Origin of the sequence: Streptomyces sp. NBC_00569, from assembly GCF_036345255.1 — a bacterium.
Lineage (GTDB): Bacteria > Actinomycetota > Actinomycetes > Streptomycetales > Streptomycetaceae > Streptomyces.
Genome location: NZ_CP107783.1, coordinates 1,023,659 through 1,134,140, shown reverse-complemented (window position 1 = coordinate 1,134,140; position 110,482 = coordinate 1,023,659). Strand labels below are relative to the sequence as shown.

The window sequence follows — 110,482 nt, the reverse complement described above, 5'->3', positions numbered from 1 at the left end:
CGCCTCGCAGCAACAGGGGGGCGAGCGCCGGCGGCACGACGTTGCGCCGCTGCGCGAACGACAGCGTGCCGACCATGGCGCTCACGAACGGGTGCGGCCGCTCCCGCTCGAACGACCCGAAGTCATGGCCGAAACCGGTCCGCGCGATCGTCTCCAGGGTCAGCTTCGTCATGTCGCCGGGCACGTCCACGGCCAGGCCCGCCGCCTCCCGGGCGTCCCAGGCCGCTGTCAGGCGCCCCGCGACATCCAGCATCAGCGAGTGGTAGCCCTCCATGGCTTCGCGGCCGAAACCGGGAGCGAGCACGTCGTGCGCCAGCTGCCAGTTGGGCTCGTGGTTGTACGCGGTGAACAGGCCGTCACCGGCCACCGGCCGCAGATTGGCGACGCCCAGGCCGACATGCTTGGCGAAGCGTGACTCGTCCGCCATGTCGGCGGCGAACCGCGCGCCCCAGACGAACACGATCTCGTTCCCGAAGGCCTTGCGGCGGAAGACCGGCCCGAGCTCCTTGCCGATCCGCATCGAGTCCTGAACCGGCGTGCGCACATTCGCGCCGAGGACGTCGCCGACGAGGGGAACGCGGCGTGTCGGGTGCGGAATCCGGTCGAGCCCGGGCCAGCCGAGCTCGGCACTGCGAAAGCCCTTCGGCGGTTTCGAGTCCGTCGCCGGCCGCGTCAACTGAGCCATGATCCCCACCTGTTGGACGTAGAGAGTGCCTGTACCCGACCGTTGTTATACGTGGGTTCAATACGCTCCCCAGTGTGGTCCCGCTATTGAATTCACGTCAAGTAATGCGGGTAAGGTGCTTCCATGGCCGCCAGGGAGCCGGAGCGCACGCGCCGCCGGCTGAGCACCGAGGAGCGTCGTGAGCAGCTGCTCGGCGTGGGCGCGCGGCTGTTCGCGCAGAGCACGTACGACGACGTCTGGATCGAGCAGGTAGCCGAGATCGCCGGCGTCTCGCGCGGGCTCCTCTACCACTACTTCCCGACGAAACGGGACTTCTTCGCCGCCGTCGTCCAGCGCGAGAGCGAGCGGATGCTGCGCCTGACCGCGGCCGTTCCCGGGATCCCTGTGCGCGACCAGATCGCCGTGGGCCTGGAGACGTTCCTCGGGTATGTGGAGGCCCACAGCGAGGGCTTCCGCGCCTTCCACCGGGCCGAGGCCGCGGGCGACCCGGCCGTGCGCGAGGTGTACCGGCAGGGACTGGCCGCGCAGGAGCGCCAGATCGTCGAGGCACTCGCGGCCGACCCCGACCGGTCGCATGCCGACGGCGAGTCCCCCGTGCTCCGGCTCGCCGTACGCGGCTGGCTGGCCTTCATGGTGGCCGTGTGCCTCGAGTGGCTCGACGAGCCGGAGTTGTCACGGGATCAGGTGCGCGACCTGTGCGCGCGGGCCCTGCTCGGCGCGATCACGCCGTAGGGCCCCGCTGGGGCCGGTCTCAGCCTCCTGGAGTGGCCTGGCCCGGGGTGACCTTGACGGGCTCCGTGCCGGCGCCGCTGTGCCGGTCCGCCCAGTTCCGCAGCGCCGTCCCGAAGGCGTGGTCGAGGTGGTGAAGACCGGACAGGTCGAGCACGACGGGCCGGTCCTGCGGCAGCGCCTCCAGACTGTCGAGGATCTTCGGCAGCCGCAGGAACGTCGCGTTGCCCGTCAGATACACCTGGATCGGCCCGGCCCCCTTGTCTATGACGTCGAGCCGCACGTGCGAGGCCTCCCACGCCGTCTTGGCCACCGCGAGGGCGAGGCCGACGAGCACGCCCTCGAACATGCTGACCGCGACGATCGACACCGCCGTGACGACCAGCACCAGCGCCTCACCCCGGTGCTCACGCCACAGCCCCGCGATCTGCCGTACGGGGATCAGTTTGCCGCCCGCGTGGACCAGGACGGCCGCGAGCGCGGCGACCGGGATCACACCGAGCGCGGCGGGCAGCAGCGCCGCGAACAGCAGCAGCCACACGCCGTGCAGGACCCGGGACGCCTTGGTGCGGGCGCCTGCCTGGACGTTGGCGGCGCTGCGCACGATCACCGCCGTCATCGGCAGCGTGCCGAGCAGCCCGCACACGGTGTTGCCGGCGCCCTGCGCGATGAGTTCCTTGTCGTACGAGGTGCGCGGCCCGTCGTGCATCCGGTCGACGGCGGCCGCGCTGAACAGGCTCTCGGCCGACGCGATGAGGGTGAACGCGAGGACGGTGCCGACGACCCCGACGCTCACGAGCTGCCCGAACGCGTCGGCGCCGGGCGGCTGTACGGACTCGATCAGACCCTGCACCTCGACCCGTGCGACCGGCAGCCCGAACCCGGCGGCAGCGAGCGTCGCGAGCCCCACCGCGGCGAGCGGTGCGGGCACCACCTTGGCCGCCTTGGGCAGCCGCTTCCAGCCGAGCAGCACGACGATCGTGCCCACGCCGATGGCGAGCGCGGTGAGCGCCTTCGGTGAGGTGGCCGAGTCGATCAACAGGCCGGGCAGCCCGGCGAGTTTGCCGATGCCCGACGCGGGCGCCGGGGTGCCGGCCATCGCGTAGAGCTGCCCGGCGATCAGGACGAGGCCGATCCCGGCGAGCATGCCCTCGACGACCGCCACGGAGATCGCCCGGAACCAGCGGCCCAGGCGCAGGCTGCCCATGAGGAGCTGGAGCAGCCCCGTGGCGAGCACGATGACGCCGAGCACCGGCAGGCCGTACGCCTGCACGGCCTCGTACACGAGCACGGTGAGCCCGGCCGCGGGCCCGCTCACCTGAAGACTGCTGCCGGGCATGGAGCCGGCCACCAGACCGCCCACGATGCCGGTGACGAGGCCCAGTTCGGCCGGGACGCCGGACGCCACGGCCACGCCCACGCACAGCGGCAGGGCGACCAGGAACACGACGAGAGACGCGGCGAAGTCCTGCCGCGGTACCAAACGCTTCACGAGCGCATACCTCCAGCGCGCCCCGTGCGGGGCGCGTAGTCCTACACGTGCGGAGTGTCACGGGAGGCGGGCAGGAGGGTGCGCCGAAGACGCGGGGGAACTGCTCCTGCCCGCGCGCGCTCTCAGCAGCGGAAGACCTGGAGTATGACGGGGAGGGAGTCGGCCGCCCGTCTCGGCTGGCGGTGCGGGGACCTCTCGCCGGCGCCTGCCGTCGGCGCGACACCCGGGTCCCCGGCCTGGACCTGCCACGGGCACACGGCCCCGCGCACGGTGCCGTCGGGCACGTACTCCTCCGCGCGGTACCGGTCGCGCGGCAGGTAGTGGTGGGACGCGCTCCGGGGCAGCTCGGTGTCGTCGCAGGCGGCGACCGGGCCGCCGGCGTGCGTCACCGGCGCGTGCGCGGACGCGGAGTGGGCGCCCTTGACCAGGAGTTGGAGGACGAGCATGCCGACGGTGAGGGCCATCAGGCAGGCCCTCGTCGTCGTCGTCGTGCCCCGCGCCATCCGGTCGGCCTCCTGATCGCGTCGCCGTGTGATCCTCCTGGGCGGTCAGCAGGTTAGCCTGGCGAACTGCCCATGTGGTTACCGTAAGGTTGCGCGGCGGTAAGGGCGCGCAGGACGGCGCGTGGTGGCCGGTTTCCGGCGGTCGGATCTCAGCCGAAAGCGTCGTACACCGCGCTGATCAGGGCCATCTTGCGCGGGTCGTCGGCGATATGAGGGCCCATCCGGTTCATCACATAGCCCATCGCGACACCCGACTCGGGGTCGGCCGATCCGAACGAGCCGCCGAAGCCGTCGTGTCCGACCGCGCGCGGGTTGGGCCCGTACGAGCCGTTCGGTCCGCTCAGCCAGAGCCCGAGGCTCAGCTCCGTCTCGTGCGTGAACCCGGCGCCCAGGACGAGGTCACGGCAGCTGCCCTGACCCTCACGGATCCGCTCGGCGCCCTCCGGGGACAGGATCTGCCGGTCGCCGAGACGGCCCTTGCCCGCGACGATCGCGTACAGCGCGGCGACGGCGCGCGCCGTGCCGTGACCGTTGGCGGCCGGGATCTCGGCGGCGCGCCATGCCGCGGTGTTCGCCTCCGACGCGCCGGCGACCGGGTTGGTCAGGGCGGCGAGGGCGGCGGGGGCCAACTGGGCGAAGATCGCGGCCTGTTCGCTGGTGGCCCGCGCGCGCGGGTGCACCAGTTCCGCCGCGCGGCCCGCCTCCTTGTCCGGAAGTCCGATCGTGAAGTCGATGCCGAGGGGTCCCGTCACCTCGCGCTCCAGGAACGCGCCCGGCAGCAGACCGCTGACGCGCCGGACGACCTCGCCGACGAGGAACCCGTACGTCAGCGCGTGGTAGCCGGAGACCGAGCCGGGCTCCCACCAGGGCTCCTGCGCCGCGAGCCGGGACGTGGTGAGCTCCCAGTCGAAGAGCTGCTCCAGGGAGTGCGGCTCACGCAGCCCGGCGAGCCCGGCGCGGTGCGACAGCAGATGACGTACGAGTACGCCTTCCTTGCCTGCGGCGGCGAACTCCGGCCAGTACGTGGCGACCGGCGCGTCCGGGTCGAGCAGGCCGCGGTCGATGAGGATGTGGGCGCACAGAGCCGTCGGGCCCTTCGTCGTCGACCACACGTTGACGACCGTGTCGCGCTCCCACGCGCGCGTGCGGGCCGCGTCGGCCCAGCCGCCCCACAGGTCGACGACGGGCGCGCCGTCGACCAGGACGGTGACGGCCGCGCCCAGCTCCTCGCGCTCGTCGAAGTTCTCCTCGAAGGCGGCGCGGACGGCGTCGAAGCGCGCGTCGCAGTGTCCTTGGATGCCGGGCGCGTGCTGGGTCATGGGATCTCCGTGGGCCGAAGCGGCGAGGCGGGGCGAATGTCGGGACGGGTCCCGCAGGAGGTGAACATACCGACTGGTCGGACCAGCGGGAAGAGGGGCGACGGCCGATGGTTTTCCCGCGCAGGCCCGTCCGGCGAAAGGGGTGAAATTGCAAGGCCGCCTGTCGGCCTTCTACGGTGAGGCCATGCAGCGAGAACCCGCGGACGAGCCGCTCGCCGAACAGGTGGCCGCCGATCTCTCCACCGTGGTCGGACGCCTGCTCAGGCGACTGCGCACCGCGTCGCCCGACAGCCTCCTCACCCCGACGCAGCGGACGGTACTGGCCCGCCTCGACGGAGAGGGCCCCGCCACCACGGCCGCGCTCGCGCGCGCCGAGTACGTGCGGCCCCAGTCGATGCGGCTCACCCTCGCCGCCCTGGAGGAACGGGACTTCGTCGCGCGCACGCCCGACCCGGCCGACGGCCGTCAGTCCGTCGTCGCCATCACGCAGAGCGGCCGGAGCACCCTCGCCTCGGTCCGGGCGGCCAAGCACGGGTGGCTCGTCCAGGCCCTGGCCGGCGAGCTCGACGAGGCCGAACTGCGCACGCTCGCCGAGGCCACCGCGCTCATGGAGCGCCTGGTGGAGAAGTGAGCGGCACGGGGAACGGCCGTCCCGTCTCCCGGAGTTGATCTAGGTATGGCATTCTCCTCCCGAGCGTCGGCGGGCACCGGCCCGCCGGCAAGGGGAGGGGACATCATGAAGACCCGAAGCACCGTGATCAGAGCACTCGCCACCGGCGCCTGCGCGATCGGTCTGGTCGTCGGACTGCAGGGCCAGGCCTGGGCCGGGACCGTCACCATCTACGCGCCCAGCGGCGCCGGCAGCGCCACGTGGAACGCCGACCCGGACGGCTCGATCCCCGGCGATGCGATCCGCGCGTGCGACACCAAGTCGGACGGCTGGGGCATCGAGACCGCGCTCGACTACAACTACGACGGCATCATGGACCGGCGCGTCGACACCCGCGGCCACACGGCCGGTTACTGCAGCCCGTGGAAGGGCGGCGACCTCAAGGAGGGCAGGACCGTCCGTATGTACGTCACCCCGGTCAGCGGATCCAGCTACGGCCCCTCGACGTACATCGACGTCACGGCCTGACATCCAGCGCTTTGCGCCTCCCCCGGCGTGAGCCGGGGGAGGCCGCGTCAGGCGTCGGTTCAGAACCCGATCGCCTCGCGGAGCAGCAGGACGATTCCCTGGCCGCCCGTGAGGGGTTGCGCGTGGAGGACCAGGAGTTGGTTGACGGCGCTGGGCCGGCCGTACACCTCCAGGGCGCGGGTGGTTTCGAGGGGGAGGGCGTGTTCCTCGAGGCGGCGCAGCGCGGTGTCCAGGTCGGGGACCACCTTCTGCGCCCCGACGACCAGGATCACGCGCCCGGCGCCACCCGCGTACGCGGGCAACTGGCTTCCGCTGGCCGAGGCCACCACGAGGGAGCCGGTCTCGGTGAGCGCGGCGACGCTGCCCACGACGACGTCGGGGACGGCGATGAGGCGCCGGATGTCGTCCGCCTCGGTGGCCCGGTCCATGGTCACCGCACGGGGCTTGACGGCGGCCCGGTACCGGCCGCTGGTGTTGATGTCGTCGTCGATGCCGGACAGCCGCAGCGTCTCGCTGGCCGTGGTGAACACACTGGCGTCCCGTGGGATCAGCTCCTGGACACGGGTGCGCGCCGCGGCGGCGTCATCGAGGATCTCGACGGTGAAGCCGTGCGCCGCCAGCGCGGCTGCCGCCCGCTCCAAGCGGTCCGCGGACGCCGGGCCGGTGAACAGTGTGGCGGGAGTCGAGACGGTCATCGTGCCTCCTTGGGCGTGCGGGGGTCCCCGGCCGGTGCCGAGCCCGTCAGCGGGGTGGTGTCGAAGTACCTGATCTCGTAGACGCGCTCGGAGAACTTCCAGCCGTCGTCCGTGCGGCGGTAACGGTCGTGGTAGATCGCGTAGTTGAGGCCCTGGAAACCGCTCTTCATGCGCGCGATCTCCTGCATGTAGGCGCGGCCGGTCGCCCTGTCGCCGTCGATGCGGATCACGCCCGGATGTGTGTTCTGCACGAAGAAGTCCCACTGGGCCTGGAGCCGCTCGCCCCCGGTGCGGATCTCCTCCCGGCCGTTCATCTCGATGGGGACGTCGGGCATCCGCAGCACGCCGTCCTCCGTGAACAGGGACGCGAGGCGGGCGCGGTCGCGCATCATCGCCGCGTCGGTGAACTCGCCGCGCAGCGCCTCGATCTCCACGCGGTCGGCAATCGCTTGAAAGTCGGTCATCGGCTTCCTCCGTTCCGTATGCCTCTTACGACAACGCAGCCCTCCGGAATGTGAGGCGACGGGAACGACGTCACATTCCGAAGGGCTGTCCCGTCAATCAGATGGAGGGCACGTACGAGGCCGAGGAAAGGGAGTGCGCGACATCATGGCCAACCGATCCGAGACGGCACACGGTCAGCGGCCCGATCCGGGCCTTGACGCGATCATGAGCGAGCGGCGCCAGCTGACCGATCTGGCGTACCGGCTCCTCGGCTCGCTGGCCGACGCCGAGGACGTCGTGCAGGAGACGTACGTCCGCTGGTACGGCATGGACCGGCCGCAACGGGATGCCATCGATTCCCCCGGCGCCTGGCTGACGACGGTCGCGAGCCGCATCTGCCTCAATCTGCTCGGCTCCGCCCGTGCGCGCAGGGAGCGCTACGTGGGCGAGTGGATCCCCGAGCCGCTTCCCGAGCGCCGGGAGTGGACCGACGGCGGCGCGGCGGACCCGGCGGACCGGATCACCCTCGACGAGTCGGTCGACATGGCCTTCCTCGTCGTACTGGAATCCATGACGCCGGCCGAACGCGTCGCCTTCATCCTTCACGACGTCTTCCGTTACGCGTTCGCCGAGGTGGCCGAGATCGTCGGCCGCACGCCGGCGGCCTGCCGTCAGCTGGCTTCCTCGGCCCGCCGCCGCATCCGCGACGCGCAGGCCCCCGCCGGGCCGACGACCGCGCAGGCCGGCATCGTCCGGGAGTTCAAACTGGCCTGGGCGGCGAAGGACGTGGGCGCCCTCGTGGGCCTTCTGGACCCCGACGCCACCGTGATCGCCGACGGCGGGGGCCTGGTCGGCGCCCTCCGCCGGCCGATCACGGGCCGCGAACGGGTAGCCCACGCCTATCTCAACGTCGCCCGCCTGGCACCCGACCTGACGCTTCTGGAGCGCACGGTCAACGGCCGGCCCGGCCTGGTCGCCCAGCAGGACGGCGTCACCGTCACCGTGTTCGCGTTTCGCATCTCCGGCGACCGGATCACCCACATCTGGGCCGTACGCAACCCGGAGAAGCTGCGCCCCTGGACAGAGGGCTGACGAGGGCAGGGACCGTGTGTCAGCGGGTCGCCGCGGGGACCGCATCGGAGGACGCCGACGACGCCTCCGGTGTCGCTTCCGCGAGGTGGTCGACGGTGCCCTCCGGGTCGGTGAGGCGGTTCAGGCGTCCCGGTACGTCGAAGCCGACCAGCAGGACCACGATCACCGTCCCCGCGAAGGTCAGCACGGCCAGGGCGCGCCCCAGGTCCATGCCCGCGGCGAGATGCGCGCCGAGCACCGGCGCGACGGCTCCGCCGAGGGCACCCACGTTGTACGTGAAGCCCAGCGCCGCGGCGCGGTTCTCGGTGGGGAAGTGACCGCCGATGTACCGGGGCAGCAGCCCGGAGATGCCGAAGCTGGTCGCCTGGAGCACGAAGAGCAGGGCGCCGAGCAGGAGAAGGTTGTCGCGCACCGCGAACACCGGGAAGACGAAGACCAGCGAGGCGAGCAGCGTCAGCGCGTACGCCTTCTTCGTGCCCATCCGGTCACCGGCGAAGCCCGCGAGCCAGCAGCCCGCCATCGTGCCGAAGCCCGCGAAGTACAGCGCGTCGGTGACCTGTTCCGGCGAGTAGCCCAGCTCGGTCTTGAGGTACGTCGGCAGCAGCGCCTGGATCGGCCACGAGTACAGGAACGCGAAGAAGATCGTCACGATCATCGACACGTAGAGCAGCCAGCTCCTGCGCCCGCCCAGCTGCACGGCGAACGCGATGAGCGCGGCCGCGGCCACGACGGACAGCACGGGCACGAGCCCGTCGCCGGCGGGCGTGAAGACGGCGAACAACGACACGGTGGCGGCCACGGCGAGGACGACGTTCACCGTCGCCCTGGCGGGCGTGGCGAACAGCGGCCGGAACGGGTTCGGCCGCTCCTTCGCCGCCTGCTTGCCGACCGCCTCGTTCCAGTCCGCCGCCTCCGGCAGCGCCCGCCGCATCCACAGGGCGACGGCGATCGGGAGGAGGCCCACGTAGAACATCCAGCGCCAGCCCAGCGTGGGCACGACCCAGTTGTAGACCTGTGCGGCGAGCACCGAGCCCATCGAGAAGCCCGAGATCAGGAAGCCACTGGCCCGGTTGCGCACGCGTGTGGGCCAGCTCTCCATGACGTACGTGGCGCTGGCGCTGTATTCGCCGGCCATGCCCATCCCGATCGCGAGGCGCGCCACGAACAGGCTCGTGTAGTCCCAGGCGAAGCCGCACGCGAACGTGCCCAGGGAGTACAGCAGGATGCTGAGGACCATCGAGAGCTTGCGGCCGTACCGGTCACCGAGCGCGCCCAGGACCGCTCCGCCGAGCCACCGCGTGATGAACGCGCCGGAGATCAGACTCGCGGCCTGCACGGTGCTCAGGCCGAAGTCCGAGCTGATCTCGGTCAGCACGAGGGTGATCAGGACGAAGTCGAACCCGTCGAGGACGTAGCCGATCCAGGCGGCGAAGAACGCCTTCCACTGGGTCCGGCTCACCTCGCGGTACCAGGGGAGCGGTGGCTTGGCTGTGGTGTGCACGATTACTCCAGGATGCCGGAAGGACTCGCCGTCGAGTCCCGTCTGCGGTGTGGGGTGCGGTACGGCCTGAGTGGGGGAGAGGGGGTGAGCGGGAACTACGTACGGGGGAGCGCGGTCACGAAGCGCGAGGTCAGCGCGGTGGGTGCGGTGATCGCGGTGCCGACGACGACGCTGTGCGCACCCCGCGCGAGCGCCAGCGCGGCCTCTTCGGGGGTGCTGATACGGCCTTCCGCGACGACCGGGACGGCCAGCGCGGCCGAGAGCGCGGCCACCAGATCGAGGTCGGGACCGTCCTGGCGCGGGGAGCCGGGAACGTAGCCGGACAGCGTGGTCGACACGAAGTCCGCGCCGGCGGCGGCCGCGGCGACGCCCTCGTCGAGGGTCGCCACATCGGCCATCACCAGGGCCCCGGCGGCGTGCACCGCCGCCACGACGTCGGCGAACGTGCCGCCGTCGGGCCTGGGGCGCGCGGTCGCGTCGGTGGCGACGATGTGGGCACCCGCCTCGGCGACGGCCAAGGCGTGCCGGACGGTCGGCGTGATGTAGACGCCGGTGTCCCCGTCCTTCCACAGCCCGATGAGAGGCAGGTCGACGGCGGCGGAGATCGCGGCGACGACCTCGGGTTCGTTGGCCCGGATCCCGGCCGCCCCGCCGGCCGCGGCCGCCCGGGCCAGCCGTACGAGGGTGCCGGTGTCGCGCATGGGATCTCCGGGCGGTGCCTGACAGGAGACGATCAGCCTGCCGTCGAGCAGGCCGGCGACGGGGGACGAGGGCGCGGGGTCGTTCATCGAGGGCTCCAGGGAAGGGATGGTCAGGACGGGGGCGGCGCGTGCAGCGGGACCTGGGTGGGCAGGCGCGCGGCGCCGATGACGGCGGCGTCGGCCCCGAAGAGGGGCCTCGACGGCCGGAGCCGGGCCAGGGGCGGCATGAGTTCGGCGGCGAACGCCTCGGTCAGCGCGTCCCAGTAGAGGGGCCCGATGTGCGGCACTCCGCCGCCGACGACGACCCGGTCGGGCCCCAGCGTGTTGGCGAGACCGCCCAGAACCCGGCCCGCGGCGACCGCGCCGGTCACGATGGCGCGCACGGCCGGCTCGTCACCCGACGCGGCCCGTTCGGCCACGGTCTCCAGGCGGTCCACGGGCCGGCCCGTGAGCCGTCCGTACAGTGCGGCGATCCCCGGCCCCGAGGCGACGGCCTCCAGATGTCCCGTGCCGCCGCAGGTGCAGGCAAGTCCCGCCGCTTCGGGGCTCGGCACATGGCCGAGATGACCGGCGATGCCCGCGGTTCCGTGCACCATGCGCCCGCCCACGGCCAGGGCGCCGCCGACACCGGTGCCGATCGCCGCGTAGACGAGGGACGCTCCCGCGCCGGCGGCGGCCAGTTCGGGGGCCGCCGTCGCGCGTACGTCGTTGTCGCACGCGACCAGGAGGCCCGTACGGGCCGCGAGGCCGGCGGCCAGTGCCGTGCCGGCCCAGCCGCGGATCGAGTCCGTGGCGCTGGTGACGGTGCCCGTCACCGGGTCGATCACCCCGGCCGCGGCGACCCCGAGGACACCGGGGGCGTTGCCGCCGTCGACCGAACGGGCCGCGGCGGCGAGCGCGTCGAGCACGGCCTCGGGTCCGTCGGCCGCGGGCGTGGCCCGCGTGTGCCGGGCGAGGACCGTGCCGTCCGGCGCGACGAGGGCGGCGGCGATCTTCGTGCCTCCGAGGTCGAGGCCGATCGCCGGACCTGTGACCGTCATCGGACCGGCGCGAGCCCGGCGGCCCGCAGATGCTGCGCGACCTCGGCGACGGACTCCTCACCGAGCTGGATCTGGGGGAACGCCGTGTCGCCGCACTCGATGACTCCGAGGAGGCGCAGCGCCGCCTTGAACGAGCCGAGCGCGGACGAGCTGCGCCCCATGTCGGCCTCGGGTCCCACGTCGACCATGCCGAACAGCGCGACGAGACGCTCCTGCTCCTTGGCGGCGAGTGACCAGTCACCGGCCAGCGCGGCGTCGTAGAGGCGCACGTATCCGGCGGGGTCGACGTTGCCGATGCCGGGGACGACGCCGTCCGCGCCGGCCAACAGGGCGCAGTCCACGGTGAGTTCGGATCCGGTCAGGACGGAGAAGTGCGGGGCGGGCCCGTCCGTGCGCCCGTCGCGGCCGCCGAGCTCGACGAGCAGCCGGCGCAGCCCGCCCTCGTCGCCGCTGCTGTCCTTGAGGCCGGCGAGCGTGCCGTCCTCGGCGAGCTCCCGCACGAGCGACGCGGGGAGCTTGCTGTGGACGGCGACCGGGATGTCGTACGCGAACAGCGGCAGGTCCACGCTCGCGTGCAGGGTGCGGAAGTGGCCCGCGATCTCCTTGGGGTGGGTGCGCGTGTAGAAGGGCGCGGTGGCGACCAGGGCGTCGGCGCCGAGGTCGGCGGCCACGCGTGCGTGGGCGACGACGCGCGCGGTCGTCGTGTCGATGACACCGGCGAGCACGGGGACCCGTCCCGCCGCCGCCTTCACGACGGTCCGCAGGGTGACGGCACGCTGCTCGTCGGTCAGATACGCGACCTCGCTGGTCGAGCCGAGGGCGAACAGTCCGTGCACGCCGCCCGCGACGAGGTGCTCGACGAGACGGGCCAGGGAGGCGGTGTCCACCTCACCCGTCTCGTCGAGGGGGGTGCAGACGGGCGGGACGACCCCGCGCAGGGGTGCGGTCAGGGGCATGGCGGCGCTCCGGGTTCTCTTCGGTTCAGAGGGGGTAGGGCGTCAGACATAAGACGTCCTACGTCCTGGCGTCACCTTAAGTCGCACCCTGCGGGGGCGGTCAAGGGGTAGAGGTCACATTCCCGAGACGGTCACCGTTGGTGCCCGCACCCCCCGCCCAGCCACTTCAGGCCGAACGAGGCGTAGGTCATGTGCTGGTAGTCGCCGCGTTCGTACAGCAGGCCCACGAGTCCGTCCGGCAGCCGGGTCAGGGTGGAGTAGGCGGCCGCCCCGGGGTCGACGACCTTCTTCACGGGCCACGTCACGCCGTCGTCGCAGGACATCTTGACGGTGAGGTTACGGCGGGCCCCGGTGTCCTCGGTGTTGCTGAACAGGAGCCACTTCGAGCGGGGGTCGCTCGGCGGCGCGTCGGGGGCGTACCGGATGATCGACGCGTTGTTCGCCGGGTCGGGCAGCTGCGGGTCGGGTGCGAACGGCGTGTACGTGGCGCCGCCGTCGGTGGAGTACGCGACGGTCCGGTACGGCGCCGAACGGTTGTTGAGCATGACCGTCCCGTCGGACAGCTCCACCGTCTTGTTCTCGTCGCCGCCCGGCCCGACCGGCTCGCCCATCCTCCAGGTCGCGCCGTGGTCATCGCTGTACGCGCTCGCCGCGAAGTTCGCGCCGTCGATCCGGATCGCGTACTGCTGGAGAAGGCGCCCCTTGCGCGGGCCGTGCCGCAGCTGGATGCCCTCGCCGGACGCGGCGAACAGGCCACCCCACGCGGGGTTCTTGACCATCGACGTGATGCGGCGGTGGCGCCAGGTCACCCCGTCGTCGTCCGAGTAGCTGTAGTCGGCGTGCAGGATGTCGGGATCGTCGTCGTCGTTACCGGTGTGCGACCCGGCGAACCCCTGGTTCACCGAGGCGGCGTGGAAGAGGAAGATCCGGCCCGTGGCGCGGTCGGTGAGCAGGCTCGGGTCTCCGAACCCCTTGGGGGCGGCCTCGCTCCGCACGACCTGCTGCGCCTGCCATGTGGCGCCGCCGTCCGTGCTGCGCCGCACCACGAGGGCGATGTGGCTGGGGAGATCGGCCATGGTGGGCCGGCCGTCGTAGGCCGCTATGAGCGTGCCCTTTGTGGACGTGGTCAGGGCGGGTATCCGGTACTGCGGGAATCCGGCTCCCCGGGTGGCGAGGTCCTGGGAGGTCAACTCGCTCCGGTTTCCGGGATGTCGATCACCGTGGGCGAGGGCGGTCGTTCCCGATCCCAGGGTGAGAAGTCCGGCGGACACCAGCGCGACGAGCATTCTTCGATGCATGGACGGCTCTCATCTCTGCGGAGGTTCCTGTGGGCGCGTCCGACGTCAGATGTCCGTGCGAAAGAGAGGACAGCAGACGTCAGATGTCCTGTTTCGTTGAGGGACCCTAGGGGCGCCGCACAGGGCCGTCAAGAGCGCGTGCGGGCCTCGGAGATGCGCCGTCGGACCGGCGCGTAGTGCTCACCGATGGCCCGCACGAACGCCGCCGCGTCGCCCGCGCGGGCCGCCGTCACGATGCTGTGGTGCGCGGCGACGGTCTCCGCCTGCTCGGTGTGCGTGAAGCCGTCGATCTGCGGGGCCACGATGGCGTACACATCCCAGAACGCCATCGAGAGCTGGCCCATCAGGTCATTGCCGAGTGGCGCCACGAGCAGGGCGTGGAACGCGCGGTCGGCCTCGATGAGCCCTTGGCCGTCACCGCCGACACCGACGTCGCTCATCCGGGTCACCAGGCGCTCCAGCGCGTCGAGTTGCTCGCCGTTGAGTGACGCGACGATCCGCTCGGCCATGCCGCGCTCGAACAGCTCACGCACGTCGACGAGGTCGGCGAGCACCTGCACGTCGTCGTCGGGGCTCAGCAGCCCGCGGAACGTCAGGCTCTCGACAAGGGCGGACAGGCTCAGATGTCCCACGTACGTGCCGTGGCCGTGCCTGACCTCGACGATGTCGAGCGCGTGCAGGATCTTGACCGCCTCGCGGACGCTGGACCGGCTCGCGCCGAGGGCCTCGCACAACTCCGTCTCCGTGGGCAGCGGATCACCGGGGTGCAGCCGGTTCTCGAGGATGTACCGCTTGATGCCGTCGGCGACTTCCTGCCGGAGCAGTGGCCGGACCGGCCTGGTACCGGGCATGAGCGGTCTCCCCACCTCTGGACGCGCCTGGGCCCGCCGCCCGGGCCGTTTCTACGCTACCAAGGCATCGGACATCAGACGTCCCCGGTCGGGCGGACGAAGGGATCCGCGCCGCGAGGGAATTCCCCTCAAGATGACAGGCCGTCCTCTTCCCCGAGGAACAGTCCGCCCCCGGGTTCCTGCCGGCCGCCGCTCTGGTGCCAGTAGTCCCGCGTCTCGACGGCGAGCCCGTCGCCACGGAACCGTGCGAACACGCAGCCCGCCAGCGTCGAGACCTCACCGCCCTCCTCGGCCACCACCCGGAACTCGGCGACGGCCAGTCCGTCCGGGCCGATCAGCGGCGGTCCGAACCGCACGTCGAGCGGGCGCTCGTCCTCGAACGACCAGCGCAGATAGCCGGCGAGCGCCGCCCGCCCCCGGTGCGGCTCCCTGAACGGCATCGAGCGGTGCACGCAGTCCTCCGCGTAGAGGGCGAGGAGCGCCGGCACGTCGTGCCGCGCCCACCCCCGTTCCCAGGTCTCGACGAACCGCCGTGCCGCCTCAGCTGTGTCCATGCCGGTGCGAACGCGCTTGCGTGGCGCCGTCATTCCTCCGGGCTCGCGGGCTTCTCGTGTTCGCCCTCCTCGACGGCGGGTGGCGGGGCAGAGGGTTGCTGGGCCCGTTCGAGGAAGCGCAGGAGTTCCACCGGGAACGGCAGTACGAGGGTCGAGTTCTTCTCGGCGGCGACGGCCACCACGGTCTGCAGGAGCCGGAGTTGGAGTGCCGCAGGCTGTTCGGACATCTGGGCCGCCGCCTCGGCGAGCTTCTTGGAGGCCTGGAGTTCGGCGTCGGCGTTGATGACGCGGGCGCGCCGCTCACGGTCGGCCTCGGCCTGCCGGGCCATGGACCGCTTCATCGTCTCGGGCAGTGACACGTCCTTGATCTCGACGCGGTCGATCTGCACGCCCCAGCCGATGGCCGGGCTGTCGATCATCAGCTCCAGGCCCTGGTTGAGCTTTTCGCGGTTGGAGAGCAGGTCGTCCAGGTCGCTCTTGCCGATGATGGACCGCAGCGAGGTCTGAGCCATCTGGGAGACGGCGAACCGGTAGTCCTCGACCTGCACGATCGCGCTGGCGGCGTCGACGACCTTGAAGTAGATGACGGCGTCGACCCGCACCGTGACGTTGTCGCGGGTGATGCCGTCCTGTGCCGGCACCGGCATGGTCACGATCTGCATGTTGACCTTGTGCAGCCGGTCGATACCGGGGACGACGGTGGTGAAGCCCGGCCCACGGACGGCGCCGTGCAGCCTGCCCAGGCGGAAGACGACACCCCGCTCGTACTGCTTGACGACACGTGCCGCCGCGGCGGCGTAGACAGCGCAGACCGAAGCGGTCGCGGCCGCGGCCGTGAGCAGTTCCGCCAGCATGGCGACCCCCTGTCTCTTGAGTCGTCCGGCTCGATGTGCGGAGGCCGGCTCGGGGTAGGTGAGCCGGCGCGACGTGCGGAGGCGGGCTGGTGTGCCTAATCAACGATATGCCCGGAATGTTCGATCAGGCGAGGAGTGAGGGGTAGTCACGCAGAGTGACTGCGTCCCGCCTCGCGGAACACGAAGAACCGGGCAGTTCGTCGGCCGGTCGGCAACCCGCCGGCGGTCCCAACTCCCGGCCGGGCCACGGCGACGGCTGGGGTAGTGTTACCGCTCCCAGCAGCGCTTCGGCCGAGGAGGTGAGCCCCATTACCGCTGTGTCAGGTCGGGTGCTCCCTTCACAGACCCCCGCGGTCCACCGGACGTAGGTGGCCGCAGGTCGTCGGGAGCCCCATGGGCATCCCGAAAGGTCACGCTTCATACATGTCGGTTCACCCGTCACCCCCGTCACCCCACCCCGCCGTCGTCGCCAGACTGCGAGCAGCGGGCTGCGTCTTCGCCGAGGAAGAGGCGGACATCCTCCTGTCGACGGCCCGTACGCCGGACGAACTCGCCGCGATGGTCGAGCGCCGCGTGGAGGGCCTGCCCCTCGAACACGTCGTCGGCTGGGCGGAGTTCTGCGGTCTGCGCATCACGCTCGAACCGGGTGTCTTCGTACCGCGGCGCCGCACCGAGTTCCTCGCCCGCCAGGCCGCCGCCCTCGCGCCCGCCGGGGCCGTCGTGCTCGATCTGTGCTGCGGCAGCGGGGCCGTGGCCGCCGCGCTCGCCACCCACGCCGACCCCGCCGAGCTCCACGCGGCCGATCTGGACCCGGCAGCCGTGCGCTGCGCCCACCGGAACGTGTCGCGGTTCGGCGGCGAGGTCCACGAGGGCGACCTGTACGGGCCTCTGCCCGCGGCACTCAGAGGCCGCGTCGACATCCTGGCCGCCAACGGCCCGTACGTCCCCACCGGCGACGTGGCCCTGCTCCCGCCCGAGGCCCGCGACCATGAACGGCGCATGGCGCTCGACGGAGGCGCCGACGGGCTCGACATCATGCGCCGCGTCGCCGCCGGGGCCCCTCAGTGGCTGGCCCCGGGCGGACATCTCTTCGTGGAGACCAGCGAACAGCAGGCCGCCCAGGCCGTCGAGGCAGTCACCCGCAGCGGTCTGTCCGCCCGGGTGGTGACGGACGAAGACCTGTACGCCACCGTGGTCATCGGCACGAAGCGGGGCGGGGCGGGGGAGGGGGAGGGCTAGCGAGCCTGCCCGGGGAACGTCGTACCCCGCGCCCCGCGTCTACGCCGCCCGGCTCGGGACCCGGCGCGTCCGTGTCCATTCAAGGAGTTCGTCGGCCGGCCACGTGTTCACCACACGGTCGGCCGGTACCCCGCACTCCTCGGCGCGGGCGCAGCCGAGGGGCTGCCAGTCGAGCTGACCCGGTGCGTGCGCGTCCGTGTCGACGGAGAACAGCGTGCCCGCAGCCACGGCCTCGCGCAGCAGCCGGCGGGGCGGGTCGAGGCGCTCGGGGCGGCTGTTGATCTCGACCGCGGTGCCCGACTCCGCGCACGCCGCGAACACCGCCCCCGCGTCGAACTGCGACTCGGGGCGGCCCCGCCCCACCCTGTTCCTTCCCGTCACGAGCCGCCCCGTGCAGTGTCCGAGCACGTCGGCGAGCGGGTTCGTCACCGCGGCCACCATCCGGCGTGTCATCGCCGGAGCGTCCATGCGCAGCTTGGAGTGGACCGACACGACGACCACGTCGAGCTGGTCGAGGAGTTCGGGTTCCTGGTCGAGGGAACCGTCGGCGAGGATGTCGCACTCGATGCCGGTGAGCAGCCGGAAGGGCGCCCAGCGCTCGTTCAACTCGGCCACTACGGAGAGCTGTTCACGTAACCGCTCCGGCGAAAGGCCGCGCGCCACCGTCAGGCGCGGCGAGTGGTCGGTCAGCACCGCCCACTCGTGCCCGAGGGCGATCGCCGCGCGGCCCATCTCCTCGACCGTGCTGCCGCCGTCCGACCAGTCGGAGTGCAGATGGCAGTCGCCGCGCAGCAGCGCGCGCAGCCGCTCACCGCCCTCCGCGAGCGGCGCCGCCGCGCCCTCGCTCTCCAGGCGCTCCAGATAGTCCGGCACCTCGCCCGCCAGCGCCTCCCGCACTACCTGCGCGGTCTTGGGCCCTACCCCTTTGAGCGATTCGAGCGTCCCGGCCGCGGCGCGCTCGGCCACCTCTCCGTCCGGCAGCGCACCGAGCACCTGGGCGGCGGTACGGAAGGCTCCGGCCCGATACGGGGGCGCGAGCGTGCGCTCCAGGAGGAAGGCGACCCGTTCCAGCGCCTCGACGGGTTCCATCGCCATGGCCTTCGCCACCTCCCGCTCCCGCGTCGCGTCCCGCTTCCCTCCAGCGTGGCTCACCCCCGCGTGCGCCGCGACACGCGGGAGCCCCGGGGCACGGGGACACGGCGCGGCCGGAACCGTCGCCTACGCCGCGTGCTCCGGCGTACGCACGAGTCGGTCGCCGGACACCCGGGACCACCACACGCCCTCCCCGCGCGTCAGACCCGGCAGAGCGAGCTCGGCCTCCCGGACCCGGCGGGCCGGAAGGGTGCCCGTGACCACCCAGGACGTGGTGCCGCCCGTCGTGTCACCGAACTCGGCCTCAGCGGCGGAGAGCCGGGCGGTGACAGCGGCGAGCGCGTCCAGCGGGATCTCCGCCTCGAACGCGTGCACCGGCTCGTGCACCGTCGTCCCCGCCTGCTCCAGAGCGCGCCGCAGGACGAGCCGCGTCAGCCCCCGGAAGTCCCCGGCGACACTGATCGGCGAGCAGAAACCGGAGCGGACGAGCGTGACCCGGCAGTCCGTCACGGGCCACCCCCGCGGGCCCTCGCCGAGCGTCGCGAGCACCGTGTCCTCGACGGCCTGGTGGAACGCGCGGGGCAGCGCCCCCAGCTCCGTCTCGTACGCGAAGACCCGTCCGGATCCACGAGGCCCCGGCTCCACGCGCAGCCCGACCGTCGCGCAGAACCCCGTCCCGCGGCTGTTCGTGATGTCCTCGTACACCTCGACGGTGCCCGCGGGTCGCTCGACGAGGCGGATGCGGCTCGGCTCGAAGGCGGCCTCGATGCCGTACTCCTGGACGAGGGTCGCGGCCAGGACCTCCTTCTGCACCTCGCCGTAGAGCAACAGGGCCGTGCTTCCGTCGGGCGCGGCCTCCGCGTGGATGAGCGGATCCTGCCCCGCGATGTCGAGGAGCGCGCTCCGCAGAGCCGCCGAGCGGCCCGGGCGCACGGCCCGTACCAGGGTCTCCAGCGTGGGCGGTGCGAAACCCGGCGCCCGGCCGGGGCCGTCGCGCGGGCCGAGCCGGTCGCCGACCCGGACGTCCGGCACGCCCCGCAGCTCACCGATGTTCCCGGCCGTGAGGGTGTGGGCCGTTCGCCCCACCACGTCGAGTCCGGTGACCCGTCCGGGGACCTCGGTGACGGAGCCGTCGGACGTGTCCCGCAGGAACGTCACCCGCCGGCGTTCCGTCACCTCGCCCTCGTACAGGCGGAGATAGGCCACTCGCTCGCCCGACGGGCCGCGTCGTACCGCGAAGACGGTGCCGCGCGGTGCGGCCTCGGGGCTCGGCGTGACCGGCGGGCGCGGGATCAACCGGGGGATTTCCTGGACGAGTTGAGCGACTCCCTGGCCGCCGAGGGCCGAGCCGAACAGGACGGGGTGCACGGAGCCGTCCGCGGTGCGGGCCACCAGGGCGCGGCGCAGGTCGGCGGTGGTCGGTTCAGGGCCGTCGACGAGGCCTGCGAGCACCGAGTCGTCGACCTCGGCGAGCGCTTCCGCGACAGCGGCCCGTACGGCCGGGGCGGTGAGGCGTCGCGGTTCCGTCCGGGCCTGCGGGGTGCCCGCGCCGTGGACCTCCGTGAGCGGCACGACGTGCGGGGTCAGACGGCGGCGGACCTCGTCGAGCAGCGCCTCGTCCCGCGCGCCCGCCCGGTCGATCTTGTTGACGAAGACGAGCGTGGGCAGCCGCAGCCGGCGCAGCGTCTTGAGGAGGACACGCGTCTGGGCCTGGACGCCCTCCACGGCGGACAGCAGGAGCACGGCGCCGTCGAGGACTTCGAGGGCGCGCTCGACCTCGGCGATGAAGTCGGAGTGCCCAGGGGTGTCGATCAGGTTGATCTGGACGTCGCCGACGGTGAACGCGGCGACGGCCGAGCGGATCGTGATGCCGCGCCGGCGCTCGATCTCGCCCGTGTCGGTACGGGTGTCGCCCGCGTCGACGCTGCCGAGGCGGGTGATCGCGCCGGTGTCGAAGAGCAGGCGCTCGGTGAGGCTGGTCTTACCGGCGTCGACGTGGGCGAGAATGCCGATGTTCAGGGTGTGCCGCGGGGGCTGGGAAGGCATGGAAGGTCGAGTCCTCGAAAGAGTCCGTCCGGTCAGGGCGCTGAACTGCTTCGAAGGAATGACGCATTCCGTGCTCCAGGGCTGTCGGGGGCGTGGCCCGACCATGATGCGGTGCGACGGCCGGGCCGGCGCAACTCGTTTTCCGGCGCCCGGCGCCGGGCACTGTCGGTTCCGGAAGTCAGGTCAGCCCGAGAACTGCCGCACGTACCGCTTCTGCCAGGGTGTCTCCACCGCGTGCGCGTCATAGTTCCCGCGCACGAACTCCACGGCGCGGTCGGCCGGTACGCCGTCCAGGACGGCCAGGCAGGCGAGCGCGGTCCCGGTCCGTCCGCGGCCACCGCCGCAGGCGAACTCGACCCGCTCCCCGGCGGCCCGCTCCCACGCGTCGGTGAACACCTCCCGGGCCTCCACGAGGTTGCTCGGCAGCCAGAAGTCGGGCCACCGCAGCCACCGCGACTCCCACGGGACTTCGGGCGGGCGCCGGCCGAGGAGATGGACCGCGTACGAGGGGGAGGGGCCCGGAGGAAGCGGGCGGCGCAGGCCGCGCCCGCGAACCGTCCGTCCGGAGGGCAGGAGCAGCACGCCGGCGGCGCCCGCGTCCCAGAGACCCCCGGCGTCCGGTTCCCGCGCACCCCCGGCGTCCGGTTCCCGCGCACTCCCGGCGCCGGTTCCGGACGCCGATCCGGCATCGAACTCGTTCATCCGCACTCCACCCCATCCGCGACCGCTCGGCCTCCGTCATGCCCTAGGACGGGCCATCGTCTCCCGAAATCCATTGATCTTTCCGCGGCTTGGCTGCCGGCGGTGACAGACTCGACGGACGCGTGACCACGACTCAGGGGAAGCGAGAGGATGCGCGAGGGCGTGACCGAGAAGCGGCGTCTCCCGGCAGCCGGGCGCGCGCTCGTGCCGCTGCTCGCGACGGTACTCGTCGCACTGCTCGCCGGAACCTGGCTCATGTCCGGCGCACTCGTCCAGGCCGTCGGGCCCCTGACGGTCGCCACGGGGCGCACCGCCGTGTGCTGCGCCGTCCTCACCGCCTTCGCGGCCGCCCGCTCCTCGGGGCGCGCGCAACTGCGTCAAGTGGCCCAACGTCCGTGGCTGGTCTGCTTGTTGGCCCTGCTGGGCTTCGCCGGATACGCGGCGGGCACCCTCCTCGCCATCCCGCGCGTCGGTACCTCCCTCACGAACCTCGTCGTCGCCCTCATGCCGTGCGCGGGCGTGGCGATCGGCGCGCTCTGCTTCGGCGAGCGCGCGAGCGCGCGCTCCGTGGTCGGCGCCCTCCTCGCCACGGCGGCGACCGGCGCCTACGCGGCACTCGGCGGCGAGGGCACCCTGGACGCCCCGGGCCTGCTCCTCGCGCTCGCCGGGATGCTCGGGTTCGCGGTGTACGGGTTCCTCTACCGGCGCACCCTCGCCGGACTGCCGCCACTGGCCGTACTGCCGGTGCTTCTCGCTGTCGCCGGCGTAATGCTGCTGCCCCTCGCCCTGCCGGGGCTCCTCGCGCATCCCCCGTCGCCGGCGCAGTGGGCGGGGATCGCGCTCCTCGGGGGCGCCGTGTACGCCCCCGCCTATCTGGTGCAGCACCGGCTGATCCTGCTCAGGGGGCCCGTGTTCACCGCTGCCGTCCAGCTCGCCGTGCCGTTCACGGTGCGGATCGGCGACTGGGCGCTGGGCACGGCGGGTGCTCCGGGAGCCACCGAGGCCGCGCTGCTTGCCGCCGCGGGCGCGGGCATCGCCCTTGTCACGCTTCCATGGCGACGGCCCGGGAGCGGTGTGAGCGCTCCGGGGCCGTCCGTGACTCCCGATTCCGTTGGATTTGCCGACTCTGCCGGGGCGGCGTTGCCTGCTACGTCGCCCGGTTGGCCTTCATCGACAGGCTCGCGCACAGGAGGCCGAGCAGGAGGATGAGGCCACCGATGATCACGTTGTTGAGGATGACTCCCAGGTCGGGGCTGGAGCCCACGACCCACGGCGCGATGATCATCCAGGCGCCCATGGCGCACATGGCCCAGCTGAGGCCGTACATGCGGGTCGGGGTGACGGCGAACCCGACGGCCAGGACTCCGATCGCGATACCCATGATCAGGTTATGGGTCGCGAGCGCGGGCTGGAGGGCGCTGTAGTGCACCACCCAGGGAGAGATGGCGCAGTAGAGACCGATCAGGAAGACCGGTGCGTCCATGAGCGCCACATCGCGGCCACCGAGTACGCGCGCGTACCGGTCCCGCATTTCCGAGACATCAGGGTGACTGGAGAGGTCAGACCTGTGGTGAACGTCGGCCATGAGAATCGACTCCTTAGGTTTCGAAGTCTGACCGCGTAGCGCGGCGGGCTGCCGCACACCTCTCATTCTGCGCTTATTTAATCCTTATGTGTACCCGGGGTGAGAATGAGGTGCTGATTGGGGCGAATTGCCGCCTCGGCAAGGTCGGGGATCTCCGCGACGGTCACGCCCGCGCCCTCCAGGACTCCGATGCCGTCGGCGCCCGCCACGAAGGTGTCGGGCTCCCGCCAGGCCGTCACCACGCGCCGCGCGCCCGCGTCGAGGATGAGCCGGGCGCAGGGCCTGGGCCGGGACGCGCGTCGGGCGCACGGTTCGAGGCTGCTGTAGACGGTGGCGGTGCGCAGCCGGGGGTCCGCCGGACCGATCTTGGCGAGCGCCGCCTCCTCGGCGTGCACGACCGGATCGCCGCCCTCCCGGGAGTGGCCCCGCGCCAGCTCCGTGCCGTCACTCGCGACGATCACCGCGCCGACGCTGAACGCCGTTTCGGAGGGCGGGCAGTCGGCGGCGAGGGCGCAGGCGAGGGCGAGCCAGTGCCGGTCGGCCGCGGTGGGGGAGTCGTCGGTGCCGGGCGCGCAGGGCGCGTACCGCATCAGCACCACGTCGCCGACCGGGCGGGTCTCCAGGAGCCGCATCCGGTGCCGGCTGCCGCCGGGGTACGCGCCGGGGCCGAAGAGCCGGGGCGCGTCCGGTTCGCCCACGACGAGCGGCGCCAGTGCCAACTGCACCTCGTCGGCCAGGCCGCGCTGGAGCAGTTGGGTGTGGACCCGGGCGCCCCCCTCCACCATCAGGCGCCGCACGCCGTGCGCCGAGGCCAGGTCGTCGAGCACCCTCGCCCAGTCGACGGTGTCCCCGAGGGCGACCACCGCGGCGAGCTCGCCGAGCCGCTCCCGCGCGAGGAACGCCCCGGCGTCGGTGGTGTACACGACCTTGTCGCCGCCCGTCGTCCAGAACGGGTCCCCCGCGTCCAGGTCGCCCGAAGCGGTCACCGCCACCTTCAGCGGATACGGGGGCAGCCCGGCGGCCACCCGGTCGGCACGCCGCTGTGCCGACTTGACCAGGAGCCGCGGCCGGTCGGCCCGCAGAGTGCCCGCCCCCACGAGGATCGCGTCGCACGACGCACGCACCGCGTCGACCCGGTCGAAGTCCTCGGCGTTGGACAGGAACAGACGCTCGGGCCCCGCGTCGTCCAGGCAGCCGTCGAGGGACACGGCGGCGGACAGCAGGACGTACGGGCGGGACGGCTGGGACATGGCGGCTCCGGGTCCGGGTGGCGAGAGCTGTGCTGCTTCAACCTTCGAACACTATCCGGGAGCTACCGCGACCGAGAGGGTCGTCACCGCAGGCGCGGTGGATGCATGACGCTTACATTCCTTGACCGGCATATAACCGATGAGGCATATTGAGGTCATGCCCGCACCCGCCGTCTGGACCGCTCTCGCCGACCCGCACCGCCGCGCCATCGTCGCGTTGCTGCTCGAGCGTCCGCGGCCGGTCGGTGAGATCGTCGAGGCGTGCGGCCTGAGCCAGCCCAGCACCTCGAAGCACCTGCGCGTACTGCGCGAGGCGGGCCTGGTCGACGTCGAACAGGAGGCCCAGCGCCGCGTCTACCGGCTCGAACCCGGACCGGTCGCCGAGCTCGACGCCTGGCTCGCGCCCTACCGGAGCCTGTGGAACGACCGCCTCGACGCACTCGGGCGCCGCCTCGACGCCCACGCCCCCGAGGACGACGAACCAGCGAAGGACTGAAGGCCATGACCACCCCGCACCCCGACCGCACCGGCAGCTACGCCCCGCTCGACGACGGCCGCCCCGCCGTCCGCTTCACCCGCACGTACGACCACGCGATCGAGCGGGTCTGGCGCTACGTCACCGACCCCGCCGAACTCGCGCACTGGTTCCCCTCCCAGGTCGAGATCGAGCTGCGCGCGGGCGGCGTGATCCGTTTCCACGGCGACCCGAACATGCCGGAGTCGACCGGCCGCGTCCTCGCCGTGGACGCGCCGCGCCACCTCTCCTTCAGCTGGGGCGGCGACGAGCTCCGCTTCGACCTGGAGGCGCTCGACGAGGGGCGCACCCGCTTCACCCTGACCAATGTCCTGGAGGTCGCCGACACCGCGGCCCGTAACGCCGCGGGCTGGGAGGTCTGCCTCGACGCCCTGGACGCGGCCGACCGCGGCGAGAGCTACGAAGGTCCGCACGCGGGGTCGCTCGCCCCGTGGAAGGCCCGTTACGACGCCTACGTCGAGGCCGGACTGCCTTCGGGCGCGCCGGTCCCGGGCATGGACGAGGCGTAACCCCGCTCCTCAAGGGGGGCGTCAGCCGTCAACCGCCCTGTGCCGTGGCGCGCGGCGGCCACACCCCGGGCGTCAGCACGCCCGACGCGTAGGCGCGCGCGACCAGTTCCGTACGGTTCGTCGCACCCCACCGCCGGGACAGGCGCCGCAGGTGGTAGTTGACGCCGTCCGTGGTCAGGCCCGTGTCGCGGGCCGCCTGAGCCGTGGTGGCACCGGCGGCGAGCAGCTCAAGGATCCGCGACTCGGCCGCCCCTGCCGTCGCCCGCGGCCGGTCGGGCGCGGGCGGGCGTTCGCCGACGACCCGCAGCATGACGAGCAGATCCGGCGTCCGGTCGACGGTGTCGCTGACCGGATCCACCGTCAGTTCGCCCTCCCGGAGCGCCCCGTCGGGCGTCTCCCAGGTGACCGAGACCTGATAGCGGGAGCGCCGCCGCAGACGCAGTGCCTCGGCGATCCGGTGGAGCTGCGACTCGTCCCGCGGGCGGAACAGGTGCAGGATGTCCCGGCCCTTGAGACGGCCGGGGGTGGTGTCGCACTCGGCGGCCATCGCCGCGTTGGCCAGCATGATCGTCCCACGTGGGCCGCACACGGCGACGGGCATCGGGATCCGGTCGAAGAGCAGCATCGCGCGGTTGCGCCACAGTACCCCGTCCATCGCGTACCCCTTTCGCACGTCACGTCCGGTTCCCTGTCGCGGCCGGACCTGCATCCCGTCCGGACCCGTGTCACGTCCGGCCGGTGAGCGCAAGCGCGGCGCGCCGCAGGCCACTACACAATCATGTAGTGCGGCGGCCCCGCCGGGCGGGGCCACGGGATCAAGCTGGACACGCACCGAACTCCGTACCGCGAAAGGCAGTTGCCGCCCCCATGCCCGACTCCGCGCTGCTCCCGCCGGCCCCCACCGACGGCCTTCCGCTCATCGACATCTCCGCCACGGGTCCCGGACCCGCGCCTCTCCAGCAGGCCATGGAGCTGTCCCGCCGCCACGGCCCCGCGCTCGTGCGCAGGCTGCACGGCCGCGACGCCCTCTTCGTCAGCGACCTCGACCTCGTCACCGAACTCGCCGACGAGACCCGCTTCGCCAAGCACGTGGGCCCCGCCCTGGAGAACGTCCGCGCCTTCACCGCCGACGGCCTCTTCACCGCCTACAACGACGAACCGAACTGGGTCCGCGCCCACGACATCCTCATGCCCGCCTTCGCCCTGGGCTCCATGCGGACCTACCACCCCGTCATGTACCAGGTGTCCCGCCGCCTCATCGAGTCCTGGGACCGCGCCGCGCACTCGGGCAGCCCCGTGGACGTGCCGGGCGACATGACGCGCATGACCCTCGACACCATCGGACTCGCGGGCTTCGGCTACGACTTCGGGTCCTTCGAGGGCTCCGAGCCGCACCCCTTCGTGGAGGCCATGGTCCGCTGCCTCGAATGGTCGATGAAGCGTCTCGCCCGCACCCCCGGCTCCGACCACTCGGCCGCCGACGCGGCGTTCAAGGCCGACGCGGACTATCTGGCGCAGGTGGTCGACGAGGTCATCGCGGCGCGCGCCGACGCACCCGAGGGCGACGACCTGCTCGGCCTGATGCTCACCGCCCGCCACCCCGACGGCTCCGCGCTGGACACGGCGAACATCCGCAACCAGGTCATCACCTTCCTCATCGCGGGCCACGAGACCACCTCGGGCGCGATGTCCTTCGCCCTGTACTACCTGGCCAAGCACCCGACCGTCCTCGACCTCGTACGCCGTGAGGCCGACGCCCTGTTCGGGGACGCGGCAGACCCCGAGCCCACCTTCGACGAGGTCGGCCGGCTCACGTACACACGGCAGGTACTGAACGAGGCGCTCCGCCTGTGGCCGACCGCGGCCGCGTTCAGCCGCCACGCGCGCGAGGACACGCTCCTCGGCGGACGCATCCCGCTGCGCGCCGGACAGCCGGTCACCGTCCTCGCGCCGATGCTGCACCGGCAGCCGGTGTGGGGCGACAACCCGGAGCTGTTCGACCCCTCCCGGTTCACGCCCGAGGCGGAGGCCGCACGCTCACCGCACGCCTTCAAGCCGTTCGGCACCGGTGAACGCGCCTGCATCGGGCGGCAGTTCGCGCTCCACGAGGCGACGATGCTGCTCGCCCTCCTGGTGCACCGTTACCGGCTCGTCGACCACGCCGACTACGACCTCACGGTCAAGGAGACGCTGACGCTCAAGCCCGAGGGCTTCACCCTCACGCTCGTCCCGCGCACCTCCGCCGACCGCGAGCACCCGGCCCTGCCCGGCCACGCGCCCGTCGAGGAGCGGACGGCCGCACCGGACACGCTGCCCGCACGGGTGCGGCCCGGCACCGGGGTCCTGTTCCTGCACGGCAGCAACTACGGGACCTGCCGCGGCCTGGCCGAGCAGCTCGCCGACGACGTCGCCGCGCTGGGCTGCGAGACGGCCGTCGCGCCCCTCGACACCCACGCGGGAGCGCTGCCCACCGACCGTCCCGTCGTCGTGGTCGCGGCCTCCTACAACGGCCGGCCCACCGACGACGCGGCCGAGTTCGCCACATGGCTCGACGGCGCGCCGGAGGGTGCCGCGAACGACGTCACCTACGCGGTCCTCGGCGTGGGCGACCGCAACTGGGCCGCCACCTACCAGCACGTCCCGACCCGTATCGACGAACGGCTCGACGCGCTCGGCGGCACCCGCCTGTGCGAGCGCGCCGCGGCCGACGCCTCCGGCGACCTCAACGCGACCGTCCGCACCTTCACGACGGGACTGCGCGCCGCGCTCCTCACGCAGTACGGGGACCCCGACGCCGCCCCGGCCGACACCACGCAGCCCGAGGACGCGTACGAGATCCGGGAGATCGGCGGCGGGCCGCTCGACGCCGCGGCCGCCCGGCACGGGCTCGTCCCGTTCACCGTCACCGAGGCGAGCTCCCTCACCGCGCCCGACCACCCGCGCACCAAGCGCTTCGTGCGTCTCGCGCTGCCGGAGGGCGTCACGTACCGCACGGGGGACCATCTCACCGTGCTGCCGGCGCAGGATTCCGCGCTCGTGGATCGGGCGGCCGCCGCTTTCGGAGTCGGCCTGGACACGGTCCTCGACATCAGGGCCCGCCGCCCGCGCCGCGACGGGCTCGCGCTCGACCGGCCGCTGACGGTCCGTGAACTGCTCACATCCCACGTCGAGTTGGGGCAGGTCCCCACCCCGGTCCAGGTGGCGCTGCTCGCCGAGGCGAACCCCTGCCCGCCCGAGAAGGCTGCGCTGGGGGCCCTCGCCGACGACCCGCGCACGCTCGTCGAACTCGTGGAGGACCACCCCGCGCTGCGCGGCGCGCTGACCTGGCCGCAACTCCTCGACCTGCTGCCGCCGCTGAAGCCCCGCCACTACTCGATCTCGTCGAGCGCCGAGCGGAGCCCCGCACACGCCGACCTCATGGTGTCCGTCCTCGACGCCCCGGCCCGCTCGGGCCGCGGCCGTTACCGCGGCACCGGATCGACGTACCTGGCCGGGCTCCGGCCCGGTGACACGGTGCTCGCCCGCGTTCAGCCGTGCCGCGAGGTCTTCCGCGTCCCGAACGACTCACAGACACCGGTCGTCATGATCGCCGCGGGGACGGGCCTCGCGCCGTTCCGCGGCGCCATCGCCGACCGCGGCGCCCTGCTCGCCGCCGGCACCCCGCTCGCACCCGCCCTGTGCTACTTCGGCTGCGACCACCCCCGCGGTGACTTCCTGCACGCCGACGAACTGCACGCCGCCGAGGCCGCGGGCGCCGTGTCCCTGCGCCCCGTCTTCAGCGAGGCACCCGAGGCGGGCCACGCCTTCGTCCAGCACCGGGTGGCCGCCGAGGCCGACGAACTGTGGGCGCTGCTCGGGTCCGGGGCGCGCGTCTACGTCTGCGGTGACGGGGCCCGGATGGCGCCCGGTGTCCGCGACGCGTTCCGCGCCCTCTTCCGGGACCGCACGCCGGGCGCCGACGACGCCGAAGCCGAGCGCTGGCTGGCCGGTCTGATCGCGGACGGATTGTACGTTGAGGACGTCTACGCGGGCTGAGGACTCCGCGCACATGGCGCCCCGCCCCGGGAGCAACGTACGGCCGACGCCGCGCGCTGCCGCCGGGGCGGACCGGGTTCACGAAAGGGTCAGCTCCGGGCTGTACAGGTCGAGCCAGAGCGCGAGGTCCAGCGTGCGTTCGAGCCCGCGCCGGGACGCCTGCGTGATCTGCGGTGCGTCACGGTGCGCGGCCCGGGTCACCCGCTCCCGGTCGACCAGGTCGAACACCCGGTGCGAGGGCTGGGCGAGCAGATCCTTCGCGTGGTTCTGGAGCGCGACGGCGTACTTCGGGTCCTGCGTCGAGGGATACGGGCTCTTCACCCGGTCGTACACCGACTTCGGCAGCACGTCCGCGGTCGCCTCGCGCAGCAGGCTCTTCTCCCGGCCGTCGAACGACTTGAGCGACCAGGGCGTGTTGTACACGTACTCGACGAGGCGGTGGTCGCAGAACGGGACCCGCACCTCCAGGCCGACGGCCATGCTCGTGCGGTCCTTGCGGTCGAGCAGGACCCGCACGAACCGGGTCAGGTGCAGATGGCACATCTTGCGCATCCGGTACTCGAAGTCGCTCTCGCCGGCCAGGCGTTTGATGCCGCGCACGGCACCCGCGTAGCTGTCGCGGACGTATCCGTCCAGGTCGAGGGCGCCGGACAGGTCCCCGCGCAGGACGTCGGAGTCGTCGCCGAAGTGCTGGGACATGCGCACCAGCCACGGGAACGTGTCGGCGCTGCGGGCCTCCTCGTCGAAGAACTGGAGGTAGCCGCCGAACACCTCGTCTGCGGACTCGCCCGACAGGGCGACCGTCGATTGCTCCCTGATCGCCCGGAACAGCAGATAGAGCGACGCGTCCATGTCGCCGAAGCCCGCGGGGATGTCACGGGCCCGGATCACCCGGGCCCGGACCTCCGGGTCGGCCAGATCGTTCGAGTCGAGGACGATGTCGCGGTGATCGGTGCCGGCGGCCTGCGCCACGTCGTGCACGTACGGGGCGTCGGGCGTGCCGCGCATCTCGTCGGCGACGAAGTTCTCCGTCTGGCCCACGAAGTCCACGGCGAAGCTGCGTACGGTCTCGCCCTGTTCGCCGAGCTGCCGCGCGGCGATCGCCGTCATGGCGGACGAGTCGAGGCCACCGGACAGCAGCGTGCAGCGCGGGACGTCGGAGACGAGCTGGCGCCGCACGATGTCGTCGAGGAGCGAGCGCACGGTCGCGATCGTCGTGCCGCGGTCGTCCGTGTGCGGGCGGGTCTCCAGCGTCCAGTACGCCCGCTGCCGCAGTCCGCCGCGGTCGACGGTCACCACGGTGCCCGGCTCCACCTCCTGCATCCCGTCCCAGACGGCGTGCCCCGGTGTCTTCACGATGGTGAAGAGCTCCCGCAGTCCGTCGAGCGTCACCCGCGGCTTCGCGAGCGGATTGGCGAGGATCGCCTTGGGCTCGGAACCGAACAGGACGCCGTCCGGAGTCTCGTAGAAATAGAAGGGCTTGATGCCCATGCGGTCCCTGATCATCACGAGCTTGTTCTCGCGGCCGTCCCAGACGGCGAACGCGTACATGCCGTTGAGCCGCTCGGCCAGCCTCTCGCCCCACTCCAGGTAGCCGCGCAGCACGACCTCGGTGTCGGAGTCGGTGGTGAACTTGTGGCCGCGTCCGGTCAGTTCGCGGCGGAGTTCCGTGTAGTTGTACGTCTCGCCGGAGTACACGAGGGCGATGGTGCCGCGCGGTGTCTCGGCGGTCATCGGCTGACGTCCGCCCGGCAGGTCGATGATCGCGAGCCTGCGGTGGCCGAGCGCCGCGGGCCCCTCGGTCCAGGTACCGCGGTCGTCCGGGCCGCGGCACTCCATCGTCTGCGTCATCGCATCCAATGTGTCGGCCGAAGCGCGCAGGTCGCGATCGAAGGAGACCCAGCCGGTGATGCCACACATACGTTCCTCCTGCATGCCGTTCCGGCGCCAGAACCAGTTGTATCCAGCACCTATATGTCGAGCGTGTGACATGGCGCTGTGCACGGTCAACGCGACGGTAACCCGGCAAGGGCCTGCGACCCGATGGTTTCGGCCGCTCTTTGCGCGACCGGGTGAAATGGTCCCCATCGCAAATCGCGACGGCATGCGGGTTATTGCGGGAGCGTGGGTCGGCCGGACGGGCGTGATCCGGCCAAGGGCAAAAACTTGATCAACCCCTGGCCGGACCCGCGGTCCTCAGGCCGTCACGGCCGTCCGGTTCCAGTGCGGCAGCATGACCACTCCCGCGAGTGCCGCGGCGGCGGCGAAGCCGTAGAAGAGCGCGGTGGTCGAGAGGAAGCCCGGGAGCAGGCCGCCGAGGATCGCACCGACGGAGCCGCAGCCGTTGACGAAACCGATGGCGGTGCCCGCCCCGGCCGTGCCTCCCGAGTCGACGGCAGCGACGCCCGCGATCAGGGCGTCCGCGGCGTAGAGACCGAAGCCGATCACGGCCAGGACGCCGACCATCGTCCAGGTGCTGCCCGTCGCGGTGAGGGGCACGAACGCCGCGAGCATCACCGTCAGCAGGCCGAGGGAGAGGACGCACGGCGGCACGCGCCGGGAGGAGAACAGGCGGTCGGAGATCCAGCCGACCGTCATCGGCGCGAGCACACCGGCCACGCCGAACGCCACCGGGATCAGGGTGGCCTCCAGCCTGCCCACCTCGGGCAGCCGTTCGCTGACGATCACCGGGCCCCACAGCAGGAGCGCGTACCGGGCGGGCTTGAGCAGGAAGTACGAGGCGCTGAGCGTCAGGACCATCCGGTCGCGCAGGATCCCGCGGTAGATCTCGCGCGAGGTGAGCGGCGCCTCGGCCGGCTCGGGCGCGGCGCCGGACTCGGCCGTCGTCTCCTGGGCGTCCGGCCGGGGGAGACCGACGTCCGCGGGCTCGTTGCGCTGGAAGACGACGAACAGCGCGAGGACGACGGCCAGCGTCGCCGACCCGGCCAGGAACGCCGCGTGCCAGCTGTCGAAGACCGAGTACGCCCACCAGCCGAGGAACGGCGGCGCCGCGAGGCCGCCGAACGCGTAGTTCGTGCACCACAGGCCGAGGATCCGGCCCCGCTCCCTCACCGGCACGAAACTGGTCACGTTCTTGCACAGCGGGGCCCAGCCCGTGGACTGCGCGAGCCCCTGCACGGCCATCGCGACGCCGAACACCACGAGCGAGGTGCTCAGGCCGATGACCGCCGACGCGACCACCGCGCCCGCCATCCCTCCGATCACGACGACCCGCGGCCCGAACCGGTCCGCCCACGAGCCCCAGGCGAACTGCCCCACCGCGTACGCCGCGAGATACACGGCGTCGATCAGTCCGAGCGTGCGGGACGTGAGGGTGTGGTTGACCGCGGGATCGTCCAGAATGCCGAGCTTGGCGACCGAGAACGCCTGCCGGACGAAGTAGAAGCCCGCGTACGCGATCCAGGTGACGGCGAAGATCTGCCAGCGCCAGCGCAGCGACCGCCGGGCGGAAGCGGGGTCTGCCGCGGAGGGCCGGAGCGGGGCGGGCGCGACCCCTGGGCGGGTGCCGTCGGGCATGGTGGTCTCCTTGTCCTCGGTGCCTGGTGAGCGATGGGTGCGGGGGGTGACGTGCCGCAGTGCTACGCAGTGCCGGGCCCCGCGCCGCGAGATGTGCTCACGGCGCGGGCTGCCCTCTGTGCCGGGGTGGAGTGGTGGGGGCCGGGACCTTGTCCGCGGCGGGCGGTCAGGCCGTCGCGGCCAGGGACTCGTCGAACGTGGCGGCGGCGAGGCCGAACGAGAGCGTCATGCCGATGCCCGAGGTGACCGAGATGGCCCGCACGCCCGGTGCCGTGTCGCGGACCAGGAGCGGGCCGCGGCCGCTGCTCGCGTAGACGCCCTGCCAGCGTTCCGTCACCCGCAGGTCGCCGGCGCCGAGGACCTCGGCCGCCGAGTCGAGCAGCAGCCGCGCCGTCGGCTCGTCCTCGAACGGGGTGGTGGTCCGCCCGTAGGCGTGGGAGTCCCCGACCAGGACCGTGCCGTCGGGCAGGCGGGTGAACATGACGTTCGCGACGACGTCGAGCAGTGCGGGGCTGTGGCCGATGACCTCCTCGCGCAGCCTCGGCCCCGACGGCATGGCCGTGAAGCCGTCGTAGCGCAGCATGGACGTCGCGGTCAGGATCGCCGCGTCCGTGCGGAAGGCATCGGGCGCCGTGACGCGCGCCATGGTGAGGCGGCAGCGCTCGATGCCGTGCTCCTCCGCCGCCGCGGGGTACAGGCGGTCCAGGTCGTGGCCCACGCAGACGAGGATCCGGTCGCCGTGGACCGGGCCGCGGCCGGTGTGGACGGTGCCCTCCTCGACGCCGTTCACGTTCGTGCCCCACACCACGGTGACGTTGGGCTGTATGGACAGCCATGCGGCCAGGTCCGGGGCGGCCTCGCGGGGGTTGACGCGCAGGTCGTCGGGGAGGAAGGCGCCGCCCACGATGTCGCCGGTGTCGGCGCCCCGGCCGAGTTCGCCCGCGACCTCCTCGCGGGTCCGCAGCCGGACGGTGTCCGCTCCGCGCTCCTCGCGCAGTTCCTCCAGAACCGCCAGTTCTGCCTCCGACCTCGCCACCACGAGGGCGCCGGCCTCCTTGGCCCACAGGCCCGAGCTCTTCGCGGCCTCCAGCCACCCCGCCCGCGAGCGGTAGGCGAGTTCCAGCAGGTCGCCGCGCTGTGCCGTGATGCAGCAGTGCCCGAAGTTGCGTACCGAAGCGCCTACGGGCTGCCAGTCGCGCTCGACGACCGTGACGGTCAGGCCGCGCCGGGCGGCCTCGAAGGCGTGGGCGAGGCCGACGACCCCGGCACCGACGATGACCAGGTCGCTCCGGCCGCTGGGCAGGTCGGCGGAGGGCGAGGGGACGGAGGGGGACGCTGTTGTGATGCTCATGGGTTGCAGCGTGCGAGGTCTCGGGCGCAGCGGGCAAGACTTGTGTGTACAAGTTTTCCGTCTGTTTACCTTCCGTGCCCCGCAGCGGGGGTGGGTGACCCCGAAACGTCATCGGGCGGCCCTATGACAGTCAGCTGCGGGCCTTGAGGAAGGGCGGGTCGAGCTGCGATAGTCATCTTGTGAAGACAAGTAAGAGTGCGCCGCTCCATGAGCAGCTCGGCGCCGAGTTCCTGCGGCGTATCGAGTCCGGTGAGTGGCCGGAGGGCGAGCCGGTACCGAGCGAGTCCCAGCTCTGCGAAGAGTTCGGGACCTCTCGTGGACCGGTCAGGCAGGCCTTGTCGATACTGCGGTCGGACGGGCATCTCGTGGGCGGCCGGGGCAAGCCGCCCGTCGCCAGAAGAGCGGCCCCGTCGCAGCCCTTCGCGTCGCTCATGTCGTTCACCCAGTGGGCCAGATCCATCGGCCGCGAACCCGGTCAGCTGACCGTCGAGGTCGCCCGCCGCCGGGCCTCCCCGGACGCCGCCGCACGGCTCGGCCTCGACGAGGGCGAACCCGTGGTCGACCTGGTCCGGCTGCGCCACCTGGACGGCGTGCCGGTCATGGTCGAGCGCTCCACGTTCGTCCTCCACGTCGGCCGGCACCTGTTCGACATGGACCCCGACGCGGGCTCGATCTACGAGGCCCTGTGCGGGCGCGATGTGGACCTGCACCACGCCCGCCACACCATCGACGCCATCGCCGCCGACACGCAGGACGCCTCGCTCCTCGGCATCGAGCCCGGCGAACCCCTGCTGCGCGTCAGGCGACTGGCCTTCTCGCGGGACGGCGTGCCCCTGGAGTACGCCGACGACCGCTATCTGCCCGCACTCGCCAACTTCACCATCGAGAACACCGCCGAGGGACGCACCGTCGTCGGCCGGTACCGCACTGACGAGGAGAACCCCAGTGATTGAACTCGCCGTCTTCGACATGGCAGGCACCACGATCGAGGAGCACGGCGCGGTGTACGAGGCGCTGCGCCACGCCGTCGAGTCGACCGGCGTGACGGTCGACGCGCAGGACCTCCAGACGTGGATGGGCACCGACAAGCGCGAGGCCATCGACGCGCTGGTCCGCCTCGGTGGCGGCACCCCCGACGCGGAGCTGGTCGAGCGGCAGTACGGCGTCTTCCGCGCGTTCCTCAAGGAGCGCTACGAAGAGGTCCCGCCGCAGCCCATAGCCCAGGCCGACAAGGCCCTCGCCGAACTGCGCGCCCGGGGCGTCAAGGTCGCCCTGACCACGGGGTTCAGCGCTGACGTCGCCCTGCCGCTGCTCGCGTCGCTCGGCTGGTCCACGGGTGAGGGCGGCAACCTCGACGCGGTCGTCACCGCAGACGAGGTCGTCCGCGGCCGCCCCGCCCCGTACATGATCCACCGGGCGATGGAGAAGACCGGCGTCGTGGACGTCCGCAAGGTGCTCGTCGCGGGCGACACCGCGGTCGACCTGCAGGCGGGGCACCACGCGGGCGCGGGCGTCGTCGTCGGCGTCCTCACCGGCCAGCTCCCGCGCACGGAGCTCGAACTGCACCCGCACACCTACGTGCTGGACAGCGTCGCCGAGGTGCCGGGCCTCGCGGAGGCGACGGCCGCGGAGTAGTCGTACGGCGAAGCACGTCGGCGGCGGCGCTCGGGCGAGAGTCCCGCGCGCCGCCGCCCACCTGCCGTCAGTCCTCCGCCAACGCCGCGTCCACGATCGACTGCGCCTCCGTCTGCACCTGGGCCAGGTGATCAGGGCCGCGGAACGACTCGGCGTAGATCTTGTACACGTCCTCCGTGCCGCTCGGCCGCGCGGCGAACCAGGCGTTCTCCGTGGTGACCTTCACCCCGCCGATCGCTGCGCCGTTGCCCGGCGCGTGGCTGAGCCGTCCGGTGATGGGCTCGCCCGCGAGCGTGTCCGCGGTGATGGCGTCGCCGCTGAGCTCGGCGAGGCGGGCCTTCTGCTGCTTGGTCGCCTTCGCGTCCACGCGCGCGTACGACGACGAGCCGTGCTCCGCGGCGAGTTCGGCGTAGTACTGCGACGGGGTCTTCCCGGTCACCGCGGTGATCTCGGCCGCGAGCAGCGCGAGCAGGATGCCGTCCTTGTCCGTCGTCCAGACGCCGCCGTCCTTGCGCACGAAGCTCGCACCCGCGCTCTCCTCGCCGCCGAAGGCCACCGACCCGTCGACGAGTCCCGGCACGAACCACTTGAATCCGACGGGGACTTCGAGCAGCTCGCGGCCGAGCGACGCGACGATCCGGTCGATGACGGCGCTCGACACCAGCGTCTTGCCGATCGCGGCGTCGGACCGCCAGCCGGTGCGGTGCGTCGCCAGGTAGTGGATCGCGACGGCCAGATAGTGGTTCGGGTTCATGAGTCCGGCGTCGGGCGTGACGATGCCGTGCCGGTCGGCGTCCGCGTCGTTCCCCGTCAGCAGGTCGTAGTCGTGCCGCTTCGCGAGGACGGACGCCATCGCCGGGGCCGACGAGGGATCCATCCGGATCTTGCCGTCCCAGTCGAGCGTCATGAACCGCCAGGTCGGGTCCACCTCGGGGTTGACCACCGTCAGGTCGAGTCCGTACATCTCGGCGATCCGCGCCCAGTAGTGCACACTCGCCCCGCCGAGCGGGTCCGCGCCGATGCGCAGCCCCGACGCCCGGATGGCGTCGGTGTCGATGACGGTGCTCAGCTCTTCGACGTACCGCTCACGGAAGTCGTACGTCTCCGGAGCCACGTCCTTCGTGGTGCGCACGTCGCGGTTGCCGTCGGCGAGCAGCTCGTTGGCGCGGCGCGCGATCCAGGAGGTCGCCGTGGAGTCGGCGGGGCCGCCGTGCGGCGGGTTGTACTTGAAGCCGCCGTCGCGCGGCGGGTTGTGGCTCGGCGTGATGACGATGCCGTCCGCCTGGCCGAGCTCGTCGGACGCGGTGCTGTTCCAGCGCAGGATGGCGTGGCTGAGCGCGGGGGTCGGCACGAAGTCGTCGTGGAGGTCGGCGAATACACGTACGCCGTTCGCCGCGAGGACGCCGAGCGCCGTGTCGAGCGCGGGGCGTGAGAGGGCGTGGGTGTCGGGCCCGATGAACAGCGGGCCCGTGATGCCCTCGGCCGTGCGGTGTTCGACGATGGCCTGCGTGATCGCCGCGATGTGGCGTTCGTTGAACGCGCCGTCCAGGCTGGAGCCTCGGTGCCCGCTCGTGCCGAAGACGACGCGCTGCTCGGGGCGGTCCACGTCGGGCACCCTGGTGAAATACGCGTCGACGAGTTCATCGATGTCGACGAGGTCCTCCGGCCGGGCCTGGGTTCCTGCGCGCTCAGTCATGGGGGCATTCTCCCATCAGGGCCGGGCGTGACGCAGGACCGCAGAGGTGTCCCGAAGCGCCGTGAGCACTCCGGGACACCTGGCCGGCGGACGGCCCGTCAGGACTGCCGCTTCGCCCGCTCCTTGACGATCGCGGCCAGCATGTCCGCGATGTGCGCCTCGGACGCGGCCTTGTCGATGCCCGACTCGGCGAGGGTGCCCGAGCCGTTCTCCTGCTCCAGAAGGGCCAGCAGGATGTGTTCCGTACCGATGTAGTTGTGGCCGAGGCGCAGCGCCTCGCGGAAGGTCAGCTCCAGGACCTTCTTCGCGTTCGTGTCGAACTTGACGAGGCCGGGCACGTCGGAGACGGCCGGGGGCAGCGTGGCCGTCGCGTTCTGCCTGACGGTGTCGAGGAGCACGCCCTGCGCCCGGACGGCCTGCGCGGCGAGCCCCTCAGGCTCGGCGAGGAGGCCGAGGACCAGGTGCTCGGGCCGGATCTCGTCGTTGCCGGCGGCCTGGGCCTCGTTCTGCGCGGACATCACGACGTTGCGCGCCCGCGGGGTGTAGCGGCCGAAGCCCGAGCTGGGGTCGAGGTCACCGACCTCGCCGGAGGACTTGGGCACGAACCGCTTCTGGGCGGCCTGCCGGGTGACCCCCATGCTCCTGCCGATGTCGGTCCAGGACGCCCCGGAGCGGCGTGCCTGGTCCACGAAGTGGCCGATCAGATGGTCCGCGACGTCGCCGAGGTGGTCCGCGGCGATCACGGCGTCGGAGAGCTGGTCGAGTGCGTCGGTGTGGACCTTCTTGATGGCGTCGATCAGGTCGTCGAGGCGTACGGGTGTGGTCATGCCTACTGGCTCCGCAGATTCCGTCATGTGACAACCGTAGGTTGACAGTGCGGAAGGTGTCAACCTCAAGTTGACAGTCGTTGGGGATGTCCTCACGCACGCCGTAGGCTGCGCAGTCCACGACGTACCAGCGGATGAAAGAGGAGAGCCATGCCGTCGGGCCGAGTGTCACTTGCGGACGTGCTGCGCGCCGCGGACGAGTCCGGGACGGGCGCCCTGTGGAAGCTCGACGGCGCGGCGCGGCAGCTCGACGCGAACCTCGTCCGGCTGCGGCCCGGCACCGTCGTCGCCGAGCACGTCGAGCCGGACCTCGACGTCCTGCTCGTCGTCATCGAAGGCGATGGGTTGCTCCGGCACGCCGGCGAGGAGGAACAACTCGCGTCCGGCGCCCTGGTGTTCATCGCGCGCGGCGAACGACGCTCCGTGACGGCCGGCGCCGACGGTCTCGCCTACCTCACCGCCCACCGCAGACGCCCCGGCCTGACCATCGCGCGGCCCCCGGCCCGCGAGGGCGGCGAACCGGCCTGCCTGCTCAGCCGGATCTGCCCCGCCTGCGACCGGGTCTCCGAGGATTCCGCGGCGGCCTACTGTGCCCGCTGCGGCGGGCGCCTGCCCACTGCCTGACGCGACCGAGCGGGCGGTCGTGCCCGCCCGCCGGTCCGGCCTGCGCCGCCCCGCGCCCCCTCGCCCGTACGGTGCCGGGGAGTGGCAGGACCGGGCGACCGCAGCGAGGGAGAACCACCCGACATGGCCGACTACCGCATCGAGACCGTCCGCAACGGCTTCCGCGACTGGACCGCACGCAACGACCGCGGCGCCGAGGTCCGCATCGGCGCCGCCGAGGATCCCGACGTGCAGCCGTCGTTCACCCCGGTCGAGCTGCTCCTCGCCGCGCTCGGTGGCTGCGGCGGCCTCGTCACCGACCGCACGGCCCGCACCGTCGAACACGACGGACTGCGCGTCGTCGTGGAGTCCGTGTCACGCCCCGCGGACGACGGCCGCGTCGGCGCGGTCCGCGTCAGCTACGAACTGGAGCTCCCCGAGGGTGACGAGGAGGCGGACGACGCCTTCGCCCGCGGCGTGCGTCTGACCCACGAGAAGTACTGCACCGTCAGCCGGACCGTGGAACACGGAGCCCGGATCGAGGTGCGGCTCCCGGACGGCACGCTCGTCTTCATGGCGGGCTGACCCGCCTGGTGGCGGGGCGACGAGCTCTCGCGGCCGGGTGTGGAGCGCGCGCTGCGGCAAACCGCCGTGCCCCCGACCCACTACTGGATCGAGGGCATCCACGAACCGTCCCCCACCGGCTTCCTCTATGTGCGCGAGGACCCCGGCGGGGGCCGGGAGACCAGTGTGTACGAGCGCGGCAGCCACGAGGCGATCGCGCGGCATCCCACGGCGGACGCCGCCTGCGCCCATCTGCGGCAGCTGCTGAACTGAGTGCCGCCGTACACACCGCAGGGTGCTCAGGGGAGTGAATGAACCTTGGGGCCGACGCTGTTCGACCAGGCGTTGCCCGCCGTCGCATCCCAGTTCGTGGACCAGGTCATCGCACCCCGCAGGCCCGGATAGGTCTTCGCGGGCTTGAAGGAGCCGCAGCCGGTGCCGCGGGTCAGACAATCGAGCGCGTTGTTGACGACGGACGGATCCACGTAGCCACTGCCCGCTCCACGCGTCGACGCCGGGACACCGAGGCCGACCTGCGACGGGTCGAGACCGCCCTCAAGCTGGATGCAGGCGAGCGCGGTCAGGAAGTCGACCGAGCCCTGGCTGTAGACCTTGCCGTCGCAGCCGAGCATCGAACCGCTGTTGTAGTACTGCATGTTGACGACCGTGAGGATGTCCTTCACGTTCAGCGCCGTCTTGAAGTACTCACCTGAAGTGGACTGCATGTCGATGGTCTGCGGCGCCATCGTGAGGACCAGTTTCGCGCCCGCCTTCGCGGAGAGCTGGTGCAGGGCCTTCGACATATAGGTGGAGTTGAGGCCGTTCTCGAGGTCGATGTCGACGCCGTCGAACCCGTACTGCTGCATCAGGGAGTAGGCACTGTCGGCGAACGCGGTGGCCGACGCGTCGCTGTTGACGGACACGCTGCCCTTCTCGCCGCCGACCGAGAGGATCACGGACTTGCCCGCGGCCTGCTTCGCGGCGATGTCGGCCTTGAAGTCGGCGGCCGACGCGTACCCGACGGCGGGGTCGAGCGTGAAGGAGATCTGGCCCGGCGTGCTGGTCGCGTCGGCGAAGGACACCGCGATGATGTCGTACTGGGAGGGGACGTCCCGCAGCTTCTGCACGGTCGCGCCGTTGTTGAAGTTCTGCCAGTAGCCGGTCACCGCGTGCTTGGGCACGGTGCCGCCGCCACCGCCGCCGGACGTCGCGGTCCTGGCGGTGACGGCCGCCGACTTCGCGGACTCACCGGCCGAGTTGGTCGCGCTGACCTGGAAGCTGTACGAGGTGGCGGCGGCGAGTCCGGTGACGGTGGCGGACGCGCCGCTGACGGAGGCGACCTTCGAGCCGTCGCGGTACACGTTGTAGCCGGTGGCGCCGGAGACCGGGTTCCAGGAGAGATCGACCGAGGAGGACGTCGTGGTGCCCGCCGCGAGTCCCGCGGGGACCGCCGGGATGACGACGGGATCGCCGCCGCCACCGCCGCCGTCGGGACCGAGCACGCTCACGTCGTCGGCGTAGTACGCGCTCTGTCCGTACCAGCCGTGCGTGTAGACGGTCACGGACGTCGTGCTCGCGCCGGTCGTGAACGTGGTGCTCAGCTGCTGCCAGCCGGAGGATCCCGGTGTCCACGTCGACACGTCGGTGGTTCCGGTGCCGCTCGCGCCGAGGTACACGTAACTGCCCTGGACCCAGGAGCTCAGCGTGTAGGTCGAGTTGGGCTTGACCGCGACGGCCTGGGAGCACTGGGCGGTGTCCTGCGCGGTCGGTGTGCCCTTGAGCGCCTTGGCGCCGCCGTGTACGGGGGAGCCGACCACGGAACCGGTGCCGGCGGAGCACGTCCAGTTGCTCAGGTCCGATTCGAACCCGGCGTTCTTGGCGACGTTGATGTCGGCGGCCTGCGCCGTGGTCGCCAGGGCGGTGACGCCGAGCGCTGTGGCCGCGGTGACGGCCAGTGCGCCCTTGATCCATCTGCGTGCACGGTCCACTTACTGCCTCCGGTGGGGAGTGAAGGGGGCGGGAGTGAACGGTGGCCACCGCTGTAGGGCCCAAAGCTGGTCCAGACCAATCGAGTTGTCAAGACCTCAACCGTGCCGGGAGGGCTGTCGCAGGGCTCCGGGTGCGATGAGTTTCGCGCGTGCGGAAGGTCTTCAGTGATGGCGGAAGATCCCCGAGGAGGCAGAGATGAGCACGTCCGGCACCCTGAACGAGGAGTTCAGCGCCATCCTGGAAAAGAGCCCCGACCAAGGCGGCTGGACCTATGTCGTATGGCCCGGATCGGCCACCTTCTTCGGGACGCGCGGCCTGGTCAAGGTCAGGGGCACGGTCGACGGCCATCCGTTCCGGAGCTCGTTCATGGCTCTCGGGGGCGGGCGGCACAAGCTGCCCGTCAAGGCCGACGTCCGCAAGGCGATCGGCAAGGAGGCGGGGGACCGCGTCACGATCCGGCTCGAGGAGCGGCTCGGGAGCTGACGCCGGTGAGCGGGTGACGGGGCCGCCGGCCTGGGCGTGGGTAGGGATGGCCGGCGGCCCCTCCGCGCAGGAGCCGTCAATCCTGTGCGGGGTTCCTCTCGTAGTGGACTGCGTCGTTCCGATGGCTGGAAGCGTGCGAACACAGTGACTGGGTGTGCCCTGTTCACACGGGGCGCGCGCCGGGTCTCAGAGGCGCTCGAGAATCCCCCGCACAAAGGCGGCCTGCCCCGAGTGCTGGAGATCGTCCGAGATGACGCTCACCAGCCGCACGCCCAGCGTGACCGGCGGCGACCAGGTGTCGTCGATCACCTGGTCCAGGTCCGCGTCGGTCAGTCCTGCCACGTGGGCGAGGGTGCGCTCGTGCACGGCGTCGAAGTAGCCGAGCAGCAGATCGGCCGACAGGACCTGCACCTTGGCCACCTGTTTGCCGCTGTGGCCGAATCCCGTGTCGGAGGGTGGCAGGGCGAGATCGAGACGGTCGGCCCAGCCGTCGGCGAGCCAGATCTGATCGGTGTGGAAGGCGTCGGAGATGTGATCGTCCTGCACGCGTGTGAGGTGCCAGATCAGCCACGCGATCGAGTTCGAGTCGCCATTGAGACGGGTGTTGAGTTCCTCGGCGGAAAGATCTTCCACCGCCGAGTGAACCGTTTCGTGGATCCGTCCGAACGCGTCGGTGAGAACGTCCTTGGAGTGCATGACGTGCTGCTTCCTCGATGGCGCGGATTTCACACCCGCGCACCCGTTCCATTCCGGCCATTCGGTGCTCTGAATATGCCAGGAGACTGGCCAGAAAGGCATGGTGACAGTGCGTCGGAAGTGTCGATACTCGTCTTCTGGGGAAGTTGAATGATGCCCGACCAATAGATCATTTAGCCGGTCCGGACCGGCGCACCCACACGGATCACGCACATCGCACGGAATGAAAGTGAGGCCCGCAGGACGGCGAACGAAGCGACGGGGGAGAACGTGCACGAGGAATTCCTGTGCCATGTCACCGCGTACGGAATCTGCGGCGGTGAGCGCGTCGGCGTACCGCTCGGAACGTACCGAGCGCCCACTCTGCCACTCGCGATGTGGTGGCTGCGCGACCGTGCTTCCTGGATAGCCGAACGGCTCGATCCGCGCCCCGGCAATCCGCATTTCCCTGACCATGCCATTGCCCCGGTCGCCGACACCGTCCCCGATGTGCCGGGTGCGCTGCGCGACTGGTGCGGCGATATCGAGCGGCAGGAACAAGTGGCCGAGGAACTCGCCGACGGGAAACTCGTCCGGCTGATCACTCGCGACGACACCACGGAATACGAGTTCCTCGCCGAGTCGGTCGACGCCCTGCGGATGCAGCGCACCCGCGCGTCCAGGGCCGCGCTCGTTCCCCACCCATGATCGACGCGGCGTCGATATGACTAGTAGCCGGTACGGGTGGCGCCGCGCTTACCTGCACAAACGCAGGGGGAGTGTGGTCATGCACAGCGCAGTCACCACACTTTCGGAGTCGCTCGAATGCACCGCAGTACCGCCTTGCTCGCCACCACTCTCGTCGGCGTCGCCGCCGCGCTGACCCTCGCCGCCCCGACGGCCGTCGCCACCGCGCCGGCCGGTTCCGCGCGCGCCGCGGGCCCCGGACAGGTCTGCTTCTGGACCGAGGCGGGCCAGCACGGCCAGGCCTGGTGTTACGCGCCACCCGGCTACGCCGAGGCGGAGAACGGCACCCAGCGCCACGCCTACTCCTTCGACTCCCGCGTCGACGGCACCGTCTACGCGATCAGCTACGGGCCGGGAAACAGCTGCCTCTACCGCGAGATCCGCAAGGACGACTACGACGAGAACTGGGAGGCGTGGGCCACCAAGTTCGACGGCGTCAGCGACAACAAGATGGGATGCGAAGCGGGCTGATCCGCCGATGACCCACCGACCGCGCCCGTGGGCACGGCCGTTCCCGGCGCTCACCGTGCTCGGCCCGCTGTCCATGGCCGGGCTGCTCGTCACCGGCTGTGCGGCCCGGGACCCCGGGCCCGCACTCTCCGCGGACGACACCGTCAAGGCCGCCACCCAGCTCCTCACCGACCGCTGCCTCACCGCGCAGGGCCTCACGCCGCCGCGCCCCGGCAGGCGGCCCGGCACGCAGGCCCAGGAGGAACGTCTGGCCGACGCCCTCTTCGGCGCCGGGCGCACGGAACTCTCCCTGAGGCTGCCGACCGGATACTCCGTGCGCGCCCACACCGACGGCTGCCTGGCCTCGGCACAGCGCGCCCTCTACGGCGACCAGCGCCGCTGGTTCCAGGTCTCGACCGTCGTCAACAACCTCAAGCCCGAAGCGGCCTACCGCAAGACCAGCCTCGCCTCGGTAAGAGCCGGACACCGCACCGAGGTCGCGGCCTGGCGGCGCCTTCGGGAGCACGCCCTGAACCGCGCGAGGGACCTCCTCGCCGACCAGGAACAGCAGCAACAGCATCAGCCGATTCCGCAGCAAGAGAAAGAGACGCAGTGATCATCAAGAACTCCGCCGCGCTCCTCGCGGCCGCCGCCCTCGCCTTGGGCGGCGCCGTCGCCACCTCGTCCTCCGCCTTCGGCGCCTCGTGCCCCAGCGGCCAGTTCTGTGCCTGGACGGACGCGAACTTCGGCGGTCAGCGCACCAACTGGTCGGGCGACGACCACGACTGGGAGGACCCCATCCAGGACCAGGACTCCTCCTGGGCGAACCATGGCATTTCGGGCCCTGGTATCAAGGACCACGTACAGGTCTACGAGAACCCGGGCCTCGTCGGTCTCGGCACCGTCTGCCTCGCCCCTGGCCAGGAGATCGCCTCCGACAGCTGGGGCAACGACAGCGGCGACTCCCATACGTGGAAAATGAGCTGCTGACCTCGCGCACCGCGTGACCGGACCGGAACGGGTGGCATGCCCTGCCGCCCGTTCCGGCCGGTTATGACTGCCGCACGCGCCACTGGGTATCAGGAGGTCTGCAGGGAAATTACTGTGCCGATCGATCCCATTGAGAGAACCGCATGACCGAGTACCTGGACGGGGCTTTGATGCCGACCGGTGCTGCCGACCCCGCCGAGCCGCTGCGCCGGGCGACGCAGTACACCGGAGAGCCGGGCTGCATCGCAGACGCGCGCGCCTTCGCCGAGGTGTTCCTCGAACAGCTGCGGTCCGAGTGGTGCGCCCTGATCGACGCCAGGTCACGCGGTGATCTGCTGCTCCTGGTCAGTGAGCTCGTCACCAACGCGGACCGTCACAGCCATGGCCCGTACGTCCTCGATCTCGAGGGATCGAAGGACGAAGTGGCCGTCACCGTCTACGACAGCAGCGTCGCCGTGCCCCGCCGCTTCGCCAAGGACCCCGCGCGCATCGGCGGACACGGTCTCGAGATTGTCCACGCCCTCGCCACCGAGGTCATCGTGGAGCGGGTGCCGGTCGGGAAGTGGATCAAGGCCGTCTTTAGACTGCGACCGTAATCGAACGGTTCTCGCGCGAGGAGACGACGACATCGACACGGCACCCGACCGCGAGCTGCTCAACGGCCTGGCCGAGGCGCTGCCCGGCCTCACCCTGATCGAGGACGGCGACGTGCTGTCCGGGCTCAGCCACGACGACGCGGAATGGGCACCGGTGGGCCGGGCGCTCGCGGCGGTCCGGGTGACGGACGCCGGCGAAGTGCAGCAGGTGGTGCGCGCCTGTGCCGTGCTGTCCGTACCCGTCGTGACCCGCGGTGCCGGCACCGGGCTCTCGGGCGGCGCGAACGCCACCGACGGCTGCCTGGTCCTCGACCTCTCGCGGATGAACCGCATCCTGGAGATCGACACCGAGAACCTGCTCGCCGTCGTACAGCCCGGTGTCGTCAACAACGACCTGAAGGCGGCCGTCGCCGAGCACGGCCTCTGGTATCCGCCGGACCCGGCCAGCGCCCCCTGGTCGACCATCGGCGGCAACGTGTCGACGAACGCCGGCGGCCTGTGCTGCCTCAAGTACGGCGTCACCCGCGACTACGTCCTCGGTCTCGAGGCAGTGATGGGCGGGCCCGCCGGCGAGTACGGCAGCCGCGTCCGGTTCGGCCGGCGCACCACGAAGGGTGTCAGCGGCTACGACCTGACCGGCCTCTTCGTCGGCTCGGAAGGCACCTTCGGAGTGATCACCGAGATCACGCTGCGCCTTCGTCCCGCGCCCGCCGCCGAACCCCGCACCGTCGTCGGCGCCTTCGACGGCCTCGTCGCGGCGGGCGCCGCCGTCGCGCTGTGCACCCGGCGCGGCCTCCAGCCCGCCGCCCTGGAACTCCTCGACCGGCACTGCATGCAGGCCGTCGAGGACTGGAAGCACCTCGGGATCGAACCCGGCGCCGCCGCGCTGCTCCTGGCGCGGATCGACGCGCCTGGTGACGCGGGCGCGGCGGAGGCGGCGGCGGTCGCCGAGGCGTTCGCGGACGCGGGGGCGCTCTGGGCCGAACAGTCCACCGACGCCGTCGAGGCCGAGGCGCTGTTCGACGTCCGCAGGCTCGCCTACCCCGCCCTCGAACGTCTGGGCCCCGTGCTGACCGAGGACATCTGTGTACCCCGCTCGGCCGTGCCCGCCATGCTGGCCACCGTCGAGGAGATCGGGCAGCGGCACGGGGTGCGGATCGCGACCATCGCGCACGCGGGGGACGGAAACCTCCACCCGCTCCTGATCACCCCGCCCGGCGACGCAGAGGCGCGCCGCGCGGCGCAGGCCGCGTTCGAGGAGCTGCTCGGCGCGGCGGTCGCCGCGGGCGGCACGGTCACCGGGGAGCACGGCGTCGGCCTGCTCAAGCGGGGCGGCATGCGGCAGGAACTCGGCCCCGAGGTCTGCGCGGTGCAGCGCGCGGTGAAGAACACCCTTGACCCGCTGGACCTGTTCAACCCGGGGAAGGTCGTCGGCGACCCCGACGCGAACTGACCCGGCATCGGGCCCTCTCCCGGCCCGCGGACTCCGGCCCGGCCGGCGCTTTCTGCAGCGCTTTGCCCGCCGCGCCGACCTAAATGAACTAATTGTGTGCTTATCCGACTTACGGTGCGTGTGTTGTCAGGGGGGCTGCGCGACGCGTCCCTCGCGGACGCGGGTTGGGATGCCGATGAGTGAGATCACCCGCAGAGGAGCCGTTGGTCTGGGACTCGGGATCGGCCTGGGTGCCGCCGCCGCGGGCCTTGCCGGATGCGGAACGGGCAGAGACGAGGACCGACCGCCTGCCGGCCCCGACCGCCAGCCCGACCGGGGCGCCCACCAGGGAAGGAAGGCCGCACCCCAGCTGATCGGTGACGGCTCGACGGCGTACACCGGCAAGCAGCCGAAGCAGCCCGAAGCGCCCGTCCCCCTTGAACCCGGCCAGCAGCCGCCGCAGTTCGTGATCTTCTCCTGGGACGGTGCGGGCGAGGTCGGCAAAGGCTTCTTCCCGCGCTTCCTCGAACTGGCCGAGAACCACGGCGCCCACATGACGTTCTTCCTGTCGGGCTTGTACCTCCTGCCCGAGTCGAAGAAGCGTCTCTACGACCCGCCGAACAACCCCGTAGGCGCCTCCGACATCGGGTACCTCACCGACGGGCACCTCAAGGAGACGCTGAAGTACGTGCGCCAGGCCTGGATGGACGGCCACGAGATCGGCACGCACTTCAACGGCCACTTCTGCGCCGGCTCGGGTTCCGTCGCCAACTGGACGCCCGCGCAGTGGCGCAGCGAGATCGAGCAGGCGGGCTCGTTCGTCAAGACCTGGCGTACGAACACGGGTTGGCACGAAGACGACCCCCTGCCGTTCGACTACGACACGGAAATCATCGGCGGCCGTACCCCCTGTCTGCTCGGCCGGGACAACCTGCTGCCCACCGCCCGCGAGCTGGGCTGGCGCTACGACGCCTCGTCGCCCGGCGGTGTCCAGCGCTGGCCCGAGAAGCGACAGGGACTGTGGGACCTGCCGCTCCAGGCCGTGCCGTTTCCCGGCCACACCTTCGAGGTCCTCTCGATGGACTACAACATCCTCGCCAATCAGTCGAAGAACTCCACGCGAGGGCCTTCCTACAACTACGCGGCCTGGCGCACGCAGGCCACCGAGTCGTATCTCGCGGGCTTCAAGAGGACGTACGAGACGAACCGGGCGCCGTTCTTCATCGGCAACCACTTCGAGGACTGGAACGGCGGGATCTACATGGACGCCGTCGAAGAGGCGCTCAAGCACATCGCCGGCAAGAAGGACGTACGCCTCGTCTCCTTCCGGCAGTTCGTCGACTGGTTGGACGCCCAGGACCCGAACGTGCTCGCCCGGCTCCGCTCGCTGGAGGTCGGAGAGGCACCCACGGGTGGCTGGTCGCAGTTCCTCGGTGACGTGGTCGCTGTACCCACCGGCGCCGCACGCAGCGGTGCCTAGGGCGTTGTGGCGTGTTGTCCGCCCCGCTGACGCACACTGGTCGGGACCTGATCAGTGACGGAGAGGCAGGCGCATGGACCGCTGGATCACCGCGGGAGTGGACGGATCGCCGGAGAGCTCGGCCGCCACGGCGTGGGCCGCGCGCGAAGCGGTCCGTCGCGGGTACGGGCTGCGCCTGCTGCACGCCTGGTCCCCGCTGCCGGACGTGGCGGCGGCCGCGCCCGATGCCGCGGCGCAGGCCGATTGGGCCAGAAGGGTGGCCGATGAGGCCGCGGCCGCCGTGGCGAGCGGTCACCCGCGGCTGCCGGTGTCGGTCGAGTCCCCGTCCGGCGCAGCCGTCCCCGCGCTCCTCGGCGCCGCCGCGGACGCGGAGCTCCTCGTCCTCGGCTCGCGGGGACACGGCGCACTCGTCGGCTTCCTCGTCGGGTCGGTCGGGCAGCAGGTCATCGCCGAGTCGGCGCGGCCCGTCGTCCTGGTCAGGGCCGACGACCGCGCCGAACCGGAGGCGGCGGGCCGCGAGATCGTCGTCGGCCAGGAGGGCGCGCCCGAGGACAGCCGCGCGGTCCTCGAGTTCGCCTTCGCCACCGCGTCCGCACGCGGCGCGACCCTCAAGGTCGTCCGCGCGTGGACACTGCCGCCCCTGTACGCGTACAGCCCCGCCTCGCTGAAGCTGCTCGACGAGGCCGGCGGCATGGAGCCGTACGAGCGGAAGGCGCTCGGCGAGGCGCTCGAACCGCTGCGCGCGCGGTATCCCGACGTGCCCGTGGTGGAGCAGGTCGAGATCGGCAGCGCCGGCCAGGTCCTTCTCGCGGCGGGTGCGGGGGCCCAGCTGGTGGTCGTGGGCCGCCGCGCCCGACGCTCGGCCGTCGGGTCCCGCATCGGGTCCGTCGCGCACGCCGTGATGCACCACGCGCCGTGCCCGGTGGCCGTCGTACCGCCCGCCTGAGCAGGGGACCTCAGCCGTCGGTGACGGTGATGGCCCGCACCGGACAGGCGCGGGCCGCCTCCCGCGCCAGAGGGTCGCCGGCGCCGTCGTCGCGACCCTCCAGCAGCTCGCTGAAGCCGTCGTCGTCCTGCGTGAACACGTTCGGCGCCGTCAGCGCGCACATGCCCGCACCCACACAGCTGTCCTTGTCGATCCGGATCCGCATGGTCTGCGCCTCTCTCACGGCTCGGGCGGTCACCACGTGACCGGGAGTTCGAGCATGCCCTGGATCGTGTCGCCCGGCTTGAACGGGATCTCCTCGGCGGGCGCCGCGAGGCGCAGCCCCGGCAGCCGCGCGAACAGCGACCGCAGGGCGATCTCCATCTCGGCCCGTGCCAGGTTCTGCCCCAGGCACTGGTGGACCCCGTAGCCGAACGCGAGGTGGTGGCGCGTGGGGCGGTGCCAGTCGAGGGAGTCGGGGTCAGTGAAGCTGTCGTCGTCGCGGTTGATGAGCGAGGTGGAGAAGACGACCCCGTCGTCCGCCCGGATGGTCTCGCCCGCGACCTCGATGTCCTCGGTGGCGACGCGCAGGATGCCGTCCGCGATGGACAGGAAGCGCAGCAGCTCCTCGACCGCGGCGGGCAGCAGCGAGTCGGCGGAGCGCAGCTCTTCCAGCCGGTCCGGATGGCGGAGCAGCGTGAACGTGCCGAGCGAGATCATGTTCGCAGTGGTCTCGTGCCCCGCGATCAGCAGGATCGTGGCGAGGCTGACGAGCTCCTCGCGGTCGATCTCCGTCTCGTCCGCGCCGCGGTGGATGAGCTCGTCGAGCAGTCCGTCGCCCCGCTCCCGCCGCTTGCGGTCGATCAACAAGCCCAGGTACGCGTCGAGCTGCCGGCGCGCGGCCTCCGTGTCCGTCACGTCCGGCCCGCGCAGCAGCCGCCGCGACTGCTCCTCGAAGAAGTCGTGATCGGCGTAGGGCACCCCGAGCAGTGAGCAGATCACCATCGACGGCACGGGCAGCGCGAACGCGCTCACCAGGTCCGCCGGCGGACCCTGCTCGACCATCGCGTCGAGGAGCCGGTCGACGGTCTCCTGGATGCGGGGCCGGAGTGCCGTGATCCGCTTGAGGGTGAAGCTCGGGATCAGCATGCGACGCTGGGCGTTGTGCTCGGGGTCGTCGACTCCGAGGAGGGCGATGCGCCGTTTGCGGGAGAGGGCGAAGCGCTCCGTGGGCATCGGGAAGGCGCGGTTCTCCCGGTCGGTGGACAGGCGCGGGTCGATGAGCAGGTCGCGCGCGACCGACTGGCCGGTGACCACCCACACGGTCCGCCCGTCGAAGAGCGAGACATGGGAGAGGGGCCGCGCCGAGCGCAGCGGATCGTAGGAGGCCGGCGGGTGGTAGGGACACGTGCGGTCCTGGGGGAAGGCGACGGTGTCCGGCGTGGGGGGTGTCACGGTCATGGTGACCTCGCAGGCGGTGAGTCTTCCTTGGTGATCTTCATTAGATGCCTCGGGCATCCAGTCGTCCACGCGAAGATCGGCCACTCCGCCCATCAGGGGCATCTGGCCGAACCCTGTTGTTCGGGTCCGGTCAAGGGCGTGTCCTGTCTGGTCGGGGCGTGTGGTCGGACCGGGGAGGCGGTCGGGGCATGTGCCACACGGCCGGAGCCGGTGGGGTGTCCTCGGGCGCGGCGCGGCTTGTTCGCGCCCCGTCGACCGAACGGGAGGCGACTGTGTCCACGGGGAAATGCGGATGATTGTGCGAGCGGCGGTAGGTATCGTCGCCGCACGTGGAACCACTGAACGAGAAACAGATCCGGTCGTCCTTCGTGAACTGCACGAAGGGTGAGGCCGCCCGGATGAAGCTCCCCCTCGACTTCGCCGAACTCCCCTGGGAGGACCTGGACTTCCTCGGCTGGATCGACCCGGGAGCGCCCCTGCGGGCCCACCTCGTGCGCCCCGGCCCCGACGGGCCCGTCGGCATCACCCTGCGGGTCCCCTCGGTGAGCCGGACCAGCGCCGTGAAGTCCAGCATCTGCCAGGTGTGCCTGACCGGGCACGCCTCCTCCGGTGTCGCCCTCCTCGCGGCGCCCCTGGCGGGAGCGCGCGGGCGGGAGGGCAACACCGTCGGCATCTACCTCTGCGCCGACCTCGCCTGCTCGCTCTATCTGCGCGGCAAGCGGCAGCCCAAGCTGAGGGCGGGCCGTTACGAGGAGTCACTCTCGCTCGACGAGCGGATCGCCCGTGCCATGAGCAACCTGGACGCCTTCACGGCGAGGGTCACCGGGGTCGCCTGACCGGGGTTCGGACAGGGTCTCGTCGTGACCGGGGTGTGCGGCTGGAGGCGTTGTCGTGATCGGGGTGCGGGACGGCTTGTCGTGACCGGTTTCGCGGCACGGGCCATGTCGTGGTTCGCGGCACGGGGCTTTGCCGTGACGGGATTTGGGGCGGGACGCCTTACATCGCTGCCGCGTCCAGCAGCGGGATGAGCTGCTCCTCCTCGTGGAGCAGGTGCCTCTCCAGTTCGTCCGTGAGCCGCTCCACCTCGGGGAGCACCAGGCCGGGGTCAGCGCCGTTGGTGGAGACCGTCTCCTGCAGCCGTGCGAGGAGTGCGGCGATCCGCTCGTGCTCCTCGCGCATCAGCTCCAGGACCGCGCCGAGCTCCGGGTGGCGCGAACCGATGAACGGGAACAGTGCGGCGTCCTCTCCGGCGTGATGGTTGTGCAGTCCCTTGCAGAGCGTGAGGCAGTTGACGCGGAGCTGGGCGCCGAGGCCGGGGCCCGACTCCGCGATCTCCCTGCGGATCAGGCCCAGTTCACGCCGGATCCCGTCATGGACAGCCTTGAGCCCGTCACCCCAAGTCGTCGCTCCCGTCACGTTCGGCGGGCCGCTCTCGATCGCGCGCAGGGCGACCACAGGGATGACCCGGGACGTCTTCGCCTGGTACTCGGCCCAGCCCGGATCGCGCTCGACGGCCCGGGCGAACGCGGCGTCGCGCTCCGCGCCGGCCAGGACCTCGGCCTCCGCCACGTAGGTGAACACGCCGTCCTCGACGGTGACGCGGGGGGTGGCCACGAGATTGTGGAACCAGTCCGGATTGCTGGGCGCTCCGCCGGCCGAGGCGATCACCAGGACGCGCTCGCCGCCGTCGGGGAGGAAGCCGACGGGTGTGGTGTGTGCGGTGCCCGAGCGGGCCCCCGTGGTGGTGAGGAGGAGGATCCGGCCACCTTCGAAGGGGCCTGAGAGCCGGCCGCGATTGGCTCGGAACTCGTCGATGACGTGCTGATTGAAATCGTTGGGCATTCTCTTCTTTCGTCTCCGGAACATACGAGAAATCTGGATCGCGGAAGCAAAAGAAGATCGGCGGGCCTCGCGCCCGCCCCGGCCTCACTCGGAGGCCGGGTGCCCTACTCGTTGATGGCCCATGGCCGACCCGGCAGTCACGGGGCGAGACCCTAGTTCATTCGGGCGGGGGGCGGCAATGCGTTTTTGGAGCGGGCTCCGGTGGGGGTCTGCTGCGGTGTGCATTTTTGGGTGCGGGCTCGGTGCGGGGTCCGCAGGTTCGTTTTGGGTGCGGGTGCGGGTGCGGGTGCAGGAGCAGGTTCGGGGCGGTGGGGCTGCTGATGTGTGTTCTCAGGTGCCGGTGCGGGCTGCTCAGGTTTGATTTTGGGTGCGGGGCCGCGGGGGCATGTACGTGCTCGCTGTTCTATGGGTGTGCGTTGGCTAGTTGGTCGCCTGAATGTGGTGCTGGTGGCTGCGCGCGCACATGCCCCCGCGTCCCCTCCCGTCTCGTACGCGGCTCACCGCGCGGTGGGGCTGCCGGTCCTCGGGCACGTTCTGTGCGCGGCTGTCCAGTCGGTGGGGGCTGCCGGTCCTCGGGGCGCGTCTGGTGCGCGGTGGTTCGCCGGTGGGGCTGCCGGTCCTGGAACCACGTCTTGTGCGCGGCTGTCCAGTCGGTGGGGGCTGCCGGTCCTCGGGGCGCGTCTGGTGCGCGGTGGTTCGCCGGTGGGGCTGCCGGTCCTGGAACCACGTCTTGTACGCGGCTGTCCGCTCGGGTGGGCTGCCGGTCCTCGGGGCGCGTCTCGTGCGCGGCTGTTCGCCGGTGGGGCTCCTGGTCTTCGGCCCCTCAGTCCCGTACGGGGCTGAGGGGCCGGCGGGGGATTGCGTTCGCCAGTCCGGGGCGGCCCTCGTCGGCGCCCCGGAGCGTGCTTACGTCCTACTGGACCTTCGCCTGGATCGCCGAGATGCAGGAGGCGATGGCCTGCTGGAGGTCTTCGAGGCGCTTGAGCATGTCGTCCTCGTAGACCTCGTCCTCGGCGTCGTCGAGGGTGAGTTCCTCGAAGACCTTCGTCGCCTTCTGCAGGCTGTTGTAGAACTTCGCCCTGCGCTCCTTCACCCGGAGGTCGGGGTCGCTCTCGACGGTCTTGGTGACGAGCTCGCGGACGCTGTCGTACGCCTCACGCGCCCACTCGCCCGCCTCCTCGCCGTCGTCCAGCTCGTCGATCAGGGAGAGGTGGCGCTCGGCCTCCTCGCGCAGTTCGCGCGGCGCTTCGATCTTCTGGCCGGCCGGTGTCTTGATCTGGCCGTTCTCCGCGATCTGACGCACGTACTCGACCCGGTCACCGGCCTTCGCCTCGGCGGCGACGGCCTTCTTGAGGTCGTCTGCCCGCACGATGTCCCTGACCAGCTCGGTGCGCAGGGCGGGGTCCTCCTCCAGGCGGTCCATCAGGGCCTTCCTGGCCGCCTCGGCGGTGCCTGGGTCGGCGAGGATCGCGGCGCGCAGCGCGGTCGGGTTCTCGGCGACCTCCAGAGCCTTGGTCGGGCGGATGCCCTCGGCCTCGGCGGCCGCCGAGATCGCGTGGCCGCGCGGTGACACGGCGATGGAGCGCGACGCGTAGTACGACAACCAGACGTCGGAGTCCGGGAGTTCGACGTCCTGGCCCGGGGCGAGCGCCTCGAAGTGCGGCACGAGTCCGTCGTCGGCGGCCTTGTCCCAGGCCTTGTAGTAGCGCATGACGCGCTCGGCCGAGCAGCCCGCCAGCTCGCTGAACCGGCGGGCCGAGACCTTGGGCGTCTCACCCACGGCCTGCCCGCCGGGACGCACACTGCGCGCCACCATGAGGGCGAACGCCCAGCCGCCGGTCCGGGCATAGACGCCGAAGGCGCGTGCGTCCTCGGCGATCGGCTCGGAGACCTCCGACGTGTCCTCCGGTGTCTCGTCCGGGGTGTTTTCCGGGGTCCCGCCCGGCACCCAGATGTTCGCCTCGGTCTCGGCGGGCCCGGCCTGCGCCGGGACGGCCTCTTCGGAGGTGACGTCCGTCGCGGCGGATTCGGTCGCTTCGGTCGGGGCGATCGCTGAGGTCACGTAGGGTCTCCTGAGGCGTCTCGGGCTGACGAAGGTTGACGCGCTACTTTATCCCTCCTAATGGACCGTTTTGTACGCGGGTTGTCGTGTGGGTCCTCAGGCTCGGTGCTCGATCTTGCCGGCCACCACCACGGTTTCGGCGACGGTGCCCGGGATGTCCTCGGGCGCGGCGCTCAGGATGTCGCGGGACAGGACCACGAAGTCCGCTGCCTTGCCCACGCTCAGTGAACCCCGCTCGTGCTCAAGGAAGTTGGCGTACGCGGAGCCCATGGTGTACCCGTACACCGCGGTCTCCACGTCCACGGTCTCGCCGGGCATCCAGGGCTCGCCGCCGGCCAGCGGGCGCCGGGTCACAGCCGTGTAGATGCCGACCATGGGGTCCATCTCGGCCACGTTCCAGTCGCTGGAGAAGGCGAGGACCGCGCCCGACTCGTGGAGGCTGCGCATGGGCCAGGCCTTGTGCCAGCGGTCGGTGCCGACGTTCTCGGCCCAGTCCTTGCCGGGGCCGGCGACCTCGGGGGCGCAGTGCCTCGGCTGCATGCAGGCGACCACGCCGAGCGCGGCGAAGCGCGCGGTGTCGGCCGGGTCGAGGCATTCGACGTGGACGACCTGGTGGCGGGCGTCCCGCTCACCGTTGACCGTACGGGCGTGCTCGACGGCGTCGAGGACCGTGCGGATGCCGCGGTCGCCGGTCGCGTGGACGAAGCACTGGAAGCCGCGCGCGTCGAGCTTGGCGAGGAGGCCCGCGAACTCCTCCGGCGGGTAGAACGTCTCGCCGCGGTGGTGGCCGCACCCCGTGTACGGCTCCAGGAGCGCGGCGGTGCGCGGCTCGACGACGTCGTCTATGTAGAGCTTCAGCGGTCCGACGCGCAGCCGGTCGTCGGCGTGGCGGTCCGCGGCGGCGGCGAAGTCGTCGAGGTCGGCGTCGGTGGTGCCGCGCGGGTGGAAGAGGGCGGCGACGATGCGCGAGCGGAGCCGGCCCTCGGCGCGGGCACGCTCGAACAGGGCGAGGTCGTCGATGGAGTTCTGCGGTTCGACGACGGTCGTGATGCCGAAGCGGATCGCGTCGTCGAGCGACTTGGCGAGGCGCCCGTACTGACGGTCGGCCGAGGCCCACGGCACGCCGAGCCGCTGGAGCGCCCGATGCCCGTCGCGTGACAGGCCCTTGACGGCGAAGTCCTTGATGAATCCGGTGGGTTCACCGGTCTCGGGGTCGGTCGCGGCCTCGCCGAACGGCAGGCTCGTACGGTCCCTGTCGATGCCGAGGCAGCGCAGCGCGGCCGTGTTCAGCCACGCGGTGTGCACGTCGTAGCTGAGGACGAACGCGGGGGTGTCGCCGGTCACCGGGTCGAGGTCGGCGGCGGTGGGCATCCGGCCGCCGGGGATCGCCGAGTAGTCGAACGCCTCCGCCTCGATCCAGGCGGCCCCCGGGTGTGCCGTCCGCCACACGCGGATCCGGTCGTGGATCTCGTCGAGCGTGTCCGCGCCGGACAGCTGGACGCAGGCGTCGTCGGAGCCGAGCCGTACGTGGTTGTGCGCGTCGATGAAGCCGGGCAGGACGAGCTTCCCGCCGGCGTCGACGACCTCGGTGCCGGGCCCCGTCCAGGCCTCGGCGTCCGCGTCGGCCCCGAGCCAGACGATCTTGCCGTCGCGCACGGCGAGTGCCTGCGCCTCGGGCAGCGCCGGGTCGACGGTGTGGACGCGCGCGCCGCGCAGGACGAGGTCGGCGGGGGCGGGGGAGTGGGACATGAGGGGTAACTCCTCTGGTGATACGGGTGTTCGGGAGAGGGTCTACGCGGCGGGGGCGACGGTCCGCCGGGCGAGCGCCCAGTACACGAGGGCGGAGACGACCGAGCCGAGCAAGGTCAGGTCGGCGCCGCCGAGTGGGGCGACCAGCGGCCCGGTCCAGAGCTCGGAGTCGCAGGTCAGCGAGGCGAAGACGATGCCGCAGAGCAGGGCGACGACACCGGCCGGGTGGTAGCCGCCCCGGTACCAGTACGCGCCGTCGCGACCGGTGTGCAGGGAGGGAGCGTCGTACCGGCAGCGGCGCATCACCATGTCGGCGAGGAAGACGCCGCCCCACGGTGCGAAGACGATGATCAGCAGGGACAGGAACGACAGCAGCGAGTCGGTGAAGTCCGTGAGGAACAGCGCGTAGAGCGAGCCGGCCACCGTGACGCCCGCGCTGATGAGGATCGCCTTGGAGCGGCTCCACGGGATGCCGAGGACCTGGAGGTTCAGGCTCGACGAGTACAGCGTGATGATCGAGTTCGTGACCGAGCCGCCGAGCACCAGGGCCAGGAAGAGGGGCTGGAACCAGCCCGGCAGCAGCCCCTCCGTGCCGGCCACCGCGTCGGACATGTCGGCCTGCGTGGCGGCGGCGACCCCCGCGACACCGAGCGCGACCGAGGAGACGAGCCCGCCGAGCGCGCCGCTCCAGGTGATCGAGCGCAGCGAGGTGGTGCGCGGCAGGTAGCGGGTGTAGTCGGCGGGCATCGGGACGTACGAGAACGGGCCCGCCAGCATCACGACGAACGCGAGGCTCCAGCCCGAGGCGCCGGGGACGCCGCCGGTCGACGCGCCGGTGTCGGCGCCCGGGATCAGGAACACGAGGAGCGCGGCGAAGCCGACGGCGAGGATGTACGCCATCCAGCGCTCGGCGAACTGCACGGTGGCGTGGCCCCACAGCGCGACGGCGAAGGTGAGCACCATCGTGACGGCCAGCGCGAAGGCGCGGGCGGTGGAGCCGTGCCAGCCGAGGTCCGCGCAGAACGCTTCGAGGGCGAGCGCGCCGACCACCGTGTTCACGATCGTGTAGCCGATCGAGACGACCCAGTTGAGCAGGCCGGCGGGCCAGTTCCCGCGGACGCCGAAGGGCGCGCGGGAGATCACCAGGGTCGCGGTGCCGGTGCGGATTCCGCTCAGTCCGGCGGCGCTGATCGCGAAGAACGCCAGGCCGCCGATGACGACGGCCGCGGTCGCCTGCCAGAACGAGAGCCCGAAGGACACGGCGAGGGCGCCGTTGATCACGTACGTGAAGGTGAGGTTCGAGCCGAACCAGAGCCAGAAGAGGTCCTTGGCGCCGCCGTGCCGTTCCTCGTCGGGGATGGGGTCGATGCCGTGGGTCTCCACCTGGAAGACCTCGTCACCGGTGGCGGCGACCGTCGGTCCGGCCTCCACGGGTCCGGGGTCCGCGGTGTGCTGCTGTGTCATCCCGCCGTCCTTGAATGTCGTTCTAACTTCTTGAACGGCATTCAAGATGCGCCTCCTCGTCGCATACGTCAAGACCCCACCGGGAAATCGCCGGATAGGGTCATGGCGTCGGGATCACGGATCAGGGAGGCGCGGCGGTGGCGGCTACGGCGCGACGGCGCGACGGGCAGGTCGCCCAGGAGCGGATGCTCGAAGAGGCGATGACGGCGATCGCCGAGGACGGCCTGGCGTCGCTCACGATGTCGGCGCTCGGCAAGCGACTGGGCACCAGCGGCGGCCACATCCTGTACTACTTCGGCAGCAAGGACCGCCTCCTCCTCGAAGCCCTGCGCTGGAGCGAGAGCGGCCTGGCCGACCAGCGCCGGGCACTCCTGTCCCGGCGCGTCACCGCCGAACGCAAGCTCGACCAGTTCGTCGAGCTGTACCTGCCCCGTGGCCCGCGCGACCCGCGCTGGACGCTGTGGATCGAGCTGTGGGCCCGCACCTCCACCGACGAGGCGCTGCGCGAGGCCCAGGACGAGCTGGACCGGGGCTGGCAGGAGGACCTGGAGACCCTTCTGGACAGGGGGGTCAGACAGGGACGCTTCGCACCCCTCGACACCGCCGAGCGCGCCTCCCAACTCCTCGCCCTGCTGGACGGATTGAGCACCCGCATCGTGATCGGCCAGCGCGGCGCCGAGCGGTCCGCGGTACTCGCCACCGCGCGCTCCGCGGCCGAACGGCTGGTGGCGCGGGCCTGACGGCCGGCGCGGTCGCGTCCGCGTACCCGTCGGGGGCGGGAAAAGGGGTGTGGCGTTCGCCGCTCACCGGCACTGGCATGATCGGTGTCATGGCAGATCGCGTAATCGCCGCGTGTGACGGGGCGTCGAAAGGAAATCCAGGGCCCGCCGGCTGGGCCTGGGTCATCGCCGACGGCGGGGAGACCCCGGTCCGCTGGGAGGCGGGCGCGCTGGGCACGGCGACGAACAACGTCGCGGAGCTCACCGCCCTGGAGCGCCTCCTCGCCGCCACGGACCCGGGCGAGCGGCTCGAGGTCCGGATGGACTCCCAGTACGCGATGAAGGCGGTCACGGCGTGGCTGCCCGGCTGGAAGCGCAACGGGTGGAAGACCTCGGCGGGCAAGCCGGTCGCCAACCAGGAGCTCGTCACCCGCATCGACGCGCTGCTCGAAGGGCGTGCCGTCGAGTTCCGGTACGTCCCCGCGCACCAGGTCGACGGCGACCGGCTGAACGACTTCGCCGACCGGGCCGCGAGCCAGGCCGCCGTCGTCCAGGAACCGGCGGGCACCGACTACGGGTCCCCGGAACCCCCGGCGTCACCCGACACGGTCGCCGGCCCGGCGAAGCGGAAGCCCAAGTCGGCCTCGGCACGATCCAAGACGGCCTCGACCCGCACGCTCAACGCCAAGTTCCCCGGCCGCTGCGTCTGTGGCCGGTCCTACGCGGCCGGCGAGCCCATCGCCAAGAACCCGAAGGGATGGGGCCACCCGGAATGCCGTACGGGTGCGGGCGCCGCGGAGTGACCCGGGCAGGTGGTCAGGGCCCGGTGGCCGGCGTGAGGACGACGGGATCCGCGTGACCCCGGCACCGGACGTCGCGCCGGGGCCGGACCTCGACCCTGATCCCGCGGCCCCGGTGACACCGGGCCCCTGGGACGGCCGCCCGTCCCTGTGGCTGCTCAGGACCCCGGGGCGCGGAGAACCGCAGCCCGCACTGGACGACTCCGCTCTCGACGCGGACGAGCGGGCCCGGGCAGCCGCCTTCGTGCGGAACTCGGACCGCGGCCTGTACCTGGCTGCACACATCTCCCTGCGTCGGCTCCTCGGCGCCTGTCTGGCGACCTCGCCGGGGAATCTCCGGTTCACCCGCGAGCCGTGTCCGCAGTGCGGCGGCCCGCACGGACGCCCGGCCCTGCCCGGCCCCCACCCGCCGCTGCACTTCTCCCTCTCGCACTGCGAGGGGCTCGTCCTGATCGGCGTGGCGGGAAGCCCGGTGGGCGTGGACGCCGAGCGGGTGCCGGACCCCGGGACCGTGGGTGACCTGGTGAAGGTGCTGCACCCGGCGGAACGCGCCGATCTCGCCGCGCTCCCGGCGGAGGCACGCGCCGCGGCCTTCTGCCGGGTATGGTCCCGCAAGGAGGCCTACCTCAAGGGCGTCGGCGTCGGCCTGGGCCGCGCCCTGGACGCCGACTACGTGGGTGACCGTCCACGCCACGATGCCGTCCACCCTTCCGGCTGGTCCCTGCGCTCCCTCGACCTCGGACCGCTGCGCGGCACACACGCCGCCGCGGTCGCCCTGCGGGACACCGCGCCGCCGGTCCTGCGCATCCTGCCCGACGCGTACCCGCACCCCCCTCAACAGGCGCGCCGCACATAACCGTCGCTGCCGGGAGTCGTCACGTCGTGGTCCCTGCGGACGATGTCCAATCGCCTTCCGAATGCGCGGCAGGCCTTGCGCAGGCCGGCGTCGGTGTACTCGATCACCACGACCCGGTCGTCGAAGGCCTTCGCGTACACACCGCACTCGTCGTAGGCGCCGCACTCCTCGGCGACGGCGAAGTCGGCACCCAACCGACGGCTGCCGGGGGCCAGTTCGGCGGTGTTCTTCTGGCCGACGGCGAGCCCGGCCCGGTGCCCGCGCTTCACCAGCAACGCCATGAACGCCGTAGCGTCCCGCGCGCTCAGCAGGCCCTTCGAGCGCGTGTAACTGTCGTAGTTGTCCGGCTCGACCGCGTCGAAGTCATGATCAGCGCAACCGTCGATCCAGGGGCCGACGCGGGCCGCCACCCGCGCGCGCTTCTTCGCCGTGCCGATGTCGAGGAGCGGCTCGTCCCAGTCCCGGTCGACGACGATCCGGCCGTTCCGGTCGCGCAGCAGCAAATCGTCCGGCCAGTCGTCCCGTTGGTCGGGCTGTGCCTGGAAGGCGTTGACGTAACAGATGTTGTACAGGCCGGGGGCGGGCCGCGCCGACCGGTCGCGGCTCACGACGCCGACGTCCTTCGCGGGCGGATAGGCGCCACCGATCTGGTAGTCGAAGCCCGCGTGCCGGGGCGGCGGAGTCCAGTTGCCCGCGCCGCCTTCGCCCTTTCCGTCCCCGGACGAGCACCCGACGACGAGCGAGGACAGCAGGGCGGTGATCAGGACGGGGATGAGCACGTTCGTGCCGCGTGACGCCATGCCCCATTTGATCACTGGCCCCACACTGCGGGACGGATCAGGTGGCCACCTGGATGACGCCCCACTTCACGGTGCCGCCCGATCCGTACATGACCAGGTGCATGTTGATGGTCGTGTCGGGGGAGCCGTTAGTGTTTCCGGTACCGGACCTTTCAGGGGAGTTGCGTTGACCAGACTGCGCTGCGCCGTGCTCGACGACTACCAAGGCGTGGCCTTGTCCATGGCGGACTGGACCAGAGTGGGGACGGACGTCGAAGTCCGTTCCCTGCAGCGCCACTTGCCGACCGAGGACGCCGTCGTCGCGGCGGCCGGCGACTGCGAGATCGTGGTCGCGATGAGGGAGCGCACCCCCTTCACGGACACCCTCTTCGCCCGCCTTCCGCAGCTGCGACTCCTCATCACCTCGGGGATGCGCAACGCCTCCATCGACCTGGCCGCAGCGGCCCGGCACGGGGTCACGGTGTGCGGCACCGCCAGCAACTCCGAGCCGCCCGTCGAACTGACCTGGGCGATCATCCTCGGCCTCGCCCGGAACGTGGTGCGCGAGAGCAACGCCCTGCGCGACGCGGGCCCCTGGCAGAGCACCCTCGGCGCCGACCTGCACGGGCGCCGCCTCGGCCTCCTCGGGCTCGGGAAGATCGGCACCAAGGTCGGCCATGTGGGCCAGGCCTTCGGCATGGACGTGGCAGCGTGGAGCGAGAACCTCACCGAAGAGCGCGCGGCGGCGGCCGGTGTCACCCTCGCGTCCTCCAAGGAGGACCTCCTGGAGAGCAGTGACTTCGTCTCCGTCCACCTCGTGCTCAGCGACCGCACGCGCGGCCTGATCGGCGCGGACGAAATGAAGCGCATGCGCTCCACCGCCTACCTGGTCAACACCTCGCGCGCCGCGATCGTCGACCAGGACGCCCTGGTACGTGCCCTGCACGACGGCTGGATCGCGGGCGCGGGCGCCGACGTCTTCGAGACGGAGCCGCTTCCGGCCGACCATCCGCTGCGCACCGCCCCGAACTTCCTCGGCCTGCCGCACCTCGGCTATGTCACCCGCCGCAACTACGAGGGCTATTTCGAGGGCGCGGTCGAGGACATCGAGGCGTTCCTCGCGGGGAGCCCCGTGCGCACGCTGACGGCCTGAGCGGGGAGAGTGGCGCCCCGGGCCGGGCGCGGGGCGAATGGGCGGGCCGGGTAGGGTCCGGCGGTACGTGTGATGCCACGGGGGCCGCACGTTTTCGGTGGTGACGGGGGCAGGGACGATGCGGCGCTGGATCAAGGTGGCGGTGGCGGCCGCGGCAGTCCTCGGCCTGGGTGGCTACATAGCGGAGCCGTACGCGCAGGACTGGTGGCTCGTCGGACGCGCCTGCGACGGGGCCCTGCCCCGCGACTCCGTCGCACAACTCACGCCTGACGACGCGCAGTTCACGAAGGGGGAGTCGCACGGCGTTCCGGAGCTCGGCTTCTACGGGTGCAGCCTCTCGTACGACGGGGACCACACCGAGGATGTGGCGATGATCGGTATGGCGGCGTACACCGGCCGCGACGACCAGGACCGGGAGTTCAAGAGGGTCTTCACGGAGGGCGGCTTCGAGCAGCAGATGGTGCTGTCGGGCGGGCTGCCCGGGATCGTCGACGGCTACGGAGTCATCCGGATCGTGACACGGTGCCCCGCGCTGGGCAAGGACACCGAGGGCAGGCCACGGAAGATGCTGGTCCGCATCGGGATGTCCAGGAACGTGGACAGGAGTGCCTCCGGAGCCGTCTACCGCACGGCACTGGCCCTCGCCGACTCGGCCTCGAAGAAGCTCGGTTGCGGTGCCAGGCCCCTCAAGACACCGCAGCGGACCAACGGTTTCGACACCGAGGAGCGATGGCGGCGGGCCGTGTCCCCGGCGAAGGCGGAGGGCACCGGGTGCGACTGGATGGCCGGAGCGGGTCTGGCGAAGAGCGAGGGGTGGCGTCTCGTCGCGGAGGCGAACGACACGGCACCCACGAGTAGTTGCAGGCTCCGCACAGATGGGGGCGACGGCGCGTACCGGGCCGGTATGACGTTCGGCGCCTGGTACGGGGACTGGAGCAACCGCCTCACGGCATCGGACGACAACGGCGAGCGCCGGCCCCTGACCGCCGCGGCCCGCTGCGACGGAGAGGCGGCCAACTTCGCGCTCGACGCGACGAAGGACACGCCCGGTATCGACAAGGCGGACCGGCGGCGCCTGCTCAGGGAGTTCGCCGAGGACCAGGTGCGGCGGCGCGGCTGCTCCGGACTGCGGTTCTTCTGACGGACAGCGACGCGGCGCTGTCCGTCAGAAACGCTCGACGTAGGTGATCCACAGGGCCCGTACGTAGTAGTCGTCCATCAACTGCCGCATGGCGGTGGCGCGTTCGGAAGGGATGCCACGCTCCTTCGCCCAGCGGTCGAGCACCGTGAACATCTGGCGCCGGCCGTCCGTCACATCGCCGCGCAGAGGTCCCGACGTGGGCCGGTCGGCGATGTCACCCATCGGCGGGCGGGTCGTGAGCCGGTGCGACGCGGGCCGGAAGGTGCCGCGGCTGTGCTGGCGTACCGACGTGTCGAACGCCGCGACGTCCTTGATCGTGCCGTCCTTCGCGTAGCCGGACCGCAGGGCCATGAGGGTGCCGATGCGGTCGGCCAGGTCCTGGAGGTCGTTGTCGGTCCAGGTCGTCGGGGTCGCGTACTTGTCGCCGGGGCGGTAAGAGGGGTCGCCGCCCTGCTGGGTCAGCCGCTCCAGATAGTGCGCGAGCTGGGCGCGGTGCGCGTCGTAGAGGATGGCGAACGACTCGGGGTTCTTGGCGAGTTCGGTGACCAGACCAGGGACGTCGGCACTCACGTCCGCGTACCGGTCCCCGTACTCGAAGGTGGCGTGGGCCTCGCCGGGGGAGAGGAAACGGCCCAGCCGGACCCAGCCGTGGCTGTCCAGGGCGGCTTCGGCCGGGGGCGCGGCAGGTCCGGTCACGTCGTCCGACGTGGCCCCCCCGAAGTCGTCGTCGCGGAGGGCATCCACCTCGTACTCGGCGAGCATCCGCGCCACCGAGGGTGCGAGGGCCGCCGGGATCTCGCGGTCGCTGAGGGCCGCGGCCACGGCGTAGGCGCTGCGGGCCTGCGCCATGGTGTGCGGCTTACCGGGCCCGGACGCGCGGGTGCCCGCGTCGATGACCCGGCCGAGGGTGCGGGCCCCGTCCCCGCAGAACCCGTCGTGCGCGAGAAGCTTCTTGGCACCACCGATACGGTCCATGCTGTCACCGGGGTCCAGCGCCTTCGTGGCTGCGGCGGGATCGGCCGCGAGGGCGCGCGTCGTGTCGGACACCGAGGTGCAGGGTTCGGCGTCCTCACCGGATCCGGTGAGGACCAGCGGCACCGCGACCGCTGCGACGACGGCGACCGCCACCGCCGACGACAGCAGTCGGTGAGCACGCAACCGGCCGGCCAGGCGCCGCACCGCAGTGGCACCGGCACCGCTCGCGGGTGTCGCGTCGCCGCGCTCGTCATCGCTCTTGTCGTCGTACTCGCTCACGGCGCCGCCGCCGCTTCCCCCATCGCGCATCCGGGCAGAGTAGCGGCCCGTGGAGCTGCGGGCGTGGGCGGGGGAGCGCGCCGGGGACACGCGGACGGAACGCCTGGCGAGGAACAGACTGCTGACGTGCCACTCGCTGATGAACTACCTCGTGGTGCACAGCAGTTGTCATCACAGGATTCGCGCCGCGGAGCATGCTGGCGCGTTCCGCCGCTGAGAGGCACGTGCGCGGCCCGGCGAAACCCGGACGTCCGGCCGCAAAACCGCAGCTCAACGGTTTTCGCAGGTCACGATGGGTGGCGTAACTTCGGCGCAACGCGGCAGGTGGGTGCGGTGGGGTAGCTTCGGGTCCGGAAAGCAGGTGACGAACGGTGGTGAACCACCCCACGCGTGACGAAAACCCCCGCACCCGGGTCGGCCCCCACACCTCGGCGGCACCCCACCCCGGGCCGAGCGGGCGCGGCGGGTCGCCGACACGCTTCGCCAGCAGATCACCTGCGGTGTCTACCCGCACGGGATGCTGCCCGACGAGCGTGAGCTCGGCCATGCGCTCGGCGCCACCCGCAACGTCATCAGGGAAGCCCTCGCGCTGCTGCGAGACGAAGGGCTGATCGTCCGCAGACGCGGCATCGGCACCCGGGTCGTGACGGCGAAGTACGGGCACCGCCTCGAACGCCTCACCGGCCTCGCGGAGACACTCGTCGACCACGGCACCGTGACCAACGAGGTGCGTGCGGCCCGGATCGTGCCGCACGCACCGAAGGCGGTCACCGAACGACTCCGGCTGCTCGACGGGTCCGGCGCCGTGTACCTGGAGCGTCTGGGGAGCCTGGACGGCCGTCCCCTCTCCGTCGACTCGACCTGGCTCGCCCCCGACATCGGCCGGCCCCTGCTCGACCGCGATCTGGCCCACCGGGACGTCTTCGACCTCATTGAGGAGACGACGGGACACCGCCTCGGCAGCGCGGAGGTCACCGTGCACGCCATCACCGCCGAACCGGGCACCGCGCGGCTCCTCGAAATCCCCGCGGGCGCGGCTCTGTTCGCATCGACCGCCTGACGTGCCTTGCCGACGGCCGCCCCGTGGACGCGGAGACCCTGCGGGTGCGCGCCGATCGCTTCGCTCTGCAGGCTCTGGTCCACCGGGGTCCCGTACCGCCCCGCACCTGACCGAAGTCCCCCGCACGCACCGCCCTTCCCGGAGGCACCCCCATGCCCATGCACCTCGACGTCCTCACCCTGTTGCTCCTCGCCCTGTTCGGGCTCGCGGGAGGCATCGGGATCACCGCGGTGGGGCCCGGCGGTGTGCTGCCCACGATCGGGATGTTCCTGCTGACGGGGCTCTCCCCGACCGGCGTCGCGGGCACCGCCATCGCCACGCATATGGCGACCGGCGTCCTCGGCACGGCCGCGTACACCCGCTCGGGACAGCTGCGGGACGCCGTCACGCGTCGCACGGCGACGGTCCTCGCCGTGGCCGCACTCGTCGGGACACCTCTCGGGGTCCTGCTCAACACCCTTGTCTCGGGGCGGGGGTTCGGGATGCTGCTCGCGTGCGCCGTCACGGTGACGGGTGTCCTGGTGTGGGTGCGCGAGCGCCGTACGCCGGTCGAGGGGAGCGAGCCGGGGGTGTGCCGCGCACGCTCATCGCTTCGGTGGGCTTCGGAGTTGCCGTCGTGGCCGGGCTCTTCGGCCTCGGCGGTCCGATGCTGAACGTGCCCCTCCTGGTCGTCTGCGGGCTCCCGGTGCTGTCCGCCCTGGCCGCGGCGCAGGCGCAGTCCGTGGTGATCGCGGCGATCGGCACGGTCGGGTACGTGCTGCACGGATCCGTCGACCGGGGGCTCTCCGCGCTGGTCGGAGTGCCGGAGCTGGTCGGTGTGATCGTGGGCTGGAGGATCGCCCACGCCGTGCCCGCACGCCGGCTCAAGTACGCCCTCGTGGGAACGCTCCTGGCGCCGGCTCCGTACCTCGCCCTCCACACCTGAGGTCCGGGCCCGCCCTGCCGGTCGCTGCGGGGCGGGCCCGGGGTGAGGAGCTCAGCCCCGCTCGGGTCGCGGCTGGAACGTGCCGCCGTACATCGGCAGTCGGACGCTGGAGCCGTACCTCTCCAGCTGGGCCCAGGGCCGGTTGAGGCCCGAGGAGCCGAACTCGCGGACGCGGGTGACCGCGTCCAGGTCGAGGACGTCCGCCAGGAGTTCCTGGCCGGGGCCGGCCTGCTGGCGCACCGTGCCCTCGGGGTCGACGATGACGCTGGTGCCGACGGCGGCGGGGTCCGAGGCGTTGACGTTCACCACGTAGACCTGGTTCGTCCAGGCGTTGGCGCGGGCGCAGACGATCTCCATGTCGCGGTCCCTGGTGGTGGTGAGGGTGGGCTGGACGATCACTTCGGCGCCCAGCCAGGCGAGCTGGCGCGCGGTCTCGGGGAACGAGCCGTCGTAACAGATCGCGAGGCCGATCCTGCCGATACCGGGCATGTCGAAGACGACGAACTCGCTGCCGGGCGCCGTCGTTTCGTAGGGCTGCCAGGGGAAGACCTTGCGGTAGCGCGCGACGATCTCGCCCTGCGGGGAGACCGCGAGGGCGGTGTTGTAGACGGTGCCGTCGCCGGCGCGCTCGTAGACGCTGCCGGGTACGAGCCACAGGCCCGTCTCGCGGGCGAGGTCGCAGATACGGTCGGTGAGCGGCCCGGGGACGGTGACGGCCGCCTTGTCCATCCAGTCCTCGCGGGCGTCGAACAGTGGCGCCTCCGCGGACAGCATCAGCTCGGGAACCACGACGAGCTGGACGTGCGGAAGCATGGCGCGGGTCGCGCGGACCCGGTCGGCGAACAGCGCCCACGTGGCCTCGGGATCGAAGGGGACGGGCGCGGTCTGTACGGCGGCGATGCTGAGCGTGCGCATGGATCAGTCCTCGGTGACAGTCAGTCGGGTGACGGCGGTGCGGCCGTCGCGGAAGAACGGGCGGAAGCGGTGGCGCAGCGTCAGCATCACGACCAGGCCGAGCAGGACGGAGCCGATGCCCAGGAGGAGCACGCCGCCGACGCCGAACAGTGAGGTGGAGCCGTACGCGGGGTCGGTCATGTCGATGGCGCTGCGGACGAACGCGGCGAGCATCATCAGGCCGCCGGTGAGCGGCAGCACTCCCTTGAGGAGCGCGTCGCGCCAGGACCGGCGCAGCTGCCCGCGGAACAGCCAGGCGCAGGCCAGGCCGGTGACGCCGTAGTAGAGCGCGATGAGCAGCCCGATGGAGAGGATCGCGTCGCCGAGGAAGGCGGGCGAGAGCCAGGTCAGGGCCGCGAGGAGAACCGCTGCCGCCGCGCCCATGAAGACGGTGCCGAACGAGGGCGTGCGGTGGCGCGGGTGGATGCGGGCGAACGCCCGGGGCAGCGCGCCGTGGACGCTCATCGACAGCGTGGCCCGTGAGCTGCCGACGACGCAGGTGAGCAGCGCGGAGATCGCGGACACGCACACGGCCAGCTGGACGCCCTTCGCGAGTGCCGTGCCGAGGACGGGCGGTCCGAGCGCGGACAGGACGTCGGCCGCGTTGCCGGCGTTGCCGAGTCCCAGGCCCGAGGTGCCCGTTCCCGCGAAGCCGATCGCGGCGACCGCCGTGAACAGATACGTGACCAGGAGGACGAGCGTCGAGATGAGCGCGGCCTTGCCGGGGGTGCGCTCGCTGTCGCGCGTCTCTTCGTTGACGGTGAGCAGCGCGTCCCAGCCCCAGTAGATGTAGAGGCAGAGCAGGACCGCTTTGGCGAACGCCCCGAAGCTGTCGAAGCCGAACGGGTCGAACCAGGCGAGCGAGGGCGTGAGCGCCCCGTGCCGGGCGAGCGCGGCGGCGCCGAAGCCGAAGAGGGCGACGAGCTGGAGCGCGAGCAGGACGTACTGGACGACCGCGGCGAGCTGGAGGCCGCGGTACGCGATGACGGTGATGGCCCCGATGAGCAGCGCCGCGGTGACGGCGACCGCGGTCTCGTCGGAGGCCAGTGAGTCCAGGCCGAGGAGCCCGAGGAGGTATCCGGCGCCCACCTGGGAGAGCGCGGCCATGGCCGTCACCGTGGCGAACTGGGTGACCCAGCCGCCCAGGAGCCAGCCGGACGCGGGGCCGAAGGCGCGCGTCGTCCACACGAAGGTGGTCCCGCAGTCGGGCATCTCCTTGTTGAGCTCGCGGAAGGCGAAGGCCGTCAGCAGGATCGGCACGAATCCGAGGAGCAGCGCTGCGGGCGCGAGGTGTCCGACGGCCACCGTCACGAAGCCGAGCGTCACGGCGATGCTGTAGGCCGGGGCGACCGAGGAGAGGCCGAGCGCCACGGAGGCGAGCAGTCCGACGGACCCGCTCCGCAGGCCCTTGGAGGGCGGCGGGGACGCGGTGGTGAGGGCGAGTGTCTGAGGGGGATCAGGGTTCACGGCGGCCTTCTGGTCGGCGGCGACGTTTCATTAAACGCAGATTTAACGAACGGGCCATGAGGCCTGTCAAGGGCGGGTTCGGTATCTTTACCCCGGCATCAGTGAATAGGGTTGGACGTGGGGCGGACGGAGGCGGTCGTGGGACGGCGCAAGGACCAGGAGGCGCGGCGCGCGCAACTGCACCAGGCCACGCTGCGCGCCCTGCACAGCCGGGGCCTCGAAGGTCTGCGGCTGCGCGATGTCGCCGAGGAGGCCGGGGTCACGTCGGCCGCGGTGCTCTACTACTACGACGACCTCGACGAGCTGATGTACGAGACGTTCCAGCGGGCGATCGAGCGCTTCAGCCGTGAGCGTGAGGAGAGCGCCGAGAAGTTCCCGGACGCCCGGGACCGGCTGCGGGCCTGTGTCGATCACGGCGTTGCCGACGGGCCGGACGACCTGCTGCCCCGGCTGCTCTTCGAGTACTGGCCGCGCAGCCTGCGCGACCCTCGGGCGGCGGCCCTCGATGCCACGCTGACCGAGCGTCAAATCGCCGTGTACTACGCCACGTTGGTTCTCGGCGAGGCGCAGGGGCACTTCGTGCTCGCCCAGCCCGCGGGGCAACTGGCCGCCGGGTTCGTGGCGATGGAGGACGGCTTCCAGATGGAGGTGCTCGCGGGGCGCCGCACGCGCGCCGAGGTGATCGCCATGCTGCACGCGTACGCCCGGATGGCCACGGGGTTCGACCCGTCGGCGTGAGGCGGCGCGCGCGGGTGCGCGGCGTCATGGTCCCCGGAACCCGCCGGGCCCTCGCCGTTCTCACACCCTTCAGAGTCCGAACCGGCGCGCCGAGTGCTCCTCCTGGGCGAGTCTGCGCAGCATGAGCAGGACCGGCTCGTACAGGACCGCCGCCGCGACCGCGGCCTCGACCTTCTCCACCTCCTCGGGGAAGGTGTCGAGCCGGTCGATGTCGTGCTCGGCGACGCGCTCCATGTGCCGTGCGTACGGGGTGAGTTCGGGTGTTCCGCAGGTGTAGCCGAGTCGGTTGAGCGTGGCGACCGTCGTGACGAGGGTGCGGTACGAGGGGGAGAGGCTGCCGATCTCGCGTGCGGTGTCCCAGCCGAGTTCCACCAGGAGCCGGTCGACGGCCGAGGTCGCTTCGACCGTGGCCGGGTCGCCCTCGGGTGCCGCGGGCGGCTGCGGCAGCGCCCACAGGGCCGCGCCCATGCGGATCGTGCGGCCCAGCGAGTCGTCGTCCACCGCTGCGAGCACCTCGCGAGCGGTCGCCACCGGCACCCGGCCGACCTGGATCAGTGCCCGCACGAGCCGCAGCCGGCGCAGGTGGGAGTCGTCGTACTCGGCCTGAGTGACCGTCAAGCGCCTTCCCGGAGGCAGGAGTTGTTCGCGCAGGTAGTACTTGATGGTGGGGATGGAGACCCCGCTCAGTTCGCTGAGTTCCGCGAGTCGCATCCCTTGCACCCCTCCTTGGACAGTGCCACTATCCAAGCACGGGTGCATGGGTAGCGGCACTCTCCAACCCAGGCGAATCGGGGGCGACATGGGCGCGAAGACACATGCCGGACGGGTGACCGCGGGCGCGCAGGGGGAAGTGGTGGTCTTCCTCATCGGCATGCGCATCAACCACTTCTGGGCGGTCCACCGGTGGCTGCCCGTGTTCGTCGCGATGCCCATGATGATCAGGGAACTGAACCGCGACCGCTCCCTCGGCCTCCTGCACCACATCCTGCTCACGGGCTCGCCGCGCACCTACATGGTCGTCCAGTACTGGGAGTCGAAGGAGAAGCTGCTCGCCTACGCCGCGGCCCCGGACAGGCGCCATCACCCCTGGTGGGCGCGGATCAACCGATACGCCCGCAAGAGCGCGCGGCACGTGGGGATCTGGCACGAGACGTACGTCGTACCCGAGGGCTCCTACGAGACGATCTACGGGGACATGCCGGCCCAAGGCCTCGGCAAGGCGTTCGGAGTGGCGGGCCTCAGGGACGGGGTGCAGGCGCAGGACCGGCTGCGGGTGTGAGCGGGAGCCCCTGATCCCGGGCCCGCCGTCGCGTCCGGTCGATTGTCAGTGCCACCAGGCACGATGGCAGCATGACAACGACTTCTGGTGAGTTCGTCCTGGCCGACGCCGCTGCCTACGCCCAGGCCGTCACGGACGCGTCCCTGGCGGCGGGCGCCTACTACACGGGCGGGACGTCCGCCCTCGACGACGACGCGTACGACCGGCTCGTGCGGGCCGTCGCCGCGTACGAGGCGGACCACCCCGACGAGGTGCTGCCGCACTCGCCGACCGGCAAGGTCGGGGGCGGTGCCGTCGAGGGGGACGTGCCGCACACGGTCCCGATGCTGAGCCTGGACAACGTGTTCGACGGTGAGCAGTTCACCACCTGGACCGCGTCGGTTGCCCGCCGGATCGGCCACGAGGTGACCCGGTGGAACGTCCAGCCCAAGCTGGACGGGCTGGCCATCGCCGCGCGCTACCACGAGGGGCGCCTCACGCAGCTGATCACCAGGGGCGACGGGACGGCCGGGGAGGACGTCTCGCACGCGATCGGCACCGTCGAGGGCCTGCCCGACCGCCTCACCGAGCCGCACACGGTCGAGGTGCGGGGCGAAGTCCTCATGACGATCGGCCAGTTCGAGCACGCGAACGAGGTGCGTACGGACCACGGCGGCGCCCCCTTCGCCAACCCGAGGAACGCCGCGGCGGGCACACTCAGGGCCAAGGAGCGCGCCTACACGGTGCCGATGACGTTCTTCGCGTACGGCCTGCTGCCCCTGCCCGGCACGTCGGCCGAGCACGCCGAGGCGCTGCGCTCCCTGGCCCACGGCGAACTGATGGACCGCGCGGCCACGCTCGGCGTCAACACACCGGCCACGACGGCCGTCTCGGGCCTCACCGTCGACACCGTCGAGGAGGTGCTCGCGCGGGTCGAGCACATCGCGGGCCTGCGCGCCGAGCTGCCGTTCGGCATCGACGGGATCGTCGTCAAGGCGGACCTCGCGGCCGACCAGGAGGCCGCCGGATCGGGCACGCGCGCCCCGCGCTGGGCCATCGCCTTCAAGCTGCCGGCCGTCGAGAAGATCACCCGCCTCCTCGACGTGGAGTGGAACGTCGGCCGTACGGGGATCATCGCCCCGCGTGCCGTCCTCGAACCCGTCGACATCGACGGCAGCACGGTCACGTACGCCACGCTGCACAACCCGGCCGACATCACCCGGCGCGACCTGCGGCTCGGAGACCACGTGATGGTCTACAAGGCGGGCGACATCATCCCCCGCATCGAGGCGCCCGTCGCCCACCTGCGCACCGGCGACGAACAGCCGATCGCGTTCCCCGACGTGTGCCCGCAATGCGGCTCCGGCATCGACACGAGTGAGCAGCGCTGGCGCTGCGAACGCGGCCGGAACTGCCACCTGGTGGCCTCGCTCTCCTACGCGGCGGGCCGCGACCAGCTCGACATCGAGGGCCTCGGCGCCACCCGTGTCGTCCAGCTCGTCGAGGCGGGCCTGGTCGCCGGCCTCGCCGACCTGTTCGCCCTCACCCGTGACGGGCTCTTGGCGCTCGACCGGATGGGGGAGACCAGCACGGACAACCTTCTCGCCGCGATCGAGGCCGCCAAGGCCCAGCCGCTGTCCCGGGTGCTGTGTGCCCTCGGGGTGCGGGGCACCGGCCGGTCCATGTCCCGTCGTATCGCCCGTCACTTCGCCACGATGGACCACATCCGCGCCGCGGACGCCGAGGCGATGCAGCGGGTCGAGGGCATCGGCGCCGAGAAGGCTCCGGTGATCGTCTCCGAGCTGGCCGAACTCGCCCCGCTCATCGACCGGCTGGCCGCCGCGGGGGTGAACATGACGGAACCCGGTGCCACCCCGCCCGCCCCGGAGGCCGAGACGGACGGAGCGGGCGAACCGGCGGCCGCCGCGGGCCCGCTGGACGGCATGACCGTCGTCGTCACGGGAGGCATGACCGGCCCTCTGGAGAAGCTCAGCCGCAACCAGATGAACGAACTCATCGAGCGGGCCGGCGGGAAGTCGTCCTCCAGCGTCTCCAAGCGCACCTCGCTCGTCGTCGCCGGTGAGGGCGCGGGTTCCAAGCGGGCCAAGGCCGAGGACCTGGGCATCCGTCTCGCCACACCGGACGAGTTCGCCGAACTCGTCGCGGACCTCCTGCAGTGACGAGGCGACGCGAGGGGGCCCGGTCGCGGTGCAGCTCTGCTCCCAGCTGGACGGCCCGCTGTCGGTCACGGCCGTCTGCCTGTGGGAGCTGCCGAGGATGCGAACCCGCCACGGAGTCGTCCTGCGTGGCTGATCTCGGCCGCATCGTGTTGGCCCGGCGGGGAGTTGACTCCGTGTGATCCAGTCGCACGGACAGCAGATCCCCGCCGATCCCGCCGGCCCGGGTCCCGGTGAGCATCGGGCCGAGAGGGAGCGCCGCCCTCGGGCCTGGCGCGAGTACGGGACGCTGCTGATGGCGATCGTGGGGCTCACCCTGTCGCTCTCCACCTTCCTGGCGGCGGCGCTGCGATGACCCCGGCGGTGGTGGGCCCCTACGTCCGCGCCGCGCCCGCGCCGCGGCCCGCACGACTCCAGGAGCGCCGAAGGCGTCGGCGCTCCTGGAGTCTCCTGGCCCTGCGCACCCCGATCTGGATGCCACGAGGAGGCACGCGGCGTGATCATCGTGGCGGGCCCCGGTGGGCTCGGAGGCGCGGATCGCCCGGCTGCAGAGAAAGCTCTCACCTTCTTCACAATTTGTTGCAACGTCCACACCGGGAGTGGCGGACGTGACAAGGCCCCGACGGTCGCCGGCCGGGGCGCCGTAGACTCGAGTCATGGATCACACGCGGCTCGCGCGGCTCGGCGCCGGAAAGTACCTGCTGGTCACGAGCTTCCGGAAGAACGGCAGCCCGGTGGCCACCCCCGTCTGGGTGGTCAGGGACGGGTCCGCGCTCGGTGCCTGGACAGCCGCCGACTCGTGGAAGGTGAAGCGGATCCGGAACCGCGCGGAGGTTCTGGTGGGGCCGTGCGACGCCCGCGGAAACCCGACCGGCGATCAGTCGCCCGCCACGGCGGTGATCTGCTCCCCGCAGGACACCGCCCGCTATCGCGACCTGATCCGGAGCAAGTACGGCCTGCTCGGCAGATTGACGCTGCTGGGCAGCCGTCTGCGCCGCGGCCTCGACGGCACGGTGGGCATCCGCATCACGCTCGACGAGTGAACACGGCGCTCAGGCCGCTTCCCGGTCCTCGGACCGCATGCCACCCCGAGCCGTCTCCGCACGGAACGCGACCACCATCTCCCGCGCGTGCCGCAGCCCGATCCGTGTGAAGTCGGCCTCGAGAACGTCGAGTTCGGCAAGCGTGGCGCGCTGGTCGCGGCCGAGCCGGGAGCGCGACTTGACCAGACCGAGCCGGCACAGCGCCGCACCGCGCGGCTCGTGCAGAGCGCGGAACTCCGCGAGCGTCGAGGCGTAGGTGTCGCGGGCCGCCTCGTAACGCCCGTCCCGGTAGAGGACGTTGGCGCGCATCTTGTGGTTGTACGCGAGCGCGCTCGCCAGATCCATCGCGCGGCAGACGCCCTCGGCCTCGGAGAGCAGGGCCAGCGCCCGGTCGGGTTCGCCCCGCACGGACAACACATCGGCCACGCCGCGCAGCGACCAGGCCCGGCCCCGCGCGTCGTCCGCCTCGGTGGCCACCCTGACCGACTCCTCGAAGAGTTCCAGGGCCTTGGTGTGGTCGCCGGTGTTGCGGTGCATCTGGGCGATGCCGGACATCGCCCAGACCATGTGCCGGGGTTCGCCGTGGGCCCGGCCCTGTTCGAGCAGCTCCTCGTGGAGGGCGGCGACCGCCGCGTAGTCGCCCTGGATGCGGCCCGTCTCCGCCAGGCCCGCGAGCGCGTAGCCGTGGGCGAGCCGGTCGTCGCTCCCCGCGGCCAGGGTGACGGCGTGCCCGAGGAGCCGCCGGGCCAGACGCAGCGAGCCGCACTGGCGGGCCAGCGTGCCGCCGCTCCACAGCGCCCACGCCATCGCCCCCGTGTGCCCGGCGGTGCGTGCGCTGCGGTAGCTGCCGCGCCACGCGTCGCCCGCCTCGCGGACGCGGCCGAGCCGCCGGTTCGCCTCGGCGAGCGCCAGGGCGGCGCGCGCCCGCTCCAGGGGGCCCGCCGCCGTTTCGAGGGACCGGTCCGCTGCCGCGCGCACGTCCTCGTAGGAGGAGTTCACCCCGAGGGCCGTGCGCAACTCGCCCTGATACTCCGGGGCGAATGCCTTGCCGTACATGTAGCCGTGTCCCTTCGCCGGTCCCGTCGTGCCGCTGCGTTCCGATCAAGAACGTACGAGCGGCGAGGGGCCCGGCGGATCCGTCCACGTATGTGTTGTGCCGTACGACTTGAGTGCTACCTGGCGTCGGCCGGTCATCAAATGGACGGACGGGACGTACGGAAGGCCGCCCGTCTCCGAGGGGGTGGGGAGGCGGGCGGCCTGGTTCGGATTCCGTGACGGTCCTACGCGTCGACGGCGGTCTTACTCGTCGATGGCCGCGCCGAACAGCGCGTCCGCGGACGGTGCGCCGAGCGAGCCCGCGCCGTACGTCCACGAGCCGGAGGCGGTGACGCCGCCGGTGCCCGCCGAGAACACCCAGACCACGCCGTCGTTCGTGTTCTCGCCCGGTGCCGCGCAGAGCAGGCCGAAGCGGCCGTCGCGGTTCGGGTCGGTGAGGCGGACCTGGCCGCCCCACTTGTCGCCCTTCTCCGGCACGCCCGGCACGTTCGCCGAGTTCTGGTCCCAGGACTGCGCTCCGGTCCCGGTCAGGCCCGAGGGTGCACCACGCAGCACCCACACGGCGCCCGCGTCGGCGACCGTGCCGATGTCCTCGCCGGCCGCGCCGATCGCCACGTCGGCGTACCCGTCCCCGTTCGTGTCCGCGACGGACAGGTCCGTGCCCCAGCCGTCACCGCGCTCGGCGGTGCCGGGCACACCCGGGGAGTCCTGCGTCCACCACTGCGCGTCGGACGACGGCCCGTCGGGGCCACCCAGGCGCACGCCCACCAGGCCGCCGGTCATCGAAGCGCCGCCGTCGTCGGGGGAGTTGGGCTCGCCGGTCACGAGGTCGTCGTACCCGTCGCCGTTGATGTCGCCCGACGCCGCCACGGGGCCGCCGCGCAGATCGCGCTCGTAGGTGAGGCCGTCGGCGTGCCCGGACAGGTACGACGACCAGCCGTGTCCCGGCTCGGAGCCCGTCGTCACGCCAGAGACGACGAGGTCCGCGAAGCCGTTGTTGTCGTAGTCGCCCGTGGTCAGAGACAGGGGCACGATGTCGCGCTCGTCGGCGAGTTTGGACAGGCGGCTCGTGGAGCGGCGCTCCAGGGGTGCCTTCGACGCGGGCTGCGGCGCGGAGTCGTAGGCGAAGAGCTCCAGGTCATCGCGGTCGAGGACGGCGAGGACGTCGCCCGGCGTGTCGTTCGTGAAGTGCGCCGCCGTGACGCCCGTGCCGAACTTCTCGCCGGCGGTGGGTTCCTGGGCCTGCAGCCAGTCGCCGGCGGCGCCGGCGAGGCCGGCCTTCGAGCCCCAGAGGACGGCCACTCCGCCCGCGTCCGCGGTCGTGCCGATGTCCTCGCCGGGGATGCCGACGATCGCGTCGTCGTAGCCGTCCCCGTCCAGGTCGCCCGTGGCCACGGCCTTCCCGAACGCGTCACCGGTCTCGGCGGCGCCGGCCACGCCGGAGGTGGACTGGCTGAAGCGGGCGACGTGGGTGGTCCCGATGCCTCTCGACGACCCGTACTGCACGGTGACGAGGCCGGCGCCCTTCTTCCCGCTGACGGTGGCGCCGGGCGCGCCGACCAGGACGTCCTCGTAACCGTCGCCGTTGAAGTCGCTGTTGCGGTCGTCGGCGTGCGTGCCTCCGGGCGTTCCGGCGTAGGCGGAGGGAGCGGTCGCGATGGCCGCACCGGACAGAAGGAGGAATGACGCCGCGGCCAGGGCGGCGGAACGGTTCTTGCGCACGAGCGGCTCCTGATGAGAAGGACGGCCGGGCAGCGCGGGGGATGTCCGGAAAGGGCCCGTTCCTTGTCCGGCGCCCTGTTTGACAGTGCATGAGGAGGAAGGGTTGTACGGGAGTTCGCCCCGGGTTCACCCTCATCTCGGAGATCAACTGGCAAACGATCGGGGTGAATTGGTGCACAAGGCCCTGAACTACCCCAGCGATTGATTGTTTGTGCAAGAAATCGCCATGCATCTTGCAGCAACGAGCTTCCCTCGGCACGGTATCCCCGTCGCGTCATCCCCGGCGCGCTCGTAGACGCTCGTAGACGGGAGATCCCTTGTCCGGGAGAGCTCACAGAGAGCACAGATCCGCACAGCGCCGCACCACCCCGCACCCCTCGCGCCATGGCCGGGCCCGCGCCGTGCGCGCCCTGTCCGTGGCCGCCACCGCCGCGGCACTCGCGCTCGGTGGCCTCGCGGGACCGTCCGCCGCACCCGCCGCCGCGGCCACCACCCCGTACCCCAACCTCGCACCGACCCCGCCCATGGGCTGGAACAACTGGTCCTACTACGGCTGCGACATCAGCGAGGAAACCGTCCTCGCCAACGCCCGCGCACTCGTCTCCTCCGGCCTGGCCGCCAAGGGCTACGACACCGTCACCACCGACGACTGCTGGATGACGCACACCCGCGACGCCGACGGCGACCTCGTCCCCGACCCCACCCGCTTCCCGCACGGCATGGCCTACATCGGCGAGCAACTGCACGCCATGGGACTCAAGTTCGGCATCTATGAGGACGCCGGCACGTCCACGTGCGGCGGCTACCCCGGCTCGTACGGCCACATCAAGCAGGACGCCGACCTCTTCGCCAAGTGGAAGGTCGACTATCTGAAGCTGGACGGCTGCAATGTGCCCGTCCCCACGGGCCAGAGCGCGGACGACGTCTATCACAAGCTCTACGGCGACATGAGCCAGGCGCTCCTGGACACCGGCCGGCCCATCGTCTACTCCGTCTCCGCGCCCGCCTACTTCGAGGGCGAGAAGGACTGGCACCACGTCATCTCCTGGTCCGCTGAGGTCGGCAACCTGTGGCGCGAGGGCGCCGACGTCGCCATGGAGTCGTCGTCCGCGCGCGGCAAGTGGGCCTCCATCAAGTACAACTACGCCTACAACGTGCCGCTCGCCGACCTGCAGAGCCCCGGCCGGTGGAACGATCCCGACTTCCTGCTCGCCGGGCAGTCCGGGCTCACCGGCGACGAGATCCGCAGCCAGATGTCGCTGTGGTCCGTGATGGCGGCCCCCCTCATCTCCAGCACCGACCTGACGAAGGCCTCGTCCGAGGCGATCGACGTCCTCGGCAACAAGGACGTCATCGCCGTCGACCAGGACACCAAGGGCCTCCAGGGGCGCATCGTCCAGCAGGGCGACGGCTACGACGTGCTGTCCAAGCCCCTCGCGAACGGCGACCGGGCCGTGGCCCTGTTCAACTCCTCCGACGAGGCACGGACGATCGAGACGACTGCCGCCAAGGCCGGTCTGCCCGCCGGATCCTCGTACCTCCTCAAGGACCTCTGGTCCAAGCGGACCACGCAGACCACAGGGACGATCGCCGCCGACGTTCCCGCCCACGCGACCGTGCTGTACCGCGTCCACACCGGCACCGCCCACCGTGTGCAGCCCGCCACCGCGATCACCTGGACGCGGACCGGCGGTGAGGGCGCCACCTCCACCTGGAAGGTCGCGCTCGCGGACCACGGCCCGACCGGACTCACCGGCGCGCGCCTGCGTATCAGCGCCCCCGAAGGCTGGCACCTCAGCACGTCGAAGGTGTCCCTCGGCAAGGTCAGGCCGGGCGGCTCGGCCGCCGCGACCATCACGGCGAAGGGCCCCGACGCCAAGCCCGGCACCACCGTCACGACCCTGACCGCGACGGCCCGCTACCGTGCGGGTGGCGCCGGTGACGGCTCCGTGTCGGGAGGCGCCTCGATCGTCACCGACGTGCCGTACCCGAGCCTGGACGCCGCCTTCAACAACGTCGGCGTGACCAACGAGGCGGCGCCGCCCGCCGAGGGCAACTACACGACCGGCAACTTCGACGGCGGTGGCGACAGCTACTCGGCCCAGGCCCTCGCCGCGGCCGGGGTCACTCCCGGGGCCAAGGTCAGCAAGGACGGCGTGACCTGGACTTTCCCGGCCGCCAAGCCGGGCACCCCGAACAACGTCGAACTCGCCGGCCAGTCGATCACCCTCACCGGCAGCGGCTCCAAGCTCTGGTTCCTCGGAGCGGAGGCCGGCTTCACCTCGGGCCAGGTCAAGGTCACGTACACCGACGGCACCACGAGCACGGGCAGCCTCGGCTTCCCCAACTGGTGCTGCACGGCGGGCACGGAGTACGGCGCGACGACGGTCGCCACGTCCGACCACCGCAACACCCCGACCGGCCCCGCCAACTTCGGCACCGGCTACAAGCTGTTCGGCAACTCCGTCCCGCTCACCGCGGGCAAGACGATCCGCACGGTCACCCTGCCCGACGCGGACGCGATCCACGTGTTCGCGATCACGGTTCAGTAGAGCCCGGGTGGGCCGGCGCGCCGGATGCCGCGGTCGCGGTGTCCGGCGCACCGGCGTGGACGTACGGTGGCGCGATGGACGGACTCCGCGAACCCGTGACCGCAACGGACATCTCGACCCGAAGGCTCGAACTCCTGCCGCTCCACGTGGAGTTCGCCGATGAGATGGCCGCGGTGGTCGGCGACCCGGCTCTGCACACGTTCATCGGCGGCGCGCCGCTGTCGGCGCGGGAGCTGCGCGAACGCTACGGGCGCCTGGTCGCGGGCCCCCCGGACCCGGCCGTCTCCTGGTGCAACTGGGTGCTCCGGATCAGGGACGAAGAGTGTCTGGCCGGCACGGTCCAGGCCACGGTCGGCCCCGGCGACGACGGGCTCGAAGCCGAGATCGCCTGGGTCGTCGGAGTGCCGTGGCAGGGGCGCGGCCTGGCCACGGAGGCGGCGATCGCACTGGTCGACCGGCTCGGGCGGCAGTCCGTACGCACCGTCGTCGCGCACATCCACCCGGACCACGCCGCGTCGGCGGCCGTCGCCACGGCGTGCGGACTGACGCCCACGGACCGGATGCACGACGGCGAAGTCAGGTGGCAGCGCACCTTGGGATGACACACCTTGAGCCGGCGCACCTCCAGGTGACGGCTCGCCGGTTCCCGGGGCCGTCACCTCGGGGTGTGTGGGGACAACAGGGCGTCAGTGCTGCTGGGCCTTCTGCGGAGTCGCCTCGCTGGGACGCACGACGACGTACCCCTCACCCTCCAGCTTCAGCTGGACGGCCTCGCCCGAACCGCCGCGGATCATCGACCCGATGGACTGCGACCGGTGCAACGAGGTGTGCAGATGGGCGGTCCAGCCCACGACCGCGTCCGTGTCCACGAACACCGGCTGCTGCGGCGATACGGGGATGACCAGCGGGTTGCCCTCGCAGATGAGCCCCAGTCGGCCCTGGCCGGTGAAGACGCTGTTGAACAGGCCCCCGCCGGATATTCCCGCGCCCTTCACGGTCTTGATCTCGTACGAGAGCGTGGAGTCGAAGCACAGGACGTTCCGCCCGTTGACCGTCAGGGCCTCGCCCGGTTCGACGTCGACGATGAAACAGTTCTGCGCCTCGTGCGCGAACCAGGCCTCGCCCTGCCCGCGCACCGTCATCAGAGGCAGGCCCTCGCCCGTGACCGCACGCTTGAGCATGCCGCCCATGCCCTGGCCCTTGCGCTCGAACTGCAGGTTCCCGCGGTAGGCGACCATCGCTCCCTGACGGGCCATCATGTCGCCGTTGACGGTGTAGCGGATCGACTTGGCGTTCTGTGCGGTCATTCCCGGCGCGGAGGCGGGCTGTACGACGTGCTCGCTGGAAAAGAGATCACCCTTCATGCGGGCATCGTGTCCCGGACGGGTCCGTTCCGCCAAGGTCGGGCGGCGTACCGGCCGGAAACCGACCAGTGGCGGGGCGGCCGTCGGGGCACGACTCGCTTGTCAGGCGCGGGTCTTCGCCAGGAGTTCGGTGATCTCCCCGGTCGTGCCGGTCTCGCCGAGGCGCGGGAAGATCCGCTCGATGCTGTTGCGGTGTGCCTCCACGTCCAGGTCCGTCATCGCGTCGGCGGCCAGGGTGACGTGGTAGCCGTGCTCGTGGGCGGCGCGGGCGCTGGACTCGACACCGATGCTGGTGGCGACGCCGGTCATCACGACCTGCGTGATGCCGCGGCGGCGGAGCTGGAGGTCCAGGTCCGTGCCGAAGAAGGCGCCCCAGTTGCGCTTGGTGACCGTGATGTCCTCCGGGTGGCCGGACAGTTCGTCCACGATCACGTCCCAGCCCTCGGGCCGGGCACCGGTGCGTCCCTGGGTCTCGTTGCGCCCGGGTACGGCGTCCGCCCCGTCGGCGGCGGCGCTGACGCGCACGAGGACGACCGGCAGGCCGTGCGAGCGGAAGGCGTCCGCCAACTCGACCGATCGGGCGACGACTTCGGCGCCGGTGTACGGGGTGGTGGGCGCACCCACAATGCCCTTCTGGAGGTCGATGACGACGAGGGCGGTGCGCTCGTCGAGGGTGGTGAGAGCCATGAGTGGGGCCTTTCGGGGTGGTTCGATGCCGGGTGGGAGGGCCGGGGTCGACCGTGACGGGTGTGCGTTGCGGTCAGGCTTCTGTGAGCCGTTCCAGCAGGGTCAGCGCGGTGACGACGGTCAGGCGCTCCTCTTCCGAGTACTGGTCCTGGAAGGCGCGGGCCAGCCATTCGCCGCGGGCCTGCCGGGTGCCTTCCGCGCTCTCGCGGCCGGCGTCGGTGAGGGTGACCAGCTGGCGGCGGCCGTCCTCGGGGTCGGGCCGGCGCTCGATCAGCCCGTGCTGGTCGAGCGCGGCGAGCGTGGCGGCCATCGACTGCGGCCGCACGCCCTCGGAGGCGGCGAGACCGCTGGCCGTGGCGGCTCCCGCCTTGCTGAGCCGGTTGAGCGCGGAGACCTGGGACGGGGTGAGGTCCTGACTGTCGGAGACCTCGCGCAGGCGGCGCCGGAGGCGGCTGAACATCACGCGCAGTTCGCGCGCCGCACGGTCCGCGGATTCCGAGATGCCCTCGGCGTGGTCGATGCCCTCGGCATTGTTCATACGCCCACGCTAAAACCTTCAGTCCAAGCTGTCCAGTCTGAGCTGAAGATCTGGAGGGGCGAGGTCCGCGACACGACTCCTTCAGATCCCCGAGGACCAGGCCCCCCGCTCCCGCCGCGACAGCCGTGACGAACGCATGGAGCGCGCCGCCACCAGGGCGATCAGGCTGCCGCCGATCACGAGCAGGCCCGGCCCGACGCTCCGGGTGTTCACGACCCTGGAGATCGCGGCGTAAGGGCCGGTACCGGACGCGGTGCCGGTGTTGTCGGCCCAGGCGTCGGCGGCCCCGCCCATGTTCGTCCCCGTGCCCACTCCCGTACCCGTCCCGCCCCCGCCCGGAGCGCCCGCCTCGGAGCCTGCGGGCGGAGCGGACGGTGCCACGTCGTCGCCGGGCCGTGCCTGTCCCGAACCCGCCCCCGCCTCCGAGGCGTCGCTCCCTGTCGTGCCGGTCAGGCGTACGCCGAGCGCGGTCATCGCCGCTCCGACGGGCTGGAAGAACGTCGTGCCCCCGGCGTCGCAGTCCCCGTTGCCGCCCGAGGTCAGGCCCAGGGCGAGCCCGTCGGCGAACAGGGGGCCGCCGCTGTCGCCCGGTTCCGCGCACACCGTGGTCTGGACGAGGCCCGTGACCGTCCCCTCCGGGTAGTTCACCGTCGCGTTCAAGCCGGTCACCCGGCCGGAGTGCAGCCCCGTGGTGCTCCCGCTACGGAAGACCCGCTGGCCCACCACCGGGTCGGCCGCCCCGGTGATGCGTACTCCTCGGCCTCCGCCGATGGCGACGACATCACTCTGGGCGCGCGGCACCCCGTCGTCGTAACGCACGAGGGAGAAGTCGTTCCCGGGGAACGTGCCGCTCACCGTGGTGCCCAGTGCGGTGGCGTCGCCGGGCCGCGCGAACCACGTCGTGCCGACCGGGCCGCAATGCCCGGCCGTCAGCAGGAACGCGTCCCTGCCGTCGGTCACGTCGAAGCCCGCCGAGCAGCGCCCGCCGCTCGCGAAGATCGGCGACGCGCCGTCGACGCGGGTGGTGAACGTGCCCCGGGTGCGCTCCATGCGGACGGACGCGCCGATGGTCCTGGCGACGGCGGCCAGCCGCGACCAGTCGCCCGCGGAGACGGTCGAATCCGCCCGCACCACGACCTCGTTCGAGCCATAGTCCATCGACCACGCCGTACCCGGCACCCGGGGAGCCGCACGCAGCGTCGCGGCGGCCGAGCGCAGGTCGCGCATGCTGTGGCGCACGACCTCGGCCCGCGCCCCGGCCCGCCGCACGTCCGCCGCCGCGCCGGCGTCGGTCACCGCGACCACGGTCCGCCCGTCAGCGCCGAGCCAGCTGCCCGCCGTGCGGGCGGCGCCGAGCTGCGCCACCAGCCGTTCGCCCACCGGGACGGGTGGACCGGAGGCGCCGGGTTCGTTCGCCATGGCGCGCGTGACGAGCAGGCTTCCGCAGAGCAGGCCGCCCACGGCGGCAAGGCGTGTGATCCGCCGGGCGGTGCGTCGCGCGTGCCTCATCCAGACTCCCCAACGTGCGGAACGGCGTACGGGTAAAAGGTCAACGACCCTGAGAGGGAAGGGCGTTGAGAAAGCCGACCGGCCCGTCCCCTCGCTTCACGTACGTACGGACGGGGCGCCTCGTTCAGTGGGGCACTGCCCTGACGCCGCGCCGTCGCCGATCCGGGGGCGGGCCGATCGAGTGGACGCGCGGCCCGTGCGACCTGCGAAAGCCCGGCCCGGGGAGCGCTCGGGCCATGGGGAGTGCAAGGATGTCGCCATGGCAATCAAGGCATATTTCGACATCACCATCGACGACAAGCCCGCCGGGCGCATCAGCTTCAACCTCTTCGACGACGTCGTCCCGAAGACGGTGGAGAACTTCCGTGCCCTGGCCACGGGCGAGAAGGGCTACGGCTACGCGGGGTCGTCGTTCCACCGCATCATCCCGCAGTTCATGCTCCAGGGCGGCGACTTCACCGCCGGCAACGGCACGGGCGGCAAGAGCATCTACGGCGAGAAGTTCGCCGACGAGAACTTCCAGCTCAAGCACACCAAGCCGGGCCTGCTCTCCATGGCCAACGCGGGCCCGAACACGAACGGCTCGCAGTTCTTCATCACCACGATCGTGACCGACTGGCTCGACGGCAAGCACGTCGTGTTCGGTGAGGTCGCCGACGAGTCCAGCATGGAGCTCGTCAAGAAGATCGAGGCCCTCGGCTCCCGCAGCGGCGCTCCCTCGGCGAAGGTCACCATCTCCGAGTCCGGCGTTCTCTAGCCTCCGCAACGACGCCTGACCGCCGGCCGCTCGACGGCCGGCGGACGGACACGGTCGACGGGCCGGGGCAGCCGATCAGGCCGCCCCGGCCCGCTCCGTGCCCGCCTTCTCACAGAGCCACAGCGCCACACCGCTCAGCGCCGGCGCCCCGCGACCGGCACGTCGAGCGGCCGGGCGAGACCCACGACTCCCTCGTCGAGTCGCTGGAGATGCCGCAGCACGCGGAAGGTGACCGTGCCCGAGCGCAGCGCCCCCGTCCCGTCCGCCTCCAGCATCGAGGCGATGCTCGCGCCCGCCTGGACCTCTCCGCCGGTCTTCTCGTCCCGCACATGCGCGTCGATCACGCCGATGTTGTGGGCGATCCGCACCCCGGCCCGTTCGAGCCGCGGATCCGCCGCGATGGTCTTGCTGTACGGCACCAGCTCGGCCGTCGCCGCCAGGGACCGGGCGTGATAGGCGCAGGTCTCCAGGAGCGCCACCAGATAGCGGGCCGTCTGCCGCCGCACGCGGAGCGGCGTGATCGGGTGCGTCAGCGGCTTCGTGGAGGCGCGCAGATCCTCCAGGGCCGTGTCCAGGTCCCGCGCCTTGTCGAGCAGATCGACCGCGGGTCCACCGCTGAGCTGCTCCACGGCGGCTGACACGACGTCCCCGAGCCTGACCAGGACGGTGCTGAGGAGTTCGTCGGTACGGCGGTCCGTGTGCACCGGCAGCACGAGCACCGCGGCGACGATGCCGCACGCGGCGCCGAGCGCCGTCTCCTCGATCCGCAGGACCAGCACGTCCAGGCTGTAGGTGTTCAGCAGCGTGTAGAGCAGGCCCAGCATCGCGGTGACGAAGAACGACATCAGGGCGTACGACAGCGGCGCGGTGAAGAACATCGCGAAGATGAAGAGCAGGACGAGGGCGAACGCCGTCCAGGTGTGGTTGCCGACCACGCCCGCGAGCGCGACACCGGCGACCACGCCGAACACCGTTCCGAGGAGCCGGCGGTAGCCCTTGACGAGGATCTCGCCCGTGGACGCGGTGTTGAGGAAGACCACCCAGCACGTCAGGACCGCCCAGTACCAGCGCTGGCTGGACAGGAACTCGCCGCCGACGATGGCCAGGGACGAGCCGACCGCGACCTGGAACGCGGCCCGCGTCGTGGGCCGCTGGAGCCCGGTGCGGGCGTCCGCGTCGTCCTCGTCCTGCTCGGAGCCGGTGATCGCGAGGTCCTCGGCGTCGAGTTCCTCGCGGGAGCGCGTCGTCGCCGGGGTGTCGTCGGACTCGTCCTGCGGTCCGTCGAGGGCGACCCGCAGACCCATGACCGCGCGCGCCGCCTCGCCGATCCCGCGGAAGACGTCCTGCACGGCTGCGGAGCCGCGCGGCAGGTTGTCCTCGTCGCGGTAGGCGAGCAGCCGGTTGCGTACGTGCGCGAGCGCCGTCCCGCGGCCGCCCGACACGGGGCGGGCGACGAGCAGGTGCAGGGCGTTGAGGTCGCGGCGCAGGGTCGCGGTCGCGTCGCCGTCGGCGTACAGGCGCTTCGACGGTTCCGGTACCGGTGCGTGCGGCAGGTGCAGGGTGAGGGTGTCGGCCCGTTCGGCGCTGCGGGCGTTGAGCAGCAGGACGCCGAGCCGTTCGGCCGCGATCTCGGCGTCGGCGACCCTGCGTTGCACGAGGGCGGCCGTGGCCGGGTCCCGGGTGCCCTCCTCCAGGCGGCCCTGGATCATCAGCGCCGTCTCGTGCAGGCGTGCGGTGCCCCGCCGCAGGTCGTCGAGGACCTTCTCCAGCTGGTCGGGTTCGGCGTCGAGCAGTTCGGCCTGGGTGTCCACCAGCTGCGCGAGCCGCGCCCTGAACGCGTCACGCAGCCGGCCGAGGACCCGCTCGGGTGTCTCGGGCACGACGGCGAAGCGCACCACCGCGCTGCACGCGAAGGCGATGGCCAGCGTCGCGTAGAGCAGCGGCAGCGACGACACCGTCGCGCTCACGAACAGGGAGACGAAGTAGATCTGAAAGCCGATCAGACCCAGCGCGGTGCCGCGGTCACCGAACCTGCGGCTGTAGACGGCCCCGAAGATCAGGACGATGAAGAAGAGGTCACCCGCGATGACCATGTTGTGCAGCAGCGCGGCGAGCGACACCGCCGCGAGCGCCACGGGCAGGCCGAGGGCGAGGGTGACCGCCTGGCCGCGTACGTCCTTCTCCCTGATCGCGAAGGTGGCCACCATCGCGGCCATGGCTCCGGCGACCATGTGGGTCACATCGGTGTGGAGCGCCGCGAGGACGGCCAGGGTGAGCGCGATCGCGCCGACCGTCCGCAGTCCCGCCATCAGCCGCAGCAGCCCCGGATCGGATGCCACGAACCGGTCCCACGTGCCACCGATTCCCGTCAGCCGTGTCAACGCCCTCACTCTGCCGCACTCTCCTGATCCAGCCATGATCCGCGGACGCCTCAGCATCCCATGCGCGTCAACAGAGCTCCGAGGCCGGTCGTAGGAGGTGGGAGGCGGTACGAGGCCGTCGGCGGCAACGGTGTCCAGGGCTGCCAGTTGCCGTCGTATGTCCGGAGTTGTCGTCAAGTGTCGTCAGATCGGGAGCCCGATCAGGCCACGCCCGCTCCGGGACGCCTCGGTCACCACCTCACCCCAGTCGCGGACCAGCATGGCGAACTCCTCGAAGTCCGCGATCCAGCGCCCGGGTCGGTCCGCGTGAACCGCGTACGGCGCGCGGAGGCTTTCGAGAAGGGGTGCGGCAAGGGCCCACGCGCGCGCCAGGTCCGGGACCTGTTCCGGCGCACGGACGACGAGCAGCCGAGGGTGCCACGGGTCCGGTTCGGCGGGGAAGAGCCCGACGGCCGGCTCCTCCTCCGCGCTCGCGTCCGTGTCGGCGTCGTCGGGGCCCGGCCAGAACAGCCCGGCCAGGAACGCGTCGAGCGCCGCCCGCAGGTCGGGTTCGGCGAAGGCGCGGACGTCCTCCCACGCCTGGCCGGCCCAGAAGTGCGGCTTGAACGATCCGAGGGTCCGGAAGAACTCGTACAGGGCGCACCACGGCGTAGCGGGCCGCCGCACCCAGCCGTGCTCGACCGGCGCGTCCGCGTCACCGTCGTCGCGGTTGTCGAGGTCGTCGTCCGGGTACGCGGCGTCCTCCAGCATGCCGAGGCGCTCCGCGGCGGGCGTCCGCCCCAGGTGATCCCAGTCGACGACGAGAACGGTGATGTCCAGACCCATGAGGTGAGGTTATAGATCGTCCTGGCGGGAGCGGCCGGAGCTCACCTCACGGGCCTGCGCACCCACACCTGCCTGTCGCTCGCGCCGGGTGCGTCGCCGGGGCCCGACGTGCCGAGGTCCAGCCAGCCCCAGGAGCGCAGCAGCGCGGAGCCCGGCGCCTCGGGCAGGGCGGGGCCGGGCCGGGGCACCGCCGCGACGGTCAGGTCGGTGTCGTGGCGCGCGAGGAGCCGTGTCCGCAGGTCCGTCGCGACGCCGTGGCGCCGGTGCGCGGGCAGCACCATCAGCTCGGCGAGGACGAAGGCACGTCCGGACGCGGTGAGTTCCTCGAACTCGGTCGGCACCTCGCCCCGGAAGCCCGCCCACCAGTCACCGGTGCGGTCGGCCCGGTACCCGTAGAGGCAGCCGACGAGTCCGCCCGAGTCGGCCACCACCATGTCGAATTCGGGCTGCCGGCCGTGCTTCTCGAACCGGGTCAAGAACTCCTGCCGGTCACGGTACTCGGCTCCCGCGGCGCCGTGGTACGCCGAGACGTACACGTCGGCGACGGCTTCCCGCTGCTGCTCGGCCTGCCACCGCGACAGCCGCCGCAAGTACACCTGAGCCATACGAGCCTCCCGTCGGGCCGCGGGACATGCCCGGGCTCAGCATGGTGACACTCACGGGCGACGAGGGGAACGGGGCGTGACGCCTCACCGTGTGAACTCCCGCTGATATCAGCGTACTTGGGGAAAGGTGTGTCTGGAAGGCGCGGCCCCGCGGCGTCAGGAAAGGGACCGCACGGTCTGCCGCACCTGGGTCGCGACGGTGTCCGGCAGGGGCGCGTAGTGGATCCGGGTCAGCGCCTGCTGGCCCTCGTCGCTCGCGGTGTAGGTGAGGAAGGACTTGAGTGCCGGGAGTGTCGCGGCCCGGTTGCCTTTGTCGCACACGATCTCGTACGTGACCAGGACGATCGGGTACGCCCCCGCGGCCGAGTGGCCGTAGCGGAACTTCAGCGACATGTCCTTGCCCTGACCGGCCACGCGGGCGGCGGCGATTCCCGCGGACGCGGACTCCGGCGACGGAGCGACGGGCTCGGCCGAACCCGTGTCGATGCGGACGGTCGGTACGTGGCTGCTCGCCGCGAAGGACAGCTCGAAGTAACCGATCGAACCGTACGAGGAGTTGACCTCGGAGACGACTCCGCTGGAGCCGTTCGCCGACCCGCCGCCCCTGGCCTGCCAGGACTTCTCCGCCGAGTAGGGCCAGGCGGCCGGGGCGGCTCCGGCGAGGTAGGCCTGAAGGTTCTGCGTCGTGCCCGAGTCGTCCGAGCGGTGCACCGGGCGGATACGGGTCGAGGGGAGTTTTGTGCCGGGGTTGAGCGCGCGGATCTGCGGGGCGTCCCAGGTGGTGATCCGGGTGTCGAAGATCCCGGCGAGGGTCGGGGCGTCGAGGACCAGGTCGTCCACGCCGGCCAGGTTGTAGCCGACGGCGATGGGGCCGCCCGCCATGGGCAGGTTGATGGCCCGGCCGCCGGCGCACGTCTGCTTCGACAGCTCGACCTCTTCGGGCTTCAGCGCACTGTCCGAGCCGCCGAACGCGGTCGCGCCGCGCAGGAACTGGGCGGCGCCGGCGCCCGATCCGAGCGGGTTGTAGGCGATCTGCACGCCGGGGCAGGCGCGTTGGTACTGGTCGATCCAGTACTTCATCACGTTCTGCTGGGCCGTCGAACCCGAGCCCGGCACCTGGCTTTTGCCCGCGCAGTCGATGCCGGCCACGGGGGAGGCGTCGGCCGACGACGCGTGATCTCCGGTGGCACCCGGGCCGCCCGTCCCGCACCCCACGAGCAGGAGCGTGGCCGCGAGGGCCGCCGCACCCGCCGGAGCGCTCCGCTGGATCACACGTCTGGCACGGGCGCTCTGCACTGTCGTTCCCCCTGATGAAACCGCGATCGGAAGGACAAATGCTGACCGATCATGGAGGTAACGGGGTGACGCGAGGGTGAACTCCAGGCGAAGCACCACCGTACGAAGGGCGAGCGGGGCCCGACGGGGGCCCCGCTGTCCCCTTGCACTTCCGCTGCCGCTCGGTTCAGCGCCCGGTTCCTGCTCAGTCCTTGTAGTCGGGCGCGATCCGGTCGAGCAGGCGCAGCATCGCCGCCCACGCCAGGTCGTACGCGTCCTCGTCCTGGAAGTCGGAGTCGGCCTCCGCCTCGCCCGCGAGCTGACGGGCGGTGTACTCGCACACCTCCGGCGAGGGAACGGTGAGCGGGACGCCGCCGGCCTGCGCGGTGACCTGGATCTCGCAGGCCTTCTCCAGGTAGTACATGCGCAGGAACGCCTGGGCCGCGCTCCCGCCGACGGTGAGCAGGCCGTGGTTGCGCAGGATCAGCGCGGGGTGGCCGCCGATGTCGTCGACCAGGCGCTTCTGCTCGTCCAGGTTGAGCGCCACACCTTCGTAGTCGTGGTAGCCGACCCGGTTGTGGAACTCCATCGACATCTGGTTCAGCGGCAGCAGCCCGCCCTGCTGCGCGGCGACGGCGCAGCCCGCCTTGGTGTGCGTGTGCAGGACGCAGTGGGCGTCCTCGCGGGCGGCGTGGATCGCGCTGTGGATGACGAACCCGGCCGGGTTGACCGGGTAGGGGGTCGGCTCGACCGGGTTCCCGGACAGGTCGATCTTGACCAGGTTGGAGGCGGTGATCTCCTCGAAGAGCAGACCGTACGGGTTGATCAGGAAGTGGTGGTCCGGGCCCGGCAGGCGCAGCGAGATGTGCGTGAAGATCAGGTCGGTCATGCGGAAGTGGGCCACGAGCCGGTAGACGGCGGCGAGTTCGCGGCGCAGCCGCAGCTCCGTCTGCGCGGCGTCCTGATCGGCGGCGGGGGTCAGCAGGTCGGTCACGAGACGGCTCCTTCGAGAGTCGGGTCGAACACGGGGGTCAGCGGGCGGCCGGTGCGGTGCCAGGCGATGACGTTCTCTGCGGGCGCACACACGTATGCGCGCTGCGAGGCGTCGGACAGGAACGCGCTGTGCGGGGAGAGCTGGATGCGCGGGTGGGTGCGCAACGGGTCGTCGGCGGGCGGGGGTTCGACCGGGAACACGTCGAGTGCGGCCCCGCAGAGATGCCCGTTGTCCAGCGCCCGCAGGAGCGCGTCGGCGTCGACGAGTTGACCGCGCGAGACGTTCACGAGGAACGAGCCCGGCCGCATCCGGGCGAGCAGCGCCTCGTTCGCGAGACCGTGGGTCTGCGGGGTGAGCGGGGTGTGCAGGGACAGCACGTCGGCGCGGCCGACCAGCTCGTCGAGGCCGAGCCGGTCGACCTCGGGCGGCCAGCCGGCCGGGTCGGCGTGCGGGTCGAAGGCGGCCACGCGGCCGAAGACGGGCGCCGCCATCCGGGCCACGGCGCGTGCGATACGGCCGAACCCGACCAGTCCGAGGGTCAACTCGCCGGCCCGGCGCGGCAGTTCACCGAACTCCGTGTTCCAGCCGCCGCTCCGCACCGTGGCGTCGGCGTGCGGCAGGTGGCGTACGAGGGAGAGGGTGGCCGCGAGCGCGTGCACGGCGACGTCCTCGGTGGCGGCGTGCGGCAGGTTGCTCACCCACAGGCCGCGGCGGCGGGCCTCGGCGGTGTCCACCATGTCGTAGCCCGCGGACATCGTGGCCAGCATGCGCACGGAGGGCAGCCGGTCCAGGAGGGCCGCGTCCACCGGGGCGTAGCCGACGATCAGTGCCTCGGCGTCGTGCGCGGCCGCCGCGATCCTGGCGGGGTCGCGGCTGCCGACGACGCGGACCTCGAAGCCCGCGTCGCGCAGCAGGCGTTCGCCAGGCTCGACATCCAGCTCCTCGGGGTCGGTGAAGACCACCACGGGCTGACCCATCTCAATTCTCCCCACGCCTGGAGCGACAAATTCAGGGCGACGAATGATTCGTCGGTCGCTTGGGTGTTGAAGTTACGTTTCGTCTTCCATAATTGTCCAGTCCGCATGAGACGGGCGCCCGTGACAGGCCTCACGGGTGTCCGGTGCCCGCGCCGCCGTGGTCGACAATGGGCGCCGACCCCGGGTGCGGCCGTACCCGGGCAGCCGAGCTGAGGGGAAGCCCCGGTGGACCTGGACCACATCGACCTCGCCGTCGTCCGCGAACTGCAGGTGGACGGCCGTCTGACGTACGAGACGCTGGCCCAGCGGGTCGGCCTCTCCCGGCCCGCCACCCGGGCCCGCGTCCAGCGGCTGCTCGAGGGCGGCGGTGTGCTCGTGGCGGCCGTCGTGCACCCCGCCGTCAGGGGCCTCACCGCGTCGGCGCATCTGTCGATCGGTGTCCGCGGTCCGGCCGGGCCCGTGGCGCGCGCCATCGCCGCCATGCCCGAGGCGCCGTTCGTCACGCTGACCGCCGGCGGTTACGCGGTCATGGCCGAGCTGCGCACGAAGGGGATCGCCGATCTGGACCGGGCGATCGAACGCGTCCGCTGCCTGCCGGGCGTCGACGTCGTGGACCCGCTGATCTCCACCCGCCACCTCAAGGACCCGTATCTGCTCGCGGGGGAGCCGGCCATCACGGAACTCGACGAGACCGACCAGCTCGTCCTGCGCGAGCTGGAGGCCGACGGCCGCCTCCCCTTCGCCGAGCTCGCCGAGCGGGTCGGTCTGTCGGCCGGTGCGGCCCGCGCGCGCACGCTGCGGCTCCTCGACGGTGGCGTCGCGAAGGTCCTCGCGCTGGTGCGCCCCGAACTTCTCGGCCTCGGCATCCTGTGCGGCTTCGCGGTGCGCGTCGAGGCGGAGCGGGACGAGGTCGCCGCGCGTCTCGCGGAGCGTGAACAGGTCTCCTTCCTGTCCTCCTGCGTGGGGCGCGCGGACCTGGTCGGCACGATCACCGTGGAGTCCCTCGCGGCGATCCGGACGGCCGTCGAGGACATGCGGGCCGTGGAGGGTGTGCGTGCGGTGGAGAGCTGGGTGCACCTGGAGCTCATCAAGGAGCGCTACGAGGATCCGACCGCCGAGTGACGGCAGGTCGGATGATACGTAAGTGATGGCTCGCCTGGACTTACGAAAAGTTTCTCAGCGGTACATCTGGTCAAGTCAACGTCGGTTGCCTATCGTCCATGCGAACGAATCAGTCGCCGCGCCCTTCTGTGCGCGGCGGCCCTCAAGGTCTTCCCACGGTCGAAAGCAGGCCCCCTCATGCACCACCCCCTCGATGACGCCGACCGCACGCTCCTGGTGACCGGCGCGGCGGTGGCCACCGCCGGCACCCCCGTACGCGCCGAGGCGCTCGCCGTCCGGGGCGGCCGCGTCGTCCACGTCGGCACCGCGGACGCGGCGCGCGCCGCTCTCGGCGGCCGGATCGACGAGAACCTCGAACTCGACGGCGGCCTCGTCCACCCCGGCTTCGTCGACGCCCACTGCCACCCCGTGATGTACGGGCAGGCCCTGGCCTGGGTCGACTGCCGGCCCGAGCGCGTCCCCGACATCGAGGCACTCGTCGCCGTCCTGTCCGACGCCGCCCGCGAACTCCCCGCCGGAGTCCCCGTGCGCGGCTTCGGCTACGAGCACCGCAGGCTCGCGGAGCGCCGCCACCCCACCTGTCACGACCTCGACCGCGTCGCCACCGACCGCGAGGTGTACGTCATGAACGCCTCCGGTCACGGCGGCGTCGTCAACTCCCACACCCTGCGCACCTGCGGCGTCACCGCGGGCACCCCCGACCCGGAGGGCGGCAGCATCGGCCGACTGCCCTCCGGCGAGCCCGACGGACAGCTCTGGGACGCGGCCTGCGACCTGCTCACCGGGCCCGGCGGCGTGAAGATCGGCAACCACGGGCCGAACTTCCACCTCTCCGAACCCGACGCGATCATGGCCGACCACCTGCTGCGCGCCCAGGAGGTCTTCCTCGCCGCCGGTGTCACCACCGTCGGTGACGCGCAGGCCTCCCGCCGTGAGATGGAGACCTATCTGAGGGCGCGCCAGGACGGCTCGCTGCGCCTGCGCGTCTCCGCCTACCTCACCTCCGCGCTCCTCGACACCGCGCTCGACCTGGGAGTCGTGAACGGCTTCGGCGACGACCACTTCCGTGTCCAGGGCGTGAAGTTCTACGCCGACGGCACACTCGGCGGCTGGACCGCCTACTTCCCCGACGGATACGCGGCGGACTGCTGCCACCACGGGCAGCTCTACCACTCGGCCGAGGAGTACGCCGAGCTCGTCGGCCGCGCCCACCGTGCCGGTCTGCAGACCGCCACGCACGCCCAGTCCCCGTACGCCATCGGCATGGTGCTCGACGCCGTCGAGAAGGCACAGGCCGACCGCGAGCGGCCCGGCATCCGCCACCGCATCGAGCACTCCGGCCTGCCCACCGACGAACAGATCGTCCGTATGGGCGAGTTGGGCGTCGTACCCGTCATGCAGCCCCAGCACCACCTGCGGACCGGCGACGGCACACTCACCGCCGTCGGCGACCTCGGCCACCGCTACAACCCGGCGGGCGCCTGTCTCGTCGCGGGCGTTCCCGTCGTCTTCAGCTCCGACGCGCCCGTCGCGCCGCCCGCCCCGCTGGAGGCGATCTCCGCGGCGGCCACCCGGCGCACGGTGCTCGGCACCGTCCTCGGCGACGCCGCGCTGCGCATGCCCGTCGCGGACGGCCTGCACGCGCACACCGCGGCGGCGGCCAGTGCCCTGCACCGCGAACACGCGGTCGGCGCCCTGGCCCCCGGCATGCTCGCCGACTTCGTGGTCCTCGACAGCGACCCGCTCACCGCGGACCCGGCCGAACTCGCCTCCATCGGTGTACGCGAGACCTGGATCGGCGGCGCGCGCGCCTGGGCCGCCCCCGGCCGCTGACTCTCCACCGCGCAGCTCCGTACTGCACCGCCCTCTCCGCCCCCTCCCTTTCCCTGCCTCTCCTGTCCCCGGAGGCTTCATGCCGACCCAGCCCGCCGCCACCCGACAGAGCCCGTACAGAGCCGCCTTCGCGGCTCTCGCCGGCACCTCCATCGAGTGGTACGACTTCTACGCCTTCGCCACCGCGGCGGCGATCGTCTTCGACGACGTGTTCTTCCCGCCGGACATGTCGCCCTACCTCAAGACCCTCTCGGCGTTCGCGACCTTCGCCGTCGGCTTCCTGCTGCGCCCGCTCGGCGGCATCGTCTTCGGTCACATAGGCGACCGCGTCGGCCGGAAGAAGACCCTCGTCATCACGCTCGTGATGATGGGTGTCGCGTCGTTCGCGATCGGTCTGCTCCCCACCTACTCCCAGGTCGGCGCGCTGGCTCCGGTCCTCCTCATCGCGCTGCGTCTCATCCAGGGCGTGGCGATCGGCGGCGAGTGGGGAGGCGCCGTTCTGATCGCGGTGGAGAATGCCCCGCCCGGCAAGGCCGCGTTCTTCGGTTCGTTCGCCCAGCTCGGCTCATCCGTAGGCGCGTTGCTGTCGACCGGCGCCTTCAGCCTGATGAACCTCTTCGGCGACGACGCGTTCATGAGCTGGGGCTGGCGCGTGCCGTTCCTGGCGTCCTCGGTCCTGGTGATCGTCGGCCTCGTCGTGCGGGTGAAGCTCGAGGAGTCGCCCGTCATGTCCGAGGTGCGCGACGAGCACGCCGCCGAACAGAAGCTGCCCGTCGTGGAGGTCTTCCAGAGGGCGTGGCGCACGGTCCTCATCGGCGTCTTCGCCCTGGCCACCGCGACCGGCGGCTACTACGTGGTGACGAGCTTCCTGCTCTCGTACGGCACCGGTGACCTCCACCTGTCCGAGTCCATGCTCCTCAACGGCCTCACCCTGGCGGCGTTCCTGGAACTCCTGGTCACGCCGTGGCTGTCCTGGCTGGCGGACCGGGTGGGCCCGCACAAGGTCGTCATCGTGGGCCTGGCCGGCGTGATCGTCCTGGCGATCCCGCAGTTCATGGTCCTCGGCACCGGCAGCGTCGTCCTGATCTGGCTGCTGATGCTGGCGATGCGCCTGGTGATGTCCGCGCTGTACGGGCCCATCGCCTCGATCCTCGCGGAGGGCTTCGCCCCGCACGTCCGCTACACCGGCATCTCGCTGTCCTACCAGGTCTGCAACATGGTCTTCGGCGGCCTCGCGCCGCTCGCGGCGGTCTCCCTCGCCGCGGCCGCGGGCGGCCACTACTGGCCCACGGCGCTCATGCTCATGGCCATCTCGGCCGTCGGCATCTGGTGCACGGCCCGACTCCGGCGCCTGCGGGTGCCGCAGCCCGGGGAGGGCGTGGCCGCGGTGACGGAACGGGAGGTGGCGAGCGGGGTCTGAGCATCGCCACAGCTCACCGCGGCCGGGCAGGGCCCGTGCACGCCGAGGCGCACCGCGCGCCGGGCGGCACGGATCCGGCCCGGCCGCGGTGCTGTCGTCACCCCGGCGTCACCCCGCGCCCAGAGCCTGCCTCCTGCGCCGGTCGAGTTCCCCCTGTACCCGTGCCACGTCCTGCGCGTAGGGGCGGTAGAGCAGGGTGAGGACCGCGCCGTTGACGAGCATCAGGATGACGAGGACCCACAGGAACACGGGCCGGAGTCCGACCACGTCGCCCAGAAAGCCCGCGCCGAGGCTGAACGCCGCCCAGGCGATCGCCTCGAAGACGGACACATAGATCGCGAAGGCGGCGGCACGCTGCTCGGGCGGGGTGACCGCCATGACCATGGGCCGGTTGACCGGCGGGTTGATCCCCTGGGCCACGCCCATGAGGCCGAAGAAGACCGCGAAGAGGGCGATGCCGTCGTACTCGATCTGCGTGCCGAAGAAGGCCGCCACGGCGAAAGCGAACTGCGCGCCCTGCAACACCGCGACCAGCCCGTACCGGGGGCTGCGGCGCGCGGCCCAGTCGGCCGCGAAGCCGCCGAGAAGGGTGCCCAGGAAGTAGCCGATGCCCATCGGGAGCAGCACCACCGAGGCGACCTGCGTGCTGAAGCCGAACACGTCCACCAGGTAGACCACACCGAACGTGGAGATCAGGAGGTGGCCGGACAACAGCCGGGACACCAGCAGGATGAACAGGCTGCGGACCCTGAACAGCGCCACCGCCTGCGACCAGGTGACCTTGGCGGCGTGCGCCGCGCGGGCCTCCTGGCCCAGGTCGGCGAGCTGCCGCTCTGCGGCCCCCCGGCCGGGGTCGCGGAACCACAGCCAGATTCCGCAGCCGAGCAGGATGTTGAACGTGCCGATGCCCCACAGACCCCATCGCCAGCCGTTGTCGACGCCGGCCAACTGCCCCTTGAGCGGCCCGATCACCGAACTGACCAGCGCCACGGCGCCGTACACGAATCCGACCGCGCGGCCCCGTGACGAGCTGTCGAAGAGGTCGCCGATGATCTCGGTGATGACGGGGTGGGCGGCCGCGTAGCCCGCCGCGAGGATCGTGTAGAGCACGAGGAGCTGGGCGAAGTTCTGGGAGAAGCCCGCGGCCACACCCCAGACACCCCACAGACCCGTCGCGAGGACGAGGACGCCCTTGCGGGACCAGCGCTGTGCGGCCCACACCCAGAACGGGCCCGTGAAGACCCCCACGATCTTGCTCGCGGCGGTGAGGACGCCGAGCGCCCCGAGCGAGATGCCGAGCGACTGCCGGATCAGCGGGAAGAGGCCGCTGACGAGGCTCGCCTCGGTGCTGTCGACCAGCAGCGCACCGCCGAGCAGCGACAACTGGCGCCCGCGCCGGGGCACTCCGGGTGGTCCGATGTCCTTGGTCGTTCTCGCTGGCCCATCGATAAGCTCGGGCATGGCGCCACCCTTTCTTGGCATGGTTCTTCGCTGGAGCGTGCGGGAGGGGAGAGGTGCCTGCCGGTGACGGGGTGGCCGCCCCGTCACCGGCGTTCTTTCGGTGGTGCGGCGGCTCGGGCCTTCCGGCCCGGGCCGCGGTTCGCTCAGAGCGCGGCGAGTTCCTCGGCGACCATCCGCAGCCGCGGCGCCGGGAAGAGCCCGCCCGCCATGGCGGCGACATCGATGAGGGGCGTCGGCCCCAGGATCTGCAGGAGTTCGGAGTCCACGACACCTGGCAGGTGGCGGCGCAGGACCTCCACCGCCACCGGGTCGGAGATCAGAGCCCGGATCGGTGTGCGCAGCGAGAAGCGGCCCTGCGGATAGTCGTCGGCGCGCGGCAGGGGCTGCGCGGCGACCTCGGCCTGTTCGCGCTGGGCACGCACCAGCAGATGCTTCTCGGTGACGGGCCCCACCGCGGGGAGCCCGAGCCGCTCGTACTGGCCGGGCGGCGCCTCGTTCGCCCGCATGAGGTCCACCATCAGACGCGCCATGCGCAGCTCCACCGTGTCGTCGGCGAGCGGGGTGAGCTGCTCGGGATCGGACTCCAGGTCGTAGAGCAGCGTGCCGTGCTGGTACGGGTTGAAGAGCGTGCGCCCTGAGACGCGCAGCGTGCGGACGCCCTTGGTGAAGCCGAAGGGTTCGGCGAGCTCCAGGTCCGCGAGTTCCTGCGGCGTGAAGCGGCCGCGCATGTGCGTCGGCATCAACGTGTGCTCGTGCAGTGGAGCGTTGTCGGGGGAGACGGGCGCCCTCATGTAGACGTGGCGGCCGTCGGTGACATTGACGTGTCCGCCGTGCATGCCGAACAGGCCCGCCTCGCGTACGGACGTGTCCGAGAGCGGCGCGCCCTGCATGTCGCCGGGCCGCGGTACGTCGAAGAACTCCAGGAGGGTGGGCGCCAGGTCGATGGTCTGCACGAGGTCCCGGCGCCGCTCGCCCGTCGCGCCGGTCCGGGGATCCCAGGCGAACAGGGGCAGATGGACGAGTTCGTTGTACCAGGGCTGCACGCTCTTGCCCCACCATCCCTTCTCGCCGAGCAGCAGACCGTGGTCCGTGCAGACGAGGAGCAACGTGTCGTCCCACAGGCCGAGTTCGTCCATCGTGTCGAGGACCCGCCCGAGGGAGTGGTCGCACATGGACAGCAGCGCCGCGTACTCGTAGCGGGCGTGCCCGACCTGGTCGTCCGTCTCCACCACACGCTTGTAGTCGGGCCAGTCGAAGTGCGGGCCGTCGTAGTCGTGCGGATAGAGGTCCTTGAAGCGCTCGTGGCTGAAGAAGGGCTCGTGCGGGTCGAAGGTCTCCATCTGTACGAACCAGTTGTCCGCGTCGCGATTGGTGTGGACGAACTCCAGCCCGGCGTCGAATGTCAGCGTCTGCGGATGACGGTCCTCGGTCGCCATGTGCGGCCGGTTCACCCAGTCCTGCCGGTAGATGCCCCCGAACCGGACCTTCTTGAGGTCCTCGGGCATCTCGGGATCAGCTACCTGCCCCTTCCACGGGTCGCCCTCCTGCCCGCGGAAGAACTCCCAGGTGTTGTACCGGCCGTGATAGGTCGCGCCGCCGTCCTCCCAGTAGTGGGGGTGGTCGCTGACGAGGTGGGTGTAGACGCCGCTCTGCTTGAGCAGTTCGGGCATGGAGTCGTCGAACGGCTCCAGCGGGCCCCAGCTGCGGTGCAGGAAGTTGTGCCGCCCCGTGTGGATCTCACGGCGGGCCGGCATGCAGGGCATCGAGCCCGCGTAGCAGTTGTCGTACGTGACGGACCGCTCGGCGAGCCGGGCGAAGTTCGGCGCGTGCGTCCAGTCGCCGCCGTACGGCGGCAGCATCCGCCGGTTGAGGCTGTCGAACATCACCATGATCGCCTTCATGCGGCGTCCCCCGTCTGTGTCGGTGTACGGCCTTCGGACTCCGGCCGTCCGGTCTCCAGGCGCCGCAGCATCCCTTCGAGCCAGGCCACCCAGCGGTCGACGGACGAGGCGCCGTAGGCGTGCAGCTCGTCGCTGATCTCGCGCGCGAGGTCCTGGTCGAGCTCGGGCAGCGGATTCTCGAATCCGATGCGCCGGTCGCGGTCGCGATTGCCGGCGATCTGGGCGCGCCGGTACGTGAGTTCGGTCCTGATCAGCCGGATCGCGGCGTCCCTGTCGAGCGGGGCGGCGAAGCTGAACCTGGCCAGGAAGTCGGCGTCCTGGAAGCGGCTGGGCGGGTCGTAGGGGGAGCGCACCCACTCCATCAGGACGTCGCGCCCCCGTGGTGTCAGCCGGTACACCTTCGCGTCCGGCCGGCCCTCGCGCGGATCGACCTCGTACGCCACCCAGCCGTCGTCGACCATGCGCCCGAGCAGCCGGTAGATCTGGCTGTGATGGGCGCGCGAACGGAGGAACTGCCCTTCAGTCTCCACCCACTTGCGCAGGTCGTAGCCGCTGAACGGGCGGTACGACAGCAGCGCGAGCAGGACGTACTCGAACTTCACGAGCCTCACCCCTATGTGCACAATCACCTATGTGCAGGGATTCATATCGCCGGGGGTGGGGGCAGTCAACAGATAGGACAGGCTCTTATCAAGGCGTTCACAGTCGGCCCGAGGTGTCCAAGAGCGCGGGGCGCCGTCAGATCGGCTGTGTCCGGTGGATGCTGTACTGCTCCATGAGCTTGGCCCGCGTCGCCCCGAGCCGGTACGCGAGGATCTCGGCGACGGTGCGGATCAGGGTCATGCCCAGCGCGGGATCGGTGTCGCAGAGATTGCGCACCGCCTGTGCGTCGAACTCGTAGGCGCGCACCGGGCTGAACGCCTCGGCCCCGAAGTCCCATTGGTGCGGCGGGAACAGCCATGACCAGCCGAGCAGATCCCCCGCGCCCAGCGAGGCGACGGTCACCCGCTTGTGCTCGGTGACCTGGTGGTCCAGTGAGACCGCGCCCGAGCGCACGACCCAGAACCGGTCGGCGATGTGGCCCTCCTCGAAGATCCGCTCGTCCTCTTCGAACGACACCTCCTGGGCGAGCGTCATCAGTCGCTCGCGGTGCTCGTGAGGAAGAGCGGGCAGCAGTCGCGTCGCGTTCGTCATGGACAGGCCTCCTCGCCGAGGTTCCCCACCTTCCATTGGAGCCGCCACGGGCCGATTGAGCACCCCGGGGGCGGCACCGAATCCCGGGAACTACGCAGAGTCACCCACCGGCTTCGCGGCGACAGTGGAAAGCCACTCCACGACGTCCGAGGCGTCCTGCTCGCGCGCGATGTCCAGGGGCGTTCTGTCGCCGTAACCGATCCGGCCGGGATCCGCCCCCAGTCCGTACAGATACTGGGCGGTGGCCAGGCGGCCGCCGTGGCAGGCGCACCAGAACGCGCTGGACACCTCCTCCGGCGTCGGCGGTTCCCCGGCCGTCGCGCAGGCCTCGACCCGGTCGAGCAGACCGAGCGACGCGGCCTGCTCGAACGTGACGTGGGCGCCGTGCTCGACCAGCCGGAACGCCGCGCGCCACTGCCCGAAGGCGCAGGCGTCGGCGAGCGGAGTGCCGTCGCCGATCACCGCGCCCGGTGCCTCTATGTCCGCGCCCGCCGCGACAAGGGCGTCGACGGCGGCGACGTCGTCATTGCTCGCCGCCCAGTGCAGCGGCGTCTCGGTGTGCGCGCCGGAGAACCGCGCGTCGGGGTCCGCCCCGGCCTCCACCAGGGCGGCGAGAACCTGCGGACCGCTGGGGAAGTGGCCGGGCCAGTCGGTCGCGATGTGCAGCAGCGTGCGGACCCCGGAGCAGTCCGGGCGGGCGGTCTCCGCGATACCGGCGGAGGCCAGCCCCCGGTTCTCGGCGAGCAGCCGCCGCAGGGCCGGTACGTCGCCCTGGCGGATCGCCTGCGTGACCGCGACGGCGAGGGGGTCCTGCGAGTCGATGATCGTCGTCATGGGGTGCTGTGCCTTCTGCCGGGACGGGATGGGGCAGGACGGGGCGGGGCACCGTCATTGTGGCAGTGCCCCGGCGGGCCGTCCCGGGAGCGGCGGGACGGCCGGCCGGCGTCAGCGGGGCGACGAACCGCGTGCCCGCAGCAGGTCGGCCATGAGCTGCATCTCCGACTCCTGGGCGTCGACCATGCCCTGCGCGAGCCGCCGTTCCATCGGATCCTCGCACCGCCGGGCGCAGGCGCTCGCCATGACGACACCGCCCATGTGATGCGCCGTCATCAACTGGAGGTAGAGCACCTCGGCGTCCTTGCCCTCGGCCTTGCGCAGCCGGTCGAGCTCGGCGCCGGTGGCCATACCCGGCATGAGCGCGCCGTCCTTCCCGGCGATTGCGTCGTCCCCGTGGTCATGCGCGTGACTGCCGCCCGTCCACGCCATGTAGCCGCCGTCCGGCGAGACCTTCGGCAGCCCCCCAGAGGTCCAGCCGGCCCAGCAGCATGCCGCGCTGGTTGGCCTGGGTGTTGGCGATGTCGTAGGCGAGCCGGCGCACCTCCTCGTCGTCCGTGCGGTCGCGGACGACGAACGACATCTCCACCGCCTGCTGATGATGGACGGCCATGTCCCGGGCGAACCCCGCGTCCGCGGAGCCGACGGCCGGGGGCTCGGCCGGCGCCGGCTTCTCGGCGCCACTGCCCGGGGCGGCCAGGACCCACAGGGCCAGGGCGAGGGCGACGAGGACGGCCGCGCCGGCGAAGAGGAGCCGGACGGGAGCGGGCGGCCCGGCCGCCTCGCCGGACCCGGCGGTGTCCGTCGGCGCCGTCATCAGCTCCCCTCCAGGCCGTTGGTGCAGGCGGCGCCGGGCTCGGGGGTCTGCGCACCCTGCACGTACTTGGTGAAGAACTGCTCGACCCGCGGGTCGGACGCCTTGTCGACACTGAGCTGGTGGCCCCACGCGGACAGCATGATCGGACCCGTCTGGTCGTCGACGGGGCTCATCAGCGAGTAGGGGGTCTTGGCGACCTTCTCGCCGAGCTTCGCGACGTCGGCGTCACCGGCCCTGTCGTTGTACGTCACCCAGACCGCGCCGTGTTCGAGGGAGTGCACGGCGTTCTCGTTCGGTATGGCCTTGGTGTAGACGGTGCCGTCGCACGTCATCCAGGCCTGGTTGTGGTCTCCGCCGACGGGCGGGTTCATCGTGTAGGTGACGGCCTTGGTGACATGGTTGCGGCCGAGCTTCTTCGCGTCCCAGCTCCTCTCTCCCCGCACGGGCTCCTTCGCCGCGGCCGTCTGCTGCTCGTCCTTGTCGTTCGCGCGGTCGATGGCGTACGCGCCGAAGCCGACGAGCCCGGCGACGATGACCGTGCCGAGCGTGATGGTGATGACGCGGTTGCGCCGGTCGCGGACCTGCTGGGCGCGGCGCATCTCGTCGATACGCGCCTTGCGTGCGGCGGCCGCTGCCTTCTTGCCGGTACTGCTCATGGGTACGACTCCTCGCCGCCGCGCGGTGTCGTGGCGCGGCGGTTCTGCGGGACGGGTGATGTCGTGGTGTGCGCGAGCGCGCGTGTGGCACGGCGGGGCGATGAGCGCCCGCGCCGGCCCGACATCGGCCTAGGTCCGCTGAATCTGGAGGACGTGGAGATCAGGGGCGGTGCCGGAGGGCGGAAGGCCCGAGAGGCCCGGGGGCGGGGCGTCCGGCATCGCGGTGGCGGGCATCCGGGGCAGCACCGCCGGGTGCGGCTGCGCGGGTGCGGAGAGCACGGCGCGCACACCCCGGGAGGCCGGGTCGCAGCACCTGTCCCCGGCCGGGCAGTCGCCCCGGTGCGCGACGGTCTCCACCGCGTGTGGCCGCGCGGATCGCGCGTGATGCGGAGTCGCGCTCCCGGCCGTGACAGAGGCCACTGGGGGAAAGGAGCCGTCCGCCGTGCCGTCGGTGCCGTGGGCCGCGGGGCCCAGGCACATCACCAGCGCCGCGAGCAGCACGCTCAGGGCAGGGCAGAGCGCCGCGATCCGCGTGGCCCACCACGCGCCGCGTCTCGCACGCTGCGCCCTGCTTCCGGTCATCACGGGTGATGTTAAGCGGTGCCTGTGAGCGCCCTGTTGGGCAGGGGGCGACGCTTCCGGGTCTCTACGCGGAGTGGTGGGCGAGTACCGCGTGCGGGTCGGGTGCGCCGGGGTCGGGCGCGGGGTCGGCGTGCACGAGCGCGCCGGTGAGCTTGGGGACGGCGTGCAGCAGGGCGTGCTCCGCGGCGACCGCGACCTCGTGGGCGGCCCGCACGCTGAGCGCGCCGTCGACGACGATGGCGACCTCGGCGCGCAGCCGGTGCCCGATCCAGCGCATCCGCAGTTCGCCGACGGCCAGCACGCCGGGTACGTGTCCCAGGGCGTGCTCGGCGCTGTCGACGACGGCCGGGTCGACGGCGTCCATCACGCGCCGGAAGACCTCGCGGCAGGCGTCGCGCAGCACCAGAAGGATGGCGGCGGTGATGGCCAGTCCCACGAGCGGGTCGGCGAACCGCCAGCCGACGGCGGCCCCGCCCGCTCCGATGAGAACGGCGAGCGAGGTGAATCCGTCCGTACGCGCGTGCAGTCCGTCGGCGACCAGCGCGGCGGAGCCGATCTCACGGCCGACGCGGATGCGGTAGCGGGCGACCCCTTCGTTGCCGAGGAACCCGATCACGGCGGCCGCGGCCACGGCCGGCAGGTACGTGATGTCGCGCGGGTTGATGAGCCGGTCGACCGCCGTCCACGCGGAGAAGGCGGCCGAGGCGGCGATGGTCAGGACGATGACGAGCCCGGCGACGTCCTCGGCGCGCCCGTACCCGTAGGTGAAGCGGCGGTTGGCGGCCCGCCGGCCCAGGACGAAGGCGACGCCGAGCGGCAGCGCGGTGAGGGCGTCCGCCGCGTTGTGGACCGTGTCGCCGAGCAGCGCGACCGAGCCCGAGAGGACGACGACGACCGCCTGGGCCGCCGCGGTCACGCCCAGCACGGCCAGCGAGATCCACAGGGCACGCAGGCCACGGGCCGAGGCTTCGAGCGCCCGGTCGGTCTTGTCGGAGGTTTCGTGGGAGTGCGGGGTGAGGACGTGCGCGAGCCGGTGCCGCCACCGGGCCGCCGTCGAGGCGGGGCCGTGGTCGTGGCGGTGATGGTGACCGTCGCCGTGGTGATGCGTGCCGTCGTGGGGCGCGTGTCCGTGCTGAGGGCTCAAGAGTCGGGCCTTCCTGGACGGGCGGAGTGCGGAGGTCGGAGTCGGAGGCTGTGGGATCGGGACCGTGCTGGACACCGGAAGGCGTCCCGTTCCATTATGTGCGTATGAGCGCACGCATGCACCTATCACCTGCGCACGGTGCGCACCCGCAAGATCCGGGCGACGAGCAGCTTGCCTACGCCGCCGATCTCCTGGGCCTCCTCGCCGACCGCACCCGTCTCGTGCTGCTCCACACCCTCGGCGGTGGCGAGGCGGATGTCACGACGCTCACCGAGACGTGCGGCGCGGCCCGCCCCGCCGTCAGCCAGCACCTGGCGAAACTCCGTCTCGCGGGCCTGGTGACCGTCCGCAAGGAGGGCCGCCGCATGGTCTACGCGCTGCCCGACGGGCATCTGCGACGCCTGGTGAGCGAGGCGCTGAACCTCGCGGACCATCACCTCGGATCCCCGCCAGCGTCGCGCGGTGAGGTCGACCCCTTGGTGTGAGGGGCGCGAAGGACCGTCGGCCATCGGGGCGGTGCGGCCCCGATGGCACCTGAAACCAGGGGCTCATCTCCGCCCCGATGCGCTCATGCGGCCGTGACGATGACGTGGTGTCAGTTCCCCGCCGGTGAATCCTCGTCGAGCACGTACAGCTCCGGGAGGTTGACGACGATCGCCTCCTGCGTGCTGCGGGCGATCACCACGACCGCCTCCTCGTCCGGGCTCGGGTTCTCCTCGCGGTGCGGGACGTAGGGCGGCACGAAGATGTAGTCGCCGGGTGCCGTGCGGAGCCGGACCTCTTCGGGAGTGCCCGTGGAGTCGTCCAGGAACACGAACTCCGGGTGGCCCTTCACGACATGGATCGCCGTCTCCGAAGCCCCGTGGTGGTGGTTGGACGAGGCGGTGTCGGGCGCCACGTGTGTCTGGCCCATCCAGATGCGCTCGGAGCCGACCGTGCTGCCGCTGATCGCCGCGAACCGCCGCATGCCGCCGGTCTGCGCGGTGTCGCCGTCCAGTGCGCCCGCGCGGATGTGGTGGAGCCGGGCGCGCAACGGCAGCGGTGCGTCGTGGTCCGGGAGGTCGGGGTGGAACGCGTCGCGCTCGGGGGAGTCGCCGGGGTGTGAAGGTGTGGCCATGGCAGTCCTGCTCGTCGTGGGCGGGCCGTCGGCGGTGGCCCGGCGTGGGGAGCGGTGCGCGCGCCGGTGTGGTGGGTGCCGATGACGACGGGGACCGGGGAGTTCCGGCTCGCTCGGTGCCGTGCCGTGAACGCCCAAGATCCACGGCCGACCGTAGAGAGCCGGTCGAAGGGATGTCAAGGTTTGTCCGTTGCCGCGGCTACGGGTCCTGGTCGCGGCCGGAGCCATGTGTGGCGGTGGTCCGGCAGGGGCGACCGATGGGCCGACCCCGAAGTCCGGACAGCAATCTGATGCATTGTCAGGACTGGCTGGAACACGAGGAGTTCATGGGCGCCGCAGGGGCGACGTACACCCGCATGCGGGCGAGCCGGCCGTCGGCGGTCGTCCAGTCGGCGGTGGACGTGCCGACGTGGCGCCAGCCCGCGCGCTCGTACAGCCCGATGGCGGCACTCGCGGCCGTCTCGACCTCCAGGACCGGTCTCTGCCCGCGCGCTGCGCCGGTCTCGATCGCCCGGTCGAGCAGCAGCGCGGCCACTCCTCGTCGCCGGGCGCGTGTGCTGACGAAGAGCCGCGCCACGGCGAGCAGGCTCCGCTCCGGCAGCCCGGCGGTGGTGGCCAGGGCGGGTCCTGGCGGGGTGAGCGCCATGTGTCCCACGACATCGGCGCCCGCCACGACGACCCAGGCGTCGGTCATGCCGTGGGGAGTCAGCCGGCCGGCCGGATCGGCGGGCCGGTCCACCGGATAGCGGTCGGCGGCCTGGATCCCGGCGAGGGCCTCGACGCAGCGGGGCAGGTCGGCTTCGGTGCGCAGGCGCACCGTGAGTTCGTTCGTGTCCGTCACGCCGGGGATCCTGGCATCAGGGCGGCCTCGCGGGGGCACTGCGTCCCGTGCGGGCGGGCCGGATCACCGCATCCCGTGGGGGCTCGCGGGATCACTGCGTCGTGCGGGCTTGCGGTCACTGCACCCCGTGGGGCCGGAACTGGATGCTGATCCGGCCGCCCGCGGCCCGCGTCGTCTTCGGGATGGCGTGTTCCCACGTCCGTTGGCAGGAGCCGCCCATCACGATCAGATCGCCGTGGCCCAGCGGCCGGCGGACCACGTCGCCGCCGTCGCGCGGGCGCAGCAGCAGGTCGCGCGGCGCGCCCACGGAGAGGATGGCGACCATGGTGTCCTCGCGGGCGCCGCGGCCGATGCGGTCGCCGTGCCAGGCGACACTGTCGCGGCCGTCGCGGTAGTGGCACAGCCCGGCCGTCGTGAAGGGTTCTCCGAGCTCGGCCGCGTAGTGCGCCGACAGTGTCTGCCGGGCCTCGTCGAGGACGGGGTGCGGGAGTTGCTCGCCCGCGCCGTAGAAGGCGAGCAGCCGCGGCACGTCCACGACCCGCTCGTACATCTGCCGTCGCTCGGCCTTCCACGGCACCTCCGTGGCCAGGTGCTCGAACAGGGCGTCGGCGCCGCTGAGCCAGCCCGGCAGCAGGTCGATCCAGGCGCCGTCGCCGAGCACGGTCCTGCGGACCCCGTGCAGCGGGCGCAGTCGCACGTCGTCGCCCTGGTCGAACAGGGACCCCTGGAGTTGGTGCGTTGCCATGGGACCAGCGTACTCCTAAATTCGAACGTGTGAACTAATTAGCTGGACGCGGACACCCCGGGCCCTGCGAAACTGGGCGTGTGGACGAGATGAGACGGTTCCGTCGGGCGGCCGGAGCGTGGGCGGCGCACGGAGGTGACGACGGGCCGGCCGCAGAGACGGCCCGCGAGCTGGCCGTCGCGGCCGGTGTGCGCAAGGTCGTCCTGGTCGAGGGGGAGAGCGACCTGGTCGCCGTCGAGGCACTGGCGCGGCGGCGCGGGCGCAGCCTCGACGAGGAGGGCGTCGCGGTGCTGCCGCTGGGCGGCGCGATGAGCATCGGGAGATTCCTCGCCGTGTGCGGCCCGCACGGGCTCGACGTCACCGTCGCCGGTCTGTGCGACGCGGGGGAGGAGCACTACTTCCGCAGTGTTCTGGAGCGGACCGGCCCGCGCCCCCACCTCACCCACGCGGACATGGAGCAGCTCGGCTTCTACGTCTGTGTCGCGGACCTGGAGGACGAGCTGATCCGCGGCCTCGGCGCTGACACCGTGCAGGAAGTCCTGGACATCGAGGGCGACTTGAGGTCCTTCCGCACCTTCCAGAAGCAGCCGGCGCAGCGGGAACGGGGCGTGGAGCGGCAGTTGCGCCGGTTCATGGGGACGCACAGCGGACGCAAGGCGCAGTACGCGCGCTCACTCGTGGAACGGCTCGACCTCGACCGGGTGCCACGCCCTCTGGACCGGCTCCTCGCGCATGTCTGACTCCGGCATCCCGCACATCCGACTCCGGCCTCCACACATTGGACAGGGGGCGCACCGCCGGCCGCGGTACGCATGTCAGGTCCCCCTGCTCGTACAACTGACCCCGTCGCCGTGAAGGGCGGTCAAACAGGCAGCAGCCGCGCGATCAGCGCGCTCAGCTGCTGGGCGTTGCGGCACTCGTGCATCTCGACGATCTCCGCGTACGTGTCGGTCGCCGAGTCGCCGGTGTCCCACAGCGAGTGCCGTTCGGGGTTGAGCCAGTACACCTTGCGGGCGCGCCCGGCGACGTCCCGCAGCGCCCCCGTGTTGGGGTCGCTCATGTTCGTACGGGCGTCGCCCAGGACGAACACGGTGCTGCGCGGGCCGACCGCGTCCGCGTACCGCTCTGCGAACTCGCCCAGCGACGTGCCGTAGTCGCTGCTTCCGTGCCAGCCCGTGACGGCCGCCGCCGAGAGGATGCGCGTGCTGAGTCCCTCGGGCCCGGCCGCGTCGCGGCCGATGAGGTCGGTCACCTCGTCGACGCGGTTGACGAAGGCGAACACCCGCACCTTGCTGAACTGGTCGTGCAGTGCCTGCACCAGCAGCATCGTGAAGTTGGCGAAACCCGCGACCGAGCCGGACACGTCGCACAGGAGGACGAGTTCGGGACGCGCGGGCCGGCGGCGGCGCAGCACGGGCCGCATCGGGACGCCGCCCGTCGACAGGGACCCACGGAGCGTGCGGCGCAGGTCGATCCGCCCGCGCGCGGCCCGGCGCCGGCGGGCGGCGAGGCGGGTGGCCAGCTTGCGGGCCAGGGGCTGAACCGCCCGGCGCAGCTCGTCCAGCTGGGCGCGCCCCGCGATGAGGAAGTCGACGCGGTCGGCGGTGGGCGCGATGGCGCGGCGGGCGATCTCGTCGGCGCCGCGACGCTCGGCGACCCGGCGTCGCGCCTCGGCGCCCACGCGCCCGCGGAACGCCTGGATGCGGCGGCGGATCTCGTCCGCCTGGAGCCGGTCGGTGAACTCGTCCTCGCCGGCGGCCCCCGCCCGGATCCCCGCGAGGATCCGGGCGAGCAGGGTCTCCGGGCGCAGCCGGGCCAGCGTCTGGTGCGAGGACCAGCCGTCGGAGCGGTCCGATGGACCCGATCCTCCGGACCCGCCCGAGCCGCCCGCGCCGTTCGCCGTGCCGTAGCCGCCGAGGCCGTCCACCGCCTCGGCCGCCAACTGGTCGAGCAGTTCCTGGTCGTTGGCGGCGAGCGCGGCGGCGAGCCGCTCGCGCAGGTCGGCCGTGTCGGAGTCCTGCCACGGACGCCCGGCGCCCGGCTCGTGCCGGGTGTCCTGCGGGGCGCCGACACTCCGGGGAAAGTACAGATCGAAGACGGGGTCGAAGACGGACCGCTGCCCCTCGCTGTGCAACAGCGCCGCCGCCAGGCCCTCCCGCAGGTGCTCGCGGTCGGTCAGGCCGAGCGCCTCGACGGCGAGCCCGGCGTCGACGGTCTCGCCGGTGCCGATCCGGACCCCGTGCGAGCGCAGCGCCTGCACGAGCGCGGTGAGCCGCTCCGGGACGCCGGCCGCCGTCGCGCTCACACGGCGTCCAGGTCCAGCTTGGCCGCCGCCTTCAGCACGTCCTCCTGATGCTTGAGGACGACGCCGAGCGTGTCGCGTACGACCTCCTCGTCGAGGGTTTCGGCGCCGAGGGCGAGGAGCGTGCGGGCCCAGTCGATGGTCTCCGCGACCGACGGCACCTTCCGCAGGTCCATCGCGCGCAGCGCGCCGACCACCCGCACCACGGCCTGCGCCAGCGCCTCGTCGAGACCCGGCACCTTGAGACGTACGATCTGCCGCTCCAACTGCTCCTCGGGGAAGCCGATGTGGAGGAACAGGCAGCGGCGGCGCAGCGCCTCGGACAGCTCGCGGCTCGCGTTGGAGGTGAGGACGGTGAACGGGCGGCGCGTCGCGCTGATCGTGCCGAGCTCGGGCACCGTCACCTGGAAGTCGCTGAGCACCTCCAGGAGCAGGCCCTCCACCTCGACGTCGGCCTTGTCGGTCTCGTCGATGAGCAGCACCTTCGGGTCACTGCCGCGGATCGCCGTCAGCAGCGGGCGCGGCAGCAGGAACTCCTCGCTGAAGATGTCCGTGCGGGTCTCGTCCCACGACTCGTCGCGGCCCGCCGTGATGCGCAGGAGCTGCTTGGCGTGGTTCCACTCGTACAGGGCGCGCGACTCGTCCACGCCCTCGTAGCACTGGAGCCGGACGAGGGTGGCGCCCGCGACCTCGGCGACCGCCTTGGCCAGCTCGGTCTTGCCGACGCCCGCGGGGCCCTCGACGAGGAGCGGCTTGCCGAGGCGGTCGGCGAGGAAGACCGTGGTGGCCACCGCGGGGGACGCCAGGTAGCCCGTCGCGGCGAGCCGCGCGGACACATCGTCGACGGACGTGAAGTACCCGGACGTCATGCGTGAGCCCCCTCCTCGTGCGGCGCCGCGCGCCGGCTGTCCCGGCCACTGGATCAGTTCGGTGTCGGGCTCCACAACAGGGACGCGGAGTTTGCGTCGTAGGTCACGTGCCACAGCTGTACGGAACGCCCGAACCGGCCTCTCCTCGCGGGCCCGAACTGCTGGGTCTCAATCCGAGACCCTCGTATGCTGACGGCATGAGGCGGACCTCCTTTGCCAACTGGCCCTGCTCCATCGCCCGCACCATGGACCTGCTCGGCGACTGGTGGACGCCGCTCGTCCTGCGCGAGGCGTTCTACGGGATCAAGCGGTTCGACGTGTTCCAGGAGGAGCTCTGCATCGCGCGCAACACCCTGGCCGACCGGCTCCGGCGCCTCGTGGACGAGGGGCTCATGGAGAAGCGGGCCTATCAGCAGGAGCCGGTCCGCTACGACTACGTCCTCACGGACATGGGGCGCGACTTCTTCGGCGTGCTCGCCGCCATGAACAGGTGGGGCGACCGCTGGCTCGCGGAGGAGGCCGGACCGCCCGTCGTGTTCCACCACGACCGGTGCGGCCAGGAGGGCCACGCCGAGGTCGTGTGCAGCGCATGCCAGGAGCCGATGACGGCCGAGAACACGCGGCCCCGTCTCGGCCCGGGCTATCCGCCCCGGCTGGCCGAACGCCCGGACATCA

The 110,482-nt window shown here is 71.8% G+C and carries 108 protein-coding genes and 2 pseudogenes (2 of these 110 cut by a window edge); 46 read left to right on the top strand and 64 right to left on the bottom strand.

Annotation, left to right across the window (positions count from 1 at the left end):
* Window positions 1–685, bottom strand: partial view of a cytochrome P450 gene (locus tag OHO83_RS05305; RefSeq protein ID WP_266678393.1) — the 5' portion only. Its footprint begins 797 nt before the window's first position; 685 of the gene's 1,482 nt are visible here — the first part of the coding sequence; its start codon is at window positions 683–685; its stop codon lies off the left edge, out of view.
* Window positions 686–808: 123 nt separating this feature from the next.
* Between OHO83_RS05305 and OHO83_RS05300 the strand changes: the two genes are divergently transcribed.
* The gene (locus tag OHO83_RS05300; RefSeq protein WP_266678395.1) at window positions 809–1,417 is read left to right on the top strand and encodes a TetR/AcrR family transcriptional regulator; all 609 of its coding nucleotides are present in this window, start codon (window positions 809–811) and stop codon (window positions 1,415–1,417) included.
* Window positions 1,418–1,436: 19 nt separating this feature from the next.
* On the opposite strand, the gene OHO83_RS05295 is transcribed toward OHO83_RS05300, so the two are convergent.
* The 3 genes from OHO83_RS05295 to OHO83_RS05285 form a co-directional block, all read right to left on the bottom strand.
* Window positions 1,437–2,906, bottom strand: coding sequence for a SulP family inorganic anion transporter (locus OHO83_RS05295; protein WP_266678397.1), 1,470 nt, complete (start codon window positions 2,904–2,906; stop codon window positions 1,437–1,439).
* Window positions 2,907–3,028: 122 nt separating this feature from the next.
* Window positions 3,029–3,409, bottom strand: a complete 381-nt coding sequence (locus OHO83_RS05290) for a hypothetical protein (RefSeq protein WP_330278801.1) — start codon at window positions 3,407–3,409, stop codon at window positions 3,029–3,031.
* Between the two features lie 149 nt (window positions 3,410–3,558).
* On the bottom strand, window positions 3,559–4,728 hold the full coding sequence (locus OHO83_RS05285) for a serine hydrolase domain-containing protein (RefSeq protein ID WP_330278800.1): 1,170 nt from the start codon (window positions 4,726–4,728) through the stop codon (window positions 3,559–3,561).
* 184 nt (window positions 4,729–4,912) lie between these two features.
* On the opposite strand from OHO83_RS05285, the gene OHO83_RS05280 reads away from it, so the two are divergent.
* Together OHO83_RS05280 and OHO83_RS05275 are read left to right on the top strand one after the other, a co-directional pair.
* Window positions 4,913–5,359 carry a MarR family winged helix-turn-helix transcriptional regulator gene (locus OHO83_RS05280; RefSeq protein WP_330278799.1) on the top strand — a complete coding sequence of 149 codons (447 nt, stop codon included), beginning with the start codon at window positions 4,913–4,915 and terminating at the stop codon, window positions 5,357–5,359.
* A 105-nt stretch (window positions 5,360–5,464) separates the two neighbouring features.
* Complete coding sequence (locus OHO83_RS05275) at window positions 5,465–5,866, top strand: hypothetical protein (protein ID WP_266678405.1); 402 nt, start codon at window positions 5,465–5,467, stop codon at window positions 5,864–5,866.
* 59 nt (window positions 5,867–5,925) lie between these two features.
* On the opposite strand, the gene OHO83_RS05270 is transcribed toward OHO83_RS05275, so the two are convergent.
* Window positions 5,926–6,561 carry an LUD domain-containing protein gene (locus tag OHO83_RS05270; RefSeq protein WP_266678407.1) on the bottom strand — a complete coding sequence of 212 codons (636 nt, stop codon included), beginning with the start codon at window positions 6,559–6,561 and terminating at the stop codon, window positions 5,926–5,928.
* Window positions 6,558–7,025: a nuclear transport factor 2 family protein gene (locus OHO83_RS05265; RefSeq protein ID WP_329432305.1), complete on the bottom strand. Its 468-nt coding sequence runs from the start codon at window positions 7,023–7,025 to the stop codon at window positions 6,558–6,560. Before OHO83_RS05265 ends, OHO83_RS05270 begins: the two co-directional genes overlap by 4 nt.
* 145 nt (window positions 7,026–7,170) lie before the next feature.
* Between OHO83_RS05265 and sigJ the strand changes: the two genes are divergently transcribed.
* Entirely contained in the window at window positions 7,171–8,097 is a 927-nt protein-coding gene (sigJ, locus tag OHO83_RS05260) for an RNA polymerase sigma factor SigJ (RefSeq protein ID WP_266678411.1), read from the top strand.
* A 19-nt stretch (window positions 8,098–8,116) separates the two neighbouring features.
* Here sigJ and OHO83_RS05255 read toward each other — a convergent pair whose 3' ends face one another.
* The 8 genes and pseudogenes from OHO83_RS05255 to OHO83_RS05220 form a co-directional block, all read right to left on the bottom strand.
* Entirely contained in the window at window positions 8,117–9,598 is a 1,482-nt protein-coding gene (locus OHO83_RS05255; RefSeq protein ID WP_330278798.1) for a sialate:H+ symport family MFS transporter, read from the bottom strand.
* Between the two features lie 95 nt (window positions 9,599–9,693).
* Window positions 9,694–10,386: an N-acetylmannosamine-6-phosphate 2-epimerase gene (locus OHO83_RS05250; RefSeq protein ID WP_266678415.1), complete on the bottom strand. Its 693-nt coding sequence runs from the start codon at window positions 10,384–10,386 to the stop codon at window positions 9,694–9,696.
* Window positions 10,387–10,409: 23 nt separating this feature from the next.
* Window positions 10,410–11,339 carry an ROK family protein gene (locus OHO83_RS05245; RefSeq protein WP_330278797.1) on the bottom strand — a complete coding sequence of 310 codons (930 nt, stop codon included), beginning with the start codon at window positions 11,337–11,339 and terminating at the stop codon, window positions 10,410–10,412.
* Window positions 11,336–12,295, bottom strand: coding sequence for a dihydrodipicolinate synthase family protein (locus OHO83_RS05240; protein WP_330278796.1), 960 nt, complete (start codon window positions 12,293–12,295; stop codon window positions 11,336–11,338). Before OHO83_RS05240 ends, OHO83_RS05245 begins: the two co-directional genes overlap by 4 nt.
* Before the next feature lie 146 nt (window positions 12,296–12,441).
* A pseudogene (locus OHO83_RS05235) lies at window positions 12,442–13,593 on the bottom strand (sialidase family protein); the annotation flags it as partial.
* A gap of 128 nt (window positions 13,594–13,721) precedes the next feature.
* Window positions 13,722–14,444, bottom strand: coding sequence for a FadR/GntR family transcriptional regulator (locus OHO83_RS05230; protein WP_330278794.1), 723 nt, complete (start codon window positions 14,442–14,444; stop codon window positions 13,722–13,724).
* A 128-nt stretch (window positions 14,445–14,572) separates the two neighbouring features.
* Window positions 14,573–14,998: a nuclear transport factor 2 family protein gene (locus tag OHO83_RS05225; RefSeq protein WP_330278793.1), complete on the bottom strand. Its 426-nt coding sequence runs from the start codon at window positions 14,996–14,998 to the stop codon at window positions 14,573–14,575.
* A 29-nt stretch (window positions 14,999–15,027) separates the two neighbouring features.
* Window positions 15,028–15,852 carry a slipin family protein gene (locus OHO83_RS05220; RefSeq protein WP_266678425.1) on the bottom strand — a complete coding sequence of 275 codons (825 nt, stop codon included), beginning with the start codon at window positions 15,850–15,852 and terminating at the stop codon, window positions 15,028–15,030.
* 423 nt (window positions 15,853–16,275) lie between these two features.
* Between OHO83_RS05220 and OHO83_RS05215 the strand changes: the two genes are divergently transcribed.
* Complete coding sequence (locus tag OHO83_RS05215) at window positions 16,276–17,091, top strand: putative protein N(5)-glutamine methyltransferase (RefSeq protein ID WP_330278792.1); 816 nt, start codon at window positions 16,276–16,278, stop codon at window positions 17,089–17,091.
* 39 nt (window positions 17,092–17,130) lie between these two features.
* Here the strand turns inward: OHO83_RS05215 and OHO83_RS05210 are convergent, their stop codons facing one another.
* The 3 genes from OHO83_RS05210 to OHO83_RS05200 form a co-directional block, all read right to left on the bottom strand.
* Window positions 17,131–18,180: a PHP domain-containing protein gene (locus OHO83_RS05210; protein WP_266680190.1), complete on the bottom strand. Its 1,050-nt coding sequence runs from the start codon at window positions 18,178–18,180 to the stop codon at window positions 17,131–17,133.
* Between the two features lie 129 nt (window positions 18,181–18,309).
* A complete protein-coding gene (otr(A), locus tag OHO83_RS05205) occupies window positions 18,310–20,229 on the bottom strand; it encodes a tetracycline resistance ribosomal protection protein Otr(A) (protein ID WP_330278791.1) in 1,920 nt (639 codons plus the stop codon).
* Window positions 20,230–20,412: 183 nt separating this feature from the next.
* A complete protein-coding gene (locus tag OHO83_RS05200) occupies window positions 20,413–20,931 on the bottom strand; it encodes a protein phosphatase (protein ID WP_330278790.1) in 519 nt (172 codons plus the stop codon).
* A gap of 162 nt (window positions 20,932–21,093) precedes the next feature.
* On the opposite strand from OHO83_RS05200, the gene OHO83_RS05195 reads away from it, so the two are divergent.
* Window positions 21,094–22,140: a DMT family transporter gene (locus tag OHO83_RS05195; RefSeq protein ID WP_266678431.1), complete on the top strand. Its 1,047-nt coding sequence runs from the start codon at window positions 21,094–21,096 to the stop codon at window positions 22,138–22,140.
* Here OHO83_RS05195 and OHO83_RS05190 read toward each other — a convergent pair.
* On the bottom strand, window positions 22,079–22,516 hold the full coding sequence (locus OHO83_RS05190; protein ID WP_266678432.1) for an SPW repeat protein: 438 nt from the start codon (window positions 22,514–22,516) through the stop codon (window positions 22,079–22,081). The two genes, OHO83_RS05195 and OHO83_RS05190, sit on opposite strands and share 62 nt — an antisense overlap.
* Before the next feature lie 77 nt (window positions 22,517–22,593).
* Window positions 22,594–23,766 carry a dihydrofolate reductase family protein gene (locus OHO83_RS05185; RefSeq protein ID WP_330278789.1) on the bottom strand — a complete coding sequence of 391 codons (1,173 nt, stop codon included), beginning with the start codon at window positions 23,764–23,766 and terminating at the stop codon, window positions 22,594–22,596.
* Window positions 23,767–23,923: 157 nt separating this feature from the next.
* On the opposite strand from OHO83_RS05185, the gene OHO83_RS05180 reads away from it, so the two are divergent.
* Both OHO83_RS05180 and OHO83_RS05175 read left to right on the top strand, forming a co-directional pair.
* On the top strand, window positions 23,924–24,262 hold the full coding sequence (locus tag OHO83_RS05180; protein WP_330278788.1) for an ArsR/SmtB family transcription factor: 339 nt from the start codon (window positions 23,924–23,926) through the stop codon (window positions 24,260–24,262).
* A 5-nt stretch (window positions 24,263–24,267) separates the two neighbouring features.
* A complete protein-coding gene (locus OHO83_RS05175) occupies window positions 24,268–24,810 on the top strand; it encodes an SRPBCC family protein (RefSeq protein ID WP_330278787.1) in 543 nt (180 codons plus the stop codon).
* A gap of 28 nt (window positions 24,811–24,838) precedes the next feature.
* Here the strand turns inward: OHO83_RS05175 and OHO83_RS05170 are convergent, their stop codons facing one another.
* Complete coding sequence (locus OHO83_RS05170; protein ID WP_266680192.1) at window positions 24,839–25,465, bottom strand: LuxR C-terminal-related transcriptional regulator; 627 nt, start codon at window positions 25,463–25,465, stop codon at window positions 24,839–24,841.
* 212 nt (window positions 25,466–25,677) lie between these two features.
* Here OHO83_RS05170 and OHO83_RS05165 point away from each other — a divergent pair, with 212 nt between their 5' ends.
* Window positions 25,678–28,845 (top strand): cytochrome P450, encoded by a 3,168-nt coding sequence (locus OHO83_RS05165; protein WP_330278786.1) that lies wholly within the window; start codon window positions 25,678–25,680, stop codon window positions 28,843–28,845.
* Between the two features lie 78 nt (window positions 28,846–28,923).
* On the opposite strand, the gene asnB is transcribed toward OHO83_RS05165, so the two are convergent.
* The 3 genes from asnB to OHO83_RS05150 form a co-directional block, all read right to left on the bottom strand.
* Complete coding sequence (asnB, locus tag OHO83_RS05160; protein ID WP_330278785.1) at window positions 28,924–30,765, bottom strand: asparagine synthase (glutamine-hydrolyzing); 1,842 nt, start codon at window positions 30,763–30,765, stop codon at window positions 28,924–28,926.
* Window positions 30,766–31,041: 276 nt separating this feature from the next.
* On the bottom strand, window positions 31,042–32,382 hold the full coding sequence (locus OHO83_RS05155; protein ID WP_330278784.1) for an MFS transporter: 1,341 nt from the start codon (window positions 32,380–32,382) through the stop codon (window positions 31,042–31,044).
* Between the two features lie 166 nt (window positions 32,383–32,548).
* On the bottom strand, window positions 32,549–33,733 hold the full coding sequence (locus OHO83_RS05150) for a TIGR03364 family FAD-dependent oxidoreductase (protein WP_330278783.1): 1,185 nt from the start codon (window positions 33,731–33,733) through the stop codon (window positions 32,549–32,551).
* Between the two features lie 179 nt (window positions 33,734–33,912).
* Between OHO83_RS05150 and OHO83_RS05145 the strand changes: the two genes are divergently transcribed.
* Together OHO83_RS05145 and OHO83_RS05140 are read left to right on the top strand one after the other, a co-directional pair.
* The gene (locus OHO83_RS05145) at window positions 33,913–34,686 is read left to right on the top strand and encodes a GntR family transcriptional regulator (protein ID WP_266678446.1); all 774 of its coding nucleotides are present in this window, start codon (window positions 33,913–33,915) and stop codon (window positions 34,684–34,686) included.
* The gene (locus tag OHO83_RS05140) at window positions 34,679–35,368 is read left to right on the top strand and encodes a phosphonatase-like hydrolase (RefSeq protein WP_329432277.1); all 690 of its coding nucleotides are present in this window, start codon (window positions 34,679–34,681) and stop codon (window positions 35,366–35,368) included. Before OHO83_RS05145 ends, OHO83_RS05140 begins: the two co-directional genes overlap by 8 nt.
* 67 nt (window positions 35,369–35,435) lie before the next feature.
* Here the strand turns inward: OHO83_RS05140 and pgm are convergent, their stop codons facing one another.
* Both pgm and OHO83_RS05130 read right to left on the bottom strand, forming a co-directional pair.
* On the bottom strand, window positions 35,436–37,064 hold the full coding sequence (gene pgm / locus OHO83_RS05135) for a phosphoglucomutase (alpha-D-glucose-1,6-bisphosphate-dependent) (protein WP_329432276.1): 1,629 nt from the start codon (window positions 37,062–37,064) through the stop codon (window positions 35,436–35,438).
* Window positions 37,065–37,162: 98 nt separating this feature from the next.
* A complete protein-coding gene (locus tag OHO83_RS05130; RefSeq protein ID WP_330278782.1) occupies window positions 37,163–37,891 on the bottom strand; it encodes a Clp protease N-terminal domain-containing protein in 729 nt (242 codons plus the stop codon).
* Between the two features lie 150 nt (window positions 37,892–38,041).
* Between OHO83_RS05130 and OHO83_RS05125 the strand changes: the two genes are divergently transcribed.
* From OHO83_RS05125 to OHO83_RS05115, 3 genes are all read left to right on the top strand, one after another.
* A complete protein-coding gene (locus OHO83_RS05125) occupies window positions 38,042–38,515 on the top strand; it encodes a cupin domain-containing protein (RefSeq protein ID WP_329432274.1) in 474 nt (157 codons plus the stop codon).
* A gap of 123 nt (window positions 38,516–38,638) precedes the next feature.
* A complete protein-coding gene (locus OHO83_RS05120) occupies window positions 38,639–39,079 on the top strand; it encodes an OsmC family protein (protein ID WP_330278781.1) in 441 nt (146 codons plus the stop codon).
* Between the two features lie 66 nt (window positions 39,080–39,145).
* Entirely contained in the window at window positions 39,146–39,331 is a 186-nt protein-coding gene (locus OHO83_RS05115; RefSeq protein ID WP_323187061.1) for a hypothetical protein, read from the top strand.
* Between the two features lie 26 nt (window positions 39,332–39,357).
* Here the strand turns inward: OHO83_RS05115 and OHO83_RS05110 are convergent, their stop codons facing one another.
* Entirely contained in the window at window positions 39,358–41,046 is a 1,689-nt protein-coding gene (locus tag OHO83_RS05110) for a chitinase (protein ID WP_330278780.1), read from the bottom strand.
* A gap of 196 nt (window positions 41,047–41,242) precedes the next feature.
* On the opposite strand from OHO83_RS05110, the gene OHO83_RS05105 reads away from it, so the two are divergent.
* Window positions 41,243–41,530, top strand: a complete 288-nt coding sequence (locus OHO83_RS05105) for a DUF1905 domain-containing protein (protein WP_330278779.1) — start codon at window positions 41,243–41,245, stop codon at window positions 41,528–41,530.
* Between the two features lie 186 nt (window positions 41,531–41,716).
* On the opposite strand, the gene OHO83_RS05100 is transcribed toward OHO83_RS05105, so the two are convergent.
* On the bottom strand, window positions 41,717–42,226 hold the full coding sequence (locus OHO83_RS05100) for a mycothiol transferase (RefSeq protein WP_266678462.1): 510 nt from the start codon (window positions 42,224–42,226) through the stop codon (window positions 41,717–41,719).
* Window positions 42,227–42,496: 270 nt separating this feature from the next.
* On the opposite strand from OHO83_RS05100, the gene OHO83_RS05095 reads away from it, so the two are divergent.
* The 8 genes from OHO83_RS05095 to OHO83_RS05060 all read left to right on the top strand — a co-directional run bounded on the left by OHO83_RS05095 (window position 42,497) and on the right by OHO83_RS05060 (window position 48,846).
* Window positions 42,497–42,913 (top strand): hypothetical protein, encoded by a 417-nt coding sequence (locus tag OHO83_RS05095; RefSeq protein WP_266678464.1) that lies wholly within the window; start codon window positions 42,497–42,499, stop codon window positions 42,911–42,913.
* A gap of 117 nt (window positions 42,914–43,030) precedes the next feature.
* Complete coding sequence (locus OHO83_RS05090) at window positions 43,031–43,423, top strand: hypothetical protein (RefSeq protein WP_266678466.1); 393 nt, start codon at window positions 43,031–43,033, stop codon at window positions 43,421–43,423.
* A gap of 7 nt (window positions 43,424–43,430) precedes the next feature.
* On the top strand, window positions 43,431–44,018 hold the full coding sequence (locus tag OHO83_RS05085) for a hypothetical protein (RefSeq protein WP_443066031.1): 588 nt from the start codon (window positions 43,431–43,433) through the stop codon (window positions 44,016–44,018).
* Between the two features lie 2 nt (window positions 44,019–44,020).
* Window positions 44,021–44,392, top strand: a complete 372-nt coding sequence (locus OHO83_RS05080; RefSeq protein ID WP_266680198.1) for a peptidase inhibitor family I36 protein — start codon at window positions 44,021–44,023, stop codon at window positions 44,390–44,392.
* A 143-nt stretch (window positions 44,393–44,535) separates the two neighbouring features.
* Window positions 44,536–44,988, top strand: a complete 453-nt coding sequence (locus OHO83_RS05075; RefSeq protein WP_266678468.1) for an ATP-binding protein — start codon at window positions 44,536–44,538, stop codon at window positions 44,986–44,988.
* A 55-nt stretch (window positions 44,989–45,043) separates the two neighbouring features.
* Window positions 45,044–46,441: an FAD-binding oxidoreductase gene (locus tag OHO83_RS05070; protein ID WP_443066093.1), complete on the top strand. Its 1,398-nt coding sequence runs from the start codon at window positions 45,044–45,046 to the stop codon at window positions 46,439–46,441.
* Between the two features lie 175 nt (window positions 46,442–46,616).
* On the top strand, window positions 46,617–47,900 hold the full coding sequence (locus tag OHO83_RS05065) for a hypothetical protein (protein ID WP_329432266.1): 1,284 nt from the start codon (window positions 46,617–46,619) through the stop codon (window positions 47,898–47,900).
* 73 nt (window positions 47,901–47,973) lie between these two features.
* Entirely contained in the window at window positions 47,974–48,846 is an 873-nt protein-coding gene (locus OHO83_RS05060) for a universal stress protein (protein ID WP_266678474.1), read from the top strand.
* A gap of 10 nt (window positions 48,847–48,856) precedes the next feature.
* On the opposite strand, the gene OHO83_RS05055 is transcribed toward OHO83_RS05060, so the two are convergent.
* Both OHO83_RS05055 and OHO83_RS05050 read right to left on the bottom strand, forming a co-directional pair.
* Window positions 48,857–49,051 (bottom strand): ferredoxin, encoded by a 195-nt coding sequence (locus tag OHO83_RS05055; RefSeq protein ID WP_266678476.1) that lies wholly within the window; start codon window positions 49,049–49,051, stop codon window positions 48,857–48,859.
* 29 nt (window positions 49,052–49,080) lie between these two features.
* Window positions 49,081–50,286: a cytochrome P450 gene (locus tag OHO83_RS05050; protein WP_330278777.1), complete on the bottom strand. Its 1,206-nt coding sequence runs from the start codon at window positions 50,284–50,286 to the stop codon at window positions 49,081–49,083.
* Window positions 50,287–50,615: 329 nt separating this feature from the next.
* Here OHO83_RS05050 and OHO83_RS05045 point away from each other — a divergent pair, with 329 nt between their 5' ends.
* Entirely contained in the window at window positions 50,616–51,122 is a 507-nt protein-coding gene (locus OHO83_RS05045; RefSeq protein WP_266678480.1) for an FBP domain-containing protein, read from the top strand.
* 160 nt (window positions 51,123–51,282) lie between these two features.
* On the opposite strand, the gene OHO83_RS05040 is transcribed toward OHO83_RS05045, so the two are convergent.
* The 4 genes from OHO83_RS05040 to OHO83_RS05025 all read right to left on the bottom strand — a co-directional run bounded on the left by OHO83_RS05040 (window position 51,283) and on the right by OHO83_RS05025 (window position 57,403).
* A complete protein-coding gene (locus OHO83_RS05040) occupies window positions 51,283–52,128 on the bottom strand; it encodes a nitroreductase/quinone reductase family protein (RefSeq protein ID WP_330278776.1) in 846 nt (281 codons plus the stop codon).
* Between the two features lie 913 nt (window positions 52,129–53,041).
* Window positions 53,042–54,007, bottom strand: a complete 966-nt coding sequence (locus OHO83_RS05035) for a hypothetical protein (RefSeq protein WP_266680200.1) — start codon at window positions 54,005–54,007, stop codon at window positions 53,042–53,044.
* A gap of 279 nt (window positions 54,008–54,286) precedes the next feature.
* Window positions 54,287–55,939, bottom strand: coding sequence for an amidohydrolase (locus OHO83_RS05030; RefSeq protein ID WP_330278775.1), 1,653 nt, complete (start codon window positions 55,937–55,939; stop codon window positions 54,287–54,289).
* A gap of 42 nt (window positions 55,940–55,981) precedes the next feature.
* The gene (locus tag OHO83_RS05025; protein WP_330278774.1) at window positions 55,982–57,403 is read right to left on the bottom strand and encodes a purine-cytosine permease family protein; all 1,422 of its coding nucleotides are present in this window, start codon (window positions 57,401–57,403) and stop codon (window positions 55,982–55,984) included.
* A gap of 137 nt (window positions 57,404–57,540) precedes the next feature.
* On the opposite strand from OHO83_RS05025, the gene OHO83_RS05020 reads away from it, so the two are divergent.
* From OHO83_RS05020 to OHO83_RS05010, 3 genes are all read left to right on the top strand, one after another.
* Window positions 57,541–58,143, top strand: coding sequence for a TetR/AcrR family transcriptional regulator (locus OHO83_RS05020; protein WP_266678488.1), 603 nt, complete (start codon window positions 57,541–57,543; stop codon window positions 58,141–58,143).
* 77 nt (window positions 58,144–58,220) lie between these two features.
* On the top strand, window positions 58,221–58,925 hold the full coding sequence (locus tag OHO83_RS05015) for a ribonuclease H family protein (protein ID WP_330278773.1): 705 nt from the start codon (window positions 58,221–58,223) through the stop codon (window positions 58,923–58,925).
* Window positions 58,926–58,977: 52 nt separating this feature from the next.
* On the top strand, window positions 58,978–59,778 hold the full coding sequence (locus tag OHO83_RS05010; protein WP_266678492.1) for a 4'-phosphopantetheinyl transferase family protein: 801 nt from the start codon (window positions 58,978–58,980) through the stop codon (window positions 59,776–59,778).
* Here OHO83_RS05010 and OHO83_RS05005 read toward each other — a convergent pair.
* Window positions 59,757–60,578, bottom strand: a complete 822-nt coding sequence (locus OHO83_RS05005; RefSeq protein ID WP_330278772.1) for an endo alpha-1,4 polygalactosaminidase — start codon at window positions 60,576–60,578, stop codon at window positions 59,757–59,759. The genes OHO83_RS05010 and OHO83_RS05005 overlap by 22 nt on opposite strands.
* A gap of 220 nt (window positions 60,579–60,798) precedes the next feature.
* On the opposite strand from OHO83_RS05005, the gene OHO83_RS05000 reads away from it, so the two are divergent.
* Complete coding sequence (locus OHO83_RS05000) at window positions 60,799–61,710, top strand: D-2-hydroxyacid dehydrogenase family protein (protein ID WP_266680202.1); 912 nt, start codon at window positions 60,799–60,801, stop codon at window positions 61,708–61,710.
* 100 nt (window positions 61,711–61,810) lie between these two features.
* The gene (locus OHO83_RS04995) at window positions 61,811–62,851 is read left to right on the top strand and encodes a hypothetical protein (RefSeq protein WP_330278771.1); all 1,041 of its coding nucleotides are present in this window, start codon (window positions 61,811–61,813) and stop codon (window positions 62,849–62,851) included.
* A gap of 24 nt (window positions 62,852–62,875) precedes the next feature.
* Here the strand turns inward: OHO83_RS04995 and OHO83_RS04990 are convergent, their stop codons facing one another.
* Complete coding sequence (locus tag OHO83_RS04990) at window positions 62,876–64,135, bottom strand: hypothetical protein (protein WP_330278770.1); 1,260 nt, start codon at window positions 64,133–64,135, stop codon at window positions 62,876–62,878.
* A gap of 487 nt (window positions 64,136–64,622) precedes the next feature.
* On the opposite strand from OHO83_RS04990, the gene OHO83_RS04985 reads away from it, so the two are divergent.
* The 3 genes from OHO83_RS04985 (at window position 64,623) to OHO83_RS04975 (ending at window position 66,090) form a co-directional block, all read left to right on the top strand.
* Window positions 64,623–65,165 (top strand): GntR family transcriptional regulator, encoded by a 543-nt coding sequence (locus OHO83_RS04985; protein ID WP_330278769.1) that lies wholly within the window; start codon window positions 64,623–64,625, stop codon window positions 65,163–65,165.
* Between the two features lie 152 nt (window positions 65,166–65,317).
* Window positions 65,318–65,818 (top strand): sulfite exporter TauE/SafE family protein, encoded by a 501-nt coding sequence (locus OHO83_RS04980; protein WP_330278768.1) that lies wholly within the window; start codon window positions 65,318–65,320, stop codon window positions 65,816–65,818.
* Window positions 65,737–66,090, top strand: coding sequence for a sulfite exporter TauE/SafE family protein (locus tag OHO83_RS04975; protein ID WP_330278767.1), 354 nt, complete (start codon window positions 65,737–65,739; stop codon window positions 66,088–66,090). The genes OHO83_RS04980 and OHO83_RS04975 overlap by 82 nt, the downstream gene beginning before the upstream one ends.
* A gap of 51 nt (window positions 66,091–66,141) precedes the next feature.
* Here OHO83_RS04975 and OHO83_RS04970 read toward each other — a convergent pair whose 3' ends face one another.
* Together OHO83_RS04970 and OHO83_RS04965 are read right to left on the bottom strand one after the other, a co-directional pair.
* Window positions 66,142–67,005: a carbon-nitrogen hydrolase family protein gene (locus OHO83_RS04970; protein WP_266678502.1), complete on the bottom strand. Its 864-nt coding sequence runs from the start codon at window positions 67,003–67,005 to the stop codon at window positions 66,142–66,144.
* 3 nt (window positions 67,006–67,008) lie between these two features.
* On the bottom strand, window positions 67,009–68,511 hold the full coding sequence (locus tag OHO83_RS04965) for an APC family permease (protein ID WP_330278766.1): 1,503 nt from the start codon (window positions 68,509–68,511) through the stop codon (window positions 67,009–67,011).
* Window positions 68,512–68,649: 138 nt separating this feature from the next.
* On the opposite strand from OHO83_RS04965, the gene OHO83_RS04960 reads away from it, so the two are divergent.
* Complete coding sequence (locus tag OHO83_RS04960) at window positions 68,650–69,249, top strand: TetR/AcrR family transcriptional regulator (protein WP_266678506.1); 600 nt, start codon at window positions 68,650–68,652, stop codon at window positions 69,247–69,249.
* A 69-nt stretch (window positions 69,250–69,318) separates the two neighbouring features.
* Here OHO83_RS04960 and OHO83_RS04955 read toward each other — a convergent pair whose 3' ends face one another.
* Window positions 69,319–69,960 (bottom strand): MerR family transcriptional regulator, encoded by a 642-nt coding sequence (locus OHO83_RS04955; RefSeq protein ID WP_330278765.1) that lies wholly within the window; start codon window positions 69,958–69,960, stop codon window positions 69,319–69,321.
* Between the two features lie 88 nt (window positions 69,961–70,048).
* Here OHO83_RS04955 and OHO83_RS04950 point away from each other — a divergent pair, with 88 nt between their 5' ends.
* From OHO83_RS04950 to OHO83_RS04935, 4 genes are all read left to right on the top strand, one after another.
* Entirely contained in the window at window positions 70,049–70,528 is a 480-nt protein-coding gene (locus OHO83_RS04950; protein ID WP_329432249.1) for a DUF4188 domain-containing protein, read from the top strand.
* A gap of 71 nt (window positions 70,529–70,599) precedes the next feature.
* On the top strand, window positions 70,600–72,687 hold the full coding sequence (ligA, locus tag OHO83_RS04945; protein ID WP_330278764.1) for an NAD-dependent DNA ligase LigA: 2,088 nt from the start codon (window positions 70,600–70,602) through the stop codon (window positions 72,685–72,687).
* Between the two features lie 175 nt (window positions 72,688–72,862).
* Window positions 72,863–73,039: a hypothetical protein gene (locus tag OHO83_RS04940; RefSeq protein WP_266678514.1), complete on the top strand. Its 177-nt coding sequence runs from the start codon at window positions 72,863–72,865 to the stop codon at window positions 73,037–73,039.
* Window positions 73,040–73,340: 301 nt separating this feature from the next.
* The gene (locus OHO83_RS04935; protein WP_266678516.1) at window positions 73,341–73,727 is read left to right on the top strand and encodes a PPOX class F420-dependent oxidoreductase; all 387 of its coding nucleotides are present in this window, start codon (window positions 73,341–73,343) and stop codon (window positions 73,725–73,727) included.
* Between the two features lie 9 nt (window positions 73,728–73,736).
* Here OHO83_RS04935 and OHO83_RS04930 read toward each other — a convergent pair whose 3' ends face one another.
* Both OHO83_RS04930 and OHO83_RS04925 read right to left on the bottom strand, forming a co-directional pair.
* Complete coding sequence (locus tag OHO83_RS04930) at window positions 73,737–74,783, bottom strand: tetratricopeptide repeat protein (RefSeq protein ID WP_266678518.1); 1,047 nt, start codon at window positions 74,781–74,783, stop codon at window positions 73,737–73,739.
* A gap of 243 nt (window positions 74,784–75,026) precedes the next feature.
* Window positions 75,027–76,505 (bottom strand): esterase, encoded by a 1,479-nt coding sequence (locus OHO83_RS04925; RefSeq protein ID WP_330278763.1) that lies wholly within the window; start codon window positions 76,503–76,505, stop codon window positions 75,027–75,029.
* A 317-nt stretch (window positions 76,506–76,822) separates the two neighbouring features.
* Here OHO83_RS04925 and OHO83_RS04920 point away from each other — a divergent pair, with 317 nt between their 5' ends.
* Window positions 76,823–79,057 carry an NEW3 domain-containing protein gene (locus tag OHO83_RS04920; RefSeq protein ID WP_330278762.1) on the top strand — a complete coding sequence of 745 codons (2,235 nt, stop codon included), beginning with the start codon at window positions 76,823–76,825 and terminating at the stop codon, window positions 79,055–79,057.
* A 74-nt stretch (window positions 79,058–79,131) separates the two neighbouring features.
* Complete coding sequence (locus OHO83_RS04915; RefSeq protein ID WP_330278761.1) at window positions 79,132–79,659, top strand: GNAT family N-acetyltransferase; 528 nt, start codon at window positions 79,132–79,134, stop codon at window positions 79,657–79,659.
* A gap of 84 nt (window positions 79,660–79,743) precedes the next feature.
* Here the strand turns inward: OHO83_RS04915 and OHO83_RS04910 are convergent, their stop codons facing one another.
* From OHO83_RS04910 to OHO83_RS04895, 4 genes are all read right to left on the bottom strand, one after another.
* A complete protein-coding gene (locus OHO83_RS04910; protein ID WP_266678526.1) occupies window positions 79,744–80,421 on the bottom strand; it encodes an AIM24 family protein in 678 nt (225 codons plus the stop codon).
* A gap of 102 nt (window positions 80,422–80,523) precedes the next feature.
* Window positions 80,524–81,108 (bottom strand): hydrolase, encoded by a 585-nt coding sequence (locus OHO83_RS04905; protein WP_330278760.1) that lies wholly within the window; start codon window positions 81,106–81,108, stop codon window positions 80,524–80,526.
* 73 nt (window positions 81,109–81,181) lie between these two features.
* Window positions 81,182–81,646, bottom strand: a complete 465-nt coding sequence (locus OHO83_RS04900) for a MarR family winged helix-turn-helix transcriptional regulator (protein WP_266678530.1) — start codon at window positions 81,644–81,646, stop codon at window positions 81,182–81,184.
* An 81-nt stretch (window positions 81,647–81,727) separates the two neighbouring features.
* Entirely contained in the window at window positions 81,728–83,155 is a 1,428-nt protein-coding gene (locus OHO83_RS04895; RefSeq protein ID WP_330278759.1) for a S1 family peptidase, read from the bottom strand.
* Between the two features lie 259 nt (window positions 83,156–83,414).
* On the opposite strand from OHO83_RS04895, the gene OHO83_RS04890 reads away from it, so the two are divergent.
* Window positions 83,415–83,912 (top strand): peptidylprolyl isomerase, encoded by a 498-nt coding sequence (locus OHO83_RS04890; protein ID WP_116505392.1) that lies wholly within the window; start codon window positions 83,415–83,417, stop codon window positions 83,910–83,912.
* 134 nt (window positions 83,913–84,046) lie between these two features.
* Here the strand turns inward: OHO83_RS04890 and OHO83_RS04885 are convergent, their stop codons facing one another.
* From OHO83_RS04885 to OHO83_RS04860, 6 genes are all read right to left on the bottom strand, one after another.
* Window positions 84,047–86,221 (bottom strand): FUSC family protein, encoded by a 2,175-nt coding sequence (locus OHO83_RS04885; protein WP_266680204.1) that lies wholly within the window; start codon window positions 86,219–86,221, stop codon window positions 84,047–84,049.
* 255 nt (window positions 86,222–86,476) lie between these two features.
* Window positions 86,477–87,118, bottom strand: coding sequence for a hypothetical protein (locus OHO83_RS04880; RefSeq protein WP_330278758.1), 642 nt, complete (start codon window positions 87,116–87,118; stop codon window positions 86,477–86,479).
* Between the two features lie 41 nt (window positions 87,119–87,159).
* A complete protein-coding gene (locus OHO83_RS04875) occupies window positions 87,160–87,723 on the bottom strand; it encodes a hypothetical protein (RefSeq protein ID WP_330278757.1) in 564 nt (187 codons plus the stop codon).
* A gap of 156 nt (window positions 87,724–87,879) precedes the next feature.
* Complete coding sequence (pstS, locus tag OHO83_RS04870) at window positions 87,880–89,019, bottom strand: phosphate ABC transporter substrate-binding protein PstS (RefSeq protein WP_330278756.1); 1,140 nt, start codon at window positions 89,017–89,019, stop codon at window positions 87,880–87,882.
* Window positions 89,020–89,203: 184 nt separating this feature from the next.
* Window positions 89,204–89,992: a class II aldolase/adducin family protein gene (locus OHO83_RS04865; RefSeq protein ID WP_327579633.1), complete on the bottom strand. Its 789-nt coding sequence runs from the start codon at window positions 89,990–89,992 to the stop codon at window positions 89,204–89,206.
* Window positions 89,989–90,969 (bottom strand): C-terminal binding protein, encoded by a 981-nt coding sequence (locus OHO83_RS04860; protein WP_330278755.1) that lies wholly within the window; start codon window positions 90,967–90,969, stop codon window positions 89,989–89,991. The genes OHO83_RS04865 and OHO83_RS04860 overlap by 4 nt, the downstream gene beginning before the upstream one ends.
* A gap of 225 nt (window positions 90,970–91,194) precedes the next feature.
* Here OHO83_RS04860 and OHO83_RS04855 point away from each other — a divergent pair, with 225 nt between their 5' ends.
* The 3 genes from OHO83_RS04855 (at window position 91,195) to OHO83_RS04845 (ending at window position 95,344) form a co-directional block, all read left to right on the top strand.
* On the top strand, window positions 91,195–92,091 hold the full coding sequence (locus OHO83_RS04855) for an Lrp/AsnC family transcriptional regulator (protein WP_330278754.1): 897 nt from the start codon (window positions 91,195–91,197) through the stop codon (window positions 92,089–92,091).
* Window positions 92,092–92,268: 177 nt separating this feature from the next.
* Entirely contained in the window at window positions 92,269–93,924 is a 1,656-nt protein-coding gene (locus tag OHO83_RS04850) for an amidohydrolase (RefSeq protein WP_266678541.1), read from the top strand.
* Window positions 93,925–94,003: 79 nt separating this feature from the next.
* Window positions 94,004–95,344, top strand: coding sequence for an MFS transporter (locus tag OHO83_RS04845; RefSeq protein ID WP_330278753.1), 1,341 nt, complete (start codon window positions 94,004–94,006; stop codon window positions 95,342–95,344).
* Window positions 95,345–95,452: 108 nt separating this feature from the next.
* On the opposite strand, the gene OHO83_RS04840 is transcribed toward OHO83_RS04845, so the two are convergent.
* The 9 genes and pseudogenes from OHO83_RS04840 to OHO83_RS04800 form a co-directional block, all read right to left on the bottom strand.
* Window positions 95,453–96,805 (bottom strand): MFS transporter, encoded by a 1,353-nt coding sequence (locus tag OHO83_RS04840; protein ID WP_330278752.1) that lies wholly within the window; start codon window positions 96,803–96,805, stop codon window positions 95,453–95,455.
* 143 nt (window positions 96,806–96,948) lie between these two features.
* Window positions 96,949–98,706 (bottom strand): sulfatase-like hydrolase/transferase, encoded by a 1,758-nt coding sequence (locus tag OHO83_RS04835; RefSeq protein ID WP_330278751.1) that lies wholly within the window; start codon window positions 98,704–98,706, stop codon window positions 96,949–96,951.
* Entirely contained in the window at window positions 98,703–99,308 is a 606-nt protein-coding gene (locus tag OHO83_RS04830; RefSeq protein ID WP_266678548.1) for a PadR family transcriptional regulator, read from the bottom strand. The genes OHO83_RS04835 and OHO83_RS04830 overlap by 4 nt, the downstream gene beginning before the upstream one ends.
* Window positions 99,309–99,444: 136 nt before the next feature.
* On the bottom strand, window positions 99,445–99,900 hold the full coding sequence (locus OHO83_RS04825) for a Crp/Fnr family transcriptional regulator (RefSeq protein ID WP_266678550.1): 456 nt from the start codon (window positions 99,898–99,900) through the stop codon (window positions 99,445–99,447).
* Window positions 99,901–99,990: 90 nt separating this feature from the next.
* Window positions 99,991–100,734 carry an ankyrin repeat domain-containing protein gene (locus OHO83_RS04820; protein ID WP_266678552.1) on the bottom strand — a complete coding sequence of 248 codons (744 nt, stop codon included), beginning with the start codon at window positions 100,732–100,734 and terminating at the stop codon, window positions 99,991–99,993.
* Window positions 100,735–100,845: 111 nt separating this feature from the next.
* Window positions 100,846–101,551, bottom strand: a pseudogene (locus OHO83_RS04815) (DUF305 domain-containing protein).
* Window positions 101,551–102,207: a DUF3105 domain-containing protein gene (locus OHO83_RS04810; RefSeq protein ID WP_330278750.1), complete on the bottom strand. Its 657-nt coding sequence runs from the start codon at window positions 102,205–102,207 to the stop codon at window positions 101,551–101,553. Before OHO83_RS04810 ends, OHO83_RS04815 begins: the two are co-directional and overlap by 1 nt.
* 129 nt (window positions 102,208–102,336) lie before the next feature.
* A complete protein-coding gene (locus tag OHO83_RS04805) occupies window positions 102,337–102,789 on the bottom strand; it encodes a hypothetical protein (RefSeq protein WP_330278749.1) in 453 nt (150 codons plus the stop codon).
* Window positions 102,790–102,853: 64 nt separating this feature from the next.
* Window positions 102,854–103,933, bottom strand: a complete 1,080-nt coding sequence (locus tag OHO83_RS04800) for a cation diffusion facilitator family transporter (protein ID WP_330278748.1) — start codon at window positions 103,931–103,933, stop codon at window positions 102,854–102,856.
* 116 nt (window positions 103,934–104,049) lie between these two features.
* Between OHO83_RS04800 and OHO83_RS04795 the strand changes: the two genes are divergently transcribed.
* A complete protein-coding gene (locus OHO83_RS04795; RefSeq protein WP_330278747.1) occupies window positions 104,050–104,418 on the top strand; it encodes an ArsR/SmtB family transcription factor in 369 nt (122 codons plus the stop codon).
* Between the two features lie 110 nt (window positions 104,419–104,528).
* Here OHO83_RS04795 and OHO83_RS04790 read toward each other — a convergent pair whose 3' ends face one another.
* The 3 genes from OHO83_RS04790 to OHO83_RS04780 form a co-directional block, all read right to left on the bottom strand.
* Complete coding sequence (locus tag OHO83_RS04790) at window positions 104,529–105,050, bottom strand: cupin domain-containing protein (RefSeq protein ID WP_329432224.1); 522 nt, start codon at window positions 105,048–105,050, stop codon at window positions 104,529–104,531.
* Window positions 105,051–105,348: 298 nt separating this feature from the next.
* A complete protein-coding gene (locus OHO83_RS04785) occupies window positions 105,349–105,891 on the bottom strand; it encodes a GNAT family N-acetyltransferase (RefSeq protein WP_330278746.1) in 543 nt (180 codons plus the stop codon).
* Window positions 105,892–106,006: 115 nt separating this feature from the next.
* A complete protein-coding gene (locus OHO83_RS04780; RefSeq protein WP_329432222.1) occupies window positions 106,007–106,636 on the bottom strand; it encodes an alpha-ketoglutarate-dependent dioxygenase AlkB in 630 nt (209 codons plus the stop codon).
* Window positions 106,637–106,716: 80 nt separating this feature from the next.
* On the opposite strand from OHO83_RS04780, the gene OHO83_RS04775 reads away from it, so the two are divergent.
* A complete protein-coding gene (locus OHO83_RS04775) occupies window positions 106,717–107,376 on the top strand; it encodes an ATP-dependent endonuclease (protein ID WP_329432221.1) in 660 nt (219 codons plus the stop codon).
* Window positions 107,377–107,498: 122 nt separating this feature from the next.
* Here OHO83_RS04775 and OHO83_RS04770 read toward each other — a convergent pair whose 3' ends face one another.
* Window positions 107,499–108,941, bottom strand: coding sequence for a VWA domain-containing protein (locus OHO83_RS04770; RefSeq protein ID WP_330278745.1), 1,443 nt, complete (start codon window positions 108,939–108,941; stop codon window positions 107,499–107,501).
* Window positions 108,938–109,807 carry an AAA family ATPase gene (locus OHO83_RS04765; protein WP_266678574.1) on the bottom strand — a complete coding sequence of 290 codons (870 nt, stop codon included), beginning with the start codon at window positions 109,805–109,807 and terminating at the stop codon, window positions 108,938–108,940. The genes OHO83_RS04770 and OHO83_RS04765 overlap by 4 nt, the downstream gene beginning before the upstream one ends.
* A 197-nt stretch (window positions 109,808–110,004) precedes the next feature.
* Here OHO83_RS04765 and OHO83_RS04760 point away from each other — a divergent pair, with 197 nt between their 5' ends.
* Window positions 110,005–110,482 carry the 5' portion of a winged helix-turn-helix transcriptional regulator gene (locus OHO83_RS04760; RefSeq protein WP_330278744.1) on the top strand. The gene runs 20 nt beyond the window's last position, so the window shows 478 of its 498 coding nt (coding positions 1–478); it begins with the start codon at window positions 110,005–110,007; its stop codon lies off the right edge, out of view.

Excerpts from the sequence above, each read along its gene's own strand:
- OHO83_RS05300 (WP_266678395.1), top strand. The coding sequence starts at position 809 with ATGGCCGCCAGGGAGCCGGAGCGCACGCGCCGCCGGCTGAGCACCGAG.
- OHO83_RS05290 (WP_330278801.1), bottom strand. The coding sequence starts at position 3,409 with ATGGCGCGGGGCACGACGACGACGACGAGGGCCTGCCTGATGGCCCTC.
- OHO83_RS05285 (WP_330278800.1), bottom strand. The coding sequence starts at position 4,728 with ATGACCCAGCACGCGCCCGGCATCCAAGGACACTGCGACGCGCGCTTC.
- OHO83_RS05280 (WP_330278799.1), top strand. The coding sequence starts at position 4,913 with ATGCAGCGAGAACCCGCGGACGAGCCGCTCGCCGAACAGGTGGCCGCC.
- OHO83_RS05275 (WP_266678405.1), top strand. The coding sequence starts at position 5,465 with ATGAAGACCCGAAGCACCGTGATCAGAGCACTCGCCACCGGCGCCTGC.
- OHO83_RS05270 (WP_266678407.1), bottom strand. The coding sequence starts at position 6,561 with ATGACCGTCTCGACTCCCGCCACACTGTTCACCGGCCCGGCGTCCGCG.
- OHO83_RS05265 (WP_329432305.1), bottom strand. The coding sequence starts at position 7,025 with ATGACCGACTTTCAAGCGATTGCCGACCGCGTGGAGATCGAGGCGCTG.
- sigJ (WP_266678411.1), top strand. The coding sequence starts at position 7,171 with ATGGCCAACCGATCCGAGACGGCACACGGTCAGCGGCCCGATCCGGGC.
- OHO83_RS05250 (WP_266678415.1), bottom strand. The coding sequence starts at position 10,386 with ATGAACGACCCCGCGCCCTCGTCCCCCGTCGCCGGCCTGCTCGACGGC.
- OHO83_RS05245 (WP_330278797.1), bottom strand. The coding sequence starts at position 11,339 with ATGACGGTCACAGGTCCGGCGATCGGCCTCGACCTCGGAGGCACGAAG.
- OHO83_RS05240 (WP_330278796.1), bottom strand. The coding sequence starts at position 12,295 with ATGCCCCTGACCGCACCCCTGCGCGGGGTCGTCCCGCCCGTCTGCACC.
- OHO83_RS05230 (WP_330278794.1), bottom strand. The coding sequence starts at position 14,444 with ATGCCCGGTACCAGGCCGGTCCGGCCACTGCTCCGGCAGGAAGTCGCC.
- OHO83_RS05225 (WP_330278793.1), bottom strand. The coding sequence starts at position 14,998 with ATGGACACAGCTGAGGCGGCACGGCGGTTCGTCGAGACCTGGGAACGG.
- OHO83_RS05220 (WP_266678425.1), bottom strand. The coding sequence starts at position 15,852 with ATGCTGGCGGAACTGCTCACGGCCGCGGCCGCGACCGCTTCGGTCTGC.
- OHO83_RS05215 (WP_330278792.1), top strand. The coding sequence starts at position 16,276 with ATGTCGGTTCACCCGTCACCCCCGTCACCCCACCCCGCCGTCGTCGCC.
- OHO83_RS05210 (WP_266680190.1), bottom strand. The coding sequence starts at position 18,180 with ATGGAACCCGTCGAGGCGCTGGAACGGGTCGCCTTCCTCCTGGAGCGC.
- OHO83_RS05200 (WP_330278790.1), bottom strand. The coding sequence starts at position 20,931 with ATGAACGAGTTCGATGCCGGATCGGCGTCCGGAACCGGCGCCGGGAGT.
- OHO83_RS05190 (WP_266678432.1), bottom strand. The coding sequence starts at position 22,516 with ATGGCCGACGTTCACCACAGGTCTGACCTCTCCAGTCACCCTGATGTC.
- OHO83_RS05185 (WP_330278789.1), bottom strand. The coding sequence starts at position 23,766 with ATGTCCCAGCCGTCCCGCCCGTACGTCCTGCTGTCCGCCGCCGTGTCC.
- OHO83_RS05180 (WP_330278788.1), top strand. The coding sequence starts at position 23,924 with ATGCCCGCACCCGCCGTCTGGACCGCTCTCGCCGACCCGCACCGCCGC.
- OHO83_RS05175 (WP_330278787.1), top strand. The coding sequence starts at position 24,268 with ATGACCACCCCGCACCCCGACCGCACCGGCAGCTACGCCCCGCTCGAC.
- OHO83_RS05170 (WP_266680192.1), bottom strand. The coding sequence starts at position 25,465 with ATGGACGGGGTACTGTGGCGCAACCGCGCGATGCTGCTCTTCGACCGG.
- OHO83_RS05165 (WP_330278786.1), top strand. The coding sequence starts at position 25,678 with ATGCCCGACTCCGCGCTGCTCCCGCCGGCCCCCACCGACGGCCTTCCG.
- asnB (WP_330278785.1), bottom strand. The coding sequence starts at position 30,765 with ATGTGTGGCATCACCGGCTGGGTCTCCTTCGATCGCGACCTGCGCGCT.
- OHO83_RS05155 (WP_330278784.1), bottom strand. The coding sequence starts at position 32,382 with ATGCCCGACGGCACCCGCCCAGGGGTCGCGCCCGCCCCGCTCCGGCCC.
- OHO83_RS05150 (WP_330278783.1), bottom strand. The coding sequence starts at position 33,733 with ATGAGCATCACAACAGCGTCCCCCTCCGTCCCCTCGCCCTCCGCCGAC.
- pgm (WP_329432276.1), bottom strand. The coding sequence starts at position 37,064 with ATGACTGAGCGCGCAGGAACCCAGGCCCGGCCGGAGGACCTCGTCGAC.
- OHO83_RS05130 (WP_330278782.1), bottom strand. The coding sequence starts at position 37,891 with ATGACCACACCCGTACGCCTCGACGACCTGATCGACGCCATCAAGAAG.
- OHO83_RS05125 (WP_329432274.1), top strand. The coding sequence starts at position 38,042 with ATGCCGTCGGGCCGAGTGTCACTTGCGGACGTGCTGCGCGCCGCGGAC.
- OHO83_RS05120 (WP_330278781.1), top strand. The coding sequence starts at position 38,639 with ATGGCCGACTACCGCATCGAGACCGTCCGCAACGGCTTCCGCGACTGG.
- OHO83_RS05105 (WP_330278779.1), top strand. The coding sequence starts at position 41,243 with ATGAGCACGTCCGGCACCCTGAACGAGGAGTTCAGCGCCATCCTGGAA.
- OHO83_RS05100 (WP_266678462.1), bottom strand. The coding sequence starts at position 42,226 with ATGCACTCCAAGGACGTTCTCACCGACGCGTTCGGACGGATCCACGAA.
- OHO83_RS05090 (WP_266678466.1), top strand. The coding sequence starts at position 43,031 with ATGCACCGCAGTACCGCCTTGCTCGCCACCACTCTCGTCGGCGTCGCC.
- OHO83_RS05085 (WP_443066031.1), top strand. The coding sequence starts at position 43,431 with ATGACCCACCGACCGCGCCCGTGGGCACGGCCGTTCCCGGCGCTCACC.
- OHO83_RS05075 (WP_266678468.1), top strand. The coding sequence starts at position 44,536 with ATGACCGAGTACCTGGACGGGGCTTTGATGCCGACCGGTGCTGCCGAC.
- OHO83_RS05065 (WP_329432266.1), top strand. The coding sequence starts at position 46,617 with ATGAGTGAGATCACCCGCAGAGGAGCCGTTGGTCTGGGACTCGGGATC.
- OHO83_RS05060 (WP_266678474.1), top strand. The coding sequence starts at position 47,974 with ATGGACCGCTGGATCACCGCGGGAGTGGACGGATCGCCGGAGAGCTCG.
- OHO83_RS05055 (WP_266678476.1), bottom strand. The coding sequence starts at position 49,051 with ATGCGGATCCGGATCGACAAGGACAGCTGTGTGGGTGCGGGCATGTGC.
- OHO83_RS05050 (WP_330278777.1), bottom strand. The coding sequence starts at position 50,286 with ATGACCGTGACACCCCCCACGCCGGACACCGTCGCCTTCCCCCAGGAC.
- OHO83_RS05040 (WP_330278776.1), bottom strand. The coding sequence starts at position 52,128 with ATGCCCAACGATTTCAATCAGCACGTCATCGACGAGTTCCGAGCCAAT.
- OHO83_RS05030 (WP_330278775.1), bottom strand. The coding sequence starts at position 55,939 with ATGTCCCACTCCCCCGCCCCCGCCGACCTCGTCCTGCGCGGCGCGCGC.
- OHO83_RS05025 (WP_330278774.1), bottom strand. The coding sequence starts at position 57,403 with ATGACACAGCAGCACACCGCGGACCCCGGACCCGTGGAGGCCGGACCG.
- OHO83_RS05015 (WP_330278773.1), top strand. The coding sequence starts at position 58,221 with ATGATCGGTGTCATGGCAGATCGCGTAATCGCCGCGTGTGACGGGGCG.
- OHO83_RS05005 (WP_330278772.1), bottom strand. The coding sequence starts at position 60,578 with ATGGCGTCACGCGGCACGAACGTGCTCATCCCCGTCCTGATCACCGCC.
- OHO83_RS05000 (WP_266680202.1), top strand. The coding sequence starts at position 60,799 with ATGGCGGACTGGACCAGAGTGGGGACGGACGTCGAAGTCCGTTCCCTG.
- OHO83_RS04990 (WP_330278770.1), bottom strand. The coding sequence starts at position 64,135 with ATGCGCGATGGGGGAAGCGGCGGCGGCGCCGTGAGCGAGTACGACGAC.
- OHO83_RS04985 (WP_330278769.1), top strand. The coding sequence starts at position 64,623 with ATGCTGCCCGACGAGCGTGAGCTCGGCCATGCGCTCGGCGCCACCCGC.
- OHO83_RS04980 (WP_330278768.1), top strand. The coding sequence starts at position 65,318 with ATGCCCATGCACCTCGACGTCCTCACCCTGTTGCTCCTCGCCCTGTTC.
- OHO83_RS04970 (WP_266678502.1), bottom strand. The coding sequence starts at position 67,005 with ATGCGCACGCTCAGCATCGCCGCCGTACAGACCGCGCCCGTCCCCTTC.
- OHO83_RS04955 (WP_330278765.1), bottom strand. The coding sequence starts at position 69,960 with ATGCGACTCGCGGAACTCAGCGAACTGAGCGGGGTCTCCATCCCCACC.
- OHO83_RS04950 (WP_329432249.1), top strand. The coding sequence starts at position 70,049 with ATGGGCGCGAAGACACATGCCGGACGGGTGACCGCGGGCGCGCAGGGG.
- ligA (WP_330278764.1), top strand. The coding sequence starts at position 70,600 with ATGACAACGACTTCTGGTGAGTTCGTCCTGGCCGACGCCGCTGCCTAC.
- OHO83_RS04935 (WP_266678516.1), top strand. The coding sequence starts at position 73,341 with ATGGATCACACGCGGCTCGCGCGGCTCGGCGCCGGAAAGTACCTGCTG.
- OHO83_RS04930 (WP_266678518.1), bottom strand. The coding sequence starts at position 74,783 with ATGTACGGCAAGGCATTCGCCCCGGAGTATCAGGGCGAGTTGCGCACG.
- OHO83_RS04915 (WP_330278761.1), top strand. The coding sequence starts at position 79,132 with ATGGACGGACTCCGCGAACCCGTGACCGCAACGGACATCTCGACCCGA.
- OHO83_RS04910 (WP_266678526.1), bottom strand. The coding sequence starts at position 80,421 with ATGAAGGGTGATCTCTTTTCCAGCGAGCACGTCGTACAGCCCGCCTCC.
- OHO83_RS04905 (WP_330278760.1), bottom strand. The coding sequence starts at position 81,108 with ATGGCTCTCACCACCCTCGACGAGCGCACCGCCCTCGTCGTCATCGAC.
- OHO83_RS04900 (WP_266678530.1), bottom strand. The coding sequence starts at position 81,646 with ATGAACAATGCCGAGGGCATCGACCACGCCGAGGGCATCTCGGAATCC.
- OHO83_RS04895 (WP_330278759.1), bottom strand. The coding sequence starts at position 83,155 with ATGAGGCACGCGCGACGCACCGCCCGGCGGATCACACGCCTTGCCGCC.
- OHO83_RS04890 (WP_116505392.1), top strand. The coding sequence starts at position 83,415 with ATGGCAATCAAGGCATATTTCGACATCACCATCGACGACAAGCCCGCC.
- OHO83_RS04885 (WP_266680204.1), bottom strand. The coding sequence starts at position 86,221 with ATGGCGGGACTGCGGACGGTCGGCGCGATCGCGCTCACCCTGGCCGTC.
- OHO83_RS04880 (WP_330278758.1), bottom strand. The coding sequence starts at position 87,118 with ATGGGTCTGGACATCACCGTTCTCGTCGTCGACTGGGATCACCTGGGG.
- OHO83_RS04875 (WP_330278757.1), bottom strand. The coding sequence starts at position 87,723 with ATGGCTCAGGTGTACTTGCGGCGGCTGTCGCGGTGGCAGGCCGAGCAG.
- OHO83_RS04860 (WP_330278755.1), bottom strand. The coding sequence starts at position 90,969 with ATGGGTCAGCCCGTGGTGGTCTTCACCGACCCCGAGGAGCTGGATGTC.
- OHO83_RS04850 (WP_266678541.1), top strand. The coding sequence starts at position 92,269 with ATGCACCACCCCCTCGATGACGCCGACCGCACGCTCCTGGTGACCGGC.
- OHO83_RS04845 (WP_330278753.1), top strand. The coding sequence starts at position 94,004 with ATGCCGACCCAGCCCGCCGCCACCCGACAGAGCCCGTACAGAGCCGCC.
- OHO83_RS04840 (WP_330278752.1), bottom strand. The coding sequence starts at position 96,805 with ATGCCCGAGCTTATCGATGGGCCAGCGAGAACGACCAAGGACATCGGA.
- OHO83_RS04835 (WP_330278751.1), bottom strand. The coding sequence starts at position 98,706 with ATGAAGGCGATCATGGTGATGTTCGACAGCCTCAACCGGCGGATGCTG.
- OHO83_RS04825 (WP_266678550.1), bottom strand. The coding sequence starts at position 99,900 with ATGACGAACGCGACGCGACTGCTGCCCGCTCTTCCTCACGAGCACCGC.
- OHO83_RS04820 (WP_266678552.1), bottom strand. The coding sequence starts at position 100,734 with ATGACGACGATCATCGACTCGCAGGACCCCCTCGCCGTCGCGGTCACG.
- OHO83_RS04810 (WP_330278750.1), bottom strand. The coding sequence starts at position 102,207 with ATGAGCAGTACCGGCAAGAAGGCAGCGGCCGCCGCACGCAAGGCGCGT.
- OHO83_RS04805 (WP_330278749.1), bottom strand. The coding sequence starts at position 102,789 with ATGACCGGAAGCAGGGCGCAGCGTGCGAGACGCGGCGCGTGGTGGGCC.
- OHO83_RS04795 (WP_330278747.1), top strand. The coding sequence starts at position 104,050 with ATGCACCTATCACCTGCGCACGGTGCGCACCCGCAAGATCCGGGCGAC.
- OHO83_RS04790 (WP_329432224.1), bottom strand. The coding sequence starts at position 105,050 with ATGGCCACACCTTCACACCCCGGCGACTCCCCCGAGCGCGACGCGTTC.
- OHO83_RS04780 (WP_329432222.1), bottom strand. The coding sequence starts at position 106,636 with ATGGCAACGCACCAACTCCAGGGGTCCCTGTTCGACCAGGGCGACGAC.
- OHO83_RS04765 (WP_266678574.1), bottom strand. The coding sequence starts at position 109,807 with ATGACGTCCGGGTACTTCACGTCCGTCGACGATGTGTCCGCGCGGCTC.